117 protein-coding genes are annotated in these 96,514 nt (G+C 59.6%); 55 read left to right on the top strand and 62 right to left on the bottom strand.

The features are described from left to right. The 3 genes from ACR0JI_RS14615 to ACR0JI_RS14605 all read right to left on the bottom strand — a co-directional run. Positions 1-250, bottom strand: a 250-nt coding sequence (locus ACR0JI_RS14615) for a GTP-binding protein (RefSeq protein WP_480494595.1), incomplete at its 3' end; no start/stop codon positions are given. Between the two features lie 112 nt (positions 251-362). Further along, positions 363-956, bottom strand: a complete 594-nt coding sequence (locus ACR0JI_RS14610; protein WP_480473846.1) for a hypothetical protein — start codon at positions 954-956, stop codon at positions 363-365. 99 nt (positions 957-1,055) lie between these two features. Beyond that, a complete protein-coding gene (locus ACR0JI_RS14605) occupies positions 1,056-3,404 on the bottom strand; it encodes a DNA topoisomerase IV subunit A (protein WP_480494597.1) in 2,349 nt (782 codons plus the stop codon). 201 nt (positions 3,405-3,605) lie between these two features. Between ACR0JI_RS14605 and ACR0JI_RS14600 the strand changes: the two genes are divergently transcribed. From ACR0JI_RS14600 to ACR0JI_RS14575, 6 genes are all read left to right on the top strand, one after another. Further along, on the top strand, positions 3,606-4,235 hold the full coding sequence (locus tag ACR0JI_RS14600; protein ID WP_480494599.1) for an SH3 domain-containing protein: 630 nt from the start codon (positions 3,606-3,608) through the stop codon (positions 4,233-4,235). Between the two features lie 69 nt (positions 4,236-4,304). Then, entirely contained in the window at positions 4,305-5,132 is an 828-nt protein-coding gene (locus tag ACR0JI_RS14595) for an SDR family NAD(P)-dependent oxidoreductase (RefSeq protein WP_480494602.1), read from the top strand. 77 nt (positions 5,133-5,209) lie between these two features. Further along, positions 5,210-5,413, top strand: a complete 204-nt coding sequence (locus tag ACR0JI_RS14590) for a twin transmembrane helix small protein (protein ID WP_480494604.1) — start codon at positions 5,210-5,212, stop codon at positions 5,411-5,413. Then, positions 5,413-5,985, top strand: a complete 573-nt coding sequence (locus ACR0JI_RS14585) for a cob(I)yrinic acid a,c-diamide adenosyltransferase (RefSeq protein WP_267364209.1) — start codon at positions 5,413-5,415, stop codon at positions 5,983-5,985. The genes ACR0JI_RS14590 and ACR0JI_RS14585 overlap by 1 nt, the downstream gene beginning before the upstream one ends. Positions 5,986-6,185: 200 nt before the next feature. After that, a complete protein-coding gene (locus ACR0JI_RS14580; RefSeq protein WP_209506332.1) occupies positions 6,186-6,944 on the top strand; it encodes an electron transfer flavoprotein subunit beta/FixA family protein in 759 nt (252 codons plus the stop codon). Further along, the gene (locus tag ACR0JI_RS14575) at positions 6,944-7,873 is read left to right on the top strand and encodes an electron transfer flavoprotein subunit alpha/FixB family protein (RefSeq protein ID WP_480494607.1); all 930 of its coding nucleotides are present in this window, start codon (positions 6,944-6,946) and stop codon (positions 7,871-7,873) included. Before ACR0JI_RS14580 ends, ACR0JI_RS14575 begins: the two co-directional genes overlap by 1 nt. A gap of 59 nt (positions 7,874-7,932) precedes the next feature. Here ACR0JI_RS14575 and ACR0JI_RS14570 read toward each other — a convergent pair whose 3' ends face one another. Then, entirely contained in the window at positions 7,933-8,736 is an 804-nt protein-coding gene (locus ACR0JI_RS14570) for a DUF6473 family protein (RefSeq protein ID WP_480494609.1), read from the bottom strand. Positions 8,737-8,901: 165 nt separating this feature from the next. Here ACR0JI_RS14570 and ACR0JI_RS14565 point away from each other — a divergent pair, with 165 nt between their 5' ends. Beyond that, the gene (locus ACR0JI_RS14565; RefSeq protein WP_209506328.1) at positions 8,902-9,777 is read left to right on the top strand and encodes a 3-hydroxybutyryl-CoA dehydrogenase; all 876 of its coding nucleotides are present in this window, start codon (positions 8,902-8,904) and stop codon (positions 9,775-9,777) included. Positions 9,778-9,824: 47 nt separating this feature from the next. Here the strand turns inward: ACR0JI_RS14565 and ACR0JI_RS14560 are convergent, their stop codons facing one another. Genes ACR0JI_RS14560 through ACR0JI_RS14530 form a run of 7 tightly spaced genes read right to left on the bottom strand, consistent with a single transcriptional unit; the run spans position 9,825 to position 15,246 of the window. Then, a complete protein-coding gene (locus ACR0JI_RS14560) occupies positions 9,825-10,724 on the bottom strand; it encodes a lysophospholipid acyltransferase family protein (RefSeq protein ID WP_480494611.1) in 900 nt (299 codons plus the stop codon). 40 nt (positions 10,725-10,764) lie between these two features. Then, positions 10,765-11,034 (bottom strand): HPr family phosphocarrier protein, encoded by a 270-nt coding sequence (locus tag ACR0JI_RS14555; protein WP_209506323.1) that lies wholly within the window; start codon positions 11,032-11,034, stop codon positions 10,765-10,767. 16 nt (positions 11,035-11,050) lie between these two features. After that, positions 11,051-11,443, bottom strand: coding sequence for a PTS sugar transporter subunit IIA (locus tag ACR0JI_RS14550; protein ID WP_267364203.1), 393 nt, complete (start codon positions 11,441-11,443; stop codon positions 11,051-11,053). Further along, positions 11,440-12,321 (bottom strand): RNase adapter RapZ, encoded by an 882-nt coding sequence (gene rapZ, locus ACR0JI_RS14545; RefSeq protein ID WP_480473854.1) that lies wholly within the window; start codon positions 12,319-12,321, stop codon positions 11,440-11,442. Before rapZ ends, ACR0JI_RS14550 begins: the two co-directional genes overlap by 4 nt. Then, on the bottom strand, positions 12,318-12,788 hold the full coding sequence (locus tag ACR0JI_RS14540) for an HPr kinase/phosphorylase (RefSeq protein WP_480494613.1): 471 nt from the start codon (positions 12,786-12,788) through the stop codon (positions 12,318-12,320). Before ACR0JI_RS14540 ends, rapZ begins: the two co-directional genes overlap by 4 nt. Positions 12,789-12,791: 3 nt before the next feature. Further along, positions 12,792-14,510: an ATP-binding protein gene (locus ACR0JI_RS14535; RefSeq protein WP_480473856.1), complete on the bottom strand. Its 1,719-nt coding sequence runs from the start codon at positions 14,508-14,510 to the stop codon at positions 12,792-12,794. A 31-nt stretch (positions 14,511-14,541) separates the two neighbouring features. Continuing rightward, the gene (locus tag ACR0JI_RS14530; RefSeq protein WP_209506312.1) at positions 14,542-15,246 is read right to left on the bottom strand and encodes a response regulator transcription factor; all 705 of its coding nucleotides are present in this window, start codon (positions 15,244-15,246) and stop codon (positions 14,542-14,544) included. A gap of 345 nt (positions 15,247-15,591) precedes the next feature. Between ACR0JI_RS14530 and ACR0JI_RS14525 the strand changes: the two genes are divergently transcribed. From ACR0JI_RS14525 to ACR0JI_RS14515, 3 genes are all read left to right on the top strand, one after another. Continuing rightward, positions 15,592-17,190: a phosphoenolpyruvate carboxykinase gene (locus tag ACR0JI_RS14525; RefSeq protein ID WP_480473857.1), complete on the top strand. Its 1,599-nt coding sequence runs from the start codon at positions 15,592-15,594 to the stop codon at positions 17,188-17,190. A 283-nt stretch (positions 17,191-17,473) separates the two neighbouring features. Next, positions 17,474-17,860, top strand: a complete 387-nt coding sequence (locus tag ACR0JI_RS14520; protein WP_480473858.1) for a hypothetical protein — start codon at positions 17,474-17,476, stop codon at positions 17,858-17,860. A 33-nt stretch (positions 17,861-17,893) separates the two neighbouring features. Continuing rightward, on the top strand, positions 17,894-18,439 hold the full coding sequence (locus ACR0JI_RS14515; RefSeq protein WP_480494615.1) for a hypothetical protein: 546 nt from the start codon (positions 17,894-17,896) through the stop codon (positions 18,437-18,439). Positions 18,440-18,443: 4 nt separating this feature from the next. On the opposite strand, the gene ACR0JI_RS14510 is transcribed toward ACR0JI_RS14515, so the two are convergent. Then, positions 18,444-19,208, bottom strand: a complete 765-nt coding sequence (locus ACR0JI_RS14510) for a sulfite exporter TauE/SafE family protein (RefSeq protein ID WP_480473860.1) — start codon at positions 19,206-19,208, stop codon at positions 18,444-18,446. A gap of 144 nt (positions 19,209-19,352) precedes the next feature. Here ACR0JI_RS14510 and ACR0JI_RS14505 point away from each other — a divergent pair, with 144 nt between their 5' ends. The 3 genes from ACR0JI_RS14505 to ACR0JI_RS14495 all read left to right on the top strand — a co-directional run bounded on the left by ACR0JI_RS14505 (position 19,353) and on the right by ACR0JI_RS14495 (position 22,284). After that, positions 19,353-21,044: an acyl-CoA dehydrogenase family protein gene (locus ACR0JI_RS14505; RefSeq protein WP_480494618.1), complete on the top strand. Its 1,692-nt coding sequence runs from the start codon at positions 19,353-19,355 to the stop codon at positions 21,042-21,044. 252 nt (positions 21,045-21,296) lie between these two features. Beyond that, complete coding sequence (locus ACR0JI_RS14500; protein WP_480494620.1) at positions 21,297-21,851, top strand: hypothetical protein; 555 nt, start codon at positions 21,297-21,299, stop codon at positions 21,849-21,851. Between the two features lie 40 nt (positions 21,852-21,891). Further along, positions 21,892-22,284, top strand: a complete 393-nt coding sequence (locus ACR0JI_RS14495; protein ID WP_480494622.1) for an META domain-containing protein — start codon at positions 21,892-21,894, stop codon at positions 22,282-22,284. Here the strand turns inward: ACR0JI_RS14495 and recO are convergent. Then, positions 22,268-22,993 carry a DNA repair protein RecO gene (gene recO, locus ACR0JI_RS14490; protein WP_480494625.1) on the bottom strand — a complete coding sequence of 242 codons (726 nt, stop codon included), beginning with the start codon at positions 22,991-22,993 and terminating at the stop codon, positions 22,268-22,270. The two genes, ACR0JI_RS14495 and recO, sit on opposite strands and share 17 nt — an antisense overlap. A gap of 223 nt (positions 22,994-23,216) precedes the next feature. Between recO and ACR0JI_RS14485 the strand changes: the two genes are divergently transcribed. Beyond that, positions 23,217-23,615, top strand: a complete 399-nt coding sequence (locus ACR0JI_RS14485) for a RidA family protein (protein WP_480494626.1) — start codon at positions 23,217-23,219, stop codon at positions 23,613-23,615. Between the two features lie 43 nt (positions 23,616-23,658). Here the strand turns inward: ACR0JI_RS14485 and ACR0JI_RS14480 are convergent, their stop codons facing one another. From ACR0JI_RS14480 to ACR0JI_RS14470, 3 genes are read right to left on the bottom strand one after another with little or no spacing between them, the layout of a single operon-like run. Then, entirely contained in the window at positions 23,659-23,988 is a 330-nt protein-coding gene (locus ACR0JI_RS14480) for a DUF1491 family protein (protein WP_209598772.1), read from the bottom strand. Beyond that, positions 23,985-24,893 (bottom strand): GTPase Era, encoded by a 909-nt coding sequence (gene era, locus ACR0JI_RS14475; RefSeq protein ID WP_480473866.1) that lies wholly within the window; start codon positions 24,891-24,893, stop codon positions 23,985-23,987. Before era ends, ACR0JI_RS14480 begins: the two co-directional genes overlap by 4 nt. Before the next feature lie 33 nt (positions 24,894-24,926). Next, positions 24,927-25,055: a hypothetical protein gene (locus tag ACR0JI_RS14470; RefSeq protein ID WP_480494628.1), complete on the bottom strand. Its 129-nt coding sequence runs from the start codon at positions 25,053-25,055 to the stop codon at positions 24,927-24,929. Between ACR0JI_RS14470 and ACR0JI_RS14465 the strand changes: the two genes are divergently transcribed. After that, the gene (locus ACR0JI_RS14465) at positions 25,054-26,436 is read left to right on the top strand and encodes a multicopper oxidase family protein (protein ID WP_480494630.1); all 1,383 of its coding nucleotides are present in this window, start codon (positions 25,054-25,056) and stop codon (positions 26,434-26,436) included. The genes ACR0JI_RS14470 and ACR0JI_RS14465 overlap by 2 nt on opposite strands. Before the next feature lie 51 nt (positions 26,437-26,487). On the opposite strand, the gene ACR0JI_RS14460 is transcribed toward ACR0JI_RS14465, so the two are convergent. The 4 genes from ACR0JI_RS14460 to acpS form a co-directional block, all read right to left on the bottom strand. Further along, the gene (locus ACR0JI_RS14460) at positions 26,488-26,964 is read right to left on the bottom strand and encodes a hypothetical protein (RefSeq protein ID WP_480473869.1); all 477 of its coding nucleotides are present in this window, start codon (positions 26,962-26,964) and stop codon (positions 26,488-26,490) included. Positions 26,965-27,118: 154 nt separating this feature from the next. Further along, positions 27,119-27,796 (bottom strand): ribonuclease III, encoded by a 678-nt coding sequence (rnc, locus tag ACR0JI_RS14455; protein ID WP_480494632.1) that lies wholly within the window; start codon positions 27,794-27,796, stop codon positions 27,119-27,121. Next, on the bottom strand, positions 27,793-28,632 hold the full coding sequence (gene lepB, locus ACR0JI_RS14450; protein WP_480473873.1) for a signal peptidase I: 840 nt from the start codon (positions 28,630-28,632) through the stop codon (positions 27,793-27,795). Before lepB ends, rnc begins: the two co-directional genes overlap by 4 nt. Positions 28,633-28,694: 62 nt before the next feature. Beyond that, positions 28,695-29,114 (bottom strand): holo-ACP synthase, encoded by a 420-nt coding sequence (gene acpS / locus ACR0JI_RS14445; RefSeq protein ID WP_209506227.1) that lies wholly within the window; start codon positions 29,112-29,114, stop codon positions 28,695-28,697. A 127-nt stretch (positions 29,115-29,241) separates the two neighbouring features. On the opposite strand from acpS, the gene ACR0JI_RS14440 reads away from it, so the two are divergent. Next, positions 29,242-30,090, top strand: coding sequence for a CE1 family esterase (locus tag ACR0JI_RS14440; RefSeq protein ID WP_480494635.1), 849 nt, complete (start codon positions 29,242-29,244; stop codon positions 30,088-30,090). Positions 30,091-30,129: 39 nt separating this feature from the next. Here ACR0JI_RS14440 and ACR0JI_RS14435 read toward each other — a convergent pair whose 3' ends face one another. The 6 genes from ACR0JI_RS14435 to folK all read right to left on the bottom strand — a co-directional run bounded on the left by ACR0JI_RS14435 (position 30,130) and on the right by folK (position 35,384). Next, a complete protein-coding gene (locus ACR0JI_RS14435; protein WP_480494637.1) occupies positions 30,130-30,756 on the bottom strand; it encodes a LysE family translocator in 627 nt (208 codons plus the stop codon). Further along, positions 30,753-31,499 (bottom strand): pyridoxine 5'-phosphate synthase, encoded by a 747-nt coding sequence (locus ACR0JI_RS14430; protein WP_480483761.1) that lies wholly within the window; start codon positions 31,497-31,499, stop codon positions 30,753-30,755. Before ACR0JI_RS14430 ends, ACR0JI_RS14435 begins: the two co-directional genes overlap by 4 nt. Beyond that, a complete protein-coding gene (locus ACR0JI_RS14425) occupies positions 31,499-32,191 on the bottom strand; it encodes a DUF2062 domain-containing protein (protein WP_480494639.1) in 693 nt (230 codons plus the stop codon). Before ACR0JI_RS14425 ends, ACR0JI_RS14430 begins: the two co-directional genes overlap by 1 nt. A gap of 16 nt (positions 32,192-32,207) precedes the next feature. Further along, positions 32,208-34,340 (bottom strand): RelA/SpoT family protein, encoded by a 2,133-nt coding sequence (locus tag ACR0JI_RS14420; RefSeq protein WP_480473878.1) that lies wholly within the window; start codon positions 34,338-34,340, stop codon positions 32,208-32,210. Positions 34,341-34,366: 26 nt separating this feature from the next. Beyond that, positions 34,367-34,720, bottom strand: coding sequence for a DNA-directed RNA polymerase subunit omega (gene rpoZ / locus ACR0JI_RS14415; RefSeq protein ID WP_209506215.1), 354 nt, complete (start codon positions 34,718-34,720; stop codon positions 34,367-34,369). A gap of 94 nt (positions 34,721-34,814) precedes the next feature. Continuing rightward, positions 34,815-35,384, bottom strand: a complete 570-nt coding sequence (folK, locus tag ACR0JI_RS14410; protein ID WP_480494641.1) for a 2-amino-4-hydroxy-6-hydroxymethyldihydropteridine diphosphokinase — start codon at positions 35,382-35,384, stop codon at positions 34,815-34,817. A 149-nt stretch (positions 35,385-35,533) separates the two neighbouring features. Here folK and ACR0JI_RS14405 point away from each other — a divergent pair, with 149 nt between their 5' ends. The 7 genes from ACR0JI_RS14405 (at position 35,534) to ACR0JI_RS14375 (ending at position 40,029) form a co-directional block, all read left to right on the top strand. Continuing rightward, positions 35,534-36,109: a LabA-like NYN domain-containing protein gene (locus ACR0JI_RS14405; RefSeq protein WP_209506211.1), complete on the top strand. Its 576-nt coding sequence runs from the start codon at positions 35,534-35,536 to the stop codon at positions 36,107-36,109. Between the two features lie 189 nt (positions 36,110-36,298). After that, positions 36,299-37,249, top strand: a complete 951-nt coding sequence (ispH, locus tag ACR0JI_RS14400) for a 4-hydroxy-3-methylbut-2-enyl diphosphate reductase (RefSeq protein ID WP_480494643.1) — start codon at positions 36,299-36,301, stop codon at positions 37,247-37,249. Beyond that, positions 37,246-37,698, top strand: a complete 453-nt coding sequence (locus ACR0JI_RS14395; protein WP_480473882.1) for a DUF3429 domain-containing protein — start codon at positions 37,246-37,248, stop codon at positions 37,696-37,698. Before ispH ends, ACR0JI_RS14395 begins: the two co-directional genes overlap by 4 nt. Then, positions 37,695-38,282 carry a class I SAM-dependent methyltransferase gene (locus ACR0JI_RS14390; RefSeq protein ID WP_480494645.1) on the top strand — a complete coding sequence of 196 codons (588 nt, stop codon included), beginning with the start codon at positions 37,695-37,697 and terminating at the stop codon, positions 38,280-38,282. The genes ACR0JI_RS14395 and ACR0JI_RS14390 overlap by 4 nt, the downstream gene beginning before the upstream one ends. After that, on the top strand, positions 38,275-38,742 hold the full coding sequence (gene rnhA / locus ACR0JI_RS14385; protein ID WP_117872847.1) for a ribonuclease HI: 468 nt from the start codon (positions 38,275-38,277) through the stop codon (positions 38,740-38,742). The genes ACR0JI_RS14390 and rnhA overlap by 8 nt, the downstream gene beginning before the upstream one ends. Beyond that, complete coding sequence (locus ACR0JI_RS14380) at positions 38,739-39,362, top strand: trimeric intracellular cation channel family protein (protein WP_480494648.1); 624 nt, start codon at positions 38,739-38,741, stop codon at positions 39,360-39,362. The genes rnhA and ACR0JI_RS14380 overlap by 4 nt, the downstream gene beginning before the upstream one ends. A 64-nt stretch (positions 39,363-39,426) precedes the next feature. After that, positions 39,427-40,029: a COG3904 family protein gene (locus tag ACR0JI_RS14375; RefSeq protein ID WP_480494650.1), complete on the top strand. Its 603-nt coding sequence runs from the start codon at positions 39,427-39,429 to the stop codon at positions 40,027-40,029. A gap of 60 nt (positions 40,030-40,089) precedes the next feature. Here the strand turns inward: ACR0JI_RS14375 and ACR0JI_RS14370 are convergent, their stop codons facing one another. The 5 genes from ACR0JI_RS14370 to def (ACR0JI_RS14350) are packed head-to-tail and all read right to left on the bottom strand — an operon-like array spanning position 40,090 to position 42,546. Next, a complete protein-coding gene (locus tag ACR0JI_RS14370) occupies positions 40,090-40,326 on the bottom strand; it encodes a GlsB/YeaQ/YmgE family stress response membrane protein (protein ID WP_267364067.1) in 237 nt (78 codons plus the stop codon). Between the two features lies 1 nt (position 40,327). Beyond that, complete coding sequence (locus tag ACR0JI_RS14365; protein ID WP_480494652.1) at positions 40,328-40,564, bottom strand: hypothetical protein; 237 nt, start codon at positions 40,562-40,564, stop codon at positions 40,328-40,330. Between the two features lie 10 nt (positions 40,565-40,574). Then, positions 40,575-41,483 carry a methionyl-tRNA formyltransferase gene (gene fmt, locus ACR0JI_RS14360; RefSeq protein ID WP_480494654.1) on the bottom strand — a complete coding sequence of 303 codons (909 nt, stop codon included), beginning with the start codon at positions 41,481-41,483 and terminating at the stop codon, positions 40,575-40,577. Positions 41,484-41,536: 53 nt separating this feature from the next. Beyond that, complete coding sequence (gene def / locus ACR0JI_RS14355; RefSeq protein ID WP_480494656.1) at positions 41,537-42,031, bottom strand: peptide deformylase; 495 nt, start codon at positions 42,029-42,031, stop codon at positions 41,537-41,539. Beyond that, positions 42,028-42,546, bottom strand: a complete 519-nt coding sequence (gene def / locus ACR0JI_RS14350) for a peptide deformylase (RefSeq protein ID WP_480494658.1) — start codon at positions 42,544-42,546, stop codon at positions 42,028-42,030. Before def (ACR0JI_RS14350) ends, def (ACR0JI_RS14355) begins: the two co-directional genes overlap by 4 nt. A 94-nt stretch (positions 42,547-42,640) precedes the next feature. Here def (ACR0JI_RS14350) and ACR0JI_RS14345 point away from each other — a divergent pair, with 94 nt between their 5' ends. After that, the gene (locus tag ACR0JI_RS14345; protein WP_480494660.1) at positions 42,641-43,813 is read left to right on the top strand and encodes a MalY/PatB family protein; all 1,173 of its coding nucleotides are present in this window, start codon (positions 42,641-42,643) and stop codon (positions 43,811-43,813) included. A gap of 148 nt (positions 43,814-43,961) precedes the next feature. On the opposite strand, the gene ACR0JI_RS14340 is transcribed toward ACR0JI_RS14345, so the two are convergent. After that, positions 43,962-44,315 (bottom strand): hypothetical protein, encoded by a 354-nt coding sequence (locus tag ACR0JI_RS14340; protein ID WP_480494662.1) that lies wholly within the window; start codon positions 44,313-44,315, stop codon positions 43,962-43,964. Between the two features lie 212 nt (positions 44,316-44,527). Between ACR0JI_RS14340 and ACR0JI_RS14335 the strand changes: the two genes are divergently transcribed. After that, positions 44,528-45,517 (top strand): glutathione S-transferase family protein, encoded by a 990-nt coding sequence (locus tag ACR0JI_RS14335; RefSeq protein ID WP_480494663.1) that lies wholly within the window; start codon positions 44,528-44,530, stop codon positions 45,515-45,517. Here the strand turns inward: ACR0JI_RS14335 and ACR0JI_RS14330 are convergent. Beyond that, positions 45,499-45,861, bottom strand: coding sequence for a response regulator transcription factor (locus ACR0JI_RS14330; RefSeq protein WP_209506176.1), 363 nt, complete (start codon positions 45,859-45,861; stop codon positions 45,499-45,501). The genes ACR0JI_RS14335 and ACR0JI_RS14330 overlap by 19 nt on opposite strands. Positions 45,862-46,046: 185 nt before the next feature. Between ACR0JI_RS14330 and cobD the strand changes: the two genes are divergently transcribed. The 3 genes from cobD to ACR0JI_RS14315 are packed head-to-tail and all read left to right on the top strand — an operon-like array spanning position 46,047 to position 49,104. Then, on the top strand, positions 46,047-47,012 hold the full coding sequence (cobD, locus tag ACR0JI_RS14325; protein ID WP_480494665.1) for a threonine-phosphate decarboxylase CobD: 966 nt from the start codon (positions 46,047-46,049) through the stop codon (positions 47,010-47,012). Next, positions 47,009-47,929, top strand: a complete 921-nt coding sequence (gene cbiB / locus ACR0JI_RS14320) for an adenosylcobinamide-phosphate synthase CbiB (protein WP_480494667.1) — start codon at positions 47,009-47,011, stop codon at positions 47,927-47,929. Before cobD ends, cbiB begins: the two co-directional genes overlap by 4 nt. 11 nt (positions 47,930-47,940) lie before the next feature. Beyond that, a complete protein-coding gene (locus ACR0JI_RS14315; RefSeq protein WP_480494669.1) occupies positions 47,941-49,104 on the top strand; it encodes a lytic murein transglycosylase in 1,164 nt (387 codons plus the stop codon). A gap of 75 nt (positions 49,105-49,179) precedes the next feature. On the opposite strand, the gene ACR0JI_RS14310 is transcribed toward ACR0JI_RS14315, so the two are convergent. The 5 genes from ACR0JI_RS14310 to ACR0JI_RS14290 form a co-directional block, all read right to left on the bottom strand. Beyond that, positions 49,180-49,980, bottom strand: coding sequence for a hypothetical protein (locus ACR0JI_RS14310; RefSeq protein WP_480494671.1), 801 nt, complete (start codon positions 49,978-49,980; stop codon positions 49,180-49,182). Positions 49,981-50,252: 272 nt separating this feature from the next. Then, positions 50,253-50,603 (bottom strand): hypothetical protein, encoded by a 351-nt coding sequence (locus ACR0JI_RS14305; RefSeq protein WP_480494786.1) that lies wholly within the window; start codon positions 50,601-50,603, stop codon positions 50,253-50,255. Positions 50,604-50,656: 53 nt separating this feature from the next. Then, on the bottom strand, positions 50,657-54,112 hold the full coding sequence (locus ACR0JI_RS14300) for a chromosome segregation SMC family protein (RefSeq protein ID WP_480494673.1): 3,456 nt from the start codon (positions 54,110-54,112) through the stop codon (positions 50,657-50,659). A 140-nt stretch (positions 54,113-54,252) separates the two neighbouring features. Then, the gene (locus ACR0JI_RS14295) at positions 54,253-54,678 is read right to left on the bottom strand and encodes a hypothetical protein (RefSeq protein WP_480494675.1); all 426 of its coding nucleotides are present in this window, start codon (positions 54,676-54,678) and stop codon (positions 54,253-54,255) included. Positions 54,679-54,704: 26 nt separating this feature from the next. Next, positions 54,705-55,898, bottom strand: a complete 1,194-nt coding sequence (locus tag ACR0JI_RS14290; protein WP_480494677.1) for an aminotransferase-like domain-containing protein — start codon at positions 55,896-55,898, stop codon at positions 54,705-54,707. A gap of 150 nt (positions 55,899-56,048) precedes the next feature. Here ACR0JI_RS14290 and ACR0JI_RS14285 point away from each other — a divergent pair, with 150 nt between their 5' ends. Next, positions 56,049-56,819 (top strand): FCD domain-containing protein, encoded by a 771-nt coding sequence (locus tag ACR0JI_RS14285; protein WP_267365974.1) that lies wholly within the window; start codon positions 56,049-56,051, stop codon positions 56,817-56,819. A 30-nt stretch (positions 56,820-56,849) separates the two neighbouring features. Here ACR0JI_RS14285 and ACR0JI_RS14280 read toward each other — a convergent pair whose 3' ends face one another. From ACR0JI_RS14280 to ACR0JI_RS14250, 7 genes are all read right to left on the bottom strand, one after another. Further along, positions 56,850-57,683 (bottom strand): hypothetical protein, encoded by an 834-nt coding sequence (locus ACR0JI_RS14280; RefSeq protein WP_480494678.1) that lies wholly within the window; start codon positions 57,681-57,683, stop codon positions 56,850-56,852. 201 nt (positions 57,684-57,884) lie between these two features. Then, positions 57,885-58,445, bottom strand: coding sequence for a F0F1 ATP synthase subunit B (locus tag ACR0JI_RS14275; protein ID WP_480494680.1), 561 nt, complete (start codon positions 58,443-58,445; stop codon positions 57,885-57,887). A 5-nt stretch (positions 58,446-58,450) separates the two neighbouring features. Next, positions 58,451-59,002 carry a F0F1 ATP synthase subunit B' gene (locus ACR0JI_RS14270; RefSeq protein WP_480494682.1) on the bottom strand — a complete coding sequence of 184 codons (552 nt, stop codon included), beginning with the start codon at positions 59,000-59,002 and terminating at the stop codon, positions 58,451-58,453. A gap of 86 nt (positions 59,003-59,088) precedes the next feature. Continuing rightward, positions 59,089-59,313, bottom strand: a complete 225-nt coding sequence (locus ACR0JI_RS14265) for a F0F1 ATP synthase subunit C (protein ID WP_005981269.1) — start codon at positions 59,311-59,313, stop codon at positions 59,089-59,091. 48 nt (positions 59,314-59,361) lie between these two features. Continuing rightward, positions 59,362-60,147 carry a F0F1 ATP synthase subunit A gene (locus ACR0JI_RS14260; protein WP_267366759.1) on the bottom strand — a complete coding sequence of 262 codons (786 nt, stop codon included), beginning with the start codon at positions 60,145-60,147 and terminating at the stop codon, positions 59,362-59,364. A 2-nt stretch (positions 60,148-60,149) separates the two neighbouring features. Further along, positions 60,150-60,482 carry an AtpZ/AtpI family protein gene (locus ACR0JI_RS14255; protein WP_480494684.1) on the bottom strand — a complete coding sequence of 111 codons (333 nt, stop codon included), beginning with the start codon at positions 60,480-60,482 and terminating at the stop codon, positions 60,150-60,152. A gap of 184 nt (positions 60,483-60,666) precedes the next feature. Continuing rightward, complete coding sequence (locus ACR0JI_RS14250) at positions 60,667-61,578, bottom strand: DMT family transporter (protein WP_480494686.1); 912 nt, start codon at positions 61,576-61,578, stop codon at positions 60,667-60,669. An 84-nt stretch (positions 61,579-61,662) separates the two neighbouring features. Between ACR0JI_RS14250 and ACR0JI_RS14245 the strand changes: the two genes are divergently transcribed. Beyond that, on the top strand, positions 61,663-61,998 hold the full coding sequence (locus tag ACR0JI_RS14245) for an ArsR/SmtB family transcription factor (protein WP_480473915.1): 336 nt from the start codon (positions 61,663-61,665) through the stop codon (positions 61,996-61,998). Here the strand turns inward: ACR0JI_RS14245 and ACR0JI_RS14240 are convergent. From ACR0JI_RS14240 to ACR0JI_RS14230, 3 genes are all read right to left on the bottom strand, one after another. Continuing rightward, complete coding sequence (locus ACR0JI_RS14240) at positions 61,995-62,408, bottom strand: universal stress protein (protein ID WP_480494688.1); 414 nt, start codon at positions 62,406-62,408, stop codon at positions 61,995-61,997. The genes ACR0JI_RS14245 and ACR0JI_RS14240 overlap by 4 nt on opposite strands. A 125-nt stretch (positions 62,409-62,533) precedes the next feature. Continuing rightward, positions 62,534-63,448, bottom strand: coding sequence for a DMT family transporter (locus tag ACR0JI_RS14235; protein ID WP_480473918.1), 915 nt, complete (start codon positions 63,446-63,448; stop codon positions 62,534-62,536). After that, a complete protein-coding gene (locus ACR0JI_RS14230) occupies positions 63,445-64,323 on the bottom strand; it encodes a LysR family transcriptional regulator (RefSeq protein WP_480494788.1) in 879 nt (292 codons plus the stop codon). Before ACR0JI_RS14230 ends, ACR0JI_RS14235 begins: the two co-directional genes overlap by 4 nt. A 119-nt stretch (positions 64,324-64,442) precedes the next feature. Between ACR0JI_RS14230 and ACR0JI_RS14225 the strand changes: the two genes are divergently transcribed. Beyond that, complete coding sequence (locus ACR0JI_RS14225; protein ID WP_480494690.1) at positions 64,443-65,024, top strand: FMN-dependent NADH-azoreductase; 582 nt, start codon at positions 64,443-64,445, stop codon at positions 65,022-65,024. Between the two features lie 72 nt (positions 65,025-65,096). Further along, positions 65,097-65,834 (top strand): aspartate/glutamate racemase family protein, encoded by a 738-nt coding sequence (locus ACR0JI_RS14220; RefSeq protein ID WP_480494692.1) that lies wholly within the window; start codon positions 65,097-65,099, stop codon positions 65,832-65,834. Here ACR0JI_RS14220 and ACR0JI_RS14215 read toward each other — a convergent pair whose 3' ends face one another. Continuing rightward, the gene (locus ACR0JI_RS14215) at positions 65,835-66,365 is read right to left on the bottom strand and encodes a prolyl-tRNA synthetase associated domain-containing protein (RefSeq protein WP_480473923.1); all 531 of its coding nucleotides are present in this window, start codon (positions 66,363-66,365) and stop codon (positions 65,835-65,837) included. Between the two features lie 87 nt (positions 66,366-66,452). On the opposite strand from ACR0JI_RS14215, the gene ACR0JI_RS14210 reads away from it, so the two are divergent. Continuing rightward, positions 66,453-66,968: a hypothetical protein gene (locus tag ACR0JI_RS14210; protein ID WP_480473924.1), complete on the top strand. Its 516-nt coding sequence runs from the start codon at positions 66,453-66,455 to the stop codon at positions 66,966-66,968. Between the two features lie 3 nt (positions 66,969-66,971). On the opposite strand, the gene ACR0JI_RS14205 is transcribed toward ACR0JI_RS14210, so the two are convergent. Then, complete coding sequence (locus ACR0JI_RS14205) at positions 66,972-67,859, bottom strand: sulfotransferase domain-containing protein (protein WP_480473925.1); 888 nt, start codon at positions 67,857-67,859, stop codon at positions 66,972-66,974. A 258-nt stretch (positions 67,860-68,117) separates the two neighbouring features. On the opposite strand from ACR0JI_RS14205, the gene ffh reads away from it, so the two are divergent. From ffh to trmD, 10 genes are all read left to right on the top strand, one after another. After that, the gene (gene ffh, locus ACR0JI_RS14200) at positions 68,118-69,626 is read left to right on the top strand and encodes a signal recognition particle protein (RefSeq protein WP_480494694.1); all 1,509 of its coding nucleotides are present in this window, start codon (positions 68,118-68,120) and stop codon (positions 69,624-69,626) included. Next, the gene (locus ACR0JI_RS14195; protein ID WP_480494696.1) at positions 69,626-70,180 is read left to right on the top strand and encodes a GNAT family N-acetyltransferase; all 555 of its coding nucleotides are present in this window, start codon (positions 69,626-69,628) and stop codon (positions 70,178-70,180) included. Before ffh ends, ACR0JI_RS14195 begins: the two co-directional genes overlap by 1 nt. After that, complete coding sequence (locus ACR0JI_RS14190) at positions 70,177-70,719, top strand: GNAT family N-acetyltransferase (RefSeq protein WP_480494698.1); 543 nt, start codon at positions 70,177-70,179, stop codon at positions 70,717-70,719. Before ACR0JI_RS14195 ends, ACR0JI_RS14190 begins: the two co-directional genes overlap by 4 nt. Then, positions 70,716-71,012 carry a chorismate mutase gene (locus ACR0JI_RS14185; RefSeq protein ID WP_209506121.1) on the top strand — a complete coding sequence of 99 codons (297 nt, stop codon included), beginning with the start codon at positions 70,716-70,718 and terminating at the stop codon, positions 71,010-71,012. Before ACR0JI_RS14190 ends, ACR0JI_RS14185 begins: the two co-directional genes overlap by 4 nt. A gap of 95 nt (positions 71,013-71,107) precedes the next feature. Continuing rightward, positions 71,108-71,497, top strand: coding sequence for a 30S ribosomal protein S16 (gene rpsP / locus ACR0JI_RS14180; RefSeq protein ID WP_209506119.1), 390 nt, complete (start codon positions 71,108-71,110; stop codon positions 71,495-71,497). A gap of 12 nt (positions 71,498-71,509) precedes the next feature. Beyond that, a complete protein-coding gene (gene bluB, locus ACR0JI_RS14175; protein WP_480494701.1) occupies positions 71,510-72,145 on the top strand; it encodes a 5,6-dimethylbenzimidazole synthase in 636 nt (211 codons plus the stop codon). Positions 72,146-72,151: 6 nt separating this feature from the next. Continuing rightward, positions 72,152-72,301, top strand: coding sequence for a hypothetical protein (locus ACR0JI_RS14170; RefSeq protein WP_209506115.1), 150 nt, complete (start codon positions 72,152-72,154; stop codon positions 72,299-72,301). Beyond that, positions 72,294-72,797 (top strand): ribosome maturation factor RimM, encoded by a 504-nt coding sequence (gene rimM / locus ACR0JI_RS14165; protein WP_480473930.1) that lies wholly within the window; start codon positions 72,294-72,296, stop codon positions 72,795-72,797. Before ACR0JI_RS14170 ends, rimM begins: the two co-directional genes overlap by 8 nt. Next, complete coding sequence (locus ACR0JI_RS14160) at positions 72,797-73,612, top strand: hypothetical protein (RefSeq protein WP_480494703.1); 816 nt, start codon at positions 72,797-72,799, stop codon at positions 73,610-73,612. The genes rimM and ACR0JI_RS14160 overlap by 1 nt, the downstream gene beginning before the upstream one ends. After that, entirely contained in the window at positions 73,609-74,418 is an 810-nt protein-coding gene (gene trmD, locus ACR0JI_RS14155) for a tRNA (guanosine(37)-N1)-methyltransferase TrmD (RefSeq protein WP_480494705.1), read from the top strand. The genes ACR0JI_RS14160 and trmD overlap by 4 nt, the downstream gene beginning before the upstream one ends. A gap of 125 nt (positions 74,419-74,543) precedes the next feature. On the opposite strand, the gene ACR0JI_RS14150 is transcribed toward trmD, so the two are convergent. After that, entirely contained in the window at positions 74,544-75,344 is an 801-nt protein-coding gene (locus ACR0JI_RS14150) for a glycoside hydrolase family 25 protein (RefSeq protein WP_480494707.1), read from the bottom strand. A 379-nt stretch (positions 75,345-75,723) separates the two neighbouring features. On the opposite strand from ACR0JI_RS14150, the gene rplS reads away from it, so the two are divergent. Together rplS and rpmE are read left to right on the top strand one after the other, a co-directional pair. Beyond that, positions 75,724-76,107 carry a 50S ribosomal protein L19 gene (rplS, locus tag ACR0JI_RS14145; protein ID WP_480473935.1) on the top strand — a complete coding sequence of 128 codons (384 nt, stop codon included), beginning with the start codon at positions 75,724-75,726 and terminating at the stop codon, positions 76,105-76,107. Between the two features lie 11 nt (positions 76,108-76,118). After that, positions 76,119-76,340, top strand: a complete 222-nt coding sequence (gene rpmE, locus ACR0JI_RS14140) for a 50S ribosomal protein L31 (protein WP_480473936.1) — start codon at positions 76,119-76,121, stop codon at positions 76,338-76,340. Between the two features lie 54 nt (positions 76,341-76,394). Here the strand turns inward: rpmE and ACR0JI_RS14135 are convergent, their stop codons facing one another. Then, entirely contained in the window at positions 76,395-78,005 is a 1,611-nt protein-coding gene (locus ACR0JI_RS14135) for an MFS transporter (protein WP_480494709.1), read from the bottom strand. Between the two features lie 486 nt (positions 78,006-78,491). Between ACR0JI_RS14135 and ACR0JI_RS14130 the strand changes: the two genes are divergently transcribed. Further along, complete coding sequence (locus ACR0JI_RS14130; protein ID WP_480494711.1) at positions 78,492-79,301, top strand: division plane positioning ATPase MipZ; 810 nt, start codon at positions 78,492-78,494, stop codon at positions 79,299-79,301. Positions 79,302-79,374: 73 nt separating this feature from the next. On the opposite strand, the gene ACR0JI_RS14125 is transcribed toward ACR0JI_RS14130, so the two are convergent. The 3 genes from ACR0JI_RS14125 to ACR0JI_RS14115 form a co-directional block, all read right to left on the bottom strand. After that, positions 79,375-79,989, bottom strand: coding sequence for a PIN domain-containing protein (locus ACR0JI_RS14125; RefSeq protein ID WP_480492738.1), 615 nt, complete (start codon positions 79,987-79,989; stop codon positions 79,375-79,377). A 229-nt stretch (positions 79,990-80,218) separates the two neighbouring features. Next, positions 80,219-81,469 carry an adenylate/guanylate cyclase domain-containing protein gene (locus tag ACR0JI_RS14120; RefSeq protein ID WP_480494713.1) on the bottom strand — a complete coding sequence of 417 codons (1,251 nt, stop codon included), beginning with the start codon at positions 81,467-81,469 and terminating at the stop codon, positions 80,219-80,221. A 60-nt stretch (positions 81,470-81,529) separates the two neighbouring features. Then, entirely contained in the window at positions 81,530-81,982 is a 453-nt protein-coding gene (locus ACR0JI_RS14115) for a MarR family winged helix-turn-helix transcriptional regulator (protein WP_480494715.1), read from the bottom strand. 57 nt (positions 81,983-82,039) lie between these two features. Here ACR0JI_RS14115 and hmgA point away from each other — a divergent pair, with 57 nt between their 5' ends. The 8 genes from hmgA to ACR0JI_RS14075 all read left to right on the top strand — a co-directional run bounded on the left by hmgA (position 82,040) and on the right by ACR0JI_RS14075 (position 88,925). Beyond that, positions 82,040-83,395 carry a homogentisate 1,2-dioxygenase gene (gene hmgA, locus ACR0JI_RS14110; RefSeq protein WP_267365046.1) on the top strand — a complete coding sequence of 452 codons (1,356 nt, stop codon included), beginning with the start codon at positions 82,040-82,042 and terminating at the stop codon, positions 83,393-83,395. Between the two features lie 36 nt (positions 83,396-83,431). Continuing rightward, a complete protein-coding gene (locus ACR0JI_RS14105) occupies positions 83,432-83,566 on the top strand; it encodes a hypothetical protein (RefSeq protein WP_480473942.1) in 135 nt (44 codons plus the stop codon). 44 nt (positions 83,567-83,610) lie between these two features. Further along, positions 83,611-84,867 carry a fumarylacetoacetase gene (gene fahA, locus ACR0JI_RS14100; protein ID WP_480494717.1) on the top strand — a complete coding sequence of 419 codons (1,257 nt, stop codon included), beginning with the start codon at positions 83,611-83,613 and terminating at the stop codon, positions 84,865-84,867. Between the two features lie 87 nt (positions 84,868-84,954). Then, a complete protein-coding gene (locus tag ACR0JI_RS14095; protein WP_209598814.1) occupies positions 84,955-85,905 on the top strand; it encodes an MBL fold metallo-hydrolase in 951 nt (316 codons plus the stop codon). A 134-nt stretch (positions 85,906-86,039) separates the two neighbouring features. Next, complete coding sequence (locus tag ACR0JI_RS14090; RefSeq protein WP_480494719.1) at positions 86,040-87,650, top strand: FAD-dependent oxidoreductase; 1,611 nt, start codon at positions 86,040-86,042, stop codon at positions 87,648-87,650. 5 nt (positions 87,651-87,655) lie between these two features. Beyond that, positions 87,656-87,853, top strand: a complete 198-nt coding sequence (locus tag ACR0JI_RS14085; protein ID WP_480494721.1) for a DUF2783 domain-containing protein — start codon at positions 87,656-87,658, stop codon at positions 87,851-87,853. A gap of 11 nt (positions 87,854-87,864) precedes the next feature. Next, a complete protein-coding gene (gene maiA / locus ACR0JI_RS14080) occupies positions 87,865-88,503 on the top strand; it encodes a maleylacetoacetate isomerase (protein WP_480494723.1) in 639 nt (212 codons plus the stop codon). Between the two features lie 86 nt (positions 88,504-88,589). Next, the gene (locus ACR0JI_RS14075; RefSeq protein WP_480494725.1) at positions 88,590-88,925 is read left to right on the top strand and encodes a DOPA 4,5-dioxygenase family protein; all 336 of its coding nucleotides are present in this window, start codon (positions 88,590-88,592) and stop codon (positions 88,923-88,925) included. On the opposite strand, the gene ACR0JI_RS14070 is transcribed toward ACR0JI_RS14075, so the two are convergent. Further along, positions 88,922-90,550 carry an acyl-CoA synthetase gene (locus ACR0JI_RS14070; protein ID WP_480494727.1) on the bottom strand — a complete coding sequence of 543 codons (1,629 nt, stop codon included), beginning with the start codon at positions 90,548-90,550 and terminating at the stop codon, positions 88,922-88,924. The two genes, ACR0JI_RS14075 and ACR0JI_RS14070, sit on opposite strands and share 4 nt — an antisense overlap. A gap of 221 nt (positions 90,551-90,771) precedes the next feature. On the opposite strand from ACR0JI_RS14070, the gene ACR0JI_RS14065 reads away from it, so the two are divergent. After that, complete coding sequence (locus ACR0JI_RS14065) at positions 90,772-92,163, top strand: aminotransferase family protein (RefSeq protein WP_480494729.1); 1,392 nt, start codon at positions 90,772-90,774, stop codon at positions 92,161-92,163. A 91-nt stretch (positions 92,164-92,254) separates the two neighbouring features. Here ACR0JI_RS14065 and ACR0JI_RS14060 read toward each other — a convergent pair whose 3' ends face one another. The 6 genes from ACR0JI_RS14060 to ACR0JI_RS14035 all read right to left on the bottom strand — a co-directional run bounded on the left by ACR0JI_RS14060 (position 92,255) and on the right by ACR0JI_RS14035 (position 96,389). Continuing rightward, positions 92,255-92,845: a YeeE/YedE thiosulfate transporter family protein gene (locus ACR0JI_RS14060; protein ID WP_480494731.1), complete on the bottom strand. Its 591-nt coding sequence runs from the start codon at positions 92,843-92,845 to the stop codon at positions 92,255-92,257. A gap of 4 nt (positions 92,846-92,849) precedes the next feature. Beyond that, positions 92,850-93,398, bottom strand: a complete 549-nt coding sequence (locus tag ACR0JI_RS14055; protein ID WP_480494733.1) for a YeeE/YedE thiosulfate transporter family protein — start codon at positions 93,396-93,398, stop codon at positions 92,850-92,852. Positions 93,399-93,622: 224 nt separating this feature from the next. Beyond that, positions 93,623-93,988 (bottom strand): 50S ribosomal protein L20, encoded by a 366-nt coding sequence (gene rplT / locus ACR0JI_RS14050; RefSeq protein WP_039523695.1) that lies wholly within the window; start codon positions 93,986-93,988, stop codon positions 93,623-93,625. A gap of 15 nt (positions 93,989-94,003) precedes the next feature. After that, positions 94,004-94,204 (bottom strand): 50S ribosomal protein L35, encoded by a 201-nt coding sequence (gene rpmI, locus ACR0JI_RS14045; RefSeq protein WP_010443552.1) that lies wholly within the window; start codon positions 94,202-94,204, stop codon positions 94,004-94,006. 183 nt (positions 94,205-94,387) lie between these two features. Further along, the gene (locus tag ACR0JI_RS14040) at positions 94,388-95,938 is read right to left on the bottom strand and encodes an alanine/glycine:cation symporter family protein (protein ID WP_480473949.1); all 1,551 of its coding nucleotides are present in this window, start codon (positions 95,936-95,938) and stop codon (positions 94,388-94,390) included. Between the two features lie 13 nt (positions 95,939-95,951). Beyond that, positions 95,952-96,389 (bottom strand): universal stress protein, encoded by a 438-nt coding sequence (locus tag ACR0JI_RS14035; protein WP_480473950.1) that lies wholly within the window; start codon positions 96,387-96,389, stop codon positions 95,952-95,954. Positions 96,390-96,514: the final 125 nt, after the last annotated feature.

Here is a 96,514-nt window from a genome sequence, read left to right as displayed (position 1 = left end):
CGTAGTCGGCGTGGCCGGGGCAGTCGACATGCGCATAGTGGCGCGCGTCGGTCTCGTATTCCACATGCGCGGTCGAGATGGTGATGCCGCGCGCTTTCTCTTCCGGCGCGCCGTCAATCTGGTCATACGCCTTGAAGTCACCGAAATACTTGGTGATCGCTGCGGTCAGCGTCGTCTTGCCGTGGTCAACATGCCCAATCGTGCCGATGTTGACGTGCGGTTTTGTACGCTCAAACTTTTCCTTTGCCATTCCTCAGGCGCCCTTTTGCGATTTGGGGGACCCTTGGTCCCGGGTTACTATCTGCGCGCGCGAGATATTTGGTTCAAAGGGGAAAATCAAGCACATCCTGAGGGAAATGCGGTTATCCCGCCGGATTTTGCGTAACCTCGGTGGAATCGAGGGGCTGGATCAGGTCTGGCCGTTTTTCGAACCAGCCATTCTCTTCATGTTCTTCAGCCAGCCACTCTTCGACCCGGTCGGCTACTTTCAGTGACAGACCGGCCATCTGTTCGTTTTTGGTACGCTCGTGCCCCGACCCTTTCAGCGCACTGCCTCCGGTCGTGTCTTCCAGCACCTGGAACTGCTTTCCCTTTGCCAGAAACTTTTCTTTCTTCACGTCATAAACGTTGACCAGCACAATCGCAGTGCTTTTGGGATTGTAGATGATCGGGATTCCCGGGGGCGCCAGCATGTAGCCTTCCAGGCTGATTCCGATGTCATATTCCTGCGTACCTTCATAACGGCCCAGACGAATATCGACTGCATTCTGGATGGCCTTCGTCCATTCGTCGGGTGTTGCATCGCGGGATACTGGCCCTTGCACGGCCTTGTCAGCGAACGCGTAGTTGACCCGCAGCTTGAATTCACCCAGCGATTCAGGCGGCTCATAAACCTGCGTCTGCGTGCAAGCGGCCATCAGGGCCAATCCGGTGATTAGGGTCAGAATGCGCAACATGTCTCTCTGTCTCGATAGGCCTGTTTTTATTGGGTGTAGCGCACCGATACGGGTTGTGCCAAGCCGTATCGGTGGATTTCTACCGCAACCGGGGTCGGATCACGAAAACTTATAGTCCCGCGGGAAGCCGTAAGGCGCTTTTTTACCTACGCTGGCGCGCTTGGACAGCCATTGGGACATATCTGCCTCATGCCGGGTCTTGTCGCCTCCCATGGACCATTTCAGGCCCTCCTCCCAGTTGAAGGTGGTGATGTCAGACAGACCGCCGTCCAGCTCAAGCGTCCCCTGCCGCCCGCGTGCCATATTGTATTTTTGCAGGCGCACGCCCTTGCCGCGAGTCATTTCGGGCAATTCTTCTGTCGGGAAGACAAGGAACTTGCCGTTCTGCGACACGATTGCAACGTGGTCGCCCTCGACCGGTTTGCAGATCACTGCTGTTTCGTCGTCCTTGACGTTCAGCACCTGCTTGCCGTTTCGCGTCTGGGCCAGCACGTCATCTTCGGGCACCATGAACCCGTTGCCCGCATCCGAGGCCACCAGCAGCTTGCGCCCCGGTTTGTGGATCAGGATATCGATGATCCGTGCCTCGTTCGGCAAATCGACCATGAGGCGCAGGGGTTCGCCCATGCCCCGCCCGCCGGGCAGGTTGGCCGCGCTGACTGTATAGAACCGCCCGTTCGAAGCGAAGACCAGCAACCGATCGGTCGTTTCCGCATGGAAGGTAAAGCGCGGCCCGTCGCCATCCTTGAACTTCAATTCACGGGTCAGGTCGATATGACCGGTCATGGCGCGAATCCAACCCATCTGAGAGCAGACGACCGTGATCGGTTCGCGGTCGATCATCGCCTCAAGCGGCACCTCTTCGACCTCACTCGCTTCGGCGAACCGCGTGCGGCGCGCGCCGCCTTCGTAATCTTTGCCGAAGGTCTTTTTCGTCTCTTTCAACTGCTCGGAAATCTTGGCCCATTGCAGGCCTTCGTCGGCCAACAAGTCTTCGAGGTTGGCACGTTCCAGCATCAACTCATCGCGTTCGCGAACCAGCTCCATCTCTTCCAGACGGCGTAGGCTGCGCAGGCGCATGTTGAGGATCGCGTCAACCTGAACCTCGGACAACTCGCCCTCGCCCGGTTTGGGTGAGACATAGTCGGCCTCGCTGGTGGCGCGGATGTGGGCGATCCCCCAATCCTCGCGCATCAGCGCGGCTTTGGGGTCTTCGTCGTAGCGGATGATGTCTATCACACGGTCGAGGTTCAGGAAGGCAACGATAAAGCCCTCCAACACTTCCAGCCGGTGGTCGATCTTGGCCATGCGGTGGCGCGAGCGGCGCAGCAGCACCTCTTGTCGGTGATCTAGAAACGCGCGCAGCACTTCCTTCATCGAGCAGACCTTGGGCGTCACCCCGTCGATCAGCACGTTCATGTTCAGGCTGAACCGCACCTCAAGGTCCGAGTTGCGATAAAGCATGCCCATCAGCACCTCAGGGTCCACATTCTTGGAGCGCGGCTCGAGGATCAGACGGATGTCATCGGCGGATTCGTCGCGCACATCGGCAAGGATCGGGATTTTCTTGGTCTGGATCAGCTCGGCGATCTTCTCGATCAGCTTGGACTTTTGAACCTGATAAGGAATCTCGGTGACGATGATCTGCCACTGTCCGCGCCCCAAGTCCTCGACCTCGTACTTGCAGCGCAAACGGAACGAACCGCGCCCGGTGCGATAGGCTTGCGCGATATTCTCGGGCGGCTCGACAATCACGCCTCCGGTCGGGAAATCTGGGCCGGGCACGTAGTTCAGCAACGTGTCGTCGCGCGCCTCCGGTGTCTTGATCAGATGCAGACAGGCATCGCAGAGTTCCGAGATGTTGTGCGGCGGGATATTCGTTGCCATCCCCACCGCGATACCACTTGCGCCATTGGCCAGCAGGTTCGGGAACTGTGCAGGCAGCACGACCGGTTCGGTCAGGGTGCCGTCGTAATTGTCGCGGAAATCAACGGCGTCTTCGTTCAACCCTTCCAGCAGCGCCTCGGCCACGATGGTCATCCGCGCCTCGGTGTATCGCGAAGCCGCCGGGTTATCGCCGTCGATATTGCCGAAATTGCCCTGCCCGTCGACCAGCGGATAGCGGACGTTGAAATCCTGCGCCAGGCGCGCCATCGCATCGTAAATTGCAGCATCGCCATGCGGGTGATAGTTGCCCATCACGTCGCCGGAGATCTTGGCAGACTTCCGGAAACCTCCGGTTGCACTGAGTCGCAACTCTCTCATCGCATAGAGGATTCGGCGGTGAACCGGCTTCAACCCGTCCCGCGCATCGGGCAGCGCCCGGTGCATGATAGTGGACAGCGCATAGGTCAGATACCGCTCACCAATCGCGCGGCGCAGCGGTTCCGCCACCTCGCCCCCACCTGCAGGGGCCTCCATGTTGGGGTCATCGATCGTATCGTTCATATATGATGTGATACGACGCAAGTGCGCCCTGGTAAAGCGAGCAGCACATAAATTGCTGGGGAAAAGTCGTGCTTTTTGCAACAGGGGGAGACACCGTGTTGTTTTCCCCCATTTTTCGACTCGTCACCCAAAATATGCTAAGATCTCATCAATTGATTTGCTGCCATTTGTTGATGTTACGATTGCTTTGGGGGATGCGCCATGACGCGCCTGATACTTGTTACCTTTGCCGCGCTCGGCTGGACCTTTTATGTGATGAGCGGCGGCCCCGATTTTGAACCGCGCGGCGTACGCCCTGCCAAACCGGAACGCGTGGTTGTCGTGGCCGAACCGGTTGCCCCGGTCGTTGAACCTGCACCTGTCGAAGATTTGGTCACCCGGGCCGCCGTCAAACCCGCTCTGGTGGATCCACCTGTTGCCGAGGCGGTAACCCAGTTGGGCGAGACCGAAACAAAGGCCCTCCTCTCGCAGGTCGCGGCTGGCCTGAAAGCCAATCCCTCGCTGTTTAAAGACGAAAGCGTGACACTGACCCTGGCGTCACTGGAACAGGGTGTGACCGCACTGGAGCAGGTGGTCACCGACGCTGAGTTGCCCGTCGTCAAACTGCCCACGCCTGCCGAGGCCCAGACCGACATCCGCGAAATTTCGGGCACCCGGGTTAATCTGCGCGATGGCCCCGGCACGATCTATCCCATCATCGGCAAGGCCGCGCTTGGCCAACGGGTCGAGGTCCTGAGTGACTCCGGCACCGGCTGGCTGCGCCTGCGCGTGTTGCCCGCGCAACAGGTTGGGTGGATTTCAGCATCACTTGTCCGGAAAACATCAAACTGACGCCCGGACGTCATTGCCCTGCCGCAAACCCCACCCTAGCTTTTGGCGGGGTTCAACTTCGGAAGGCACATGCAGAAATCGATTCTTATTACGGGATGCTCGTCGGGCATTGGGCTGGACGCAGCACACGGAATGCGTGCACGAGGCTGGCGTGTGTTTGCATCCTGCCGACAGCAGCGCGACTGTGATCGCCTGCGCGCGCAAGGGTTTGAAAGCCCAAGAATCGACTATACTGACCAAGACACCATTTCCTCGGGATTGTCATACGTACTTGAAGCAACGGGCGGTACGCTGGACGCGCTGTTCAACAACGGCGCGCATGGACTGCCTGGTGCGGTTGAAGACGTCCCGACAGACGCTCTGCGCCATATCTTTGAAACAAATGTCTTTGGATGGCACGAGCTGACCCGACAGGTTATTCCCGTCATGCGCGAGCAGGGCCACGGCCGGATCGTGCAATGTTCCTCGGTACTGGGCCTTGTCGCCTTCCCCTGGCGCGGCGCATATGTCGCCACCAAATACGCCATCGAAGGACTGACCGACACCTTGCGGCTGGAGCTGCGGGATACCGGCATTCAGGTCGTTTTGATCGAGCCCGGCCCGATCACCTCGAAGCTCAGGGAAAAGGCAATCCCGGTGTTCGAAAAGTACATCGACTGGGAGAGCTCGGCCCTGCGGGAAAAATACGAAGGTTCGCTGCTGAAGCGGTTATACGAAAACAGTGCACCGGACCGGTTCGAACTGCCCGCCTCCGCCGTCACCGACAAGCTGGCCCATGCGGTCGAGGCGCGCCGCCCCAAACCACGCTACTATGTAACCACCCCGACATATGTCGCAGGGGTTCTGCGCCGGATTCTGCCAACAAAAGCCACGGACCGCATCCTTTCGGATATCTGAGACGTTATTTCCCGTTCGCTTTTCGGTGCCTTGACGCTAGATGGGTGATAATCGAGAAAACCGGACGGTGACTTTAAATGGACCCTTTAATGGTCATTCTGCTTCTGGCCATGGCGGCGGTTGTCGTTGTGTTAGCCCTGGGCATCGCGAATTTCGGCAAAGGCGGCATGGAAGCAGCTAAGAAAAGCAACAAGATGATGCGCCTGCGCATCCTCTTTCAGTTCATCGCCGTTATTTTAATCGTGATTTACGTCTATCTACGCGGGCAAGGAGTACAGTAATGGTTGTACTGAACAAAATCTACACACGCACCGGCGACGATGGCAAAACCGCACTGGGAAATGGCGAGCGTGTGGCAAAGTATTCGGGACGCGTTGCCGCCTACGGAACAGTGGACGAGTTGAATTCTTTTGTTGGCGTGGCCCGCACCGAGGCTGAAGGCGAAGTCGATGCCGCCCTGTCGCGGATTCAGAACGACCTGTTTGATCTTGGCGCAGATTTCTGCCGCCCTGAAATGGAGAAGGATGCCGAAGCGGACTATCCACCGCTGCGAATCGTATCCGCTCAGATCGACCGGCTGGAAGCCGAAATTGACATCATGAACGAAACATTGGAACCGCTGCGCAGCTTTATCCTGCCGGGGGGGTCGCGGCTGGCCGCGCATTTGCACGTGTGCCGCACCGTATCGCGTCGCGCCGAGCGATTGGCAGTCGAGTTGACAAATATGGAACCGGTTAACGACGTGGCCGTCAAATACCTCAACCGGCTAAGTGACTGGTTTTTCGTCGCGGCCCGTTGCGCAAACAATGATGGCAAGGACGACGTGCTGTGGGTTCCTGGCGCGAACCGCTGAATATTTCCCAGAAAATAGGCACAATGCGGGCAACAATCTTGCGTGCCTCAAGGTAAAAAACTGCAAAACGCGACGTCCCGACGCGACGACGTGACGATTTTGCTCTGTTTTGCGGGTGCAGCAGACGTTATCAAGTCCGACGAGAGCATTGGTGGAGTCGCCTTCGCGGCTTGCCGTTTTTTTGAGGAGAAAGCGCTACAATGAAGGTACTGGTACCTGTCAAACGCGTGATTGACTACAATGTGAAGGTCCGCGTGAAAGCGGACGGTAGCGGTGTTGATCTCGCCAATGTCAAAATGTCGATGAACCCGTTCGACGAGATTGCGGTTGAAGAGGCCATTCGCCTGAAAGAGGCTGGCAAGGCAGACGAAGTTGTTGCCGTTTCGATTGGTGTGAAGCAGGCGCAGGAGACGCTGCGGACCGCGCTGGCCATGGGGGCTGATCGCGCGATTCTGGTTGTTGCGACGGATGATGTGCACACCGATATCGAGCCGCTGGCGGTTGCCAAGATCCTGGCCAAAGTGGTCGAGGAAGAGCAGCCCGGCATCGTTCTGGCGGGCAAGCAGGCGATCGACAACGACATGAACGCCACCGGCCAGATGCTGTCGGCCCTGTTGGGCTGGTCGCAGGGCACCTTTGCCTCGGAACTGGATATCGAAGGCGACAGCGCCAAGATCACCCGCGAGGTGGATGGCGGGTTGCAGACCATCAGCGTCAAGATGCCGACCATCGTGACCGTTGACCTGCGCCTGAACGAGCCGCGTTATGCGTCGCTGCCCAACATCATGAAGGCGAAGAAAAAGCCGCTGGACGAGAAAACCGCCGCCGATTACGGCGTCGACGTCACGCCGCGCCTGGAAATCGTCAAGACCGAAGAACCGCCGGCACGGGCCGCAGGTATCATCGTTGGCTCGGTGGATGAGCTGGTTTCGAAACTCAAAGAAGTGGGGGCTGTGTAATGGCTGTACTTCTGCTTGCCGAAGTCAACAATGGCGAACTGGCGCTGGACGCCACCGCCAAGGCCGTCAACGCCGCTAAGGTGCTGGGTGACGTGACCGTTCTGGCCGCAGGTGGCTCGGCCGCCGCTGCCGGCGAGGCTGCCGCCAAGATCGACGGCGTGTCCAAGGTGCTGGTGGCCGAAGACGCATCGCTGGGTCATCGCCTGGCGGAATCGACCGCCGCGCTGATCGTGGGTCTGGCCGATGGGTACGAGCATATCGTGGCCCCCGCGACCACCGACGCCAAGAACGTGATGCCGCGCGTCGCAGCCCTGCTGGACGTGATGGTGATCTCGGATGCCTCGGGCGTGGTTGACGGCTCGACGTTTGAGCGCCCGATCTATGCGGGCAACGCGATCCAGACCGTGAAGTCGAACGACGCCAAGAAGGTCGTCACCATCCGCACAGCGTCCTTCGACGCGGCGGGGACCGGCGGCTCGGCTGCGGTCGAGACCGTCTCGGTCGGCGACAATCCCGGCCTTTCGTCGTGGGTCGAAGACAAGGTGGCCGCAAGTGACCGTCCGGAACTGACCTCGGCTGGCGTTGTTGTCTCGGGCGGCCGTGGTGTCGGCTCGGAAGAAGACTTCAAGCTGATCGAAGCTCTGGCTGACAAGCTGGGTGCTGCGGTTGGCGCGTCGCGCGCCGCTGTGGACTCGGGCTATGCCCCGAACGACTGGCAAGTGGGTCAGACCGGCAAGGTTGTTGCCCCCGATCTTTATGTCGCCGTCGGCATCTCGGGCGCAATCCAGCACCTTGCGGGCATGAAGGATTCAAAGGTCATCGTTGCGATCAACAAGGACGAAGAAGCGCCGATCTTCCAGGTCGCCGACTTCGGACTGGTCGCCGACCTGTTCCAGGCGGTCCCGGAACTGACCGAAAAGCTCGGCTGAACGCAGCCCGGGGCCTTAGCCCCTCAACCACCAAAGGCCCGCAACCAAGCGGGCCTTTTTCAATTCAATCCCCTCAAAGCCACCTCAAGCTTCAAAGCAATCTCCCTATGCGCTGAGGGGCCAAGCATATGCTCGGCCACAGGCTGTTGCAGCGTCCCGAACAACACGTCCTCGATCTCGTCTGACAAGGAGGACACTCTGACCGAGCATTCCACGACACTGGCACATTGCGGTCGAACCTGTTCGATCATGTCAGCGTCGGGCAGGACAAGGTCGCGATGCCGGTCCTCCTGTCGCTGTATATGCAGCCAGAGAAGAACAACCTCCGGCTTGATCCGGCGTATCAGCTCGGATGTGTTGCGCAACCAAGTCTCTCGCAACTCCTGTGCCACAACCTCAAAGCGCGCGTCCTTTGTGGCCCGCAACCGTTCCAGCAAATGCCTGACAAAGTGGATTTCCGTGAAATCGACCTCGGGATAAAGATCCAGCAGATCGCGCGAAGGTTCAAGAAACCGATCATTCCGACGCGGATGCACGCGATAGAACCTGTTCGACTGGCAGGGCACGTCCAGCACTTGCAGCACACAACGGTCCGATCCGTTGACAAGGTTTAATACCCCCGGGTCGGCAAGCAACGCGTCAGCCCCGCAAAAAAGGTTACCAAAATTGATACAAGGTTTCGGCAACCTTTTTGCAAGCAATGCCGGGTACGGATATTCCACGAACCGGCCAAACGTCTCTTCTCCACCCAGGCAGGCCACATAAGGCGTATCAAGATTTCCGGGCGGCGACCGAAACCACAGATTTGATCCTGCATATTGGCACGCGGCCTCTGTGCCGTTGCTTACACGATGAAAGCTCATATTAAGCCCCCCAAATTTTTCACCCAATTGCCAATTTGCCGCCTTAGGTATTGAGAATCTCCTAATGCGCGCATTTGAAGCAAAATTGACCGGTTCGATCCCCTTGCCGCCCGCCCCGGTCTGCCGATACTGTCCCGGTATCCTCCAGGGCAAAGGCAGCTGAACATGGAAGTTAAATCGGTCGGGGTGATTGGCGCGGGTCAGATGGGCAACGGCATTGCCCATGTTCTGGCTTTGGCGGAATACGATGTCTTGCTGAATGATGTCAGTCAGGATGCGTTGAACAGCGCAATGGCCACGATCGAAGGCAACATGGCGCGTCAGGCATCACGTGGCAAGATCACTGACGATGCGATGCAGGCGGCCCTGAAGCGTATTACAACCACCCTTGAATTGCCGCAGCTGGGACAGACCGATCTGGTGATCGAAGCCGCAACCGAGCGGGAAACGGTCAAACAGGCCATTTTCGAAGATCTGCAACCGCACCTCCTGCCGCATACGATCCTGACGTCGAATACGTCGTCCATTTCCATCACGCGTTTGGCCAGCCGTACGGACCGGCCCGAACGTTTTATGGGTTTCCACTTCATGAACCCGGTTCCAATCATGCAATTGGTGGAACTGATCCGCGGCATCGCAACGGATGAGGAAACCTTCAAAGCCTGCAAGGCGGTCGTGGACCGGCTGGGCAAAACGGCCGCCAGCGCCGAAGATTTCCCGGCTTTCATCGTTAACCGCATCCTGATGCCGATGATCAACGAAGCCGTTTATACGCTTTATGAAGGTGTCGGAAGCGTCCAATCCATTGATCAATCGATGAAGCTGGGCGCGAATCATCCAATGGGGCCATTGGAACTGGCGGATTTCATCGGGCTGGACACATGTCTTGCCATCATGAACGTCTTGCATGATGGTCTGGCTGATACAAAGTATCGCCCCTGCCCGCTATTGACCAAATATGTCGAGGCCGGATGGCTGGGGCGCAAGACGCAACGCGGTTTCTATGACTATCGCGGCGAGGTGCCGGTTCCGACACGTTAAGTAAACCGCCCGTGCCCGGTACGGTACAGGTCAGATGAAAACACGGGTCAGGACTTGCCTGACTTGCCCAGCGACAGTGTATGGTTTCTGAGCCAGGTCATGAAACCACGCGGGTCTCTCTCCAACTGTTCCATGTCCTGATCCGAGATCGGATCGCCAATGACCGGCGATTGCGGTTTTTTGCACGAGCGGACGATTTCATGCAGCAACAAGCCTTGCCGCAGGATCGGCGACAGTTTGTTGGCGATCTGGTACCAGCGCGAGTTGCTGCCGGGAAAGAAAATCGGCACCACACGCGCGCCTGAACGGCGGATCATTTTTGCGGTGAACACATTCCACTCGCGCTCGACCGCGGGGCCAAACCAGTCATCCGAAGACATGACGACACCGGACGGGAACAGCGCCACGACACCGCCGTCTTTCAGATGGTCCATCGCCTTGCCACGCATTTCCAGCATCTTGGCCTGCGCTTCGGGGTCATGCGGAAACGGAACCGGGATCATGAAAGACGTCGCGGCCTCATCAAGACCCGTCAGGACCGAGCGGGTCAGAATGCGATAATCACTGCGGATCCGCCCTATCAACTCGGCCAGAATCATACCGTCCACCATTCCGTGAGGGTGGTTGGCAACGACAACGACGGGGCCGGATTTTGGAATACGGGCAATCTGTTCTTGCGGTGTGGTCAGGTCAATCCCCATCACCTCAAGCGCGCCGCCCCAGAACCGCTGGCCCCGGTAAAATTCGTTCTTTTTCTCGAATTTGTTGACCATCCGCAGAATGGTCAGCTTGCCCGTGCACCATTCGATGGCGCGAATGGCCGTCGAAGTCCAGGCATCGTCGAACGAGTTCGCATAGGTCAGAGTTCTACGGTCGTAGATCTCGCCCTGATCTGCGGTCCCATCCACCACCGGGCGTGTCTTGGTCTCGTGCGTCGTTTCCGCCAATTCCTGGTCTTCCCGTTCTTCCTGTCCCGGTAAGGGCAGCTTAGAACCCCTCTCCGAACTTGTCGTTCACAAGCGCTTCCAGAGCTTCTGCCAATGCTTCAGCATCCGGTCCGGAGGTCTCGACGTCAATAGTTGTTCCACGTGATGCTGCCAACATCAAAAGGCCCATAATACTGTCGCCTGACGCAGAAATTCCGTCCTTCGACACCTCGGCATGCGCGTCGAAACCTTCCACAACCTCGACCAGCTTCGCAGATGCGCGGGCATGCAGACCTTTTTCATTGATAATTTTCAGGCTTCGGGTGGTCATATTCATCAATCCGATTTTAGTCCAATGTCACATTTTGCGCATTGATGTATTTGCGTCCAGCTTCCATTGCCTGACGGACAGCATCACCAACGGGTAAGTGGCGGCTTTTGGCCAATTTAATGAGCATTGGCAGGTTTGCCCCATACAATATCCGCCGATCCTGAGGGGCGCAGGCCCGCAGGCTGAGATTTGAAGGGCTGCCGCCGAACAGGTCGGTTACAACGACAACACCGTCGCCCATATCCACTGCGTCAGCCGCACGACAGATTTCCGCCTGTTTTTCATCCCTGTCGTGGTCGGGTTCGATCGCAATGGCCACAAGGCCGGGCTGCGGTCCGACCACATGCTGTGTGGCGGCCAGGTATTCCTGGGCCAAACCGCCATGCGCAACGATCACAATTCCGATCAATCCGACCTCACACTCAACGACCGACGTTCCATCTCGCGATGCCTAATTGCCACCTGCTGCCCGTCCTCTGCAAGGGCCTTTGCAACAGCTTCTGCCATTGCGACGGATCTGTGTTGCCCACCCGTGCATCCAAAAGCCACCGACAGATGTGCTTTTCCTTCGGCCCGAAAGGCCGGCAGCAACAAAGTAAGCAAATCCATAACACGTTCAAGAAAGGGTGCGTAATTCATATCCGATTGAACAAAGCGCGCAACGTCCGAGTGCCGCCCGTCCGCCGCCCGCAACTCGGGGCGCCAATAGGGGTTTGCCAGAAACCGGCAATCAAAGACCATGTCCAGCCCGCGCGGAAGGCCCCGCTTGTACGAAAACGACTCGATTGAAACTGCCAGATGTCGCCCCCCTTGGGGCGCAAACCAGTTTTCAACTTCTTCCCGCAGCTGATGCACGTTCAGATGGCTTGTATCGATCAGGGTATCTGCAATCTCGCGTATGGGGGCCAGCAGCTCTTTTTCACGCTGAACGCCGGTCTCAGGGCTGGCATTCTTGGCAACGGGGTGCCGCCTGCGAGTTTCCGAAAACCGGCGCACCAACACGTCGTCGCTGCAATCCAGATACAGAACGGTCAAATCCACCCGCGCCATGCGACCCAGGCTTTCGGCCAGTTCGATAAACCCGATTGTCGAGAAATCGCGATTGCGGGCGTCAATGCCTAGCGCCATTGGGCGGTCGCTGTCCGCACTGTCCAGCAGGCGCAGCAACAGGCCCATCGGCAAGTTGTCGATAGCCTCAAAGCCCAGGTCTTCCAGGACATGAATGGCTGTGGATCTTCCGGCCCCTGATGGGCCTGTAACCAACACGATCCGCCGTTGCTCTGTCATTTGTTCGGCCATTCCGGGTGTACACGCCCATATTTCAGAAGCTGCATCAACGCTGCGGCCAAGTTGGGCACGCCTGCCCCGCGAAGCAAGGGAACAGTTTGCCCCAGCAGCACGATTGTCGCCTCGGCAGGCAACCTCTGCGGCTCGTTTTGATCCAGGTCTATAACATAGTCCAAAGGGACCGGTCCGAATGCATCCGCTTTGATCAAACCAATGTGACGGGCCTCGATCAAACCCTGTATCTGCGGCACGGCGGCGGCAATGACCTGATGGCCCCGCCTTGACAGTTCGACCCGATCATCCGCAACCAGCCCTGCCCCATAGGTCATCATCTGCAATGCCAATGCCGATTTTCCCGCGCCCGAGGCACCGACAATCAACAGCCCGCGCCCGGCCACTGTTATACATGAGGCATGAACACAAGCGCTGTCCCGGTCTTTGGCGTCTGACAGAGAACCTGCTTGCATGGTTTAAACGGGCAACCCCACCACAAAACGCGCGCCCAGCGGGTCTGACGTGATATCAGCCTCTGTCGGGCGGATATTCTCAGCCCAGATTACGCCGCCATGGGCTTCGACAATCTGTTTCGAGATGGCCAAACCGAGCCCCGAATTGTTGCCGAAATGCTCGGGTGGGCGTTGCGAATAGAATCGCTTGAACACTTTGGTCAAGGCCTGTTCCGGAATACCCGGCCCGGTGTCTTCGACCACGACAAGAACACGGTTGTCGCGCTGACGCACCCAGACCCTGATCGCGTCATTCTCTTCACAGAAGGAAATGGCATTGGTGATCAGATTGACGAAAACCTGCGCCAGCCGGGCCTCAAGCCCGTTGATGACAATCGGATCGGATGGCAGATCGGTGATATAGTCGATCCCCTTCGATCGCGCATCCTCACCCAGATATTGACCTAAATTGCCAATCAGTTTGAGCAGATCAAAGGGTTGCTCTTCTTCCTTGACCAGTTCCGCGTCAAGACGCGATGCGTTCGAGATGTCGCTGACCAGCCGGTCTAGACGCCGAACGTCATGCTCGATCACAGCCAGCAGCTTGTCGCGCTGATCTTCGCGCTTGACCATGCGAAATGTACCGACAGCGGATTGCAAGCTGGCCAGGGGGTTCTTGATTTCATGGGCGACATCAGCTGCGAACTGTTCGTTTGCGTCAATCCGATTATACAGAGCCGTTACCATGCCCCGCAAAGCGCGGCTAAGGCGGCCGATTTCATCCGGACGGGCGCTAAGATCAGGGATGCGAATGCGCCCCGGATTTACCCCTGTGCCCCGGTCCTTACCCATTTCCGCCGCTGCGGCCAGATCTGCCAGCGGGTTGGCAATGGTCGAAGCCAGCACAAGGCTCAGACCCACCGAAACCAGCAAAGCCACCACGAACATTTGCAGGATGCGTTCCTGCTCGCGACGGGCCAATGCGTCAATCTCGCCTGCTGGGCCGGTGATGGCGACCGCTCCGGCCGGGGTATCTTCGTAGAGGATCGGCGCAGCGGCCACGATCACGGTCTCACCTGCGGCGTCCTGAACAGCCTGCACCTGACTTTGGCCTGCCAGCGCCTGCGGGATTATTCCCTGCACCCGTTGTGCCAGCGTCGGTGCCTCGACCTCGGTCGACCAGTTGAGAAGGTTCGACACACCGATCCACACCGCGTTCAGCGTGTCGCTGATTACTGTGCTGCCGGTTTGCAGCTCGGAATTGGTTTGCAGAAGAACCGGCATGGCCGACACTTGCGGGGCGCCGCGTGTCCAGCCAATCAGGGTGCCACTGGCGTCATAGACAAAGACTTCGCCGCCTTCGGGAAGTGTCAATCCTGACAGCGTATCTCTTACGTCGAGGTTCCCAGCATCCTGTGCGGTGTGTTGCGCACCCTGTCGCAGCTGGGTTTCAAAGACGTTGCTGACCAGCTGCGCATCGCCAAGCAGATTGCGCGCTGTTTGCTGAACCGTCTCTTTCCGCGAATCGTCCAGATACAGCAGCCCCGTAACCAGGATCACCAGCGCGATCAGGTTAAAGGTGATGATCTTGCGCGCCAAAGGCGAGCCTCGCAGAGAAAACAGGTTTCTCTGAGAACGTTTTTCCCTCAGTTCCGCTGACTCGGAATCGTCGGGAATGACCCAGTCATCCCCGAGTACGACGTCACCGTCACGTAGTTCGCTTGCTGCTTCGGTGTCGCGCACGAGAGCCCATTACCCCTTGCTGGCGTGGCGCCTATTCTTCGTTGTACCGGTAACCGATACCATAAAGGGTTTCGATCGCCGAAAACTCGGGATCAGCCGCGCGCATCTTCTTGCGCAGACGCTTGATGTGGCTGTCGATCGTCCGGTCATCCACATAAACCTGATCATCATAGGCCACATCCATCAGCTGGTCGCGGCTTTTGACGAAACCCGGACGCTGGGCAAGTGCCTGAAGAAGCAGGAATTCGGTCACGGTCAGGGATACATCATTCCCTTTCCAGCTGACTGCATGGCGCAGCGGGTCCATCCGCAAGTCGCCGCGTTCCATAACCTTTGTGTCATTGCTATTGGCAGTGATCGCGTCGCCGCTTGTTGCTTCTTGCCGGCGCAGCAGCGCGCGGATGCGCTCAACCAGCAACCGTTGCGAGAAGGGCTTTTTTACATAGTCATCCGCGCCCATGCGCAGACCCAGAACCTCGTCGATTTCATCATCTTTCGAGGTCAGAAAGATCACCGGCATCTGCGTTTTCTGACGCAACCGCTGTAGCAGATCCATGCCATCCATACGCGGCATCTTTATATCGAGCACGGCCATGTCCGGCAACTTCTTGTTGAACGCATCCAACGCGGCCTGGCCATCATTATAAGTTTCAACCTCGAAACCTTCGGCTTCGAGTGTCATGGATACAGACGTCAGAATGTTTCTATCGTCATCCACAAGTGCAATCTTTGACATCGGGCTCACCCCTATTCCTGCTCACTCGCGCAATAATTCGCTTATTTGTAAGGCATTGTTGGCGGTTTTAAGACGCCGAATCAATCCGTAACTGCGAATCGTGCCTTTGTTGCGGCAGGTCTGCGGCAAATTTGCCTTTATGCCCGCAAAAATATGCCCGGTTCTCGGTCATCGAATTTTTGATGGCGCTAAACCCGAGCTTGGTTGCGCTAACTGCGTCAAACCCGCCTGTTCATGTCCTGAACGACCATGATAAGACGCGCTCAGCCGCCGGTTTTCCCGGTACACTGCCCCAAAGGCGCCTCAGGGCCCAAAGCCCCGGCGCCGCCACAGGAGAAGACACACATGACATCTGGACGGGTTAACCCGCAATTCCGCCTCGAGGATCAGGGCATCGAGGGTCTGGGCAATGTCTATTATAACTTCATGGAACCGGCGCTGATCGAAGAAGCGTTGAAGCGCGGCGAAGGTACACTTGGAAATGGCGGTGCCTTTCTGGTCACCACTGGCAAGTTCACCGGTCGCTCGCCCAAGGACAAGCATGTCGTCAAAACCAGCAGCGTGGCCGACACCATCTGGTGGGAAAACAATGCCGAGATGACGCCGGAGGGATTTGACGCCCTCTACCAAGACATGCTGGCGCATATGAAAGGCCGTGACTATTTCGTGCAGGACCTCGTCGGGGGCGCCGATCCAACCTACGCAATCAACGTGCGCATGGTGACCGAGCTTGCCTGGCACAACCTGTTCATCCGCCACCTGTTGCGCCGTCCCGACCGCGAGGATCTGGACGAGTTCACCGCAGACTTCACTATCATCAACTGCCCCAGCTTCAAGGCTGACCCGGCCAAACATAACTGCCGCGGCGAAACGGTGATCGCGCTGAACTTCGACCGCAAGCTGATCCTGATCGGCGGCACCGAATATGCAGGTGAAAATAAGAAATCCGTATTCACCCTGCTGAACTACATGCTGCCCGAAAAGGGTGTGATGCCGATGCACTGCTCGGCCAACCATGCTGTCGGCAACGCGGTCGACACCGCCGTGTTCTTTGGCCTGTCCGGCACTGGCAAGACAACCCTGTCCGCCGATCCGTCGCGCACGCTGATCGGGGATGACGAGCACGGCTGGTCGGATCGGGGCACCTTCAACTTCGAAGGCGGCTGCTATGCCAAGACCATCAACCTGAACGCCGAAGCCGAGCCGGAGATTTACGCGACCACCTCGAAATTCGGCACCGTGATCGAAAACATGGTCTTTGACCCTGAGACCAAGGAACTGGATTTCGACGACGACTCCCTGACCGCGAACATGCGTTGCGCCTATCCGCTTGAGTATATTTCGAACGCATCCAAAAGCGCGCTGGGTGGGCATCCGAAAAACATCATTATGCTGACCTGCGATGCCTTTGGTGTACTGCCTCCGATCGCGCGGCTGACGCCTGCGCAGGCAATGTATCACTTCCTGTCGGGTTTCACGTCAAAGGTGGCCGGGACCGAGCGAGGCGTTACCGAACCGCAACCCACTTTCTCGACCTGCTTTGGTGCTCCGTTCATGCCGCGCCGCCCGGAAGTCTACGGAAACCTGCTGCGCGACAAGATCGCCCAACACGGCGCGACCTGTTGGCTGGTCAACACAGGCTGGACCGGTGGCGCCTATGGTATCGGCAGCCGGATGCCGATCAAGGCCACCCGTGCCCTGCTGACCGCAGCGCTGGATGGTTCGCTGCGCGACGCCGAGTTCCGCAAGGACGCCAATTTCGGCTTTGACGTTCCCGTCTCTGTCCCGGGTGTCCCCGAAGTTCTGCTTGACCCACGTCGGACCTGGGATGATCAGGCCGCATTCGACAAACAGGCCGAGAAACTGGTGCAGATGTTTGCCGAGAACTTCGAGCAGTATCTGCCTTTCATTGATGACGACATCAAAGCCGTCGCAATCGGATAAACGAAAAAAAGGGGCCGCTGGGCCCCTTTCTTTTTACCGATCCGCAGCTTCTTTAGCCGTCCGCTAAATACTCATCTTATAGTTGTATGTCATTAAATGCACATACAAGTGCGTTGTTTCAAAGTGCGATCTGCGCTAGGCCTATTTACTGTTGAAACGAAAAAGCCCGGCACATTCGCGCCGGGCACTGACTGAAAGGACTTTGTGGAAGCTCATATGCGCACACTCACAACGCTGGATTGAGCAACCTAATCAGGCTTCTAGTCTAAGTAAACGGGGATGAGTGTCAACATGGGACTGGCTGGTTGGTATTGCGATCAGTGTGGTTCAAATGGTCGCGGACAGGCGGCGGTTGGCACAGAAAACTACAGGTAACACCATGACGGAAATCTCGAAACTCACCGAACTACGCAAATTGATGCAAAGCATGGAGCGGACGCTTGGGCTGGAAAAACTATCTCCGGTTGAGCGCGACATCTATTACGCCGCGGAAGAGCTTTCAAAATCCACTCAAGAAGTGCGTACGTTCGGGTTGATCGAGCATACGCTGGTCCAAAGCATTTCGCGCCCAACGTTTTTTCGCGCGCTGAAATCGCTGGTCGAAAAAGGCTATCTTTCACAAAGTGGCAGCGCCAATCGCGGGCGGTACATCGTTCATGCCCCCAGATGACGCGCCCCGTGCGTGCACGGTGATGTGATCGCGATGCGCGGCTGGGCGACTGACACCCTTGCGGCTTCACTGGCTTATGTTCTGGCGTCGATACTGACCTTCGCTGTGCTGATGCCAATGCAGAACGTGTTTTTTCCGGAATATCCAAGCCGGGCGAGCCTGCTGTTTTTGCCGCATGGCGTACGGGTTCTGTCGGCCTGGCTGTTGGGGTGGCGCGCAATATTCGCATTGCTGCCGGGTGTGTTCATCGTCTTTGCCTATCTGGCGGGAACGGATGTTTTCCTGCCCACCCGCCTGCTGGCAATTGCTGTCGCCGTCCTGACGGTTCCTGCGGTTTTCTATCTGCTGAAGGCTGTCGGATGGGACCTGTTCCCCAACCCGAACCGCAAACCCTGCTGGGTTTGCGTTATGGGCGTGGGCATAGCCACATCCTTTCTGGTCTCTGGCCTGACCAATCTATTCTTTGGCAGTGCAACGGTTGAGTACATCGCGTTCCTGATCGGCGACATTTCGGGCCTGTTCTTTCTGATGCTGGGTCTGTATTTCGCGTTCCGGTTTGCAGACAGGCGACCGGACTAGAGCTTCAGCCCATCAGGCCACGCCGCAGTAGGTTCAAGCCCGCCACCAGCAAAACGAACAGCGTGGCCTTGCGAAAGCTGGCCTGATCGATGCGATCCTGCAGTTTCAATCCGACCCACATCCCTAGCATGGCAGGAACGATCAGGATTACTGAAAACGGAACCGTTTGCACGCGCAGAAAACCGGACCAGACATGCGCGGCCAGCAGCATGACCGCCCCCAATCCATAGATGACACCCTGAATTTGGATCTGCTCTTTCTTCGGGGTATTCAAGGCCGTCAGATATGCAACTGTGGGGGGACCCCAAATGCCCGACATGCCACCCACGAACCCGGCGACACCGCCAACAACGGCCTCAACACCGGTTGATGGATGATTTAGCACCAGCCTGACGCCCAGAACCTGCACAAGGGCGAAGAAGGACACGAACGCGCCGATCAGCAGCAGGAAGACCGAGCCGGGCACCAGCGTGACCAGCTGTGCGCTCAGCACCAGAAAAATACCGCCAACCACCAGGAACACCCGAAACCGGCGAATAGAGCTGAGTGCGGCGCTGGCGCCCCCGCGAAAAGCCTGAACGCCATTGGTGACAAGGGTCGGCAGGATCAGCCCCGCCAAGGTCAGATCCGGCGGCAGAAACGAATTCAGGCCAGATACAAACACCATGGGCATGGCAAATCCAACCATGCCCTTGACCCACCCTGCGGCAAAGGCAACGGCGATGGCAAGTAACAGCTCTTGCGGCGACAGAAGGGAAAACAGGTCCATGCCCTCTAGATATCATCTGGATTTTCTTCTGCATTGCAAAAATGTTCAGGTAATTTTTGAACTTTTTAACGGCATAATTAGTATTTTTGTTGCGCTGCACGTGCAGCATGATATGACCAGACGACCGAGGAAAGGACGCGATTCATGGCCCATGACGGACAGGATATGACCCAAATGACAACTGATGCAGTATTGCCCGATCTTCTGGATTTGACGCGAGCCGCCGTGCCTGCTGTGGACGCCGTTATTGAAAAAGCCCGCGCATCCGTGCGTGGCATGGTGACCGCTGAAGGCCGGGTCTCTGGCGCATTGATCGAAGCAAATCAGACCGCCGCGCATGGTCTGGCCTGGCTGGCGACATATTCGCAGTCGCTGCAACAGATGCAGCGCTGGGCAGAAGCGCTGCAAGCCGATGGCAAATTTGGCGAGACCGAGCAGTTGCTGCACCAGATCGCGTTTGGCGAATATCTGCACCAGGTGGCGGGCGGTATTCCGATGAACCAGGGCGAGGTGGTGCGTCTTCAGGATATGGGCCTTGGCTGGGATGCGCTGTCGGGCTTTCAGTCGACCGAAGTGCAGACCCTGATGGCGCGGGCCAATTCTCAGGCTGCGCGCAGCCGTCTGGTTGCGCTGATGCAGGATCAGGCCGGAGCTACGATGTTCGGCGCGTCTGGTCTGGATGAAGAGCTTGAGATGATCCGGGACCAGTTCCGCCGCTACGCGCAGGAAAAGGTCGAACCAAACGCGCATGACTGGCACCTGAAGGATGAACTGATTCCGCTGGAAATCATTGAAGAACTGGCGGAAATGGGCGTTTTCGGCCTGACCATCCCCGAGGAGTTCGGTGGGTTTGGCCTGTCCAAAGCGTCGATGTGCGTGGTGTCCGAGGAACTGTCGCGCGGCTATATCGGCGTGGGTTCGCTGGGTACCCGATCCGAGATTGCGGCCGAGTTGATCATCGCGGGCGGCACCGACGCGCAAAAGGCACAGTGGCTGCCAAAGATTGCCAGCGCCGAGATCCTGCCGACTGCCGTTTTCACGGAACCCAACACCGGTTCAGACCTTGGCAGCCTGCGCACGCGCGCGGTCAAGGACGCGAATGGCGATTACAAGATAACCGGCAACAAGACCTGGATCACCCACGCCGCGCGAACCCATGTGATGACCCTGCTGGCGCGGACAAACCCCGACAGCACCGACCACCGCGGCCTGTCCATGTTCCTGGCGGAAAAGACACCGGGCACTGACGAGAACCCCTTTCCCACCCCCGGCATGACCGGTGGCGAGATCGAGGTGCTGGGCTATCGCGGCATGAAGGAATACGAGCTGGGTTTTGACGGCTTCCATGTCAAGCGTGAGAACCTGCTGGGCGGAGAAGAAGGTAAAGGTTTCAAGCAGTTGATGGAAACCTTCGAAAGTGCGCGCATCCAGACCGCCGCCCGCGCCATCGGCGTGGCACAGTGTGCGCTGGACATCGCCATGCAATATGCGATCGACCGCAAGCAGTTCGGAAAATCGCTGATCAACTTCCCGCGCGTGTCCGGCAAGCTGGCGATGATGGCGGTCGAAATCATGATCGCGCGTCAGCTGACCTATTTCAGCGCATGGGAAAAAGATCACGGCCAGCGCTGTGACCTTGAGGCCGGTATGGCCAAGCTGCTTGGCGCGCGTGTGGCCTGGGCTGCGGCGGACAACGGGTTGCAGATTCATGGCGGTAACGGCTTCGCGCTGGAATACAAGATCAGCCGCGTTCTGTGTGACGCGCGTATTCTTAACATTTTCGAAGGGGCTGCCGAAATTCAGGCACAGGTCATCGCACGACGTCTGCTCGGGTGACCCATTCCGGCAGTCCTGTTTCCCCGACTGGCCCGGCGCTTGCGCCGGGTCTTTTTCCTGTTTTGTACAATCTGTACGCGGTCCGAACCGTGCAGAGTACGTTTTGTACAAAACATACCATCGCCCCTCGCGGCCCGCGTAACGGTCATATCTGACCTGCGTGTTTCAAAACTTCCCCCTTTGATCCCGCCCTTTTCACCGGTACAGCATCAACCGGACACGAGGCGTCGAAATTAACTTTTGGAATACCGCATGACCCGACCTTTCCTTGCCATTTGGGCCGTTCTTGCGGCTCTTGCTCTGGCGGCTTGCACCACGTCTCAGCCGACGGTGAGCCGGAGTGATGTGGACGCGCTGGCGCAGTCGATCCAGGCGCTTGGGCCCAATGTCGATCCGACCGAGGCACAGCAAGCGGCCACGATTGCCTATGCCTATTCGCAGCAGCTGAAGCAGGACTGGAACGTCACCGACCCGGCGATCATCCACAATGCCAAGGTCATCAACGGGTTCCGCGAAAAGGGTCTGTGCAATGACTGGGCCGAAGCGATGACCAAACGCTTGCGGCAGGAAAATTTCCGGACGCTGGACCTGAACTGGGCCACGTCGCCTCCAACCCCGTTTCGCATCATCCACCATTCGGCATCGATCAGCGCCAAGGGGGACACGATGTATGACGGTATCATCCTCGACCCCTGGCGCAACAGCGGTGCCTTGTTCTGGGCGCCGGTGCGCGAGGATACGCGATACAACTGGGCACCCCGGCTGGAAGTGCGCGAGCGGCTTCTGAATGGGTCTTTGCCCTACTGACCCGGTTTCGCCGATAGGGCAGATACGCTAGAACGCTGCCATGACACGCCTGATCCTGACCCTGCCTTTGATGGCCCTGTTTCAATGCGACAGGGATGAATCCGTTGCCGCCTATGGCGCGGCAGACCGGACATGGACGTTGCAGGAGATCGACGGACAGCCCTTTGCCGCCAGCGCCCTGCTGCGGTTCCCAGAAGAGGGCAGGATAACCGGAAATGCCCCCTGCAACGGCTATGACGGCACGCTGAACGCGCCCTACCCGTGGTTCGAAATTCAGGACCTGAGAGCAACGCGGGCCGCCTGCGCCGGGCTTGAGGCCGAAGGGGTCTATTTCGCCGCCCTTTTGGCCATGACCCAATCCGAAGTGTCGGGCGATGTGCTGATCCTGCGCAATGAGGACGGGCACGAGATGGTGTTCACAGCCGCCGAGTGACCTGATCCACGAACCGCGCGCGCGCCTCGGGCAGTGGGTTATGCCCCAGCGCGGGGGCGACGCGATGGTTCAGGAAATATCCGGTTGTGCGCAAAGCCTCGGCAATCTCGGCATCCGGCGCGGTGCCTTCGCCCCGCAGGCAGGGCGGCAGCGGCAACAGCTTGTCTGCCCATTCCCCCGCCCCTTTGACACTGACAGCGCGCCCGGTCTTGGGCGACACATAGACCAGCCCCTCGGTCGTGCCGGTCGCGGCGCAGGCGGTCAGATCAAGGCCAAAGCCAAGTTCGTCCAGCAGCGCCAGTTCCCATCGCAGGTAGGCCAGCGGCCAGATCTCATCCTGTCCCAACAGGTCCATCAACCGCTCGGTCCGGGAATAGAGCGCCGGGTGCGCCTCTCGTTCGGGCAAGCAGAAGGACAAAAGCGACACGACGGCGTTCAGCCCGGACAGGGCCAGCCGCCCGGAAAACGCCGCCGCCGCGCGCGAGCGCAGGGGTTCGACCTGAAAGGTGCCGATATGTTCTTCCAGCCGCGCGCGCCACAGCACGTCCAGCTGCGCGCCGGGTTGCAGGATGGGTGCGATCTTGCGGCTGGTCCCGCCCCGCACCACACCAGCATGACGCCCGTGGGATTCGGTAAAGACCTCGATAATCGCCGAGGTTTCGCCGTGGCGGCGAGAGGTCAGTAGGATGCCGTGATCGCGCCAGTCCAATTCGGAGTCCTGTCGGTGATTAAGTTGTAGTGTTCCCAGAAAATCGTGAAGGGTTCCGTTCTGCAATGGTTTTGCACATCAAACGCGGAAAGATACGTGAATCGCTTGGTCCGACGGCAGGGGACTGGGCATCTATGCGGACAAAGCCGCCGTCTGGTTTTCGGCCTCGGCCCCACAAAAAATATGCTACACCAACCTCACCATTATCAGGTGGAGGAGAGAGATGACATACGAGCGCAAGCTGATATCGAACGGGAATCCCATGGAAGACATCGTGGGCTTCAGTAGAGCTGTCCGGGTAGGACCATTCATCTCGGTTGGGGGCACTGCACCCGTTGATACAGATGGCAACACGGTGGGCGTGGGCGATGTTTTCGCCCAAACAACGCATTGCTTTGAAATCATCAAAGCCGCGCTGGAGGAAGCTGGCTCTGGTCTTGATGATATGGTGCGTACTCGCGTGATCCTCACCGATATCAACAACTGGAAAGAGGCGATTGAGGCCAGAAAGGCCTATTGCCGGGATGTCAAACCTGTGGACACGATTATGGCGATCGACAGGTTCATCAATCCTGAATGGCTGGTTGAAATCGAAGTGGATGCGTTTGTGGCCAACGCGTAGATCATTTCCGCTTTGGGCTCAAAGCCGACATGCGTCTGGCCCGCTACTCCAGCCCCTCTTCGCCCAGCAGATGTCGGCCTTGCCGGTCTTCGACCTCAATCACCCAGAGGTCGGGGTCAAAGCTGCGCTGGCGCTGGATGGCGTGATCCACGTCGCCCTCGGGGCCAGAGGAAAGTTCGACCCATGTGCGTTCGCCGCTCATCAGATCAAAGCTGCGCTGAAAGGCGGTGGCCTGCCCGTCGAGCGTGTTGAGCTTGACCAGAACCGCGCCCGCGGTGTCATCGCCATGGGCCACAACAAAGGCGGGGATTTCCTGAAACCGGAGCCGCGCCAGATAGGCGTGAACCCAGAAATCAGCGGTCAGGCGGGTCATGCGTTGCCGTCTTTGAAATCCAGACCCATTTCCGAATAGCGCTCGGATTCCTCAAGCCAGTTGGGCCGGACTTTCACTTGCAGGAACAGGTGGATCTTGCGGTCGAGGAACTCTTCCAGTTCCGCCCGCGCGGCCTGACTGACGGCCTTGATCGTCTCGCCCTTCTTGCCCAGAACGATGCCCTTGTGGCCGTCGCGCATGACATAGATGACCTGATCGATTCTGGCCGAGCCGTCCTTGCGTTCTTCCCAGTTTTCGGTCTCGACCGTCAGCTGATAGGGCAGTTCCTGATGCAGGCGCAGGGTCAGCTTCTCGCGCGTCATTTCAGCGGCGATCATGCGCAGGGGCAGATCGGCGATCTGATCTTCGGGATAAAGCCACGGGCCTTCGGGCAATTCGCCCGCCAGCCATTTGCGCAGGTCGTCGACGCCGTGGCCTTTTTCGGCCGAGATCATGAAGGTTTCGGCGAAGGGGTAGCGCGCGTTCAGGTCGCTGGTCAGCGCCAGCAGTTTCTCGGACGGCACCTTGTCGATCTTGTTGATGGCCAGCGCGATGGTGCGGCCCTGCCCGATCTCGGCCAGCCCTTCGAGGATGCGTTCGACCCCTTCGGTGATGCCGCGATGCGCCTCGACCATCAGCACGACGATATCGGCATCGGCGGCCCCGCCCCAGGCGGCGGCGACCATGGCACGGTCCAGACGGCGGCGCGGTTTGAACAGACCCGGCGTGTCCACAAAGACCAGTTGCGCATCGCCTTCCATCGCAACGCCCCGGATACGGGCGCGTGTGGTCTGCACCTTATGGGTCACGATCGAGACCTTTGCCCCGACCATGCGGTTCAGGAGGGTGGATTTGCCTGCGTTGGGCTCTCCGATCAGGGCGATAAATCCGGCGCGTGTGGTCATGTGTCTGGCAATCCTGTCTGCAACTGCGCCCCCCTATAGCAGAAAGGGGCGGCGGGCCAGAGGGATTTGTCGCATTGCGGCCCTGCGTTTGCGGTGGCAGGACAGGCGCAGGTGCCCAGCCAGTTCCAGCCCGGCCGCAAATCCTTTCAATGAGGTTGTCATGAAACGTCGCGAGTTTCTTCTTGGAAGCGGCGCCGCCGCAGGTGCGTTTGGGTTGGGCGGATGGTCGCTGGCGGCAGGTGATGCAGCACAGGAACTGGTGCTGCAACCCGCCAGTTACCGGCTGCGAGAACAGCTTACCGCGGGGATGGTCAGCCTCTCGCCCGATGCGCCGCCGCCGGTTCTGTTTGGGCGACAGGGCGAGCCTATGCGGCTGAGTGTGCGCAATACGCTGCCGGATTACACTTCGATGCACTGGCACGGGCTGCGCATTCGCAACGAGATGGACGGGGTGCCTTACCTGACCCAGATGCCCATCGGCGAGGGTGAGCGCTTTACCTATGAGTTCACGCCACCGGATGCGGGGACCTACTGGTACCACCCCCATTGCATGACGATGGAGCAGATGGCGCGCGGGCTGACCGGCGTGATGGTGATTGCCGAGCCGGACGAGCCGGGGTTCGACAGCGAACAGGTGATCAATCTGCGGGATTTCCGTCTGGACGAGGATGACGCGTTCCTGCCTGCCTATACGGCGCGGGGTGCGGCGCGGGCGGGCACGTTTGGTACAGTGCAGACCGCCAACTGGCAGGGCGAGGCGGTCTATGAGCATGCGGCGGGCAGTCTGGTGCGGCTGCGGGTGGTCAACACGGACACGACCCGCATCTACAAGCTGCATCCCGAGGGGGCCGAGACCCGGATCATCGCGTGGGACGGGCATCCGGTCGAGATCGACCTACCGGTGCCAACGGCGGATGAACCGCTGTTGCTGGGCCCCGGTCAGCGGGTGGATTTTGCCGTCCGGATGCCCGAGGGCGAAGGGCAGACGGCGGACCTGATGGCCAAGTTTCCCGGCCAGCCGCACCGCGCCATGGTGCGCTTGCGGGCTACTGGCACATCAGCGGCGCGCGATCTGAGAGAGCTGCGCCCGCTGCGGGCAAACCCCGTTGCGCGCCCCGATCCGGACCGTGCGGAATTGCATGAGTTCGTCTTTGGCTGGACGCCGGAGGGCGGTGCCCCGAATGACGGGTTCTGCGGCACGCTGGGGTATAGTTTCTGGTCGATCAACCGCAAACCCTGGCCGGGCGATGCGGCGCAGGGCACCGGGCCGCTGGCAGTATTGGAACAGGGAAAAAGTTATGTCCTGCGGTTGCGCAACGAGTCGCCGAACCTGCATCCGATCCACCTGCACGGGCTGGCCTTCGTGCCGCTGCGATCCAACCTGCGCATCCTGCCACCACTGATGACGGACACGATGCTGCTGTTGAAGGATGAGGTGGCGGATATAGCGCTGGTGGCGGACAACCCCGGCGACTGGGCGTTTCATTGCCATGTGATCGAACATCAGAAAACCGGGCTGACCGGGTTCATCCGGGTGGTTTGAACGATGAAACCCGTCGGCCCGACACCGGACCGGCGGGTTGAACGGATCAGATCACGGGTGACGGCGCAGGATGGGGTTCAGCACGGCCACAAACACGATGCCGTACAAAACGTGTCCGATCAGCGCGACCCATGTGATGCCGACAAAGTTCAGGAACGGCGGCAGACCTGCAAAGGTCGTGACACCTCCGATAGCAAATACCCACAGACCGAAACCATAGATTGCCGAGGCAACAAACATGTGGACCGGGCCCAGAACCTTGACCCAGATTGGCTGGAAAACAAGGAACCAGCCCAAAGGATAGGCAATCAGGCCGACAATGTAGAAATGCACGAAGAAACCCAGAAAAGCGTTGCTGGGAAGGCCCAGACTGGACAGCAAACTCTGCGCCAGACCTTCGGGTGACAGGTTGGCCCAGCCGATGCCTGGGCTGACGACCTGCCCCCAGAAATCGAAGGCCATGGTTGCCACAAACCCGGCAATGAACAGAAAGCCGATATTGACGAGCGAGAGTTTTGCACGTTGCATTGGATTGCCTTTATCCGTTGTTTCTCAAGTGCTTTGACCTGTCGCAGTCAGACTGATGCCAAAGCAGTTAACACCCAGATACATGTCTCGGGTCGTGGCGGCTATAGTCTTCAAGTTTGATTGAAACTTGTGACAGGCCGGGCGGCAGCACCGATCAGCTGACCCGATCCAGCAACGCCTTGGCGGCCGCCTGTTCGGCCTGGCGCTTGGAGCCTGCGGTGGCTTGTGCCTCGGTTCCGTCCTGAAGGCGGGCGGCGATTGTGAAGACGGGGGCGTGATCGGGGCCGCTGCGTTTGACCTCGACATAGCTAGGTGGTTTCTGGCCGCGCGCCTGTGCCCATTCCTGAAGCGCGGTTTTGGCGTCGCGGGCGTCGGCCTCGACCTTGTAGATACGGTCGCCCCAGAGGGCGAGAATAACATCGCGGGCAGCTTCGAACCCGGCGTCGCGGTAGATGGCGGCAATCACCGCCTCCATCGCGTCGCCCAGCAGCGCCTGTTTGCGGCGCCCACCCGAGAGCATCTCGGACCGGCCCAGTTTCAGCACCGCGCCCAGATCGATCTGGCGGGCGACATCTGCGCAGGCCTCTTTGCGGACCAGAGCGTTGAACCGGGGCGCAAGCTGGCCTTCGGAGGCTTTCTTGTCGGCCTCAAGCAGCGCGGTGGCCATGACAAGACCCAGCACCCGGTCGCCCAGAAATTCAAGCCGCTGATTGTCGGGCCGGGTCGACGATGAGACCGAGCCGTGGGTCAGCGCACGCACCAGCAGCTCGGGGTTGGCAAATTCATACCCCAAACGCTGCTGGAAGGCCTTTATCTCGGCTGAGAGCTTCAATTGACCGCCTTGAAGAAGCGATCCCCGCGCCAGGTCCAGAAGAACAGCATCGACCGGCCGGCAGACGAGAACATGATCCGGTCGGCGCGACCGATCAGGTTTTCGTAAGGCACATAGCCAACCCCGCCAGCGGATTGCGGCAGGCGGCTGTCAGCCGAGTTGTCGCGGTTGTCGCCCATGAAGAAATAATGGCCCTCGGGCACAGTATAGATGCCGGTATTGTCCGAGCCCTGATTGCCGATATTCAGCACGTCATAGGTGACGCCGTTGGGCAGGGTTTCGATCAGGCGCGACTTTTCACAGGCGCCGCCAACGCCAACGGGGCCGTTTTCGCAGCGTGGGCGCAGGCGTTGCGGGCCCTGTGGTTCGGCGATTTCGGTGAATATGCCGTCAGGCTGTTGCGGAACCGGTGTGCCGTTGAGGATGATCTGCCCCTCGCGGACCTGAATGCGGTCGCCCGGCAGGCCGATCAGGCGCTTGATATAGTCGCGCCCGCTGACCGGGTGGCGGAAGACAATGACGTCGCCGCGCACGGGATCGCCGCCCCAGATGCGGCTTCCGTCGTCGCCCTGCATCCAGCCACAGAGATCTTCGGCGTCGATATTCAGGCCGACACTGGGGATGATCAGGCTGGGACATGAGGCGTAGGAATAGCCGTAGGCCATCTTGTTGACGAAGAGGAAATCGCCGATCAGCAGCGTCTGCTTCATCGAACCGGACGGAATCCAGAACGGTTGAAAGAAGAGGGTCCGGAACACGCCCGCGATCAGCAGGGCATAGACGATGGTCTTGATCGTTTCCCAGACGCCGCTTCCGGTTTTGGCTTCCTCGGCCATACTGCTCTCTCCAGTTCTCTGTGCTTGGCTTCGCTGCTACATGCGGGGGGGATGGGGTCAAGTCAAGGCTGTGTGACGTGATCTTGCAGAGGACGCGCCTCGATCACGACAAAGGCCTGTGCCCAGGGGTGGTCATCGGTCAGCGTGACGTGGATGATCGCCTCGTGCCCTGCGGGGGTCAGTTCGTTCAGGCGTTCGGCGGCCCAGCCTGTGACATGCATCACCGGCTGCCCGGTGCGCAGGTTGGTGACGGCCATGTCCTTCCACGAAATGCCCATGCGCAGGCCGGTGCCGAGCGCCTTGGAACATGCCTCTTTCGCGGCCCAGCGTTTTGCATAAGTGCCTGCGGTATCGGCGCGGCGTTCGGCCTTGCGCTGTTCGGTGTCAGTAAAGACACGGTTGCGGAACCGGTCGCCGAACCGGTCGAGCGTGCCCTGAATGCGGTCGATATTTGCAAGGTCTGTGCCGATGCCGAGGATCATGTGGCTCTCATTTCTCTGGTCGGGCCAATCAACGGCAATTGATGACCACACGCAAGCGGTTGGTTGCCGCATTCCGTGATATACTTTACCGGAATGTTCAATTTTTACGTTGGTGTGGGGGGACGCAATGTCGAAAATTCCGTTCATGGCAATCGCGGTGGCTGGCATTGTCGCAAGCACCGTTTTCCCCGCTTTTGCACAGGATTGCGGAACCGAGGATACCCCCTGTCAGGTAGGAGAGTTGTCCTATCGGGTGGTTCTGCCCGAGGCCGCGCCCGAGCCTCCAGCTGTTATCTATCTGCATGGCTATGGGGCAACGGCGAATTCAGCCGTGAATCTTTCCGGCCTCGCGGCGGCCTTTACCGACCGCGGCATCGCCTTTATCGCGCCGAATGGTCAGGTCGACATTGGCAACCCCAAGGTGTTGGACTGGGGGGTGCATGATGGCTATCGCTGGCCGCGGGATGATCTGGCCGCGCTGGAGCAGATCAAGGAAGACGCCATTGCCCGTTTCGACCTGAACGCAGATCGCATTTTGCTGGCGGGGTATTCACGCGGCGGATCACTGGTTTGGGACAAGGCCTGCACGGATCATTCCTTTGCCTTTGCCTATGCCTCGGCATCAGGGGCTTTTTGGGAGCCAATGTGGCGGCGGTGCAGCGGCCCGGTTCACATGCATCATTCCCACGGATTTGCAGACCGGACCGTCCCGCTGGAGGGGCGTTTTGTGACCTTTGGGGACTATGATTTCGAACAGGGTAGCGTTTTGAAATCCATTGAAATTCTGACCAGAACCAATGGATGCGGGCAGATGGCGAACAGCGTTTCAACAGAGGGCGCAACCTGGCGAAAGAAGTGGACCGAGTGTCAGGACGGCTCTGTCACCCTGGCGCTGGGGCCACATGGCCACGGCAGGCAACCCGGTTGGGCAAATGCCGTGGCGGAATGGTTTTTGGAAATCTCGAACGCGCCCTAGCGCTTCCACCGGCTTTTGCCGAAATCAATTTCGCCTGCTTTACAACAACCGCACCGTCAGGATCTTGTAACTCGCCACGCCAAAGAACCCGGCGAAGGCGAAATCGAACCAGCGGCGGGCGCGGCGGTAGGTGCGGACCATGCGGGCGGATGAGTACAAAAACGCATAGCCGATGAAGATCATCAGTGATCCTGCGTACAGCATGGCGAAATAGCTCAGCAGCATCGGCAGGCTGGCATCGCTTGGCGCGACGATGGCATAGATCGACCCCCAGCTGAGGATTGCCTTGGGGTTGGTCAGGTGGATCGCCGCACCTTTGGCAAAGATCGTGGGCAGCGTGCCGGTGACCGGTTTGCCCAGGGCGACCTCATCATCCGAGGTCATCGCGCGTTTCAGGGCCTTCAGCGCCAGCCAGCCCAGATAGGCCACGCCGACATAGCGGATCACCTCGAACAGCCAGACATTGGCCAGCATGACCGCCGACAGGCCCAGCGCTGCGGCAATGCCCCAAGCGGCCGATCCGGCGCAGATGCCAAGGGCAAAGGCCAGCCCGGCGGTGCGGCCTTCGTTCATGGCGGTTCCGGCAATGCCCATCGTGGCCGGGCCCGGCGAGCCCCCGGCCATCAGCCAGGCGAACCAGATGGCGATAAAGCCGGGGGTGATCACGCGCGCGCCTCGTCCATCAGGCGGCGCATTTCCCGAATGGCGGGGGTGAGACCCAGAAAGATCGCCTCGCCAATCAGGAAATGCCCGATGTTCAGTTCCATGACCTCGGGGAAGGCGGCAACCGGCTTTACGGAGTCATAGGTCAGGCCATGGCCTGCATGGACCTCGAGCCCCAGCGAATGGGCAAAGGTGGACATCTGGCGCAGCGATTCAAGCTCGCGCGCGGCGGCGTCCATACGTCCTTCGGCATGGGCGTCGCAATAGGCACCGGTGTGCAGTTCGATCACCTCGGCACCGATGCGGTGCGCGGCCTCGATCTGGCGCTGATCCGCGGCGATGAAGATCGACACGCGGCACCCGGCCTCGCGCAGGGGGGCGATGAAATGGGCCAGCTTGTTTTCCTCGCGCGCGACTTCGAGCCCGCCTTCGGTGGTGCGTTCCTCGCGCTTTTCGGGAACGATACAGACGGCGTGCGGTTTGTGGCGCAGGGCGATTTTCTGCATCTCTTCGGTGGCGGCCATTTCAAAGTTCAGAGGCACCGACAGAACCTCCATCAGCCCGTCGATATCGGCGTCCGAGATATGGCGGCGGTCTTCGCGCAGATGCGCGGTGATGCCGTCGGCGCCGGCCTCCTCTGCCAGCTTGGCGGCGCGCAGCGGGTCAGGATAGGCCCCGCCGCGCGCGTTGCGCACGGTGGCGACATGATCGATATTCACACCCAGACGCAGACGGCTTTCGGACATCATTTGGTTCCTTTTGCAGATTTTCGCCCCGACCTTAGCGATCTTGGCGCGGGACCGGCAGGTGTTTCTTCGGCCCGGCGTTTGATTTCTTCAAACTTTGCCTTGATCTTGGCGCGGCGGCGCAGCTGGTAGGTCAGGATCAGCGGCAGGCTGAGGTAGTAGCAGATGATGCCCGCCACGATGCCGGGAATGATGCCGCCAATCATGTAGGGATAGAAAACGTCGTGATAGAACTGCCCCAGCCCGTGCCAGTCGGCCACGCGGTCCGTGAACAGGGCAAGAAGGTTGTCCTTGAGGTCACCGATGGCGTCGGCAAACTTGCCCATCAGCCCCTGCGTGTCGCCTTCTTCATATTCGGTGCCCAGCAGGAAATGCCCGGTTTGCAGGCAGATCACCCCAATCGGGACATAGGTCAGGGGATTGCCGAAGAACGTGCCGCTGAGCGCGGCCAGAATATTTCCCTTGATCAGCCGCGCACCAATTGCGGCGACCAGAAAGTGCAGCCCATAAAACGGCGTGAAGGATGCAAAAACGCCCGCCCCGATGCCACGGGCAATCCGGTCAGGGGAATCCGGCAGGCGGCGGACACGGTGTTTGACATAGTGGAAGGCGCGGGTCCATCCGCCACGCGGATAGACGAGTTCCGAAGCGACCTGAACAGGAGAGCGTCGGTCTCGGCGCTTGAATACCACCCGTGATCACCCCTTCTCAGCCAGCCGCGGTCGCGGTTTTGGTCCGGTCCCGATAACGCTCGACCGCTGCAACGTCGCTTTCAGCCTCAAGCATCAGCATCAGCGAATGCAACTGTTCAAGGTCGCGCAGTTCGACATTGATCAGTAGGCGGTAAAAATCCGGTTTGCGGTCCACAAATTCCAAGTTTGAGATATTGGCCTTTTTCTCGCCGATCAATGTGCAAATGCGCCCCAGAACCCCGGCATCGTTGCCGATGGTCAGATCCAGTGTCGCCCCATAGACGGCCGGGTGCGTGCCAGAATGCCAATGCAGATCGACCCAGCGTTCCGGTTCGCTTTCATATTGGCTGAGCTTGTCGCAGTCGATGGCGTGCACCACAACACCCTTGCCCCGGTAGGTGATGCCGACGATCCGTTCGCCCGGCAGCGGCTGGCAGCAGGGCGCGCGGTCGAATTTCTGGCCGGGCTCAAGACCGATCACCGCGCGCCGCAGTGGGATGGCATCGCCGTCATCCTGAGCCAGTTCTGGATAAACGGCCTGAACCACCTCATGAGCGGTCAGTTCGGCACTGCCCAGACGGGCCAGCAATTCATGCCGGTCTTTCAGGCGCAGGTGCTTGGCGGCGGTATCAAGCGCCTTGTCGGTGGCCTTGCGACCCACATGGTCAAAGCCCGAGCGCGCCAGTTCCTTGCCCAGCTTGATGAACCGTTCGCGATCCACCTCGCGCAGGGCGCGGCGGATGGCGGTACGGGCCTTGCCGGTGACGGCGATCTCAAGCCACGTGACCTGCGGTGTCTGCCCGTCAGCGGTGATGATATCCACGGACTGGCCGTTCTTCATCCGCGTCCAGAGCGGCACACGAATGCCATCGACCTTGGCCCCCACGCAGGCATGGCCGATCCGGGTGTGGATGGCATAGGCGAAATCGATCGGGGTCGCACCGCGCGGCAGTTTCACCACGTCGCCCTTGGGGGTGAAGCAAAAGACCTGGTCCGAATACATCTCGAGCTTGACGGCTTCGAGGAAATCTTCGTGATCATCCTCGTTGTCAAATTGCTCGGTCAGGTTGGATATCCACTTCGCCGGGTCGACGGCAAAGGGGTTTTCCGTGCGCACCCCGTCCCGGTAGGACCAGTGCGCCGCAACGCCGGTTTCGGCCACATCGTGCATCTGGCGGGTGCGGATCTGAACCTCGACCCGTTTGCCGTCGCGCCCTGAAACCGTGGTATGGATTGAACGGTAGCCGTTCGATTTCGGCTGGCTGATATAGTCCTTGAACCGCCCCGGCACCGCGCGCCAGCGCTGATGGATGGCCCCAAGCGTGCGATAGCAGTCTTCTTCCGTCTGCGTGATGATGCGGAACCCGTAGATGTCCGAGAGGCGCGAGAAGCCCTGATCCTTTTCCTGCATCTTGCGCCAGATCGAATAGGGTTTCTTGGCGCGGCCAAAGACTTCGGCCTCAATGCCTGCCTTTTCCAGCTCGTGGCGCATGTCGCCGGTAATGCGGTGGATCACATCGCCGGTTTCGCGTTGCAGCGTGATAAAGCGACGGATGATCGACTGGCGGCCTTCGGGATTCAGGACGCGGAACGCGAGGTCTTCGAGCTCCTCGCGCATCCATTGCATCCCCATGCGGCCCGCAAGCGGCGCGTAGATATCCATCGTCTCGCGCGCTTTCTGAACCTGCTTTTCGGGCCGCATCGCCTTGATGGTGCGCATGTTGTGCAGACGGTCGGCCAGCTTGACCAGAATGACCCGCAGGTCCTTGGACATGGCCATGAACAGCTTGCGGAAATTCTCGGCCTGTTTGGTTTCGCGGCTGGACAGTTGCAGGTTGGTCAGCTTGGTGACGCCATCGACCAGTTTGGCGACCTCATCCCCGAACAGGTCGGACACCTTGCCGTAATTGGCCTTGGTGTCTTCGATCGTGTCATGCAGCAAAGCCGTAATGATCGTCGCATCATCCAGACGCTGTTCGGTCAGGATGGCGGCAACGGCAACAGGGTGGGTAAAATAGGGTTCGCCAGAGTGGCGGAATTGCCCTGCGTGCATCTGCTGGCCAAACTCATAGGCCAGCGCGAGACGTTCAGCATTTGTCTTGGGATTGTAGTTGCGGACCAGCGCAATCAGATCGTCAGCAGAAATCATCCGGCCCGCACCTTCGTCTTTGGAGCTTACCCCTGCCCTTGAGCCTCCATCAGAGCGCGCAGGAGCTTTTCTTCGGACATGTCGTCCATCGCAGGCTTGTCCGACTCGGCACCCATCAGCAGCGCCATCTGATCTTCTTCCGGCTCATCAACCTCGATCTGGGTCTGGTTGGCCTCGATCAGGCGTTCGCGCAGGGCGTCCGCGCCTTGGGTCTCGTCGGCGATTTCGCGAAGGGACACGACAGGGTTCTTGTCGTTGTCGCGGTCAACGGTAATCGCGGCACCGGCAGAAATCTCGCGCGCCCGATGGGCGGCCAGCATCACCAGTTCGAACCGGTTTGGAACCTTGTCTACGCAATCTTCAACCGTCACGCGGGCCATTGGGCGCTCTCCGTTTCTGAGTCCATGTCAGGAAGAGGTTTATCTAAGCGCGATTCCGCGCCTTGACAAGCAGGAAATGCTGCATTTGCAGGGATCACAGCGGCGTAACCGCCGCAACCTCGGACGGGGGCAGGTCGGCGACCATCTGGGAAACCGTGCGATCAAGCACAGGGTGGCGCCAGTCGGGCACAATATCCGCCATCGGCACAAGCACAAAAGCGCGGTCCTGAAGGCGCGGATGCGGCAGGATCAACTGTTCCGGTGCTTCTTGCCGCTGTGCCTCGGGCGGCAGAGTCAGCCAGCGGTCGAACAGGGCGCGGTCGGGCAGAATCTGATCGCCATAGCACACAAGATCCAGATCCAGCGTCCGCATTCCCCAGCGCTGCACCCGTTCACGGCCGAACTGGTGCTCGACCTCGTGCAGCAGGCGCAAAAGCTCGGCCGGGGATTTGTCAGTTTCGATCAGCACAGCCGCATTCACGTAGTCCGGACCAGCGCCAGCGGGGAAGCAGGGTGTCGCAAAAAACCGGCTGACAGAGCGAATCACTACGCCCTGCTGCGAAAGTGCGTCAATTGCGCGCTGTAGCGTTACAGCGGGCCCATTTCCTCTCAGATCGAGATTTGCGCCCAATGCCACAACCGCATTTGGCAAAGAATTGTACATATGCTACCCTATATTCGACACATTGCATACTTGCGATAACCGACAAAAGTTCTAATTATAAGCCCACCAGAGTGCGCCATATTATAACTCACACACCCACTCACTCACGTAACGCGGCGCAATCTGGATTATACCGGAAGGACCTATTTATGTTTTATAAGGACGAACGGCTAGCGCTGTTCATCGACGGCTCGAATCTTTATGCCGCGGCAAAAGCACTCGGTTTTGACATAGACTACAAACTTCTGCGGCAGGAATTCATGCGCCGTGGCAAGTTGCTTCGGGCTTTCTACTATACAGCGCTGCTTGAAAACGACGAGTATTCACCGATCCGCCCATTGGTTGACTGGCTTCATTACAACGGCTTCACCATGGTCACAAAACCGGCCAAGGAATACACCGACAGCATGGGGCGTCGGAAAGTCAAAGGAAACATGGATATCGAGCTGACGGTCGATGCCATGGAACTGGCACCGCGTGTGGATCATATCGTGCTGTTCTCGGGTGACGGGGATTTCCGCCCGCTGATCGCCAGCCTGCAACGTCAGGGCGTTCGCGTATCAGTCGTGTCGACCATCCGCAGTCAGCCGCCGATGATTTCGGACGAACTGCGCCGCCAGGCCGACAACTTCATCGAGTTGGAAGACCTGCGCGACGTAATCGGTCGCCCGCCGCGTGAAATGCCGGCAGAGCATCGCAGCGTCGCGGTTGCAGGCGGCAGCTGATCCGGCACCACTGCCTGTTGATGGGAAAAATTCGCGCGGTCAGGACCGGGGTCCTGGCCGCGCTTCTTTAACTAAGGATTGGTGCTGAAACATCCTCTGACTAACAACGATTCGTGTCAGATGAATGACAATGTCCTGTCTGGACCAAGGCCGGGAAAAGACTTACCTGTGCCCTAAGGAGACAGCCGAATGACCAAGCCGCCACTGACACTTTACCTGGCCGCCCCCCGCGGGTTCTGCGCCGGTGTGGACCGCGCCATCAAGATCGTTGAAATGGCCCTGCAGAAATGGGGGCCGCCGGTCTATGTGCGCCACGAGATCGTGCATAACAAATTCGTGGTCGACGGGTTGCGGGCCAAAGGGGCTGTGTTTGTCGAAGAACTGCATGAATGCCCCGATGACCGCCCGGTGATCTTTTCCGCCCATGGTGTTCCGAAATCGGTACCCGCCGAAGCCGCGCAACGTGAGATGATCTATGTGGATGCCACCTGTCCCCTGGTGTCGAAGGTTCATGTCGAGGCGCAGCGCCATGCGGATGCGGGATTGCAGATGATCATGATCGGCCACAAGGGCCATCCCGAAACCGTTGGCACGATGGGACAGTTGCCAAAGGGTGATGTGCTGCTGGTCGAAACGGTCGAGGATGTGGCCACCGTGCAGGTGCGCGACCCCGACAAGCTGGCCTTTGTCACCCAGACCACCCTGTCAGTGGATGATACCAAGGACATCATCGCAGCCCTTCAGGACCGGTTCCCGGCCATTGTCGGGCCGCATAAGGAAGACATCTGTTATGCCACCACCAACCGGCAGGAGGCCGTGAAGGCCGTGGCCCCCAAGGCCGATGCGCTGCTGGTTGTGGGAGCTCCGAACTCGTCAAACTCCCGCCGTCTGGTCGAGGTTGCCTCACGCGAGGGGTGCAAATACGCGCAGCTGGTCCAGCGTGCGACCGAGATCGACTGGCGCGCTTTGCAGGGCATCGAAAGCGTTGCGGTGACCGCAGGCGCATCTGCCCCGGAATTGCTGGTGAACGAGGTGATCGACGCCTTCCGCGACCATTACGATGTCACTGTCGAGCCGGTCGAGACCGCAACCGAAAACGTCGAGTTCAAAGTACCGCGCGTGTTGAGGCAACCGGCGTGACCGGCGTGCCGAAGGCGCCGCTTTATCTTGGGCTGGCGGGACTGGTCCCGTTTGTCTGGGGCGCGCTGACATATCTGAACGGCGATCTGAACGACTGGGGCACGCATACATTTGGCCCGCGCTTTGTCGGGCCTTATGTGCAGCTGTTTTATGGCTCGGTCATCCTGAGCTTTATGTCAGGTGTGCTGTGGGGGTTTGCCACCAAAACCTCGGGCAGCAAGGCGGCGCTGTGTTATGCGCTGTCGGTCCTGCCTGCGCTGTGGGCCTTTGCCATGACGGGCGGCGGGCCGGTCACTGCGGGCACCAATCTGATCTACGGGTTCACCGGCTTGCTGCTGCTGGACGCCCTGTTTTCATACTGGCGGCTGACGCCGGTCTGGTGGATGCAGCTGCGTATCCTGCTGACCGCAGTCGTTCTGGCCAGCCTAGCCGTCGGAGTGTACCTGTGAGCGACAAACGCACAATTGATGCCTATACGAAGAGAGTAAACGAATATCTGGCCATTCCTTTGCCAGCCGAACAGCTCAAGACCCGTCAGGATTTTGCCGATGCGGTCGGTGCGGGCGGCTATGTGCTGGATCTGGGGTCAGGACCCGGATCGGACAGCGGTTTCCTGATGCGTCAGGGGCTGAAGGTGCGGGCGCTGGATGCCACCCCCGCCTTTGTCGAACATGCCCGCCGGAACGGGGTGGACGCGCATCTGGGCACGTTCGACGACGTTACCGAAACCGCCGAATATGATGGCGTCTACGCCAGTTTTTCCCTGCTGCACGCGCCGCGTGCGGATTTTCCGCGTCACCTGAAAGCGATCCACACGGCCCTGAAGCCCGGAGGCCAGCTGTTTCTGGGCATGAAGCTGGGCTCGGGCGAGCATCGTGACGATCTGGACCGCTATTACACCTATTACTCGGAAGCCGAAATCCGAGAGGCGCTGACCCAGGCCGGGTTCACGGTTGACCGCGCGGTCGAAGGAATGGGCAAGGGTCTGGCCGGGTCGTACGACGGGTTTATTCTGGTGTTCGCCCATGCCTGAGTTGTTTGCCTATACAGATGGCGCCTGTTCCGGCAATCCCGGCCCCGGAGGCTGGGGCGTGCTGCTGCGCGCGATGGACGGGGACAGGGTTTTGAAGGAGCGGGAACTGAACGGCGGCGAGGCCGAGACGACCAACAACCGGATGGAGTTGCTGGCTGCCATCAGCGCGCTCGAGACGCTGGAGCGCCCGTCGAAGATCACCATTGTCACCGACAGCGCCTATGTGAAGAACGGCGTCACCGGCTGGATATTCGGCTGGAAGCGGAATGGCTGGAAAACCTCGAACAAGAAACCGGTCAAGAATGTCGATCTGTGGCAGCGTCTGGACGAAGCGCAGGAACGACATGATGTGACATGGGAATGGGTCAAGGGCCACGCAGGCCATCCCGAAAACGAAAAGGCCGATGAACTGGCTCGCGCAGGCATGGCGCCGTTCAAGCCGAAAAAGGCGCAGGCGTGAGCGCGCTGACGCTGCTGGATTATGCCTCGGTTCTGATCTTTGCGCTGACCGGGGCGCTGGTGGCCAGCCGGGCACAGCTGGATCTGGTGGGTTTTGCTTTCATGGCCTGCCTGACCGCAGTTGGCGGCGGCACGGTACGCGACCTGCTGCTGGACCGGCACCCGATCTTCTGGGTCGGCCAGCCGGATTACATCCTGATCGCCGTCGCGGCGGCGGTGTTTGTATTCTTTACCGCGCATCTGGTGGAAAGCCGCTATAACTGGCTGGTCTGGCTGGACAGTTTCGCGCTGTCAGTCGCCGTTGCGGCCGGAACCGGTGCCGCGTTGTCACTGGATCAGCCCGGTATCATCGTCGTGCTGATGGGAGTGACGACCGGGTGTCTGGGCGGGCTGATGCGCGACGTGGTCTGCAACGAGGTGCCGCTGGTGCTGAAACAGGGCGAACTTTACGTCTCGTGCGCGTTTGTGGGGGCGTTGACGGCGGTACTTGCGGTCAGGCTGGGGCTGGAGCCCGCCTTTGTATTGGGCCTGTGCGCTATTGTGTGCTGGGCCTTGCGGGCCGGGTCGCTGGTGTTTGGCTGGCAGTTGCCCGTCTACAAAAGCCGCCCGCCCCGAAACTGAACCTGTCGGTGGACGCGACCGGGGCGGGCTGATAGCTGTTTGGAACGCGCAGCCCGGAGGCCAAATGCCGTTCAGACTTACATCGATTGCGGTCTCACTGGCTTTGCTGGCCTCATGCGGCGCATATTATGCACCCGTCCGCTTTGTTGCTGAGGGTGACCGGATCATCGCCTCGGGCACGATTGACGAAACAACGCTGTCCGCTTTCGAAGACGTCACCGCCGAAAATCCCGAAGCGCGCACGCTGGTGCTGCAATATATTGAGGGATCAGTGGATGACGACGCCAATGTCATCTTCAGCCGCGAGGTGCGCAAGGCCGGGTTCGATACCATCGTGCCCTCGGACGGTCTGGTTGCCAGCGGCGGCACCGATCTGTTTCTGGCCGGACATCGCCGTGTTTTGCAGCCGGGGGCCTGCGTCGGCGTTCACAGCTGGGCCGGGTCGGGGCTGGTGGCCACGGAGCTGCCCGAGGATGACCCGGAACATGACCGCTATCTGGATTATTTCAGGGACATTGGCGTCGATGAGGCGTTTTACTGGTACACGCTGTATGCGGCCCCGGCCGACAGCATCCACTGGATGACCGCCGCCGAGGCGAACCGGTTCGATATGACGACGAAAGCTGCCCCGGCGCTTGGTTCAGCGCTGGAGTGCGACGAGCGCTGATCTGCTGCGCTATCTGTCGAGTGAAGGTTTCCGGGACGGAATGCGCGGCCCAGGAATACATCAGCGGCGCAGGTAGGTCTGCCAGATCCAGATCACCAGCAATGCGCCCAGAACAGCACCCACAAAACCCGACATCCAGCCCATGACGGTTATCAGAAACCGCAGAACGAACCCACCGATCAGGGCCCCTATGACGCCGATCAGCATGGTGGTTGGAATGTCCGCCTCGATCCGCATCAGGCGGGTGGCGAGGAACCCCGCGGCAGCGCCGATGATGATCAGGGCGACGATGGGCATGTCACTTCCTCCAATGCGTCGGCACGATGATCAGGGCGCCGATAGACGAGATCACCGCGTCCAGACCCGGAGGGCCAAAGCTGATGCCGAACATGATGCGGATGAAGTAGAACATGAACGCCCCGCCCACGCAGATGATGATCGACTGAAGATAGCCGTTATGGGTGAACCCGGTCTGTTCGGACAGATATCCGACAATCCCGGCAATCACGACGGTCCCCATCATCACCATGAACATCGGGCTTCTCCTAGGTCAGGCGGGTGCCGGTGGGAATGGGCCAGCCCCGCAGGAAGGTTTCCCTATCCTGCGCGCCTTTACCCGCCCGTTGCAAGCGCAGCAGTTCGACCGCACCCTGACCGCAGGCCACGTGCAGGTCGTCGTTCAGAACCTCCCCCGCTGCGCCCTGCCCGTCTGCCAGCCGCGATGCCAGCAGCTTGATGCGTTCGCCATTCATTTCGGTCCACGCGCCGGGAAAGGGTGACAGCCCGCGAATTTGCCTGTCGACCTCGACCGCCGGGCGTGTCCAGTCGATGCGGGCCTCGGACTTGTCGATCTTGGCGGCATAGGTCACGCCATCCTCGGGCTGCGGTTCCGGTGTGAGATCCGGCAGCTTGGCCAGAGCCTCGACGATCAGCGCGGCCCCCATGGCCGAGAGCCGGTCATGTAGATGCGCGGTGGTTTCTTCAGCCTCAATCGAGGTTGCCTGTCGCAGCAGGACCGGGCCGGTGTCCAGACCGGCCTCCATCTGCATGATGCAGATCCCGGTTTCGGCATCGCCGGACATGATCGCCCGGTGGATCGGGGCGGCACCGCGCCAGCGCGGCAGCAGGCTGGCGTGGATGTTCAGGCAGCCGTGTCGCGGCGCGTCCAGAATGGGTTTCGGCAGGATCAGGCCATACGCGACGACGACGGCGATATCGGCGTTCAGCGCGGCAAACGCGGTTTGTTCGTCAGCAGATTTCAGAGAGACCGGGTGGCGGACGGGCAGGCCCAGCGCCTCGGCCCGGGCGTGAACCGGTGTCGGGCGGTCTTTCTTGCCACGTCCGGCGGGGCGCGGGGGCTGGCAGTAGACGGCGGCGATGTCGTGCCCGGCCTTGACGAGTGCGTCCAGCACCGGGACCGAAAAATCCGGGGTTCCCATGAAGATGATGCGCATCGTTGGCTCCGGCAGTTGGGACGGGTGCCGGGCTGAAGCCCGGCCTAGGGACGTCAGGGTTGTTTGCGTGCCTTGCGCAGCAGCATGTCACGTTTGACCTTGCTAAGCCGGTCGAAATACATCCGTCCGTTCAGGTGGTCGATCTGGTGCTGCACGCTGGTCGCATCGATCCCGACGAAATCGCGGCGATCCAGCATGCCATGTTCGTTCAGGAACTTCACGGTCACCGCGCGCGGGCGTTTGATTGTGGCCGAGACGCCGGGCAGGTTCGGGCTGGCCTCTTCATGTTCGCGCAGCTCGATCGAGCTGTGCAGGATTTCCGGGTTTGCCAGACGCACGGCCCGGCCCCGTTCGGCAGAGCCGTCAACAACGGCAAGCCGCAGCATCACCCCGATCTGTGGCGCGGCAAGACCGACGCCGGGCATCGCCTCCATCGTGTCGATCATGTCGTCCCAGATGGCGCGGACCTCATCGGTGATCTCGGGCACCTCATCCGCCTTGGTGCGCAGGCGCTTGTCAGGCCATGGCAGGCAGGTACGAACGGTCATGCACGGGCCCGTTCGCGTTTGAGCTTTTGCATCTTGCGGGTGATCATCTGCCGTTTCAGCGGCTTGAGATAGTCAATGAACAGCTTGCCGTCCAAATGATCGATCTCGTGCTGAACGCAGGTGGCCCAGAGCCCGTCAAAGGTTTCCTGTTGCAGGTTTCCGTCGCGGTCCATCCAAGTCACATCGACCACTTTGGGGCGCGTCACCTCGGCGTATTGATCAGGGATCGACAGGCAGCCTTCCTCGTAGACATTGGTTTCTTCCGAGGCCGCGATGACCTGCGGGTTGAACATGATCAGCGGGCGCGGCGCCTCGCCTTCTTCCTTAATGCAATCCAGCACGATCAAGCGATCCAGCACGCCGATCTGTGGCGCGGCGAGGCCAACACCCGGGGCGTCATACATCGTTTCCAGCATATCATCGGCTAGTGCGCGCAGGTCGTCCGTGAGATCGGCCACGGGGGCGCAGACCTTCTTGAGACGGGGGTCGGGATAGATCAGGATGTTACGTTTCATGAGGCTGATTTAGGGCATCGTGCCCCGCGCCGCAACGCCCCCCTTGCACCTGCCTGAATTGCGGTTAGCTTTCGACCATCAGAATGGAGCTGACATGACTTTCAACGACCTGATCGACCGCCGGGGCACCAACAGTACCAAATGGGACAAGATGGAGATGCTGTACGGTGTCTCGCCCGAAGACGGGCTGGCCATGTGGACGGCCGATTCCGATTACCCGACGGCCCCCTGCGTGATCGACGCAGTGCGCAAGGCCGCAGATCACGGCGTGTTCGGGTATTCCTGGGCGCACCCGGAGTATCTGGCCTCGGTTCAATGGTGGATGAAAACCCGCCACGACTGGGAAATTGACACGGACTGGGTTCTGACGTCTCAGGGTCTGGGCAATGCTATTGCCCTGTCGCTGGATGTCTGGACCGAGCCTGGCGATCGCATCGTGACCTTCACCCCTGTCTACCATGAGTTTGCCCATAAGGTGAACAAGGCGGGCCGCCGGGTTGTGGAATGCCCGCTGGTGCGCGACGGCGACAGCTATGGGCTTGATCTGGAGGATGCGCAGTCGCGGCTGGACGGGTCCGAGAAGATGTTGCTGTGGTGTTCGCCGCAGAACCCGTCGGGCCGGGTCTGGACGCCAGAGGAACTGCGCGCCGTGGCCGCATTTGCCGAGCGCAACGGGCTGATCCTTGTGTCAGACGAGATTCACCACGATCTGGTCTATCCCGGTGCCAAGTTTGTGCCGATGGATGTGGCGGCCCCGGATGCGCGGCCTTGGACGGTGACGCTGACAGCGGCATCGAAGACCTTTAACATCGCCGGGCAGCGCACCGGCAACATGATCATTCCCGACCCCAAACTGCGCGAGGCGATGAAGCATCGGTTGACAACGCTGGATTATGGCCCCAGCGCGTTGGGTGTGGCGATGATCACCGCCGCCTACAGCCCGGCCGGCGCGGAATGGGCAGATGCCCAGATCGCGCATCTGGAGGAAATCCGGCGTCTGTTCGACCAGACCATCGCCGCGATTCCGGGCCTTTGGTCGATGCCCTTGCAGGCGACCTATCTGGCCTGGGTCGATTTTTCCGGCACCGGCATGGATCACGCTGAATTTGTCCGCCGATTGCGAGAGGACGCGCGGATTGCAACCTCGTCCGGGCCCGGCTTTGGCACTGGCGGAGAAACGTTTGAACGGTTCAACCTGGCCACACAACGGGCGCGGGTCGAGGACGCCTGCGTGCGGCTGAAGCGGGCCTTTGGCGACCTGCAATAAGCCAAGCGGTGGCTGGTTTGACTGGCCTCACGATGAACCGCGCCTGTTGTCCGGGCGCGGACCCGAATGGTGAATTCCAAATCGAAGGCCAGCCCTACGGCATGGTGGGCGTCACCCTGACTGAACCCGGGACGATGAAAATCCGAGCCTAGTCTTCGTAGCCCAGCAGTGCGATGGGCGCATCCGGGGCGCGGTAGAAATCCAGCGGTGCCTTGTCATGGGCGGCGGTGCTGCGTTTGAATTCATACCGCATCTCGCCGCCTTCATCCTGATCGGCAATGATCAGGCATTGATACATAAGATTGGCCCCGTCATAGATATCGACCAACCCGCGCAGGCGCGGTGTTGTTTCCGCCTCAACCGTGAAACCATCTTTCCACAATTTGAGAATTTTATAGGTATTGTCGCCCATTTGGACACGAAGGCGACTGGCCTTTTTCAATGTGGCGATTCGGGCCGCATCCAACTCGGCGCGTATTTCCTTTGAAACATAAGTACTCATTAAATCATTCCCCCGCTAATGACCTCTATTGTGCGGGAACTGTTGTAAAAATCCAGTGAACGCGTTCACGGAACTGGCTGTGCCTGCGGTTTGTTGCACAGAAATCCCAGCATTGGCTGTGCGCGCATGCAGGTCTTGTGCGCGGGCAAATGCATAGGAACGGGCGGGGCTTGGACCTATCTTTGACCAAACGCCTGTGCGGAGGATGAGATATGGGCCTGCTGGTCGACGGAAAATGGCAAGACACCTGGTATGACACCAAATCCACCGGTGGCGCATTCAAACGCAGCGCGGCGCAGTTTCGCAACTGGCTGACCGCCGATGGCCGCGCGGGACCGTCGGGCAAAGGCGGGTTCCGGGCCGAAGCCGGGCGGTATCACCTGTATGTCAGCCACGCCTGCCCCTGGGCGCATCGCACCCTGATCTTTCGCGCGTTGAAAGGGCTGAGCGATCTGATCCCGGTTTCGGTCGTGCATCCCGACATGCTGGACCAGGGCTGGACCTTTGAGGTGGATGATCACGGTGCCACGGGTGACGGTCTTTACGGGCTGAGCCATGCACATCAGATCTATACCAAGGCGGATCCGTCCTATTCCGGTCGCGTCACGGTTCCGATCCTGTGGGACAAGGTGCAGGAGACCATCGTTTCGAACGAAAGTTCGGAAATCATCCGCATGTTCAATTCGGCCTTCAACGATATCACTGGCAATACGGACGATTACTGGCCCGAGGCGATGCGGGTCGAGATCGAAGAGGTCAACACGCGCATCTATTCAGACGTCAACAACGGCGTCTACAAGTCGGGCTTTGCCACCACGCAGGACGCCTATGACGCTGCCGTACACCCATTGTTCGACACGCTGGACTGGCTGGAGGAGCGTCTGGCCCGGAACCGTTACCTGATGGGGGATCGGATCACCGAAGCCGATTGGCGGTTGTTCACAACCCTGATCCGCTTCGACCCGGTCTATCACCTGCATTTCAAGTGCAACCGGCGGCGCCTGGTCGATTACCCGAACCTATGGGCCTATACGCGTGAGCTGTATCAATGGCCCGGTGTCGCCGAGACCGTGAACATGACCCACATTGTGCGCCACTATCACTACAGCCATGACAGCATCAATCCGCACCGGATCATTCCGGTGAACCCGGTGCTGGATTACATGGAGCCGCATGGACGCGGTCAGCGCCCCGCAGCGTAATGTTCGACCATCGCCGCCAGATCCTCTGGCGGCGTTTCGCTTTGAACATAGGCACAGGCATTGGGACTGTGCGCAAAAATCGACCCGTCGGAAAAGAAGGTGGTGTTGGTGACAAAAATCACCCGCGCCTCGGGGCGGCGATAGCTGGCAAAATCGGCCACAGCCAATGCGCTTCCGGTTTCCAGAACCAGATCCAGCACGATGATATCAAAATCCGTGCCATAGAGCGCCAGAATGGCGGCCTCCTGAGCGTCAACCAGTGTGACTTCGGCGTCTTGCCGCTCCAGATGTCTTTTCCAGACCCGACCAAGGTCGGGGTTACTCTCAACAATCAGAACTTTCATTTGCAACAACCTCGGCACTTGGTATGGTGAGTGGTGCCGACCCCCGTGGTCCGTGATCTCGTTATTTCCTTAACAAAGTGTTAACAGCGGCCGCACGCTTGCGTGTTCGGGCGGATTTGCTTGTGTAAATGGCAAAAATCCGCTTGAAGCACCCCGAAACCGGTCAATCCCCGCAGAGAGAGCAGATGAGTACACTTGATCACGGCTTGGACCCCCGCGCAGTTCGCGACCACGGCGGGGGGCTGGACAGGGCGATTGTCAGGTATGGCGGAGCGCGTGAAGATTGGATCGATCTGTCGACCGGAATCAATCCGCATCCTTACGCCGTTGCGGGCCTGACCGCCGGGGATTGGGCCGAATTGCCGGATCACGGTGCCTTTGAACGGCTGAGTGATGCGGCCCGCAGGTTCTGGAACGTGCCGCAGGGGGCTGCGATCCTGCCGGCACCCGGTGCATCGGCTGTCATCTCTCGCATTCCGGCGCTAGCCGCGCCAGGGCGTGTCCAGATCACACCGCCTACCTATAACGAACACGCCGCCGCCTTTTCGGCGCAGGGGTGGCGTGTTCAGCCTGAGGGCGCGGCTGACGCCCGCGTGATCGTGCATCCAAATAACCCGGACGGACGTATCTGGCAGGAAAGCGACGTCTCGGCCCCGCTGACCGTGATCGACGAGAGCTTTTGCGATGTCACGCCAGAGGTATCGTTGATCCATCTGGCGGAACGTCCCGGCGTGATCGTGCTGAAGAGCTTTGGCAAGTTCTGGGGGCTGGCCGGGATGCGGCTTGGGTTTGCCATCGGGCGGCCTGAACTGATCAACCGCCTGAACGACCTGACCGGACCCTGGTCAGTGTCCGGCCCGGCCCTGCGGGTTGGGACACAGGCCCTGTCGGACGATGACTGGGCCGATGCCACGCGCGCGCGACTGGCGGATGAGGCGGCCCGGCTGGATGCGCTGATGCTGACCAGGGGCGCAAATATTGTCGGTGGCACCAGCCTGTTTCGTCTTTACAAAGTCGATGACGCCTTGGGCTGGCAGGACCGGCTGGCCCGCGCCCATATCTGGAGCCGTATCTTTCCCTATTCAGCAACCTTTCTGCGTCTGGGTCTGCCGCCAGAAAAGGGATGGGACAGGCTGGAGGCCGCGCTGTGAGCCCTGCCCTGATGCTGGTCTGCGCCCTGTGTCTGGACGCGGCACTGGGAGAGCCCGATTGGCTCTGGTCCCGCGTCAAACACCCGGCGGTGATGATCGGCAACCTGATCGGCTGGCTGGACAAACGCCTGAACCACGGGCGCGGTCGGCGACTGAAAGGGGTGGCGGTGGTTGCCCTTCTGATCTGCGGCGCATGGGGTCTTGGATGGGGTCTGTCGCAGCTGGGGCCGGTCGTTGAAATTCTTGGCTGCGCAATCCTGTTGGCGCAAAAGTCGCTGGTTGCCCATGTCCGCGCGGTTGGTGACGGGTTGCAAACCTCGCTGGAAGACGGGCGGGCGCAGGTGGCTATGATCGTTTCGCGCGACACGCAGGATATGACCGAAGCACAGGTGGCGCGTTCCGCCATCGAAAGTGCGGCAGAAAACCTGAGCGACGGGGTCATTGCCCCCGCATTCTGGTTTCTGGTCGCGGGGCTTCCGGGGTTGCTGGTGTACAAGGCGGTGAACACCGCCGACAGTATGATCGGCTATCGCACCGAAACGCACCGTGATTTTGGTTGGGCCGCGGCCCGGTTCGACGACCTGCTGAACCTGATCCCTGCCCGCCTGACCTGTGTGATGATCGTGGCGCTGTCCGGCCAATGGTCTCGCTGGTCTGAGATGGTGCGGGATGCGCAACGCCATATCTCACCCAACGCTGGCTGGCCCGAGGCCGCCATGGCCCGCGCCCTGAATGTCGCGCTGGCTGGCCCGCGCAGCTATGATGGGCAGGTGCGCGATCTGGCCTGGGTCAATGGTGACGCCCCGCGCGAGATCGGCGCATCAGAAGTTTTTCGCGCATGTGACATGCTCTGGCGGGTTTGGGGGCTTGCGCTTGGGCTCGTGTCAGTGTGGGTTGGGGCCAAACTGATATTCTGACGGACCTTTTCATGCGTATACTCTCTGGCCTGTTCGCCGCTGCCCTGTTCACCTCACCTGCGCTGGCGCAATGTGGCGGTGGTTTTAATTCCTTTGTCAAAGGGCTGAAGGCCGAGGCCGTGCAGCAAGGTTTGGACAAATCAGCAGTGAACGGGTTCTTTGACGGGGTGCAGCAGGACAGCGCCGTGCTGAAGGCCGACCGGGCGCAGGGCGTTTTTCAGAAGCCCTTTGTTGAATTTTCTCGTCGTCTGATTTCGCAAAACCGGATCGAGCGCGGGCAAGCGATGTCGCGCAAATACGATGCGGTCTTTGATCGGATCGAGCGCGAGTATGGCATTTCCCGCGGGGTGCTGCTGGCCTTCTGGGCATTTGAAACCGATTACGGATCGTTTCAAGGCGACTTCAACACCCGCAACGCCTTGGTGACGCTGGCCCATGACTGCCGCCGCCCGGAGCTGTTCCGACCGCAGATCTTCGCCGCCATCGAGCTGTATCAGAACGGTGATTTCGACCCGGCCCGCACCACCGGCGCATGGGCCGGAGAGATCGGCATGGTGCAGATGCTGCCGCGTGACATACTGGAAAACGGCGTCGATGGTGACGGTGACGGGCATGTCCGCCTGAAAAGCTCGGCCCCTGATGCGCTGATGTCGGGGGCCAGAATGCTGTCTCATCTGGGCTGGCGCGCGGGTGAGCCTTGGTTGCAGGAGGTCACCGTGCCCGCGCAGATGGACTGGTCCCTGTCCGGCCCCGGCAAACCGCGTTCGGTGGCGGAATGGCAGGCGATGGGCGTTCAGGCGCGCGGCGGGTCCTTGGCCAACCTGCCCGCCTCGCTGATCCTGCCACAGGGGCGCAACGGGCCTGCCTTTCTGGCTTACCCCAATTTCGACGTCTATTTCGAATGGAACCAGAGCTTTGTCTATGTTCTGACCGCCGCTTATTTCGGAACACGGCTTGAAGGCGGCCAGATCTATGATGCGGGCAATCCCGCGCAGGGCCTGAGTGGCGCGCAGATGAAACAGTTGCAGACCAAGCTTCAGGCCAAAGGATATGATGTAGGCAAGATCGACGGGATTCTGGGCGCCGGAACACGGGATGCAACGCAGGCCGAACAGAACCGTTTGGGCCTGCCTGCGGATGCGTGGCCAACGATGGAGTTGCTGGAAAAACTCTGATCCAGCGGCCCGCACTTCTGTGGTATGACGCGAACCCCCAAGATTATTTGACGATATCGGCACCGTCGCCGCTGATTATGTGACCGGATATTTCTTGGGGTCAATTCCATGTCTTTGACAGACAATATCAATGTAACTTCCCTTTGGAGGAATACCGCCAAATTTGCTGCGAATACCACTGCGGGTTTCGCCCTGGAAATGGTGAAACCGGGCCCAATCGGGTTCGTAGTCTTCAATGTTCTCGACCGGGTCCAGAAACCCGCGGCGCGGCCAATATAAATGCCAATGCTGGCCTCGGTCGATTTCACCGGTGACCCCCAGCGCCCAGCGGGTCACGCTTGGGCCGGTTGTCGTCCACGGAAGGTCGTAGAGCGTGAGTGTCTCGCCCGCCTCATAGCGTTTGACCAGTTTTTCAATGTGATCACTGCCCAACCAAAACGGGATCGGGACTTCTGATTCAAGGAAATTCAGGATCAGCTTCAGTGCCAGAGAATTTTTGGGAAGACGCAAAACGCAATTGTTCATCGCCTTATTGCGCCAGACGACACCAAACAGATAGTCCGGTGGAACATCCAGCGGCCGGATGCAGTAGATATCCAGATCAACCCACACATAGTCGGTTTTTTGCAGCATGTGGATCCGGAAGATGTCTGAATAGACCGCCATGCGTCTCCGGCCACCGGTCAGGTTTTCGGTGGTTTCATCTGTATAGATTTCGCGGGCATCATGAACAACGACCCCTTCGGGAACATCTATGTTCAGATCCAGCACGTACAGGTGGAAAACATAGCCATGATCCAGAAAGGACTGAATGCATACTCTTTCAACGCAAGATAACGGCGAGCCAAACCAGAAACTTGCAACTTGAAATTCCAATACAGCACCTCTTGCCCTAAGCCGAAACGGGGTCGCTGCTGCACTAACGAAGCGGTGCGTGGCTCGTCAACCGCGGCGGCGGTTTTGGCACGACTTACCCTGCTTTGCGCCAGCGCGCTGTGTCGAGGTGCCCACAGTTTGGTTCTGGCCTATCTTCGGGCGTGCATTTTTGGGCTAATGTTCCTGGCGTAGCCTTTGGCACCTGCCGCGGGTTCAGTACGCTGCACGGGTTGGTCCATTGCCAAAGTGACCGTCCTGAACTGCTGACTTCCTTATTCGGGCCGCACCGGGTATCGATCCCCTTTCTGATCGATCAGGATCAGCCGCTCGCCGCTGCGGACATACAGGTCGCAGCGGCTGAACCCGTTGCGGTACGCAATGCAGACGGAACCGTCATCGGCGATGGCGTAGGTTCCAAAGGCGGAATCTCCTCCCGCGTAGGTATAGGAATAGGCCCCACCGGCCGAAAACTTGGCCTGACCATCATCGTAAAAGGTCAGCGTCTGGCCCGCGAGGGCGTCAAGCTCGGCCACTGTCAGCGGGACATCGCCGGGTTTGACGGGCCAGTCGGCGGCGACAACCGGGGTGGCGGCGATGAGGGCGGAGATCAGGAAACGCGTCATGAGGCCAAGGTAGCGCGTTATGCCTGCAATCATCATAACGTTGCGGTGAGCGGTCAGGCCACCATCTGCTCGGCCTTCTTCAGATCGACCGAAACCAGCTGGCTGACGCCCTGTTCCTGCATGGTGACGCCGAACAGACGATCCATGCGCGCCATGGTCACCGCGTGGTGGGTGATGATCAGGAAACGGGTGTCGGTCTGGCGGCACATCTCGTCCAGCAGGTCACAAAAGCGGGTGACGTTGGCATCGTCCAGCGGCGCGTCAACCTCGTCCAGCACACAGATCGGGGCCGGGTTGGCCAGGAAAACGCCAAAGATCAGCGCGGTCGCTGTCAGGGTCTGTTCGCCGCCAGACAGCAGGCTGAGGGTCGAGAGTTTCTTGCCCGGCGGCTGACACATGATTTCCAGCCCCGCATCCAGCGGGTCATCGCTTTCGACCATGACCAGATTGGCCTCGCCCCCACCAAAGAGATGCTTGAACAGCATCGCGAAGTTCGAGTTCACCTGTTCAAACGCGGTCAACAGACGCTCGCGCCCTTCGCGGTTGAGGCTGGAGATGCCACTGCGCAGAGCTTTGATCGCCTCTTCCAGATCGGCCTTTTCACTGCTGAGCGTGTCAAATTCTTCCTGAACGTCCTTGCTGTCTTCCTCGGCCCGCAGGTTCACCGCGCCCATGGCGTCACGCTGGCGTTTGTGGCGGTTCACTTCGGCTTCCAGAGCATCCGCGGCGGGCATCTGGTCGGGGTTGACGTCCAGCTGGTTCAGCAACTGGTTCGGGGTCAGTTGCTGGTCTTCGGCAATCCGTTCTGCCGCCGCAAGCACGCTTTCCTTTGCCGCTTCACTGCGCGCCTCGGCTGCGGCGCGGTTTTCGCGGGCTTCCGAGGCCAGGCGTTCCGCCTCACGCTCGGCCATCACCACGTCGCGCAACTGTGTTTCTGCTTCGGCCAGCTTGTCGGCGGCATCGGCCCGCCGGGCTTCGGCGGCTTCGATCAACTCGTTGAGCTCTTCCCGTGCCTCGGCGATCTCACCGGGGGCGGCCATGGCCTCGGTCAGCTCCTCTTCCGAGCTTTCCTTGCGCTCGGCCAGTTCCGAAATCCGTTTCTCGGCCGTTTCCAGACGGTGCCGCCAGCCACTCAGGTCCTTGGTGACCTCCTGCGTGCGGCGGGTGCGGGCGTCGCCTTCACGGCGCAGCTCATCATGGGTCGAGCGGTGGGTCAGCATGGTGATCCGCGCCGCCTCGACTGTCTGTTTGATGTCCTCAACCTCGGCGCGGGCGCTGTCGAGGTCACCGAGATCGTTCAGCGCCGCCTCGGCCTCGCGCAGCTGCACGCGGGCGGACATGGCATCTTCCTTGTGTCGATCCACGGCAAGCGTCAGGGTTTCCAGCTTGCCCTGCGCGAGGTTGCGATCCGCCTCGGCGCGGCTGAGCTGGCGTGCGGTTTCGGCCATGCGCTGATCAGCGGCGCGGCGGGCTTCGCGCGCGCGGCGGTCGGCCTCGGTCACGTCCGCCAGTTGCTGCGACAAGGTTTCATGCGCGGCGCGGGCGCCATCGGCCTGCGCCTCGGTGCGGGCCAGTTCCTGTTTCAGCGCCTCAAGCTTGTTGAGCTGTTCCAGCCGCAGCGCCGCCGCACTTGGCGCATCTTCGGCCCAGGCGCGGAACCCATCCCAGCGCCACAGATCGCCGGAGCGGGACACAAGACGCTGGCCCGGCTTCAACGACGCCTGCAGCCGCGCGCCCTGATCCGCATCGACCAGTCCGATCTGCGCGATGCGACGGCTGAGCCTGTCCGGCCCCGACACGTGCAGCGCCAGCGGGTCGACCCCATCTGGCAAGGGCTGATCACTGTCATAACCTGCCACCTGAACCCAGCCGGACGGGCCGTCACCTTCGACCAGCGGCGCACGGAGGTCATCGGCAAGCGCAGCACCCAGAGCCTTCTCAAAACCCGGTTCCACGCGCAGCAGGTCCATCACCTGCCCGCCCTCGGCCGTGTCGCGTTCCACCAGCTTGGCAAGCGCGGTGGTTTCGGCGCGGATTGCACCCAATTCGCCTTCGGCCTCGGATCGTTGCGCGCGTGCCTCGGCTTCGCGGGCCTGCGTTTCATTGCGCAACTCATCTGCGGCGGCCAGCGCCTCTTCGGCGGCCTCGGCGGCTTCGCGGGCTTCTTCCTCGCTTTCCTGCGCGGTTTCGAACGCCTCGCTGGCACGGGTCAGGGCTGTTTTGGCCTCATCCACGGCCAGCCGGGCTTTTTCCTCTTCGCCCTCAGAGCGTGCCAGCGTCTTGCGGCTGTCTTCGACCAGACGCTGCGCCGACTGGTGACGGGCGACAAGACGCGCCATATCTTCGGTCTGCTGCGACAGGTGGTCTTCGCGGTCCTGAAGGATCGACGCGGCTTCGCGGGCAATTTCTGCGGCTTCCGCCACCTTCGCGTCATGCCCTTCGGCGGCCTTGGCCAGTTCGCGGGCTTCCCATTCCAGCCGTTCGATCATCTGGCCAGCATCGCGGTTCAGGCCGGTTTCCCGGTCGATATCCTTGCCGAGTTGATGAATGCGGCTGGTCAGTGTTTCAATGGTCTGGCGCGCGCGGGTTTCCTGATCGGTCAGTTGATCGCGCTGCACCTGCTGCCGTTGCAGGACAGCGGCGGCGATGGCCTCTTCCTCGCGCAGGGGGGGCAGGGTTTCTTCGATCCCGGCCCTTTTTGCTGCTGCGGCGCGGGCTTCGGCCTCGGCGCGGGAGGCCTCGGAAATCCGGGCCCGCAGCTTGTCTTCAGCCTGCTGGCGGGCCATGTCGGCCTCTTTCCAGCGGCGATAGAGCAGCATCCCCTCGGCCTGACGCAGCTGTTCGCCGATTTCGCGATAGCGTGCGGCCTGACGGGCCTGACGGGCCAGTTGCGCAAGCTGCCCGCCCAACTGCTCGAGCACGTCATCGACGCGGGTCAGGTTGGCCTCGGTCGCTTTCAGCTTCAACTCGGCCTCATGCCGGCGTTGATACAGCCCCGAGATCCCGGCGGCCTCTTCCAGAATGCGACGGCGGGCGCGGGGTTTGGCGCTGATCAGCTCGGCGATGCGGTTCTGCCCCACAAGCGCGGGGGAATGGGCACCGGTCGAGGCATCCGCAAACAGCATCTGCACATCGCGCGCGCGCACATCCTTGCCGTTGGTCTTGTAGGCGCTGCCGACATCGCGGGTGATCCGGCGCACGATTTCAAGCTGGTCGGTGTCATTGAACCCCGCGGGTGCCAGACGTTCGGAATTGTCCATGGTCAGGACAACTTCGGCGAAATTGCGGGCGGGCCGTGTGGCGGCACCGGCAAAGATCACATCCTCCATCGCGCCGCCGCGCATGGATTTGGGGCGGTTTTCCCCCATCACCCAGCGCAAGGCTTCCAAAAGGTTGGACTTGCCACAGCCATTCGGACCCACCACACCGGTCAACCCGTCCGCGATGATCAGATCGGTCGGATCAACAAAGCTTTTGAAGCCGGTCAGTTTGAGCTTGCTGAAACGCAATGGCCGCGTGTCCCGTGATTCCTATGAATTGAAAGTCTGCGCAAGGGATGGGGTCCGAGTCAACGCAGTTGCGCAGGATATGGGATATCAGTGCAAGTTATCCACAACATCTTGCCGAAATGCGCAGGAACACGCGTATGTCAGTATGGGCTGCATTCAAAGACCTGATAGCCGCTGTCGCCCCCGACATTTTCGTAGATACCATAGTCGATACATTCATATCTGGGCGTCGAGACGGCAGTCAGCAGCAGCCGTTCCCCCGCCTCGCGGTCACAACCCAGAACACCAACCGTGACAGCCGCGTCGCCCAGCACGTCGAGGATCGGGCAGCCCGAAACCTGCGCCATGGCCAGCGCGGCGCGATCCCGAACAGGGCCAAGCCGCGGGGCGTATTGCGCGTTGATCCGCACCGCCTCGGCCAGATCGCCGCGCACGCGCACGTCGAACACACTGCCGTTCACCGCCACGCGGGTGGCAGGAACGTCGCGGAAATGCGGGGTCCCGGCGGCGCAGGCGGCCAGCAGAAGAGGTGCGAGAAACCGGATCATGCCGCAGAGTTGCAGCATATTGGTTAACAGAACATTTCCAGACGTCAGGCGCGCAGAACCTCGCCCAACCGGCGGATGCCTTCGCGGATCGTCGCCTCGTCCGAGTTCGAGAAGCTGAGCCGGATCGTGTTTGCCCCGCTGCCGTCTGGAAAAAACGCCTGCCCCGGCACAAAGGCCACTTTCACCGTATCCAGCGCATGCGCCAGCAGGTCAGACTCGCTGATCCCCGCCGGGAGTGTCACCCAGACGAACATACCGCCTTCGGGGCGCGTCCACGCCACCCCGTCGGGCATGTGCTGTTGCAGCGCATCCAGCATCGCATCACGGCGCGCGCGGTAAGTGTCGCGCACTTTCGGGATATGGGTGTCAAAGCACGCTTCCGCGACCTGATGCACGGCCATCTGGTTGATGGTCGCCGAATGCAGATCCGCCGCCTGTTTCAGCAGAACCATCTGCGAGATGATCGGCTTGGCCGCAACCACCCACCCCATGCGCAGACCCGGTGACAGGGTTTTCGAGAAGCTGCCACAGTATATCGTCCGGCAGTTTTCGATCGACCCCTTGCGCGCCTGTTCCAGAGCCAGGATCGGCGGGATCGGATCACCGTCATAGCGCAGCGCCTGATAGGCACCGTCTTCGATCAACGCGCAGTCCAGTTCGTCGGTCAGGTCCAGCAAGGCCTCACGGCCCGGGCGGGTCAGGGTTTCGCCTGTCGGGTTGGCAAAATCGGGCGACAGATAGGCGAATTTCACGGCGCCATTCCCTGCCGCAGCCCTGAATTCATCGGCCCCCTTGTTGCCATTGAGCCGGTCAAAGCGCGGCTCATATGCGTTGAACGCGGCAAGAGCGCCCAGATAGGTGGGCCACCCGACCAAGGCCGTGTCGCCGGGGGACAGGAACAGCTTGCCCAGATAATCCAGCGCCTGCTGCGAGCCCGAGGTGATCAGGACGTTATCCATGTCACATTCCACCCCGATCTCGCGCATGTGCTGCACCAGCCACCGGCGCAGGGGCGCATAGCCTTCGCTGACCGAATACTGCAGCGCCTGCGCCTGCATGTCCGGCCCCAATGCCTGCTGAAACGCCTGCGCGAAAGCCTCAGCCGGGAAAAGCGCGGGGTCCGGAATGCCACCGGCAAACGAAATGATACCGGGCTGATCGAGCAGTTTCAGCAGCTCGCGGATTTCTGACGCCTTCATCCGGGAGGCCCGGGTGGCAAACAATGGGTGTTGGGACATGAGGCTCCTCCGATCTCATTTCGGCGCAGCCTATGCTTTATCAAATTAAAGTCAACACTTCTGACCTAATATTTCAGCGGATTTGACCGGGTATTCTTGAACAGCCCCCCTGTCCATGGTCAAATGAGTTGACCAATTTCGGAACGAACCATGCCTTTTCAGAAAGTTCAGACGGAAAAACTGTCGCTTGCGGTCGTTCGCCAGATCGAGCTGTTGATCCTGCGCGGCATCCTGCGCCCCGGTGAGCGTCTGCCGCCCGAGCGTGAGTTGGCCGAACGGATGGGCGTGTCGCGCCCGTCCCTGCGCGATGCGGTGTCCGAGCTTCAGGAACAGGGGTTGCTGACAACAAAAGCCGGGTCCGGGATCTATGTGGCCGAGGTTTTGGGGTCGGCCTTTTCGCCAGCACTGATCCGGTTATTCAGCAGCCATGACGAGGCCGTATTCGATTACCTGTCCTTTCGCCGCGACATGGAGGGGCTGGCGGCAGAACGGGCCGCGCGGCTGGGATCAGAGAGCGACCTGAAGGTTGTTCAGGCGATCTATGACAAGATGCGGGCGGCCCATGACCGGAACGCCGCGGACCAAGAGGCGCAGCTGGATGCCGAGTTTCACATGGCCATCATCGAAGCCAGCCACAATGTGGTGATGCTGCACATGATGCGGTCAATGTATGACCTGCTGGTGCAGGGAGTGTTCTATAACCGACGGACAATGTTCCGGCAGCGCGCGACCCGCGAGGCCATTCTGGACCAGCACAGCACTATCAACGCAGCCCTTCAGGCCCGCGATCCGGCAGCCGCACGTCAGGCCGTCGAAACGCATTTGAGCTTTGTCGAGCGCTGCATGATCGATCAGCAGAAGGCAGAGCGGAACGAGGCCGTTGCGCAGCAAAGGTTGCAGCACGAAACCCGTCAGGCCTAGCGCTTTCCGAAGGCCTTCCGGGAGCGGAGCTCAGGCGGCCCCGGTCTCGGCCTGGATCAGGTGTGACGGGAAGGGTGTGCCACTGCCTTCGCCCAGATCGTCATTCGGGGCGATGGTTGTCAGGGCCGGGTCGATGAACAGCCGCGCGCCCCGGTCCCTGAGGTGTTTATGCAGCATCACATGTTCGCACACGAGGTCGCCCTTTTCATCCCGGCAGGAATAGCGCAGGCCACGCAGGGCGCGTGTCTTGTACAATCCTGCGCCGCCAAAGGCGCTATCGACCGGTATCAGGGGCATATCGGACGGAATGTGATACTGGCGGTCGAAAACCGCTGATTTCAGCAGAACTTTCCGCCATTTGCGGCGCCCGAACAGGGGCTTGCGCGTTGTCCGAATTCTTTGCCAGACGTCTTCGTCGCACCAGCCTGCGCAGCGCAGGGCATAGATATCGTAATAGGCCGGTTTGGAATTGGCGAAGACACCTTCCCAGCGTGGTACGGAACGTTGTGCGGCCGTCAGAACCGTCTGAGCGTCCAGACAGACATTCGGCCCGTTCAGATCCAGCACCAAGGTCAGGTCGTGACCGCTGTCGCGTTCTTCCAGCCTGTTGAGGACAGCGTTTCTGGCCGCCGTGATGCGCTCGACCCGGTCTGGCAGTCTGGACGCCAGACCGTCCATGCGGACAAGGTCCACATTCGGGTCGCGGCGCGCGAATTCGGACAGAACCCGATCCGTACGATCGGTGTTGTCGTTTGTCGCAATGGTCACGGAATAGCGGTGCAAGCGGGTGGTCAGGTCTTCGATCCTGTTGATGCTTTCGATCAGCGCGGCCCCGCCGTTCCTGACCACTCCAACAATATTCATCGAAACGTCTTCGCCTGCCACGGCCCGTCTTTCCCTGTTCTTTTTGCACCCGTCGATCCCGAAGGGGACCTTCAGACCCTCAGAAGGGTACAGAATCCGGGTGATGTTGCGGTCAATACAATCAGCCCCGTCACCAAAACAAAAGACCCGACAGCGCAATGCTCTCGGGTCATCTGCGTTTTTTACCTGTCGGTGTCCCCGTCAGTGCAGCTTGGCGCCCACATCTGCGATCGAGACCTCGATCAGCTTGTTCGCCTGCGCGGCTGTCATCTGCTTGGCCAGAACCGAGCCGGCAGCGGCAATCGCAACCGAAACGGCCTGATCGCGCACGTCTTTCACAGCCGAGGCTTCGGCCGAGGCAATCTGGTCCTGCGCAGCAGCCAGACGGCGTTCGATCGACTTTTCGAGATCGACCTTCGCCTGGTCCGCAGCCAGAGCCGCGTCCTGTTTGGCCGCCTCGACAATCGCGTCGGCCTGTGCCTGCACTTCACGCTGCTTGCGCTCGTACGAGGCCAGCAGGCTGCGTGCTTCTTCATGCAGGGCGCGGGCTTCGTCCAGCTCGGCCTTGATGCCTTCGGCACGGTTGTCCAGCGCACCGCCGATCATGCCCGGCACCTTGAAGTAGAACAGGACCGCGATGAAAACGATGAAGCCCAGAAGGACCACAAAGTCGGTGTTGCCAAGCGAGAAGAACGGGCCGCTTGCAGCCAGCGCGGGGCTGGCGGCACCAACGATCAGGATAAGGGCAAGAGTGTTCCGCATGTCACTTATCCTTTCATCTGCGTGTCAATGGCACTGTCGATGGCTTTGGCATCCGCCTCGCCGCCCAGCGCGGTGACCAGTTCAGCCGCCGTATCCTTGGCGACCACTTGAATGCTTTCCAGCGCACCGGCACGGATTTCGGCAATTGCCTTTTCCGATTCAGCCGCCTTTGCAGCGATTTCCGCATCCGCCCTGGCAATCGCGTCATCCAGACCAGCCTGGATTTCAGCACGGGCTTCGGCCGCGATACGCTGCGCTTCGGCACGGGCATCGGCCAGCGCCTTGTTATAGGCCTCTTCGGCCTCGACCGCTTTGGCCTTCAGATCTTCGGCCGCAGCCAGGTCATTTGTAATGGTCCCCCGGCGCTCGGCCAGGATTGCCGCGATGCGGGGCAGAGCCACGCGAGACAGGACCAGAAAGATGACGACCAGCGTAATGACCAGCCAGAAAATCTGGTTGGGGAACCAATCGAAGCAGAGCTGCGGCATCCCGATGGCAGAGCCATGCGAGTCGACGCACGCGCCAACTACTTCTTCGCTAATGGGTTCAGTCGCCATGATGTCCTCCGTCGGAACGTTGTCTTTACAACAGGTGGGCCGCTATGGCTTGGACCCACCTGCGCGTAAGGATCAGGTTCCGCAGATTAGACGGCGAACATCAGCAGCAGCGAGACCAGGAATGCGAAGATCCCCAGGGCTTCTGCGAATGCGATACCGATGAACAGGGTTGCGGTCTGCGAAGCAGCCGCCGAAGGGTTGCGCAGAGCGCCGGCAAGGAAGTTGCCTGCAACGTTGCCCACCCCGATTGCGGCTGCGCCGGAACCGATTGCTGCCAGGCCTGCGCCGATGTGTGCGAGATCGCCTTCCATGATGTTTCTCCTTACGAATTGGAAGTTTCGATGTTGGGTTATCGGACCTTAGTGCGAAGGATGCAGCGCATCTTTCAGATAAACACAGGTCAGAATGGTGAATACGTAGGCCTGAATGAAGGCCACCAGGACCTCGAGACCGTACATTGCGGTGATCGCCAGAACCGACACGGGCGAGATCAGGGAAATTGCGGCAAAGCCTGCAAACACCTTGATCACCGCGTGGCCAGCCATGACGTTACCGGCAAGACGAATGGAGTGGCTGACCGGGCGTACGAAGTACGAGATCAGCTCGATGATCGCCAGGATCGGGCGCAGCGCCAGCGGCGCGCTGGAGACCCAGAACAGGCCCAGGAACGCGGCACCGTTCTTGACGAAACCCAGAATGGTCACGGTCAGGAACACGGCCAGCGCCAGCGGGATGGTCACGGCGAAATGTGATGTGGTGGTGAACGAGGTCGGGATCAGGCCCAGGAAGTTCGCGGTCACGATGAACATGAACAGGGTCATGACATAGGGGAAGAACTTGACGCCGTCCTTGCCGCAGATGTCTTCCAGCATCTTGTAGATGAAGCCATAGGCCAGTTCCGCAATCGACTGCATCCGGGTAGGGACGATGGCGCGCTTTGACGTGCTGAGAACCAGCAGGCCAAAGATCGCCACGATGGCCAGGAACAGCCACAGGGTCACGTTGGTGGGGGTGTACCAGGCAATCTCGCCACCGAACAGCGGCTTGACGATGAACTGGTCCATCGGGTGAAACACCAGGCTGCTGGCTTCTGCTGCGTGGTCTGCGCCTTCGGCGCCGTGTGCTGCGGTGGTCTCGCTTGCCACGTTCAGTCCCTCTCGTCCTTTTCGACCTGCATATGGGCCGCTTGTTTATCTTGAACCTCTTTCGCGCTGCGGAGCATAACCTTCACGCCCGCGACAAGGCCCAGCAATGTGAACAACACCAGAAAGATCGGGATTGTCCCGAGCAGGCTGTCCAGCCCGTATCCGATGCCAAATCCGATCCCCAGACCGGAAACCATTTCGATGACCATCCTCCAGGCAAGCTCGCCCCCGGATATGTCACTGTCAGCGCGGGCAGCCGGCTTTCTGGCCTTTTTCGCCGCCTCGATCTTGGCCTCAAGCTGCGCCATACGCTGCTTTTGGTCGTCATCGGTCACGGACGGAATCCTCGCGCTGTCTTGCGCATGGTGCTAAGGCGCGAAAGGCGCAGAGTCAACGGCGTTGATGGTGTGAAATGACGCAGGCTAATAATTTGTTTTTAAACAGTTATTTTTGGCTTGCTCGCCCGATCGAATTGCCTGCCTTTGGCCTGAGCGGCAGTAATCGCCCCAAAACCCATATTCAACCTTTTGGTTGATCTTTGCGCGCTAGCTGCGGCCACAGGCGTCGAACAAGGCGTCCGTCGATCAGCAAGAGCCCGGCAAAAATCGCCGCCATGCCCATCAAATGTTCGGGTTGCAGAGTTTCCCCCAAAACCCAGGTTCCAAGTATCAGGGCGGAAACCGGTGCGATCAGCGTGACGGTCGAAATGTTGGTTGGCCCGACTCTGGGCAGCAACCAGTAGAAGGCAATGAAAGCGGCCGAGGTCAGCACAAATCCGATCATCAACAACGAAAGCCATGTTTCAGTGCGCTCGATCATCGGCAGGCCTTCACGCCAAAGTGCCAAGGGTAAAATTGCCAAGGCCGCCCCGGTCAGTGCCAGGGCGACCAGCACCACCGGCTGCATGTCGCGGAAGGCCCGCGCAATGTTGACAGAAAACGCGTAACATATGGGTGCGCACAGGGTCAGCAGAACCGCCCAGAACTGAGATGTTTCGCCATTGTGCAAAATCGGGACGGACAACACGACAATCCCAATGAAGCCGCACACTACGCCAAGGGATTTCAACAGCGTCGCACGCTCGCTTCCCGGCCAGAAATGCGAAACGATAACGGCAAAGGCCGGTGTTGTCGCATTCACGATCCCTGCCACGCCGGACGCGATATGCTGCTGCCCAAGCGCATAGAACGCAAATGGTGCAGCATAGCTGAGCGCCCCGAACCCCAGCAGTCCAATGGCGCGCCCGAGTGTCAGGTGAACCGGCATACGGGCGGCAATCACATAGATCCAACAGCCCAGAGCCCCAAATGCAACCCGTCCCAACGATACGGATAACGGCCCAAGTTCGCGCAACAATATGGCGTTGAACATGAAAGACATGCCCCACCCGATGCCAAGGACGCAGATCACCAGCCAGTATTTCAGCGCCATTGCCGCCCCCTTTGTGCATCACCGCTGCACAGTGACGTGATAGGGTAAATTGTCAAACGGGTTCTCGCCCATTAGGAAAGACCCATGTCCAACGATCTCGACACCGTGTTCGCGGCCCTTGCCGACCCCACCCGCCGCGCCATTCTGGCGATGCTGCTGGAGGACGATATGGCCGTGACGGATGTCGCCGAGCCGTTCGAGATGTCGCTGGCGGCGATCTCGAAACATCTGGTCATCCTGACCAAGGCCGGGCTGATATCACAGGAAAAGCGCGGCCGGGTGAAGTGGTGCAAGCTGGAACCCGACGCGTTGCGCACCGCTTCGGTCTGGATGCAGGGGTTCGGTCAGTTCGAACCCATCAACCTGGATGCGTTCGAACGGTTTCTGGAAGTCGAGCTTCCGATCTCGGATGAGGCCTAGCGCACGACGAAGACCGACATGCTGGCATGTTTGGCCAGATATCCGGCGTGGCTGGAAAAGATGTAATCGGTGATCCGGGGCGCGTGGGTGCCCACGATGATCAGGTCTGCACCAATCTCTTCCGCCGCGCGGGTCAGGTCGCTGTCCACTTCGGCAGCAACATCAACCGAGTGAATCTTGCGCACCGCGACCTCGCCCGCGCCTTCTGATACAAGCTGTTCGGTGAAGTCGGCCAGTTGCTTGTCTATCTCGGCCTCGGCTTCCGAGGATGCACCCATATGGGCCCCGCTGACACTGACCAGAGTGATCTTGGCGCCCTGCCATTTTGCCACTTGAGCGGCGACATCTGCGGCCTTGCGAACCTCGGGCGGCAGGTGGCGGTCAATCGGCAGCATGATATGTTTGAACATAATCTCCTCCTTTTGTCCGCCTTCCAAGGTAGTCATGAGACCAAGGGCCTGCCTTGATCTGGCTCAACAGATTCTGCTTTTGGAGTTCGTGGGCAATCTGTACCGGTTTCAGACCGGGAGCGGCGTTACTCAGCTGCCCGGCGTTGGGGAATGGAGCGCGGGGCCTCTTCTTTCAGCAGCATCAGCAGCGCAATGACCGTCAGCGCCACACCGCCCAGGATCAATCCCGTCGGGACAGGTTTGCCCAGCGCGATTTCCCACAGGATCACCCAGCTTGGCACCAGATAGGTATAGGCCATGACCTTGGCCGACGGCAGCCGGAGCGAGGAGAATTGCACCAGAACGAAACTGGCCGCTGTTGCGAAGAACGAGATATAGAACAACCCGATCCAGACGATGGCGGGAAGAGCTGCCCAATCGGTTGCCTTCAGGTCAGACCAGCCGAACAGGACCAATAACAGGCACCCGGCAACCAGCGTACCGAACGTGAACACGACGGCAGGTTCTCCGCGGTTCAGTCTGCGGATCATGGGGGTGTAAATCGCGTGCGCGACGCATCCCCAGAAATAGATGACCTCGCCCTCGCCGATCTGGAAGGCGCGGAACATCTGCCAGTCGGCCCGAAAGATCACCCACAGCGCCCCAATCGCACCGATGGACAGGGCTATTGCCATGCGCGGCGTGGTGATCTGGCGCAGCAGGACCCAGCCCGCAATGGCCGAGACAACGGGGGTCAGGGTGAAAACCGCGGCAGCGCTGACCGGCGGGGCGGTTTGCAGCCCGTAAAACATCAGGACAAAGTAGGTGGCGAACAACCCGCCCAGCACCAGATACCGCCAGGGCGCCTGCGCGGCACTGCGGGGCAGACCGGTTGTTGCCAAGGCCGCCACACCAATCACCACAGCCGCGAAGGCAAAGCGCACCGCATTCAGGGCAGCAGGGGCAATTTCGTTGGCAATCATCGACCCAAGCGAGAAACTGCCTGCAACAAGGGCCGAAAAAGTCAGCATGGCCAGATGGCCGCGCATCTGCGGATTCATGGGCACCAGCCTTTGGAGGCCTCTTTCAGAAAACTCAGGAACGTTTGCACCTTGGTGGTTCGGTGCAGGTCCACATGGGTCACCAGCCACAGGTTGCCGAACCATTCCGGAAGCGGGTCGATCACTTCGACCAGACTTTCATGACGGGCGGCCTCCCAACGGGCCATGAAGCCGATACCGGCCCCAGCCAGAACGGCCTCGCGCATACAGAAATTGTTGGTGCAGCGAAAGGTAATGCGGTCGGCGGATACCGTGTTGCGCAGCCACCGGGTGAACGGCGCTCGGCTGCCTTCATCGTCAGAGCTGACGAAGTGGTGGTTCCCGAAATCCTCGATGCCCGAAGGTTTGCCGTGCCGTTCGATATAAGAGGTGCTGGCATAGAGGCCGACTTCTTCCTGCCGGAAGGGTTGCACAACGTTGTCGGGCTGATCCGGGGCTGATCCCGCGCGGATTGCAACATGCGCCTCGCCATATTCCAACCGGAACAGGCGGTCTCCGGTCAGGTAGCGCACGATCAGCTCGGGGTGCATCTTTTGAAACTCGGTCAGCGTCGGCACCACCAAAGGCGCGATGGAGCCCAGCGACGTCACCACCAGTTCACCCGATACATCGTCACCGCGCCCCTTCATCCGGCCGACAAGCTGGTTGAACTGGTCTTCGGTGGCCTGCGCCACGCGCAGCAAATCGTCGCCCGCTTCGGTCGGGGTATATCCCCGCGCGTGGCGCTGGAACAGTTTGACACCCAACCGGGCCTCGATCGCGTCGATGTGGCGGATCACTGTGGCGTGGTGCACGCCCAGAACCTCGGCCGCGCCGCTGACGGTTCCCATGCGCGCCACCTGATAGGCGGTCCGCACCTCATCCCAATTGTCCATCGTCACACCGTTCTGTGCAATTTCTAACAATAGCTGTTGATGTATCCGAGTTTTGTTCGCAAACGCAACAGCCATATTGGGATCAGAACAAGATTTCCCTGACCTAAAGGACCCGAAAAATGGCTAAAACCATCCTGCATATCGACGCCTCTGCCCGCCGCGCGGGTTCGACCACCCGCGACCTGTCTGACCGCATTGTCCGGCAGTTGGGTGCCGCCCGCATCATCCGCCGAGATCTGGCTACCCCCCTGCCCCTGCTGACCGAAGACTGGATCGCCGCCAACTTTACTCCGGCCGAGCAGCGCGACGACCTGCAACGCGACCGGCTGGCCCTTTCGGACGCGCTGGTGACCGAATTGCAAGAGGCTGATACCATCGTTATCGGCCTGCCGATCTACAACTTCTCGGTCCCCGCTGCATTCAAGGCCTGGGTCGACCTGGTCGCCCGCGCGGGCCTGACCTTTTCCTATTCGGAGAACGGCCCAAAAGGGTTGCTGGAGGGTAAACGCGCCATTCTGGCAATCGCGTCGGGCGGTACTGCTGTCGGATCCGAAATCGACTTTGCCACCAACTATGTGCGTCACGTTCTGGGCTTTATCGGCATCCATGATGTAGCGGTCATCGCCGCGGATCAGATGGCGGTGAACCCCGAAGCCGCGCTGGAAAGCGCCAAAAAGGCGGTAACAGAACTGGCGGCCTGATCGCCACTGGTCAATGATCTCTGAAACGTCCAGTCTGCTGGTCAGATGGAACTGGCGGACCGGATGGCGCGCATGAAGAAGATCGGAATTCTGGGCGGTGTGGGCTGGGCCTCGACCGTGGACTACTACAGGGCGATTGCCGAGGGTGCCGGGCTTCACTTTGCGGCGCGCGGCCACGGCGCGCCCTTGCCGATCCCTGCCATGACCATCGAGTCCGTCACACAGGCCAAGACCCGCGCCTTGCGGGGTGTCGCCGGGGACGAAGCCAGCTGGGCGGCGTTTGATGCGGTGTTTCGCGACGCGCTGCTGACGCTGGAGCGCGCAGGATGCGATTTTGGCATCATAGCGTCCAACACCCCGCACGCGCGGTTGCACGCGATCAGACAGGGTGTTTCCATGCCCATTCTCAGCATTTTCGACGCGACGGCAGAGGCCACGGCCAACACAGGCGTGTCTAACGCATTGGTGCTTGGAACAACCGTGACGATGCAGGCCACCAACTATGCGGATCGTCTGGCGGCCGAGGGCATCACTGCGAATGCGCGGCTGCCCGACCCCGAGATTTCCGAGATGCAGGCCATGATCGACAGTGATTTCTACGGTGGTGCCTCTGATGCAGCGCGCGCAAGGTTGCTGGCCTTTTGCAACAAACATGCCCGTCCCGGAACCGCCATTCTGCTGGCCTGTACCGAGCTGCCGCTGGCCTTTCCAAAGTATCTGGATGACCCGGTATTCGAGGCCGACGGGCACCTGTTCATCAACCCGTCCGCCGCTCATGTCGCCGCCGCGCTGAAACTGGCGCTTGAGTGATCAGGGCAGCCACATAACGGTGCAACCGATGCGATCGAAGAACGCCATCACGTCGGATTGTTTCATCACAACGGTACGGTCATTGACCAACGGGTGCATATAAATCACCTCGGCCCCTTGGGCAGCGGCGTCCATGAAAAATTGCACATCGTTCTGCACGCCGTTGATCATCGCCAGCGGGCTGACCGCACCGGGGCGAATACCAAGGTTCTGCAACAGCCGGTCTGCCGAACCGAAAGACAGGGCGCCGACACCCAGTTCTGCGCCCAGCGCCTTGAGGTCAATCTCGCGGCTTTGTTCCAGCGTCACCAGGTAGTTGCGCTTTTTCTTGTCGCGCAAGTACAGGTTCTTGACCCGCAACGCGTTCTCGCCCGGCACCATGAACTGGCCTTCTACGGCCTTGGAGTCCTCGACCGTACGCAAAGGAACATGGGTATGCAGGCGGTAGGGCAGCCCCCAGTCATCCAGCTGCGCCAACAGCGCGTCAGAACTGAGCGGCAATGTATCCTGAAATGTGGATGATGCGTCCATGGGGCCCTCCTGTTTGTAGCGCTCATCGCGCAACATGGCGGCGAATTCAAGCTGGGGCAGAGCAGAAAACGGTGCTAGCGTGCCGCCATGAAAGTCACTCGAAACACTCCGACCCAACTGATCCTTGCCGACTCGCCCTGGTTCATCGGGATCATGCTGGTCTTTTTCATACTGACCTTTGTCGGCGCAGGGCTGGTCATGGTCAGTGACGGCGGCGAGAATATCTGGTTCGGGCTGTTCTTTGCACTAATCGGCGGCGGGCTAGGTGTCGGGGCGTTCTGCGTTTTCGTGCGGCGGGTTCAGGTTATTCTGGACCGCACAAAGAACCGCATTCTGATCCGCAGGCAGTCTGTCTTTGGCTATGAAGCGGTCGAGCATCAGCTGTCCAGCCTGTCCCATGCCGAAGTTGAAAGCTCGACTTTCCGCAGCGACAGCAGCAGTTCGACGCTGTATCGCCCGGTTCTGGTGCTGGACAAGGGAATGAGCGAAGGGCGTCATCCGATTGTCGATGCGTTCTCGAACGGGCGCGGCGCGCATAAACTGGTTGACGCGGTCAACGCATGGCTGCCCGCGCAGCAGGAAGACACGAAGGAACAGGCCTGACGATTACAGGACTTGTCCATGCTCCAGCCAGGCTCGATCGGCCGGTGTCACCATTTCGGACAGGCGCGCGTCGTATCGGGCCATGTCATCGGCGGTCAGCTTGCCCTCCCATTTGTTGCTGGTCCCGGACGAGAAGAACTGCGCGTAATCCTGAAATGCGCTTTTGAAACCGGGCTGCTGCGAAGCGCGCCGGGCGTTTTCCTTCATTGAACCAAAGCTTGCGGCCTCAGCGATATCGTCGATCATTTCTGGTGCGATCTCGGTCCCCAAGATGTTTGCGATCCGCGCCACCTGCCCCGGCAAATCGCGGCTGAGTTCGGCGTAATGCAGGAAATGGATGTTTGGCAGATGCCGGAACGCGCAGAATGAACGGTAATGGTGGACGTATGAGGCCAGCGTCAGATCGTCGGTGCCCTTTGACGAGGCGGGCCGGTCCAGAAACATCGCGAAGGCTTCGGAAAGATCATCGGGAAACAGGTAGTCCAGCCAGTCGTCTTTCATGTTTTCCACATGGCGGCGCAGCGAGAAATGCACGTCAACCGGATGGCGATGCACCACCAGATAGGCCGCATCCGGGGAATAGGTGATCCCGTCCAATGGCGTGTGGGTCTTGATGCACCGTCTGTGCGTCTGTGCGGCAAGTATTCTGTCCTGCTCCTCACGATCTCTGAACCCGCAATCGAGCCAGGGAGAGACCGCGTTGTTGTACACGACTGGATCCGCGGTTTTGGTGATCAGCATTCGTACCAGCGTCTGCGTCCACGTGGTGCCGCATTTGGGAGGCGTGCAGACAAAGATGTCATCGGGACGGATTACGAAGTCGGACCAGATATCGGTATTTGTGACTTCACCGACATAATCCTTGGTGCGCTGCGGCAATGGTTGACTCATGACCAAACTCCAAAACTGACCCCGACCTTTGGACGCTACACCAAGTGGCCAGATGCTCAAAGCGTTTGCCTTGACTCGCAGCGCCCAGAGGCGTAGATGACCGCCAAACATCCGGAAGCGTCTTGATCTTCCGGTCCCTTGAGTCCTTCAGGGATCGCCCCCCACCAGCGAGTTTCGCCCGTGGGGGCGTTTGTGCATTTAACCGACGCATCCTATCTAGGACGCGCCATCAGATAACCGGCTAAGGAGGCCGAAGGCATGTTTGAAAATCTATCCGAACGCCTTTCCGGCGTCTTTGACCGGCTGACCAAACAGGGTGCCCTGTCTGAAGAAGACGTCAAGACCGCCCTGCGCGAGGTCCGCGTTGCCCTGCTTGAGGCGGACGTCTCGCTGCCGGTGGCGCGTGAATTCGTCAAGAAGGTGCAGGACCAGGCGACCGGTCAGGCGGTGACCAAGTCGATCACCCCCGGTCAGCAGGTCGTCAAGATCGTGCATGACGCGCTGGTCGATACCCTGCGCGGCGAGGAAGACCCCGGAAAGCTGAAGATCGACAACCCGCCTGCCCCGATCCTGATGGTCGGTCTGCAGGGTTCGGGTAAGACCACCACCACCGGTAAACTGGCCAAGCGCCTGAAAGAGAAAGAGGGCAAGAAGGTCCTGATGGCCTCGCTCGACGTTTATCGCCCGGCGGCGATGGACCAGCTGGCGGTTCTGGGCGCGCAGGTCGGCGTTGACACGCTGCCGATTGTACCGGGCCAGAAACCCGTCGACATCGCCAAGCGCGCCAAGCAGCAAGCCACATTGGGCGGCTATGACGTCTACATGCTGGATACCGCCGGTCGCCTGCATATCGACGAAGTGCTGATGGACGAGGTCGAACAGGTCCGCAACGCTGTTGACCCGCGCGAGACCCTGCTGGTGGTTGACGGCCTGACCGGTCAGGTCGCCGTTGAGGTGGCCGAAGAATTCGACGCCAAGGTCGGTATCTCGGGCGTGGTCCTGACCCGGATGGACGGGGACGGGCGCGGTGGTGCGGCGCTGTCTATGCGCGCGGTGACTGGCAAGCCTATTCGCTTTGTCGGTCTGGGCGAGAAGATGGACGCGCTGGAGACCTTCGAGCCGGACCGGATCGCCGGACGTATTCTGGGCATGGGCGACATCGTTGCCCTGGTCGAAAAAGCCCAGGAAACGATGGAGATGGAACAGACCGAGCGCATGATGAAGCGCATGGTCAAAGGTCAGTTCAACATGAATGACCTGAAGATGCAGCTGGAACAGATGATCCAGATGGGCGGCATGCAGGGCATGATGGGCATGATGCCGGGCATGGGCAAAATGGCCAAGCAGATGGATCAGGCGGGTCTGGACGACAAGATCCTGCGCCAGCAGATCGCCTTGATCCAGTCCATGACCAAACGCGAACGCGCCAACCCGCAACTGTTGCAAGCCAGCCGCAAGAAACGGATTGCAGCCGGTTCGGGGATGGAGGTCAGCGACCTCAACAAGCTGCTCAAGATGCACCGGCAGATGTCGGACATGATGAAAAAGATGGGCAAGATGGGCAAAGGCAAGATGCTGAAACAGGCCATGAAGGGCATGTTCGGTAAAGGTGGCCCCAGCCCCGAAGACTTGGCCGCTGGCATGGACCCCAAGGCACTGGAACAGGCGGCCAAGGCGATGGGCGGCAGGATGCCCGGTGGTCTGCCTGGTCTGGGCGGCGGCATTGGGCTGCCTCAGGGCCTGAGCGGGTTTGGCAAGAAGAAGTAATGAACGCCTTCGCCCAACATATCCCCCGGCTTGAAACCGAGCGCCTGATCCTGCGCGCGCCGTCCGAGGCTGATCTGGACGCCGATACCGCGTTTTTTGCCAGCGATGCGGCGAAGTTCGTCGGCGGACCACTGCGCCGGGATGAGGTTTGGCGACTGATCGCTTCGCTGCTGGGCCACTGGTCCCTGCGCGGTTACGGGTTCTGGAGTGCTGAGGAAAAAGCCTCGGGCACTTATGTCGGGCGGATCGGGCTTTGGTGCCCCGAAGGCTGGCCCGAACCCGAGATCGGCTGGACACTGATGAACCACGCCACCGGCAAGGGTTACGCGACCGAGGCGGCACTGGCCGCACGTTCCTATGCGTATGATGTTCTGGGGTGGGAAACGGCGATCTCGCTGATTGATCTGGACAATCATGCCAGCAAGGCGGTGGCGAAACGGCTGGGCGCGCAGTTCGAGTATCACTATGACCACCCCAAATTCGGCAGGTCCGAGATCTGGCGGCACCCCGCGCCTGCGGATCTGGTGAATGGCGGGATGGAGGCCTACGCATGACCGCGTTCACCATCCCCACCGTTGAAACCGAACGTCTGATCCTGCGCGCGCCGCATCTGGATGATCTGCCTGCGCTGACCGCATTCTTTGCGACCGAGCGCAGCCATATGGTGGGCGGCCCGCGGGACGCGCTGGAAAGCTGGGGCATGTTGGCCAGACGCCTTGGGCACTGGGCGTTGAAAGGATTTGGCCTCTGGCACCTGACCGAGAAATCCAGCGGTCGGTTCGCTGGCGGCGTCGGCCTGATTGACGCCCCCGGCTGGGACGAGCCTGAACTGGGCTGGACCGTGATGGAAGATTTCGAAGGCAAAGGTTTTGCCTATGAGGCCGCGCTTGCCGCCCGGTCCTATGCGGCGCGGCATCAGGGCCTAAACGGGGTGATTTCGTATATCGCCCACGAAAACGATCGCTCGCGCGCTTTGGCCGAACGGTTGGGCGCAACGCTGGAGCGTGACAATGCCGAACTGCTGGGCCAGCCCTGCCAGGTGTGGCGGCACCCCAAGATTGACGTTTCGACACCCGAAAGGACCGGCCAATGAACAACCCCGTGACACGCGCGGCTGCATTGCTGAAAGAGCATCGCGAAAGTATCGACCGGCTGGATGCGATCCTTGTCTATACGCTGGGCGAGCGGTTCAAACACACACAGGCCGTTGGCAAGCTCAAGGCCGAACACAACCTTCCCCCGTCCGATCCCTCGCGTGAGGCCACGCAGATCGCACGGCTTGAAGACCTGGCGAAAGAGGCCGATCTGGACCCCGATTTCGCCAAGGCTTTTCTGAATTTCATCATTCAGGAAGTCATCCGACACCACAGGAAACACCAAGGGTGAACCAGAGGTTCAGCAACCATCAGAATTAACCGGAAAACACACCGGCCAATCAAATACACGCCTCCGGCGTGATGCCATTCAAAGGAGATACCACCATGGCAATGAAAATTCGTCTCGCCCGCGCAGGCTCGAAAAAACGTCCGTTTTACCGCATCGTCGCGGCTGACAGCCGGATGCCGCGCGACGGCCGTTTCATCGAGAAACTGGGCACCTACAACCCGCTGCTGCCGAAAGACAGCGAAGAGCGTGTGAAAATGGACATGGAACGCGTTCAGCACTGGCTGGATCAGGGCGCCCAGCCCACCGACCGTATCGCGCGTATGCTGGAAGCTGCCGGCACCCGTGACAAGGCCGAGCGCAACAACCCCAACAAGGGTACCCCGGGCAAGAAAGCTCAGGAACGCGCGGAAGAGAAAGCTGCAAAGGCTGCGGAAGCTGCCGAAGCAGCTGCTGCACCGGCTGAAGAAGCGGCTGCAGAAGAATAAGCAGGCCGAAGCGTGCGGGATCAGACCTTTACTGACGCATTTCGCACGCAGTTCGATCTGTTGTTGCGGCTCCGGCGCGATGTGCGCCGGTTCCGAGGCGACGCGGTAGACGAGGCAGTGCTTGCGCGCTGCCTCGACGCGTTTCGGCTGGCCCCGTCGGTTGGGCTAAGCGAACCGTGGCGCGTGATCCGCGTCGAAAGCGCAGCGGCCCGGGCTGCGGCGCTAAGGAATTTCCAAACCGCGAACGATGACGCCCTGGCGGGCTATTCCGGCGACAGGGCGCAGCTTTACAGCCGCCTGAAACTGTCGGGAATGCAGGAAGCGCCGGTGCAACTGGCCGTCTTCTGCGACGACAGCACCGACAAGGGAATGGGTCTCGGCGCGGGCTCGATGCCCGAGATGCGGCGCTATTCCGTTGTCTCTGCCATCACCCTGTTCTGGCTGGCCCTGCGGGCCGAGGGGCTGGGGCTGGGCTGGGTATCCATTCTGGACCCCGAGCAGATGGCGCGCGATCTGGATGTGCCGGACAACTGGCGTCTGATCGGGTATTTTTGCGTCGGGTGGCCAGAACAGGTGTCCGACACCCCCGAACTTGAGCAGGTTGGCTGGGAAAACCGGGCCGACAGCCTGAAGATCGAAACAAGGTAGGGCCGCATGTTCGGATTGATACGCCTTCCCATTCTGCTGCTGATCGCCTTTATTGTGGGCGTGTTCTTTGAGCGCAACAATCAGCGCGAAGCCTGCGAAGGGCTTGGCGAATGGAGAAACGGGATCTGCTTGACGACGGGGGCTGCCAATGAGTGATCTGATCTGCGTCGGCAGCGTCGCTGGGTCTTATGGTGTACGCGGTGAAGTGCGCCTGAAAAGCTTCTGCGCCGTTCCCGAAGATATCGAGGCGTATTCGCCACTGACGGATGAAACCGGCAAGGAACGCTATCCGGTGGTTCTGACGCGTACGATCAAGAACGGTTTTGCCGCCCGTCTTGGCGGGGTTGAAACCAAGGAACAGGCGGATGCCCTGAACGGTTTGCGCCTGTTTGCGCGGCGCGACCAGTTGCCCTCGTTGCCCGATGACGAGTTCTACCACACAGACCTGATCGGGCTTGAGGTCTATGACACCGGCGGCACCCTGCTGGGCAAGGTCAAATCCGTGCAGAACCACGGGGCCACGGACCTGTTGGAACTACACGGGCCGGGCCTGAAGGCGACGGTTCTGCTGCCGTTCACGATGCAGGTGGTGCCAACCGTCGATCTGGAACAGGGCCGCATTGTGGCCGACCCGCCCGAAGGCCTGATCTGATGCGACGTGTTCTGCTGCATCTGGGTTTTCACAAGACCGGCATGACGGCAGCACAGTCCTTTCTGCATGAAAACCGCGAGCTGATCTGGCCTCATTTCGCTCTGGTCCTTCCGTATAAGACCCGCAAGGCCGGTTTAAGCGGAGCGGCCACGCGCCATTCGATCTATCGACTGGATGACACGCTGGCGGGTTTTGGCGGTCAGCTGCACACTTTTTTCGGCGGTCTGGATTTCGGAGCACGCCGGGGATTGATCCTGAGCGAAGAGAATTTTCTGGGCCTGCGCCCCAGCAGGAACAAAATCGAAGGATACGGGGCCGCACCCGAACTGGCGGAAACGGTCGTCAGCGTGCTGCGCCGCCGTCTGGTGGGCGAAGAAACCGACATTACTGTCTACCTGTCGTTGCGCAATCGCGATGTGTGGTTGCGCAGCCTTTGGGCCCACGATCTGCACCTGTCGCGCATGGTTCAGGACCTGGACGGCTTTTGCGCCGATCTTGCGCACCTGCCATCGCTACAGAACACGGCAGACCGGATCAGGGACCGGTTGCCAACTGTCACGGTACGGACCGCGTGGATGGAAGCGCTGAAAGGCCACCACCTTGGACTGGGCGCACCATTTGCCGAATTTCTCGACCTGCCACCCGGGAAATCTGCGCAGCTTGTGAAGCCCGCGCATGAAAGCCCTCAGCTGTCCGACGACGTTCTGAGGGAAATGCTGGCCCTGAACCGATCATCGCTGGACGAAGCCGCATTGATCACTCAGAAAAAGGCCCTGATTCGAACCGCCCAACATGAATTGGCCCGCCAGAAATGACTGACAAACCCGGCAAATCCTATGGTCGCAAGGCGATCCGGGCCACGCTGAAACCGCGTGAGCTGATGACACCCACCCCGGACCTGCATGGCGTCTGGAAAGCCAAGGTTATCACCCTGTTTCCAACCGCCTTTCCAGGCGTTCTGGGGGAAAGCCTGACCGGCAAGGCCCTGCAGGAGGGGTTGTGGCAGCTGGAAACCGTGGATTTGCGGCAATTCGGCGTCGGCAGGCATCGCAACGTGGATGACACGCCAGCCGGGGGCGGCGCGGGTATGGTTTTGCGGCCCGATGTGTTGGGCGAAGCCATTGAGCACACCATGGCGGGCATTCAGGGCAACTGGCCGCTGATTTACCTCAGCCCGCGTGGGCGGCGCATGGACCAGCGTATGATGCAGACCCTTGCACGCTGCGATGGCATGACCCTGCTGTGTGGCCGGTTCGAAGGCGTGGATGAGCGTGTGCTGGAGCATTACGGTGTGCAGGAGGTCTCGTTGGGGGATTTCGTGATGACCGGCGGTGAAATTGCAGCACAGGCCCTGATCGATGCCACGGTGCGCTTGATCCCCGGCGTTCTGGGCAATCAGGCCTCGACCGAAGAGGAAAGCTTTTCCTCGGGCCTGCTGGAGCATCCGCAGTACACCCGCCCTGCGGATTGGAAAGGCCGCCCGATACCTGAGGTTCTGATGTCGGGCCACCACGGCCGCATCGCCGAATGGCGTCACAAGATGGCTGAGGACATTACCCGCGAGCGGCGCCCGGATATCTGGGCCGACTATGCAAAATCCCGATCGGATTCGTCTGAGTGACAGGCCGGATTGTTGCGCACTTGCCGCAGGTCTAGTGTGCGCAACGCCTTTGGGGAAGAGCGGGAGCGCCGGTTGGACCATCTGGTTGGCGGCGGCACTATGGAAACCTACGGCGCACCAAAGACCTAACCCCCGGCCTTCCATCTGGCCCAGACGTCTGGTGTGCCGTTGAAGGTGTTGATGTCTACCCGGCCCTGAACGCCCGGCACCAGACCGGTGCCGGTATATTGCCAGAACCGCCAGACCGCGCGGGGATAGACAGTGCGGGGGTGGCCCGCGACCGATCTCAGCCAGAACTCGGTCTTGGGCAGGCGCCCGATATCGGTGTCTTCAAAGAAATCCACCGTGGTATAGACGATCGGGCGGCGGCCATAATGTCGTTCGAGAATGTCCAGAAAGCGCTGCGCCTCGGCGCGGACGGTTCTGCCATCGGGTCGCAGCGTGCAGGTCTTGGAATGCGGCGTCCATTCCATATCCAGCACATGCGGCAGGTCTGCCCCTTTGGGCACGTTCTGGATGAACCAGCGGGCCTGTTCCCGGGCCGAACGGCAGAAATAATAATAGTGGTAGGCGCCCCAAGGCACACCGGCCGACTGCGCGCCGCGGCGGTGATCGTCGAACAGGGGATCTGCCACGTCGCCGCCTTCGGTCGCTTTCAGAAACACAAAGCTGACACCTGATGCCCGGGCCGTGCGCCAGTCAATCGGCCCCTGCCAGCGTGACACGTCAAGGCCATGGATCGGGTATTGTCCGGGGTGGCTCCCTTCCCAGTCATGGGGATCCGCGTCGCCAAAATCGGGGTAGATCACAAGCGGTGCTGTCCTGTCCACGCCCGGAACGGGTTCGACTGCCTGAGGTTTCGGGCCGCCTCGACCGCAAGACATCAGCGCAACGGCCGTTATGGCCAGCATGAATGCCAATCGCATCATAGGGTCCTGTCTGAAATATCTGCTCATATTATTTGCCTCAGAATGCCTGATCTGGCCCGCTTGGCAACGCCTTAGTTTCAGGCTGGCGGATTCCTACCGGCCTGTTGGGCAAGTCAGGGCGTTTTTCCCTTGATCCCTGCCTGCAATACCCTTAAACGACCGCAATCCGGTGCCGCGTTCTGCGACGCCGGTGTTTTGGTTTGCACCATGGCGTGACGTCCCGTTTTCTTCGGCAGGGATGCGCCGGGTCAGGCCAGACCAAAGGAACATTCGATCTGACCTCTGGCGGGCTGTACGCAGGACCCGGTGAAGACCAAGAGCTCTCAGGCCGTGCCCAACTTCGTGGACCAACCACGAGCAGATAGGAGAAACTGCGATGGACCTGATCGCACAGCTTGAGGCGGAACAGATTGCCGCCCTGGGGAAAGACATCCCTGATTTCAAAGCCGGTGACACTATCCGTGTCGGCTATAAGGTGACCGAAGGGTCGCGCACCCGTGTGCAGAACTACGAAGGCGTCTGCATCGCGCGCAACAACGGCAGCGGCATTGCCGGTTCGTTCACCGTTCGCAAGATTTCGTTTGGCGAAGGCGTGGAGCGTGTATTCCCGCTGTATTCGACCAATATCGACAGCATCACCGTTGTCCGCCGCGGCCGCGTTCGTCGCGCCAAACTGTACTATCTGCGCACCCGTCGCGGTAAATCCGCGCGTATCGCAGAGGTTTCCAACTACAAGCCCAAAGCTGGCGCCGAAGCGTAAGGAGCGGAAAGATGAAAAAAGACATCCATCCCGATTATCACGTCATCGACGTCAAGATGACCGATGGCACCATCGTTCAGATGAAATCCACCTGGGGCAGCGAAGGCGACCAGCTGGCACTGGAGATCGATCCTTCGGTACACCCTGCATGGACCGGTGGTTCGTCGCGCCTGTTGGACGCTGGCGGCCGCGTGTCGAAGTTCAAGAAGAAATACGAAGGTCTGGGTTTCTAAACCTTTGCCAAAGTCTTTCAAAGGAAGGTCGCCAACGGGCGGCCTTCTTTCGTTTCAGGCCCCTGTTTTCCCCGGTTTCTGATCCTTTGGTTTTGTAAGTTCAGCCGCGTCGTGCAATGGCGGAATCGGACCGCGCAACAGCAGCAGCGCGATCACCAGCCCTATACTGGCGGCGATCGCGGCCATGAGCATCGCCGCATCAAAGGCATTATCCCGCAGATCACGCAGCGCCCCGGCCAGCGCTGAACCAGTTGACGGGTCAAGCCCGGCAATCAGCTGTTCCACCTGTGTTGCCGTGCCATGTGTCAGGGCGCGCGCAAGGTCGTCGCGCTGCGTCGATCCGGCGGGCAGCGCGGTGATGACTTCTGACAGGCCCGAGCGGATGGTCAGAGCTTCGGCCAGACCGCCGACAACCGATCCCATCGTGGCCCCGAAATACAGGAATGCGTTGATCACCCCGGACCCCTGTCCGACATGTTCGTCGGGCAGCAACCGAAGCCCAAGACGGGGCAGCAACGAAAAACAGATGCCGATGCCAACCCCCACAATGATCAGTTTCCACCAGATTTCAGCATAGCTGTCGATATTCGAGGTTGTTGTCAAAAGCAGGAAGCCGCAGGCCATCAACCCCATTGCAGCACTCACCGGCCATTGGAAACTGTAAGGTGCAAGCAGGCGCGGCGCGGTGACGGAAATGACAAACATGCTCAGGCTCAGCGGCAGGATTGCCACGCCCGCCTCAACCGGTGAATAGCCGAACGCATCCGGGGACTGGACGAACACGTTGAAGTAGACAAAGAAACAGAACAACGCAAATCCCGCAAAGAACATCCCCGTTGCCGCCATAAGATAGCGCGGGTGCCGGAAGTACCGGAACTCGACCAGCGGATCGTCGCTGCGCCGCGAGGTGTAGACCAGACCGACAACTGCCAAAGCGGCGACACCCAAAGGAACGATGGTCAGGGCATTGCCCCATCCGTGTGCCTCACCGTTGCTGAGTGCGAAAGACAATGGACCCAGCAGCAACACAATGGCAATCGCCCCTGCGGTATCGAATTTTGCACCCTGAAGGCGCGTATCCGGGACATAGTTCTTCCTGCTGACCTGCAGGCCGATCACAAACGCAATGGCAAGTAACACAAGGTCTGTGGCGAATACCCCGCGCCAGCTCAGGAAGTTGGCAAAACTTCCTCCGACTATGGGCCCGACGCCTATCGCAAGGCCCACGATTGCGCCCCAAACACCGGTCACGCTGGCCCGTTGTTCCTCGGGCGTTGCGGCGGTCAGCAGGGACAATGAGGTGCCGAACAGGGCCGCAGCCCCCGCCCCCTGCGCGCCACGCCCAATCAGCAGCATCGCCGCGTTCTGTGAAAACAACACAGAAGCAGAGCCGCAGGCAAACACGATCATGCCAAAGAAAAAGATACCCATCTTGCCCGTGATGTCCCCAAGCCGACTTACAATCGTCACAAGGGTCGCGCTGGCCACCGTATAGATCGCCATCACCCATTGCAGGCCCGAAGGTGTCAGGTCGAACTCGGCCTTCAGATATGGAAGGATGGTCGCAACAGCGGTTGTGTTGAAGCCAACGACCATCATGCAAATGGCCGTCATTGCAAGAACAACGTGTGAACCGCCTGAACTTTCCGCAGCAGTGTCCGGCATGCCAATGCCCCTTTCACCTGCTTTGAAGATGAACCGAAGAGGACCCGTGCAAAGCCTGCAAGGTTATTCGGTGTAAATCTGTTTGGTATTTAACCAAATTTTCCGCCCCCCGCATAGTTTTCACGATCCGGACCAAGCGGCGTCACCGCGAAAGGACCCTTTGGGAGCGCGATCTGTACATGTGTGAATCAGGCAAACGGCGCGATTGATTCCAGTGCGGATCGTTGCAGGCAGCGGTTGTTCAAGATGTTCGGGACTAGGCGCCGACACGGCGATATCGCTGCCAAGACCGTGATCGGATAGCCGATCAAGGCAGATCACCAGACTGGTGCCTTCCCGTAACCCGCGCACTGCGCTGTGTTTTCCAAAATAGAGTCCGATAATGCCCAAAAGCGCCGCTTGAGGTTCTTTTCATCGTAGGCGACACAACATATAGTGGGTGCCAACAACGTGTAGTCAAACACGGCAAGACTTGGGAATACAAGCATGGCACATATCATTGTGGTCGGTAACGAAAAAGGCGGCGCTGGAAAATCGACCGTGTCGATGCATGTGGCAACCGCACTGGCCCGACTGGGGCACAAGGTCAGCACGCTGGATCTGGACCTGCGGCAGCGCAGCCTTGGACGGTATTTCGAGAACCGGAACAACTTTCTGAAAAGCGCGGACCTGACGCTGCCCGGCCCACGCCATCACGACCTGCCCGAGATTGATGCCAGCACGTTGAAACCGGGCGAGAATATCTATGACCACCGCCTGTCTGCTGCCGTGTCGCAACTGGAAAGCGACAGTGACTTTATCCTGATCGACTGCCCCGGCTCCCATACACGCCTGAGCCAGGTGGCCCATTCGCTGGCCGACTCGCTGATCACCCCTTTGAACGACAGTTTCATCGATTTTGACCTGCTGGCGCGGATTGATTCAAAGGGTGAGAAAATCCTTGGCCCGTCCGTCTATTCCGAGATGGTCTGGAACGCCCGGCAATTGCGGGCGCAGGCCGGGCTGAAGCCCATCGACTGGGTCGTTGTGCGCAACCGTGTCGGTACCCAGCGCATGGTCAACAAGGAAAAGATGCAGCGCGCGATCGAAATGCTGTCGCAGCGCATCGGCTTCCGCGTCGCTTCGGGCTTTTCCGAACGGGTAATCTTTCGCGAACTGTTTCCCCGCGGCCTGACCCTGCTGGACCTCAAGGATATTGGCGTCAAACAGCTGAACATCTCGAACATCGCAGCACGGCAGGAACTGCGCGACATGATGCGAGAGCTGAACCTGCCGGGTGTCGAAGTCGATTTCTGATCAGTTGTATTGGGGGCTGGCCTGCGCGGCAAACGGGCAATTCAAAACGCGAAATTCTCAGCCCCTAAGCCAGTCAGTGCTGGGTAATGTCGGGGCCATAACTGACTGATTGATCCGAAAAGACTACGTGACCACGTCTTTTCAACTCATCAACCAGCCTTTCCAGCTCTTCCTGCTCCAAGGTCTTTAGAAAAAGTGCGTTCATCGTTCCCTTAAGGGTTTTGATCTTCCTAGGACGCGAAGTTCCTCTAGACTTCAAGCTGTCAACAATCGCATCAATTTTTTGATCCAGCGAGCTTGCATTCGAGATTTTGACGAATGGGATCTCGGATAGGTCTGCATGACGGAAAGCGGGGAGCTTCCTTTGTCGCAGATGTGCAATCAATGGGTCGAAGCCTTTGTCGCGAGAAATAACATGAAAACACGCATTGGCGTCTTTGGTAGAGAGTTCTCCTAAGTAGAACGCAATATGAAAGTCCAAGGCGTTCGAGCCATTCCCTGCTATCTTCTGATAAACAGCATTTTCTCCCAAGCTTTGCAGTGCTTGTGCAAAGTCATAGGGTATGCTTTTTTGATTGGCTCCTACGAAAACAATCAAGGTGCAAACATGTCCCCGAAGGAGTTCGAGGTTCTTGGGTTGAACATTTTCAAAGTCGATTAGTATGTAGTTGTTTTTCAAAGGCCGCACTCCAATTCGAGCTCAATGCAAATACAGGACGCCGGATCAGGTCAATATGAAGGTTTCCCTGATTACCCTGCTTAAAACCGCATTGTCGGCAATGGCCTCAAACCCGCCATTCGTACAAATCCTCACCATTCTCGAACATTCGCTCCAACCCGCCGCTCGTACCCAGCTAAACAAAGGTGTTCCTTCACGACTTTCAGTTTCGGAATCGCTGAACGGAACAGCCTCGGTTTCACCCGGTAACTGATGGCCCGCCGGGACTGTATACCGTGAACAGCTCTTTGGGTTCGTTCACCCCGCGCAGCATGTAGCGCCCGACCGAGATGAGGTCTTGTGCGCAGGGGCGTGCCGCGACCGCGACGTCGTCCGAGATCAGGATTCTCTGACCCAGCGACCGGTGCATTCCCGCGATGCGGGCGGCCTGATTGACGGCGGGGCCGATCACCGTGAAATCCAGCCGTGTTTCGGACCCGATATTGCCATACAGGATTTCGCCGGAATGCAGGGCCAGCGTGAAATTCGCAACCGGCAGCCCCTTTGCCTGACGTCTGGCGTTCAATTCATCCATACGGGCTTGCAGCAAGGGCACCGCGCTGAGCGCGGCACGGGCGTCCTCGTCGATTTCGCCGACATCGAACATGGCCATCAGCCCATCGCCCATGAATTTCAGGATATTCCCACCCTTGTCGTGCACAACGCCCACGGCCACAGCCAGGTAATCATTCAGCATGTCGATGATCTCGTGGCCCGGCAGGTCTTCTGACAGGTTGGTGAACCCTTCCAGATCGAAATTCCAGATCACCGCATCGATTTGCTGCAATGATCCGCGACGAATCTCACCTGACAGGACGCGGCGCCCGGCATCACGACCCAGATAGACCCGCATCAGGTCTTCGGTCAGGTTCTGGTTCTTGGCGGATTTGAGCGCCAGCCCCAGATGCGGCAATACCGCATGAATGTGCCTGAGATCTCTGTCATCAAACCCGGACGGTGCATCGCTGGTCCAGGACATCAGGACGCCATCACTGACCTTTTTGGTACCGTCGGGGCGCATCTTTCCCGCCCCCTCATACGAGATGCCGGTGGCATAATAATCGGTCGCCCCAACCTCTCTCAGGTCGTTCAACAATGGAAAGCGGCTGGGTTCATTATGGTCGACAAGTTTGACCCGGATTTCATCCAGATCCTCGTTCAGCAGCGCATAAAGCGGGCTTTGTTGCCACATTTCGCTGGGCGTATCCGTGTTTTCAAACTTCTCGGATTCACCGCCGGTGCTTTTGTACCAGCTATATCCGGTTCCGCCATAAACCGGGTGCAAGGTTGACTGCGCCGCATGAAACCGCATCAGCGGAATGCCCATATCGACCAGACTTGTGCAGAACCCTTCCAACAACTCTTCCTGCCCGGCACCCTCAAGCCCCTTTTGGACCAACCAGTCGATCAGGGTGTGTGCGGATACCTTGGCAGGTTCAAATGACGTCATTTCAAATTCCGTATCAAGCATGACACACATCTGGGGACGGCAGGCGCTAATTACCAGTGGTCAATCCACGCCTGCCAACCGTTGCAACATCTGGCGCAGCAAGGCGGCCTCTTTTTCGCTGAACAGGTCCGACAGCCTGGCGTCATAGCTTGCCGCCACCCCGTACAAGTCGCGATACACAGCTTGCCCGGCGGGTGTCAGTGTCAGCCATTCCGCCCGCCGATCAGCCTCGTCCCGTGTGCGTTTCAGGTACCGGCGCTCCTCGAGCTTGGCAACTGCACGGCTGATCTTGGTTTTGTGCATTCCGGCCCGTTCACCAATTTCCTTGGCGGTCATTTCGCCAAACAGCCCCAGATGGAACAGCACCCGCCATTCGGTTCTGAGCATTCCGTACCGTCCCTTGTAGACAGCCTGAAATTCCAACGAGGCGCGCTCGGCTGCCTGGTTCAGCAGAAACGGCAGAAAATTCTGCAGGAAAAAGTCATCATTTTTTTCAGATTCGTCGTGTGTCATGCTTGTTAGTTACAAAATCAACTATTAACCGACAAGCAGCAAACGGAGGAATACGTAATGAACCGTCCGACGGATCCGCATTCATTGACGCAAGCAGCAACGCCTGTTGGTACCCATGCCGGTTATATGCCCGGCTTTGGCAACGACTTTGAAACCGAGGCGCTGCCCGATGCGCTGCCGCAGGGGATGAACAGCCCGCAAAGGTGCAACTACGGACTTTACGGTGAACAGCTGAGCGGCACGGCCTTTACCGCCAACCCGCCTGAACGCACCTGGTGCTATCGTATTCGCCCGTCGGTAAAGCATTCGCACCGTTACGAAAAGATCGACTTGCCCTATTGGAAATCGGCCCCGTGCATCGACCCGGACGTGATCAGCCTGGGCCAGTATCGCTGGGACCCGGTGCCGCATTCCGATGAAGGTCTGAACTGGATGACCGGGATGCGGACCATGACGACGGCCGGGGATGTGAACACCCAGGTTGGCATGGCCTGCCACATTTATCTGGTTACCGAATCCATGGTCGACGACTATTTCTTCTCGGCTGATTCCGAGTTGCTGGTGGTGCCACAGGAAGGGCGACTGCGCTTTGCGACTGAACTGGGAATCATTGACCTTGAGCCCAAGGAAATCGCGATCATCCCGCGTGGACTGCTGTACCGGGTTGAAGTTCTGGAAGGCCCGGCACGTGGCTTTGTGTGCGAGAATTACGGCCAGAAGTTTGAACTGCCGGGTCGCGGCCCGATCGGGGCCAACTGCATGGCCAACCCGCGCGATTTCAAAGCTCCGGTCGCTGCCTATGAGGATCGTGAAACCCCGTCGACCGTGACGATCAAATGGTGCGGCCAGTTTCACACCACGAAAATCGGACACAGCCCGCTGGATGTGGTGGCGTGGCACGGCAATTATGCGCCCTACAAATACGATCTGCGCAATTATTGCCCGGTCGGCGCGATCCTGTTTGACCATCCCGACCCGTCGATCTTTACCGTTCTGACGGCGCCCTCGGGCCAGCCCGGCACCGCAAATATTGACTTTGTCCTGTTCCGCGAACGCTGGATGGTGATGGAAGACACGTTCCGCCCACCGTGGTATCACAAGAACATCATGTCGGAACTGATGGGCAACATCTACGGTCAATATGATGCGAAACCGCAGGGCTTCGTTCCCGGTGGCACCAGTCTGCACAACATGATGATCCCGCATGGCCCCGACAGGGAAGCCTTTGACAAAGCATCCTATTCCAATCTGGGGCCGGAAAAGCTGGACCAGACGATGTCGTTCATGTTCGAAACCCGGTTCCCCCAGCACCTGACGCCGTTTGCCGCCAATGAGGCACCGTTGCAGGACGACTATATCGATTGCTGGACATCGCTAGAGAAGAAGTTCGACGGCACACCGGGCAAGAAGTGACCCTCAGACTGGGTTACCCGGACAGCACCCGTCCTGATGGCGATGAACATACCCATTCCGGTTGCAGGCGTACTGTCGCTGCAACCGGAAAACAAAGACGGGGCCTTGGCAGCCGACCTGCCGCAACCGCGCCCGTTCTGGGCTTTGGCGCCTGTCTTTCAGGGGTTATGATCGTTTCGAACCACGTACCAAGTACAACAAAATAGGGGCAAAATATGCCTTTGATGAAATCCTGGGTGGCCTCGGCCAACGACGCGGCGCATCCGTTTCCACTGAACAACCTGCCTTACGGTGTCTTCTCGACTGAAGGCGATGATCCACGCTGCGGTGTGGCCATTGGCGACATGATCCTGGACGTTACCGCGGCCGAAGCCGAAGGCCTGATCACCCTGACCGATGAACCGCTGTTCGATCTGCCGTTCTGGAACCCCCTGATGGAAGAAGGCCCCGCTGTCTGGACCGCCCTGCGTGAGCGGCTGATCAGCCTTCTGGCGGACGGCTCGGACGAACAAAGCAAGGTCGAACCGCTGCTTGTACCACAGGCCGAAGCCGAGATGCACTTGCCCTTCGCGGTCAGCGAATACACCGATTTCTATGCCGGGCGGAACCATGCCTTCAACGTGGGCACCATGTTTCGTGGCCCGGAAAACGCGCTGCCGCCGAACTGGTTGCACATTCCGATTGGTTATAACGGACGGGCGTCCTCGGTCGTGGTGTCCGGCACGGATATCCGTCGCCCTTGGGGACAGCTGAAATCCCCCGATCAGGACCTGCCCGCCTTCCTGCCCAGCCGCCGCTTTGATATCGAGTTGGAGATGGGTGCGATTGTCGGCACGCCCTCGGATGGCCCGATCACGGTTCAGGAAGCTGACGACCACATCTTCGGCTACGTTCTGCTGAACGACTGGTCGGCACGTGATATACAGGCCTGGGAATACCAGCCGCTGGGTCCGTTTCAGGCCAAGGCAACCGCAACCTCGATCAGCCCTTGGATCGTGACCAAGGCAGCCCTCGAGCCGTTCCGCTGTGATACGCCAGCCCGCGAGTTCGCGCTGCTGGACCACCTCAAGGATTGCGGCCCGATGCTTTATGACATCGATCTGGCCGTCACCATGGCACCCGAAGGCAAAGACGTCACGACCATCGCGCGGACCAACTACAACCAGATGTATTATTCCGCCGCGCAACAATTGGCCCACCACACCACATCGGGATGCCCGATGAACACCGGCGACCTGCTGGGGTCAGGCACCATATCCGGACCAACCAAGCCCGAACGCGGATCGTTGCTGGAACTTAGCTGGGGTGGGAAAGAGCCGCTGACGCTGAACACAGGTGAAACCCGCACCTTCATCGAAGACGGCGACACGATGACCCTGACCGGCGCGGCCAGGGGCGACGGCTATACGATCGGGTTCGGCGACTGCACCGGCACCGTTCTGCCTGCACTCAATTCCCCATTCGAGCGATGACGCACTGAGCTTCATCTTTTCCCAAATACTCCCGCCGGAGGCATCCAATCCCTGCCTTCCGCGCAACCGCAAAAGGACAAAACCAAGATGGCCAAAGCATTCGCGTCCCAGGGGGACATGTCGGAAAAGAAAATCTCGTTCACCGAAGTGGGCGAGGGGCTCTATGCTTTCACCGCCGAGGGCGACCCGAACTCGGGCGTGATCATCGGCGATGACAGCGTGATGATCGTCGAGGCGCAGGCGACCCCGCGCCTGGCCAACAAGGTGATCGAATGCGTGCGGTCTGTGACCGACAAGCCGATCACCCACGTGGCCCTGACCCATTATCACGCTGTACGGGTTTTAGGTGCCAGCGCTTTTGGAGCACAACAGATCCTGATGTCCGACATGGCCCGCGCCATGGTGGTTGAACGCGGTCAGGAAGACTGGGACAGCGAATTCCAGCGCTTCCCGCGCCTGTTCGAAGGGCATGAAAGCATCCCCGGCCTGACCTGGCCCACAACCACATTCAGCGACACGATGACCGTTTATCTGGGCAACCGCCGGATCGACCTGATGCATCTGGGGCGCGCCCATACCGCCGGTGATATCGTCATCCATGTGCCTGACCAGAACGTGATGTTCACCGGCGACATCGTCGAATATCACTCGGCCTGCTATTGCGGCGACGGGCATTTCAGCGACTGGGGCGACACGCTGGACGAGATCAAGTGGTTCGATGTCGACGCCATCGCACCGGGACGCGGCGACGCGCTGGTTGGCAAGGACATGGTCAATGCCGCCATCGAAAACACCCGCGATTTCGTCGAAAGCACCTACCGCCCCGCAGCCAAGGTTGCGGCGCGCGGTGGCAGCCTGAAAGAGGCATGGGACGCAGTCCGCGCCGAATGTGACCCTAAATTCGCCAGTTACGCGATCTACGAACACTGCCTGCCGTTCAACGTCGCCCGCGCCTATGACGAAGCCCGCGGTATCGACACGCCTCGCATCTGGACCGCCCAACGCGATCTTGAGATGTGGGAGGCCCTGCAGGGGTAAGGAAAAACGGCCCAGTTTGATCCAGATCGTTTTAGGCGGCGGGATTCAGTGAAACCATATGCCAAAGGTTTCGGCACGTGCTGCCGGGGCACAGGACATGCAGCACTTTGGCGCATCTGCTTGGGGGGAAGCCCATGAACAAGATCTTTGAAACTCCGCTTTACGGCTATGAACGCAGCCCCGATCAGGACAGCCCGACGCCGGTTCGGCACAAGGTTATCGTGATCGGCGCGGGTCCGGTTGGTCTGGCCGCCGCGATTGATCTGGCGCAGCAAGGGGTCGACGTCGTGGTTCTGGACGAGAATGACAAGGTCAGTTTCGGCAGCCGCGCCATCTGTTTCTCGCAACGCACGCTGGAAATTGCCGACCGGCTGGGATGCGGACGCCGACTGGTCGACAAGGGCGTCCTGTGGGATCGGGGCAAGGTGTTCTTCGATGACCGACAGGTCTATGACTTCAACCTGCAACCGGAACAAGGTTATGCCAACCCTGCCTTCATCAACCTTCAGCAATACCATTTTGAGAACTATTTCGTTGAACGGGTCCGCGAGTTGCAGGCAGAAGGCGCACCGATTGAGATACGCGGGCGCAACAAGGTCGAGGCGATTGGCACGCATGACGATCACGTGCGGCTGGAGGTCGGGACGCCCGAAGGACCTTACACAATCGAAGCCGATTGGCTGATTGCCTGTGATGGCGCGACCTCCCCCGCCCGGCGGATGTTGGGCATTGATTTCGAAGGACGGATTTTCGAAGACAACTTCCTGATTGCAGACGTGATCATGGATGCGGATTTTCCGTCTGAACGCTGGTTCTGGTTCGATCCGCCGTTCAATCGGGGGCAATCCGCATTGTTGCATAAACAGCCCGACAATGTATGGCGCATCGACTTGCAGCTGGGTTGGGATATCGACAAGGAACGCGAAAAGCGCCCCGAGAACGTGATCCCCCGCCTCAAGGCAATGCTTGGGGATGATGTCGAGTTTGAGCTGGAATGGGTCTCGATCTATACGTTCCAGTGCCGTCGCATGGAAAGCTTCCGCAAGGGCCGTGTCCTGTTTGCGGGCGACAGCGCGCATCAGGTCAGCCCCTTTGGCGCGCGCGGGGCCAATTCCGGCCTTCAGGACACCGACAACCTGTGTTGGAAACTGAAGCTGGTTCTGGATGGGAAAGCACCTGAAACTCTGCTGGACAGCTACAACGCCGAACGCGTGTACGGGGCCGATGAGAACATCCTGAATTCCAGCCGGTCGACCGATTTCATCACCCCGAAATCCGAGATGTCGCGGATCCTGCGCGATGCGGTACTGGACCTGAGCGAGCATTATGACTTCGCCCGCCCGCTGGTGAATTCTGGCCGCCTGAGCCAGCCCTGCACCTATGATGGAACTTCGCTGAATTCTGCGGACGCGCTGAACGGCCCCGCCGGAACGCGACCGGGTTCGGCCTGTCCCGACGCTCCGCTTGGTGACGAGTTTCTGCTGCCCAAGCTTGCAGGCAAGTTCACGCTTCTGACCATCGATGCAGACGCCCCTGATACCCTGGAAGAAGATGGGATCGAGGTCACGCGACTGGCGCTGTCGATCAAGGATGATATGACGCTGGCCCTGAAACGCCGCTATCTGGGCGACGCGACCAGCGCAGTCTACCTGATCCGCCCGGACCAGCATGTGGCCGCCCGGCGTGACAGTTACGAAGAAAACACCTTCCGGCACGCGATCCGCAGAGCCTGCGGTAAGGAGTAAGCCCTATGTCAGACCTGATCCTAACCCCGAACATCAAAGACGCCGATGACTTCTATGCCGAACTTCTGGCCGCACATGAGGGCCTGGAAAAAGCCGACAGCGACGCGCTGAATGCGCGGCTGGTACTGGTGCTGGCCAATCACATCGGTGACAGTACGGTGCTGACGGACGCCCTTCGCGCTGCCGCTTTGACTGACAGTTGACAGGCCCGGGCGTGAGCGAGGTCGTTCTTTATGACTATTGGCGATCCTCGGCCAGTTACCGGGTGCGGATCGCCCTGAATCTGGCCGGGATCGCGTATCGCCCGGTTGTTGTCGATCTGGTCGGCGGCGCACAAAAGAGTGATGAACATATCGCTCGAAACCCGCAGGGCTTTGTGCCGGTTCTGGATATTGACGGGCTGCGGTTGACGCAATCGCTGGCCATCCTCGACTATCTGGACCGGACCCGGAAGCTGAACCTTCTGCCTGATGATCCGGCGGAACGCGCGCGTGTTCAGGCGCTGGCTTATGCGATCGCCGTCGACATCCACCCAGTCTGCAACCTTTCCGTTGCGCGCTATGCCACCACCCTGAGCCATAACGCCCCCGACATGCCCGGCGACTGGATGCGGCATTTCATCAAACCCGGGTTGCAGGCGTTCGAAACCATGTTGGGGGATTTCGAACAGACCCCCTATTGTGTTGGGTCAAAGCCCGGTCTCGCCGACCTCTGCCTGATCCCGCAGATTTATAACGCACGCCGGTGGCAGGTTGATCTGTCGGATATGCCCCGCCTGTTGCGGGTTGAAGAGGCCTGCGCCGATCACCCCGCCTTTGTCGCGGCGCATCCCGACGCACATGCGCCGCACTAAACCTGCACAGACCCTGTTTGCATGTGCAGCTAGGTTTTTTTCCTTTTAGGCCTTAGCTTTGAGCCAACAAAGCAGACGAGGTTCCTATGCCCGAGATCACCGGCTATCACGCCCATGTCTATTTCGACGCCGACACGCAGGACACCGCGCGACAGGTCTGTGAAGAGGCGGCCCGCCTGTTCCCTGTTCAAATGGGCCGGATGCACGCCCGAAACGTCGGCCCCCATTCGCGCTGGAGCTGCCAGCTGGGCTTTGCTGCAAGCGCATTCGACCAAGTCATCCCATGGCTGATGCTGAACCGGCAGGGCCTGACGGTCTTCACGCATCCTGAAACCGGTGAACATCTGGAGGATCACCGCGACCGCGCGCTCTGGATGGGTGAGATGCTGGCGTTGGACCTGTCGATCTTCGACAATCTTTAACCCAGCGCCCGTGCCTGATCCCGCAGAACAAATTTCTGCACCTTGCCGGTTGATGTCTTGGGCAGGGTGCCGAACACCACCGTTTTGGGTGCCTTGAAGTGGGCCATGTGGTCGCGACAGAAGGCGATAAGCTCTGCCTCGGTTGCGGCTGCGCCGGGTTTCAACTCGACAAAGGCGCAGGGCGTTTCGCCCCATTTCTCATCGGGACGGGCCACCACGGCGGCCTCCATCACCGCCGGATGCTTGTAGAGGATGCCTTCGACCTCGACAGATGAGATATTTTCGCCGCCCGAGATGATGATGTCCTTTGAACGGTCCTTGAGCGCGATATAGCCATCGGGGTGCATGACACCCAGATCACCGGACGCGAACCAGCCACCGTGAAAGGCCTTATCGGTAGCGTCGGGATTCTTGAGGTATCCTTTCATCACCACGTTGCCCTGCATGAATATCTCACCCATGGTTTCGCCATCAGCCGGAACCGGTTCCAGCGTTTCCGGGTCGGCCACCATCAGTCCGGACAACGCTGTATAGCGCACCCCTTGCCGCACCTTGAGGGCCGCGCGGTCTTCAGGCCCTTTGCTGTTCCATTCGTCTTTCCATGCGCAGACAACCGAAGGCCCATAGGTTTCGGTCAGGCCATAGACATGCGTGACCTCGACACCCATCGCCTCCATCGCTTCGATCACGGCCGCAGGCGGCGGGGCACCTGCCGTCATCACCTTGATCTGGTGGTCAAAGTCCTTCAACTCATCCGGAGCGTGGGCCAGCATGTTCAGAACGATCGGCGCACCGCAGAAATGGGTCACTTTCTCGTCCCGGAAAGCAGCATAGATCGGTTCGGCCCGCACCGCGCGCAAGCAAACGGAAACACCTGCATTGGCTGCCATGGCCCACGGGAAGCACCAGCCGTTGCAGTGGAACATCGGCAGGGTCCACAAATAGACCGAATGCCTGGGCATATCCCAGTCCAGCAAATCCGACTGTGCGTTCAGGGTCGCGCCGCGATGGTGGTAAACCACGCCCTTGGGGTTGCCCGTGGTGCCCGAGGTATAATTCAATGTGATCGCGTCCCATTCGTCCGCTGGCAGTGACCAGTCAAACGCGGGGTCGCCTTCGGCCAGCAGGGCATCATAGGTCAGGCGGCCCAGCTTTTCACCGCCGTCGAAGGTGGGGTCTTCGATATCGATGACCAGAATGTCATGATCGACCTGTTGCAGCGCATCTTTCACCACATCCGAAAACTCGGGGTCAACTAGCAGCGCCTTGGCTTCGGCATGGTTCAGGATGAATGCGACAATCGGCGCATCCAGCCGCGTGTTGATTGCGTTCAGAACAGCGCCCGTCATGGGCACGCCAAAATGCGCCTCGTACATTTCCGGGATGTTGGCCGCGATAATCGACACGGTGTCACCCCGTCCAATACCGCGCGCAGTCAGTGCGCTGGCCAGACGCCGGCAGCGGGCATAGGTTTCGGCCCAGGTATACCGGCGATCCCCATAGACCACGGATGGGTAATCCGGGTAGACCTGCGCCGTCCGTTCAATGAACGTAAGGGGCGACAGGGGTGTGTAATTCGCCCGGCATTTGTCCAAATGACGCTCGTAGATATGTGTCGCTGCCATCCGCTGTCCTCCCGAAACGCAGTTTGGGCGAATTGAGCACAAAGTTCGCGTTCTGACAAACCCGTAGAAATACGGCGGCAAAATCGACTGGCAATACGGGATGATACGATCTGGCCCTATCTACAGCAGGGCTTTCGCGGTGATCTGAAGCATCTTAAACACATGCTGGGATGTGGTATTCCCATATCCCGCGCACCGCTTCCTCACTGAAAGGACATGTCATGGACGGCACGTTCAACGAAAACGATCTTTCCCGCGTAGTCGAGGCTGACCGCGCCCATATCTGGCACCATCTGATCCAGCATAAACCCTTTGAAACCAATGACCCACGCATCATTGTCGAGGGCAAGGGCATGCGTGTCTGGGACCAGAAAGGCAAAGAGCATCTGGATGCCGTTTCCGGCGGCGTCTGGACCGTCAATGTCGGCTATGGCCGCGAATCGATCTGCAAGGCGGTTTACGACCAGCTGATGAAGCTGTGCTATTTCGCCAATTCGGCCGGTTCGATCCCGGGTGCGCTGTTTGCCGAGCAACTGATCGACAAGATGCCGGGCATGAGCCGCGTCTATTACACCAATTCAGGTTCCGAAGCGAACGAGAAGGCGTTCAAGATGGTGCGCCAGATCGCGCACAAAAAATACGGCGGCAAGAAAACCAAGATCCTGTACCGCGACCGGGACTATCACGGCTCGACGCTGGCGACCATGTCGGCAGGCGGTCAGGACGAGCGCACAGCGCAATACGGCCCCTTCGCACCTGATTTCGTCCGCGTGCGGCATTGCATGGAATATCGCAAGCACGAGCTGGACGGCGCACCCGAAGAGAATTTCGGCGAATGGGCCGCAGATCAGATTGAAGCCGTCATCCTGCGTGAAGGCCCCGACACCGTTGGCGCCCTGTGCCTTGAGCCGGTGACAGCGGGCGGCGGTGTGATCGAAGCGCCTGAAGGATACTGGCAGCGCGTGCAGGAGATCTGCAAGAAATACGATGTGCTGCTGCATATCGACGAGGTTGTCTGTGGCGTGGGCCGCACCGGCACATGGTTCGGGTACCAGCAATACGGTATCAAGCCCGATTTCGTGACCATGGCCAAGGGCGTTGCATCGGGTTATGCCGCGATTGCCTGCATGGTCACCACCGAGGAAGTCTTTGACTTGTTCAAAGACGATGCCGCGGACCCGATGAACTATTTCCGCGATATCTCGACCTTTGGTGGGTGCACCGCTGGTCCGGCAGCGGCCATCGAGAACATGCGCATCATTCAGGATGAAAACCTGTTGCAGAACTGCACGGACATGGGCGCGCGTATGACGAACAACCTTCTGGCGCTGATGGACAAGCACAAGGTCATCGGCGATGTGCGCGGCAAGGGCCTGTTCCTGGGGGCCGAACTGGTTGTGGATCGTGGCACCAAAGAGCCGGTGGACGAGAAACTGGCGCAGGCCGTTACCGCCGACTGTATGGCGCAGGGCGTGATCATCGGCGTCACCAACCGCTCGATCCCCGGTCGCAACAACACGCTGTGCTTCTCGCCTGCGCTGATCGCTACGGCCGACGACATCGACCAGATCACCGACGCGGTTGACGGCGCGCTGGGGCGTGTGTTCGGGTAAGATCACCGATATTGGCTAAAAAGAAACCGGCGCGTGTTGCGCCGGTTTTTTTGTCGGGATGCCGGTCGTGAATGTGTACGCTCAGCCGTGATTATTCGGCCGCAACACCAACCTTTTCGCCAGTTGCGATCAGGCTGTCCGGAAGAACGAATGCAACCAGAACAAAGACGGCACCCAGTGCGATACCGAGGATATCGCCGGACAGTGACAAAACACCTTCGTAAGTGGATCCCGGAACTGTACCCAAGGTGACTTTGCCGCCAGCAATTTCATCGAGCAGGCCCGTGGCCTTCCAGGCCGGATATGTCGCCATATAGGCCGCAGCGCCTAACAAACCGCCGACGATGAAGAACAAGGCGTCACGGCGACCGGACGCAGCGGCGCAGACCCCTGTTCCCGGACAGTAGCCCGATGCAGCCCAGCCCGCACCCAGTAACAATCCGCCAATGAAGACACCAACATAGGCCGATTTCACCGACATATGGCCGACATCCACAAACCCCAGCATCTGCCCGCCGAACATGAGGATCGAACCGGTTCCGATTGCCAGGAGGATCGTTTTCATCAGCTGGAGTCGACGCAGTGTCAGCATGCCCACAATCCAATTTGGATTCGCTGCGCCAATCCGGTCAAGTACGGCTCCGAAAGCGGCGCCAATGATGATCGCAAGAATGATTTCCATCGCCTTATCCTTTCCGGTAGATCAGCATTGCCGTAGGAATTGCCGCTGCAAATGCCCCGGCTGCAAAGATGTAGCCTGACAGGGCAGTCTGCATCATACCGGACATCATGTGACCGGATGTGCACCCACCTGCCAACCTGGCGCCATAGAGGACGACAAAGCCGCCCAATAGCGCGACCAGGTTTCGGGCCAAGGGCGTATCGCCATAGTTTTCGCGCCAGATCATGGGCAGCTTGCCCTCGCCGCGTTCCAGACCACCTCGCGCCTTGACCGACAAGTACGCGCCCGCGGCCATAGCCAAAACGAAGACAAAGCTGTAGTTCAACGGATTGGATACGTATTTGGCGTATTTGCCATTGGATTTCGCCATGTATGCGTTGGTTGAACTGTAACCGTCATCCGTCTGTGTTACGAATTCTGAATTGACGGTGTCCGCGATAATTCCGTCAAGGATGACGAATTGGGTCGAAACACCGATCGGCTTCACCAGAAGAACTGCCCCGAAGAACACGAGCCCTAGCAGAACACCTCCAACTTTCCAGTTTAGTGTCATGATTTCACCCTTGTCACTTATATTCATAAAATCATATATAATGTGATCCGAGGAATGTTACATGATCTAGATCAAACCGGTCATGCCTGAAACTGGTTGGCGTCATCCCAACGCAGAAGGGATGGATGCCCTGATCCAAGAGGCGCTTGGAATGCGCCGCGTGTTGCAACAAAAAAGACCGCCCCAAGGGGACGGCCTTTCTTTCACTGTCTCTTTTCAGAGGTTCAGGCAGCCAGAGCAGCCTGAGCTTTGGCGACGATCGCGCCGAACGCTTCCGGTTCGTGCACGGCCAGGTCGGCCAGAACTTTGCGGTCCACTTCGATACCGGCCAGGTTGAGACCGTTGATGAAGCGGGAATATGTCAGAGCCTCGTCATGGCTGCGCACAGCAGCGTTGATCCGCTGGATCCACAGCGCGCGGAAGTTGCGCTTGCGGTTCTTGCGGTCACGGGTCGCGTACTGGTTGGCCTTGTCGACGGCCTGAGTTGCGACTTTGAAGTTGCTCTTGCGACGACCATAATAGCCTTTTGCGGCCTTGATGATCTTCTTGTGACGGGCGTGAGTTACGGTTCCACCTTTAACGCGGGACATCTCTTACATCTCCTCTTAGCGGTCGTAGGGCATGTAGCCCTTGACGATCTTTGCGTCGGGGGCGGACAGGGTGGTGTTGCCACGGGCATCGCGGATGAATTTCTTGGTCCGCTTGATCATGCCGTGCCGTTTGCCGGCCTGGCCAGCAAGGACCTTACCGGTCGCAGTCACCTTGAAGCGCTTCTTGGCGCTTGATTTGGTCTTCATCTTAGGCATTTCCGTCTCCTTTTCCGGGTTCGGTTTCAGACGCGACTCGGCATGCCATCTCGGCCGGTCACGCGATCAGAAGCGCCGTTTACGCAAGTTCGGTCATACTGGCAAGGGGGTTTGGACCAGAATCTATGCTTTTTGCAGGCTGGTCAGGCACCGGGGCGACACAGGCCGCCCCGGTAATTGGACTTAGTGTTCGAATTTGCGGATTTCACCGCTCTTCAGCCTTGCGGAGTAGGACGCCAGTTCCTGCCGCACCACTTTCATCAGGAAGTAGAGGGCAAAGACGTTCACAACCGCCATCGCAAAGATCGCCGCATCCGAGAAGTCGATAACCGGACCGAGGTTGGCTGCAGCGCCGATCACCACGAAGACGCAGAAGATGATCTTGAAGATCAGCTCTTTTGTGTGACCTTCTCCGAACAGGTAGGTCCAGGCCTTCAGGCCATAGTAGGACCAGCTGATCATTGTCGAGAAGGCAAACAGGATCACCGCGATCGCAAGGATGTACGGGAACCAGCTGAACGCGCTGGCAAAGGCGGCAGAGGTCAGGCTGACGCCGGAATTGCCACCCACTGTTGCGATGGCGGAACCCGCCTCGTTCAGCATGTAGTTGCCGGTTTCAGGGTCGATGATCAGCTGTTGCGTGATGATGATCACCAGTGCCGTCATGGTACAGATCACGACGGTATCGATGAACGGTTCAAGCAGCGATACAAAACCCTCGGTGATCGGTTCCTTGGTCCGAACCGCCGAGTGCGCAATCGCCGCCGAGCCAACGCCCGCCTCGTTCGAGAATGCCGCGCGCTTGAAGCCCTGGATCAGCGCGCCGACCATGCCCCCTGCTACGCCCAGCCCCGTGAAGGCACCGGCAAAGATCTGACCAAAGGCCCAGCCGATCATGTCCGCATTCATCGCAATGATGACCAGTGCGGTGGCGACATACAGCACACCCATGAACGGCACGACCTTTTCAGTCACCCGAGCGATGGATTTCAGACCGCCAACAATGACCATGAACACGACCGCGGCAAAAACAATACCGGTAATCCAGCCCGGATAGTCGCCAACGATACCGGCGATCTGCTGATGCGCCTGGTTAGCCTGGAACATGTTCCCGCCGCCCAACGCGCCCAGAATACAGAAGATCGAGAACAGCACCGCCAGGATCTTACCACCGGGCAGGCCCAACTCGTCAAAGCCCTTGGACATGTAATACATCGGGCCACCTGAAACGGTGCCGTCTTCGTATTCATTGCGGTATTTCACGCCCAGCGTACATTCGGTGAACTTCGATGCCATGCCCAGAAGACCCGCAAGGATCATCCAGAAGGTTGCGCCTGGCCCACCGATGCCAATGGCAACGGCCACGCCCGCGATGTTCCCCAGGCCCACAGTGCCGGACAGCGCTGTGGCCAATGCCTGAAAGTGGCTGACCTCGCCCGCGTCGTTGGGATCGGAATAGTCACCTTTGACAAGGCTGATCGCGTGACCAAAGAACCGCAACTGCACAAGCGCGAAATACAGCGTGAAAACCGATGCAGCGATGACCAGCCACATAACGATCCACGGAAAGCTGGTTCCGGGCAGCGGTGCAAAGATGAAGCTGACAAACGGTCCGGTCAGGTTTGCAAAGGCCTGATTGATTTTTTCGTCCAGTCCCGGCGCCTCTTGCGCAAGGGCAGGGCTGGCGGCAATGGTGGCGGCCGTTACGGCGCCAAGTGTTTTTAGCGTTCTCATTTTAGCCCTCCCCTCAGTTCACGACCGTAACCGGAACGTCGGCATGCATCACCAGATATTGCGTCGAACTGCCGAACAGGCGTTTCTTGATCCCGTCCGCAGATGCCCGGCCCACGACGATTTGCGAGCCTCCGTTTTCGACAGTGATGGCGTTCAGCGTTTCCGCCACATCGCCATGGCGCACAATGCCCTGCGCCTCGAAACCCGCTGCCCTGAGGGCCTCTACGGCAGGTGTCACGACACGCGACAACGCCAGATCAACCTCTTCTTCGCGGCGCTTGTGGCGCTGGGCGTTTTCTTCAGGTGTCTGGAATGTGTAAGGTGACCATTCGATCACATAAGCGACCAGCAAATCGCACGTTCCGATCAGCTTTGCCAAATCCTTGGCAAAGGCAATCGCACGCTCGCCGGTTTCAGTCCCGTCGAGTCCTATGACAATCTTTGTTGTCATTTCGTTCCTCCGTTTTTGTTGTTAAGGCCGGGGCCCACGCCCCCGGCAGGGCGGCCGGAACTTGGAACTTTTCAACAAGACCACCCTTTGGTAAGTATTAGGAAATTTCACTAGGAATTGGAGAT

Source organism: Ruegeria sp. N10, from assembly GCF_056531545.1.
Note: the sequence above shows the minus strand (reverse complement) of the source record. Positions and strands in the feature narration are given on the sequence as shown.

Bases quoted from the DNA above. Each gene is read 5' to 3' on its own strand.
- fahA (WP_480494717.1), top strand. From the start codon at position 83,611: ATGCCTTTGATGAAATCCTGGGTGGCCTCGGCCAACGACGCGGCGCAT.
- ACR0JI_RS14500 (WP_480494620.1), top strand. From the start codon at position 21,297: ATGACCCGACCTTTCCTTGCCATTTGGGCCGTTCTTGCGGCTCTTGCT.
- lepB (WP_480473873.1), bottom strand. From the start codon at position 28,632: ATGGCCGAGGAAGCCAAAACCGGAAGCGGCGTCTGGGAAACGATCAAG.
- ACR0JI_RS14285 (WP_267365974.1), top strand. From the start codon at position 56,049: ATGCCTTTTCAGAAAGTTCAGACGGAAAAACTGTCGCTTGCGGTCGTT.
- rpoZ (WP_209506215.1), bottom strand. From the start codon at position 34,720: ATGGCCCGCGTGACGGTTGAAGATTGCGTAGACAAGGTTCCAAACCGG.
- ACR0JI_RS14210 (WP_480473924.1), top strand. From the start codon at position 66,453: ATGAAAGTCACTCGAAACACTCCGACCCAACTGATCCTTGCCGACTCG.
- ACR0JI_RS14195 (WP_480494696.1), top strand. From the start codon at position 69,626: ATGAACGCCTTCGCCCAACATATCCCCCGGCTTGAAACCGAGCGCCTG.
- ACR0JI_RS14060 (WP_480494731.1), bottom strand. From the start codon at position 92,845: ATGGAAATCATTCTTGCGATCATCATTGGCGCCGCTTTCGGAGCCGTA.
- rimM (WP_480473930.1), top strand. From the start codon at position 72,294: ATGAGTGATCTGATCTGCGTCGGCAGCGTCGCTGGGTCTTATGGTGTA.
- trmD (WP_480494705.1), top strand. From the start codon at position 73,609: ATGACTGACAAACCCGGCAAATCCTATGGTCGCAAGGCGATCCGGGCC.
- ACR0JI_RS14275 (WP_480494680.1), bottom strand. From the start codon at position 58,445: ATGCGGAACACTCTTGCCCTTATCCTGATCGTTGGTGCCGCCAGCCCC.
- rnhA (WP_117872847.1), top strand. From the start codon at position 38,275: ATGCCTGAGTTGTTTGCCTATACAGATGGCGCCTGTTCCGGCAATCCC.
- ACR0JI_RS14265 (WP_005981269.1), bottom strand. From the start codon at position 59,313: ATGGAAGGCGATCTCGCACACATCGGCGCAGGCCTGGCAGCAATCGGT.
- ACR0JI_RS14075 (WP_480494725.1), top strand. From the start codon at position 88,590: ATGCCCGAGATCACCGGCTATCACGCCCATGTCTATTTCGACGCCGAC.
- ACR0JI_RS14185 (WP_209506121.1), top strand. From the start codon at position 70,716: ATGAACAACCCCGTGACACGCGCGGCTGCATTGCTGAAAGAGCATCGC.
- ACR0JI_RS14465 (WP_480494630.1), top strand. From the start codon at position 25,054: ATGAAACGTCGCGAGTTTCTTCTTGGAAGCGGCGCCGCCGCAGGTGCG.
- ACR0JI_RS14235 (WP_480473918.1), bottom strand. From the start codon at position 63,448: ATGAATCCGCAGATGCGCGGCCATCTGGCCATGCTGACTTTTTCGGCC.
- ACR0JI_RS14365 (WP_480494652.1), bottom strand. From the start codon at position 40,564: ATGTTCATGGTGATGATGGGGACCGTCGTGATTGCCGGGATTGTCGGA.
- ACR0JI_RS14585 (WP_267364209.1), top strand. From the start codon at position 5,413: ATGGTTGTACTGAACAAAATCTACACACGCACCGGCGACGATGGCAAA.
- ACR0JI_RS14065 (WP_480494729.1), top strand. From the start codon at position 90,772: ATGGACGGCACGTTCAACGAAAACGATCTTTCCCGCGTAGTCGAGGCT.
- rpmI (WP_010443552.1), bottom strand. From the start codon at position 94,204: ATGCCTAAGATGAAGACCAAATCAAGCGCCAAGAAGCGCTTCAAGGTG.
- ACR0JI_RS14315 (WP_480494669.1), top strand. From the start codon at position 47,941: ATGCGTATACTCTCTGGCCTGTTCGCCGCTGCCCTGTTCACCTCACCT.
- def (WP_480494656.1), bottom strand. From the start codon at position 42,031: ATGACCGTTCGTACCTGCCTGCCATGGCCTGACAAGCGCCTGCGCACC.
- cobD (WP_480494665.1), top strand. From the start codon at position 46,047: ATGAGTACACTTGATCACGGCTTGGACCCCCGCGCAGTTCGCGACCAC.
- ACR0JI_RS14420 (WP_480473878.1), bottom strand. From the start codon at position 34,340: ATGATTTCTGCTGACGATCTGATTGCGCTGGTCCGCAACTACAATCCC.
- ffh (WP_480494694.1), top strand. From the start codon at position 68,118: ATGTTTGAAAATCTATCCGAACGCCTTTCCGGCGTCTTTGACCGGCTG.
- ACR0JI_RS14070 (WP_480494727.1), bottom strand. From the start codon at position 90,550: ATGGCAGCGACACATATCTACGAGCGTCATTTGGACAAATGCCGGGCG.
- ACR0JI_RS14440 (WP_480494635.1), top strand. From the start codon at position 29,242: ATGTCGAAAATTCCGTTCATGGCAATCGCGGTGGCTGGCATTGTCGCA.
- ACR0JI_RS14565 (WP_209506328.1), top strand. From the start codon at position 8,902: ATGGAAGTTAAATCGGTCGGGGTGATTGGCGCGGGTCAGATGGGCAAC.
- ACR0JI_RS14595 (WP_480494602.1), top strand. From the start codon at position 4,305: ATGCAGAAATCGATTCTTATTACGGGATGCTCGTCGGGCATTGGGCTG.
- ACR0JI_RS14570 (WP_480494609.1), bottom strand. From the start codon at position 8,736: ATGAGCTTTCATCGTGTAAGCAACGGCACAGAGGCCGCGTGCCAATAT.
- ACR0JI_RS14245 (WP_480473915.1), top strand. From the start codon at position 61,663: ATGTCCAACGATCTCGACACCGTGTTCGCGGCCCTTGCCGACCCCACC.
- ACR0JI_RS14345 (WP_480494660.1), top strand. From the start codon at position 42,641: ATGACTTTCAACGACCTGATCGACCGCCGGGGCACCAACAGTACCAAA.
- ACR0JI_RS14495 (WP_480494622.1), top strand. From the start codon at position 21,892: ATGACACGCCTGATCCTGACCCTGCCTTTGATGGCCCTGTTTCAATGC.
- rplS (WP_480473935.1), top strand. From the start codon at position 75,724: ATGGACCTGATCGCACAGCTTGAGGCGGAACAGATTGCCGCCCTGGGG.
- rapZ (WP_480473854.1), bottom strand. From the start codon at position 12,321: ATGACAGAGCAACGGCGGATCGTGTTGGTTACAGGCCCATCAGGGGCC.
- ACR0JI_RS14150 (WP_480494707.1), bottom strand. From the start codon at position 75,344: ATGCGATTGGCATTCATGCTGGCCATAACGGCCGTTGCGCTGATGTCT.
- ACR0JI_RS14085 (WP_480494721.1), top strand. From the start codon at position 87,656: ATGTCAGACCTGATCCTAACCCCGAACATCAAAGACGCCGATGACTTC.
- ACR0JI_RS14230 (WP_480494788.1), bottom strand. From the start codon at position 64,323: ATGGACAATTGGGATGAGGTGCGGACCGCCTATCAGGTGGCGCGCATG.
- ACR0JI_RS14295 (WP_480494675.1), bottom strand. From the start codon at position 54,678: ATGCTGCAACTCTGCGGCATGATCCGGTTTCTCGCACCTCTTCTGCTG.
- ACR0JI_RS14055 (WP_480494733.1), bottom strand. From the start codon at position 93,398: ATGACACTAAACTGGAAAGTTGGAGGTGTTCTGCTAGGGCTCGTGTTC.
- ACR0JI_RS14525 (WP_480473857.1), top strand. From the start codon at position 15,592: ATGACATCTGGACGGGTTAACCCGCAATTCCGCCTCGAGGATCAGGGC.
- ACR0JI_RS14575 (WP_480494607.1), top strand. From the start codon at position 6,944: ATGGCTGTACTTCTGCTTGCCGAAGTCAACAATGGCGAACTGGCGCTG.
- ACR0JI_RS14190 (WP_480494698.1), top strand. From the start codon at position 70,177: ATGACCGCGTTCACCATCCCCACCGTTGAAACCGAACGTCTGATCCTG.
- ACR0JI_RS14250 (WP_480494686.1), bottom strand. From the start codon at position 61,578: ATGGCGCTGAAATACTGGCTGGTGATCTGCGTCCTTGGCATCGGGTGG.
- acpS (WP_209506227.1), bottom strand. From the start codon at position 29,114: ATGATCCTCGGCATCGGCACAGACCTTGCAAATATCGACCGCATTCAG.
- era (WP_480473866.1), bottom strand. From the start codon at position 24,893: ATGACCACACGCGCCGGATTTATCGCCCTGATCGGAGAGCCCAACGCA.
- ACR0JI_RS14280 (WP_480494678.1), bottom strand. From the start codon at position 57,683: ATGAATATTGTTGGAGTGGTCAGGAACGGCGGGGCCGCGCTGATCGAA.
- ACR0JI_RS14160 (WP_480494703.1), top strand. From the start codon at position 72,797: ATGCGACGTGTTCTGCTGCATCTGGGTTTTCACAAGACCGGCATGACG.
- fmt (WP_480494654.1), bottom strand. From the start codon at position 41,483: ATGCGCATCATCTTCATGGGAACCCCGGATTTTTCGGTCCCGGTGCTG.
- ispH (WP_480494643.1), top strand. From the start codon at position 36,299: ATGACCAAGCCGCCACTGACACTTTACCTGGCCGCCCCCCGCGGGTTC.
- ACR0JI_RS14035 (WP_480473950.1), bottom strand. From the start codon at position 96,389: ATGACAACAAAGATTGTCATAGGACTCGACGGGACTGAAACCGGCGAG.
- ACR0JI_RS14205 (WP_480473925.1), bottom strand. From the start codon at position 67,859: ATGAGTCAACCATTGCCGCAGCGCACCAAGGATTATGTCGGTGAAGTC.
- ACR0JI_RS14335 (WP_480494663.1), top strand. From the start codon at position 44,528: ATGGGCCTGCTGGTCGACGGAAAATGGCAAGACACCTGGTATGACACC.
- ACR0JI_RS14305 (WP_480494786.1), bottom strand. From the start codon at position 50,603: ATGACGCGTTTCCTGATCTCCGCCCTCATCGCCGCCACCCCGGTTGTC.
- ACR0JI_RS14480 (WP_209598772.1), bottom strand. From the start codon at position 23,988: ATGACCCGCCTGACCGCTGATTTCTGGGTTCACGCCTATCTGGCGCGG.
- ACR0JI_RS14105 (WP_480473942.1), top strand. From the start codon at position 83,432: ATGGCGATGAACATACCCATTCCGGTTGCAGGCGTACTGTCGCTGCAA.
- ACR0JI_RS14340 (WP_480494662.1), bottom strand. From the start codon at position 44,315: ATGAGTACTTATGTTTCAAAGGAAATACGCGCCGAGTTGGATGCGGCC.
- ACR0JI_RS14370 (WP_267364067.1), bottom strand. From the start codon at position 40,326: ATGCCCATCGTCGCCCTGATCATCATCGGCGCTGCCGCGGGGTTCCTC.
- ACR0JI_RS14505 (WP_480494618.1), top strand. From the start codon at position 19,353: ATGGCCCATGACGGACAGGATATGACCCAAATGACAACTGATGCAGTA.
- ACR0JI_RS14580 (WP_209506332.1), top strand. From the start codon at position 6,186: ATGAAGGTACTGGTACCTGTCAAACGCGTGATTGACTACAATGTGAAG.
- rpsP (WP_209506119.1), top strand. From the start codon at position 71,108: ATGGCAATGAAAATTCGTCTCGCCCGCGCAGGCTCGAAAAAACGTCCG.
- ACR0JI_RS14470 (WP_480494628.1), bottom strand. From the start codon at position 25,055: ATGACAACCTCATTGAAAGGATTTGCGGCCGGGCTGGAACTGGCTGGG.
- ACR0JI_RS14040 (WP_480473949.1), bottom strand. From the start codon at position 95,938: ATGAGAACGCTAAAAACACTTGGCGCCGTAACGGCCGCCACCATTGCC.
- ACR0JI_RS14330 (WP_209506176.1), bottom strand. From the start codon at position 45,861: ATGAAAGTTCTGATTGTTGAGAGTAACCCCGACCTTGGTCGGGTCTGG.
- folK (WP_480494641.1), bottom strand. From the start codon at position 35,384: ATGTACAATTCTTTGCCAAATGCGGTTGTGGCATTGGGCGCAAATCTC.
- ACR0JI_RS14270 (WP_480494682.1), bottom strand. From the start codon at position 59,002: ATGGCGACTGAACCCATTAGCGAAGAAGTAGTTGGCGCGTGCGTCGAC.
- ACR0JI_RS14130 (WP_480494711.1), top strand. From the start codon at position 78,492: ATGGCACATATCATTGTGGTCGGTAACGAAAAAGGCGGCGCTGGAAAA.
- ACR0JI_RS14485 (WP_480494626.1), top strand. From the start codon at position 23,217: ATGACATACGAGCGCAAGCTGATATCGAACGGGAATCCCATGGAAGAC.
- ACR0JI_RS14095 (WP_209598814.1), top strand. From the start codon at position 84,955: ATGGCCAAAGCATTCGCGTCCCAGGGGGACATGTCGGAAAAGAAAATC.
- ACR0JI_RS14530 (WP_209506312.1), bottom strand. From the start codon at position 15,246: ATGTCAAAGATTGCACTTGTGGATGACGATAGAAACATTCTGACGTCT.
- ACR0JI_RS14555 (WP_209506323.1), bottom strand. From the start codon at position 11,034: ATGACCACCCGAAGCCTGAAAATTATCAATGAAAAAGGTCTGCATGCC.
- ACR0JI_RS14120 (WP_480494713.1), bottom strand. From the start codon at position 81,469: ATGACGTCATTTGAACCTGCCAAGGTATCCGCACACACCCTGATCGAC.
- ACR0JI_RS14540 (WP_480494613.1), bottom strand. From the start codon at position 12,788: ATGCAAGCAGGTTCTCTGTCAGACGCCAAAGACCGGGACAGCGCTTGT.
- ACR0JI_RS14220 (WP_480494692.1), top strand. From the start codon at position 65,097: ATGAAGAAGATCGGAATTCTGGGCGGTGTGGGCTGGGCCTCGACCGTG.
- ACR0JI_RS14590 (WP_480494604.1), top strand. From the start codon at position 5,210: ATGGACCCTTTAATGGTCATTCTGCTTCTGGCCATGGCGGCGGTTGTC.
- ACR0JI_RS14240 (WP_480494688.1), bottom strand. From the start codon at position 62,408: ATGTTCAAACATATCATGCTGCCGATTGACCGCCACCTGCCGCCCGAG.
- ACR0JI_RS14460 (WP_480473869.1), bottom strand. From the start codon at position 26,964: ATGCAACGTGCAAAACTCTCGCTCGTCAATATCGGCTTTCTGTTCATT.
- rpmE (WP_480473936.1), top strand. From the start codon at position 76,119: ATGAAAAAAGACATCCATCCCGATTATCACGTCATCGACGTCAAGATG.
- ACR0JI_RS14515 (WP_480494615.1), top strand. From the start codon at position 17,894: ATGCGCGGCTGGGCGACTGACACCCTTGCGGCTTCACTGGCTTATGTT.
- rplT (WP_039523695.1), bottom strand. From the start codon at position 93,988: ATGTCCCGCGTTAAAGGTGGAACCGTAACTCACGCCCGTCACAAGAAG.
- ACR0JI_RS14290 (WP_480494677.1), bottom strand. From the start codon at position 55,898: ATGTCCCAACACCCATTGTTTGCCACCCGGGCCTCCCGGATGAAGGCG.
- ACR0JI_RS14115 (WP_480494715.1), bottom strand. From the start codon at position 81,982: ATGACACACGACGAATCTGAAAAAAATGATGACTTTTTCCTGCAGAAT.
- ACR0JI_RS14430 (WP_480483761.1), bottom strand. From the start codon at position 31,499: ATGTCCGAAAGCCGTCTGCGTCTGGGTGTGAATATCGATCATGTCGCC.
- def (WP_480494658.1), bottom strand. From the start codon at position 42,546: ATGAAACGTAACATCCTGATCTATCCCGACCCCCGTCTCAAGAAGGTC.
- ACR0JI_RS14375 (WP_480494650.1), top strand. From the start codon at position 39,427: ATGCCGTTCAGACTTACATCGATTGCGGTCTCACTGGCTTTGCTGGCC.
- ACR0JI_RS14215 (WP_480473923.1), bottom strand. From the start codon at position 66,365: ATGGACGCATCATCCACATTTCAGGATACATTGCCGCTCAGTTCTGAC.
- ACR0JI_RS14605 (WP_480494597.1), bottom strand. From the start codon at position 3,404: ATGAACGATACGATCGATGACCCCAACATGGAGGCCCCTGCAGGTGGG.
- ACR0JI_RS14135 (WP_480494709.1), bottom strand. From the start codon at position 78,005: ATGCCGGACACTGCTGCGGAAAGTTCAGGCGGTTCACACGTTGTTCTT.
- ACR0JI_RS14170 (WP_209506115.1), top strand. From the start codon at position 72,152: ATGTTCGGATTGATACGCCTTCCCATTCTGCTGCTGATCGCCTTTATT.
- ACR0JI_RS14600 (WP_480494599.1), top strand. From the start codon at position 3,606: ATGACGCGCCTGATACTTGTTACCTTTGCCGCGCTCGGCTGGACCTTT.
- ACR0JI_RS14510 (WP_480473860.1), bottom strand. From the start codon at position 19,208: ATGGACCTGTTTTCCCTTCTGTCGCCGCAAGAGCTGTTACTTGCCATC.
- ACR0JI_RS14405 (WP_209506211.1), top strand. From the start codon at position 35,534: ATGTTTTATAAGGACGAACGGCTAGCGCTGTTCATCGACGGCTCGAAT.
- ACR0JI_RS14090 (WP_480494719.1), top strand. From the start codon at position 86,040: ATGAACAAGATCTTTGAAACTCCGCTTTACGGCTATGAACGCAGCCCC.
- ACR0JI_RS14610 (WP_480473846.1), bottom strand. From the start codon at position 956: ATGTTGCGCATTCTGACCCTAATCACCGGATTGGCCCTGATGGCCGCT.
- ACR0JI_RS14225 (WP_480494690.1), top strand. From the start codon at position 64,443: ATGGCTAAAACCATCCTGCATATCGACGCCTCTGCCCGCCGCGCGGGT.
- hmgA (WP_267365046.1), top strand. From the start codon at position 82,040: ATGAACCGTCCGACGGATCCGCATTCATTGACGCAAGCAGCAACGCCT.